General features: G+C 61.6%; 73 protein-coding genes, 1 tRNA gene and 6 pseudogenes. 51 read left to right on the top strand and 29 right to left on the bottom strand.

Annotated elements, in window-relative coordinates:
- Positions 1-220 (top strand): annotated as a pseudogene (locus tag RFN28_RS22865) (IS630 family transposase); the annotation flags it as partial.
- 1,108 nt (positions 221-1,328) lie between these two features.
- Here the strand turns inward: RFN28_RS22865 and RFN28_RS22860 are convergent.
- The 3 genes from RFN28_RS22860 to RFN28_RS22850 all read right to left on the bottom strand — a co-directional run bounded on the left by RFN28_RS22860 (position 1,329) and on the right by RFN28_RS22850 (position 3,030).
- Positions 1,329-2,003 carry a protein-L-isoaspartate(D-aspartate) O-methyltransferase gene (locus tag RFN28_RS22860; RefSeq protein WP_320289484.1) on the bottom strand — a complete coding sequence of 225 codons (675 nt, stop codon included), beginning with the start codon at positions 2,001-2,003 and terminating at the stop codon, positions 1,329-1,331.
- Positions 2,004-2,436: 433 nt separating this feature from the next.
- Positions 2,437-2,511: transfer RNA gene (locus RFN28_RS22855), tRNA-Gln, on the bottom strand.
- A gap of 174 nt (positions 2,512-2,685) precedes the next feature.
- The gene (locus RFN28_RS22850) at positions 2,686-3,030 is read right to left on the bottom strand and encodes a VOC family protein (protein ID WP_320289483.1); all 345 of its coding nucleotides are present in this window, start codon (positions 3,028-3,030) and stop codon (positions 2,686-2,688) included.
- Positions 3,031-3,250: 220 nt separating this feature from the next.
- Between RFN28_RS22850 and ppdK the strand changes: the two genes are divergently transcribed.
- The 3 genes from ppdK (at position 3,251) to RFN28_RS22835 (ending at position 8,054) form a co-directional block, all read left to right on the top strand.
- Positions 3,251-5,935, top strand: coding sequence for a pyruvate, phosphate dikinase (ppdK, locus tag RFN28_RS22845; RefSeq protein ID WP_320289482.1), 2,685 nt, complete (start codon positions 3,251-3,253; stop codon positions 5,933-5,935).
- Between the two features lie 122 nt (positions 5,936-6,057).
- Entirely contained in the window at positions 6,058-7,161 is a 1,104-nt protein-coding gene (locus RFN28_RS22840; protein WP_320289481.1) for a glycosyltransferase family 9 protein, read from the top strand.
- Between the two features lie 149 nt (positions 7,162-7,310).
- The gene (locus RFN28_RS22835) at positions 7,311-8,054 is read left to right on the top strand and encodes a polysaccharide deacetylase family protein (protein ID WP_320289480.1); all 744 of its coding nucleotides are present in this window, start codon (positions 7,311-7,313) and stop codon (positions 8,052-8,054) included.
- Between the two features lie 30 nt (positions 8,055-8,084).
- On the opposite strand, the gene RFN28_RS22830 is transcribed toward RFN28_RS22835, so the two are convergent.
- Both RFN28_RS22830 and RFN28_RS22825 read right to left on the bottom strand, forming a co-directional pair.
- Positions 8,085-8,474 carry a DUF427 domain-containing protein gene (locus tag RFN28_RS22830; RefSeq protein WP_320289479.1) on the bottom strand — a complete coding sequence of 130 codons (390 nt, stop codon included), beginning with the start codon at positions 8,472-8,474 and terminating at the stop codon, positions 8,085-8,087.
- A 156-nt stretch (positions 8,475-8,630) separates the two neighbouring features.
- Positions 8,631-8,987, bottom strand: a complete 357-nt coding sequence (locus RFN28_RS22825; protein ID WP_320289478.1) for a hypothetical protein — start codon at positions 8,985-8,987, stop codon at positions 8,631-8,633.
- A 194-nt stretch (positions 8,988-9,181) separates the two neighbouring features.
- On the opposite strand from RFN28_RS22825, the gene RFN28_RS22820 reads away from it, so the two are divergent.
- Positions 9,182-10,810, top strand: coding sequence for a fatty-acid--CoA ligase (locus RFN28_RS22820; protein ID WP_320289477.1), 1,629 nt, complete (start codon positions 9,182-9,184; stop codon positions 10,808-10,810).
- Positions 10,811-10,983: 173 nt separating this feature from the next.
- Positions 10,984-11,769 (top strand): DUF1499 domain-containing protein, encoded by a 786-nt coding sequence (locus tag RFN28_RS22815; protein WP_320289476.1) that lies wholly within the window; start codon positions 10,984-10,986, stop codon positions 11,767-11,769.
- A gap of 121 nt (positions 11,770-11,890) precedes the next feature.
- On the opposite strand, the gene RFN28_RS22810 is transcribed toward RFN28_RS22815, so the two are convergent.
- Positions 11,891-12,796, bottom strand: coding sequence for an MBL fold metallo-hydrolase (locus RFN28_RS22810; protein ID WP_320289475.1), 906 nt, complete (start codon positions 12,794-12,796; stop codon positions 11,891-11,893).
- Between the two features lie 202 nt (positions 12,797-12,998).
- Here RFN28_RS22810 and RFN28_RS22805 point away from each other — a divergent pair, with 202 nt between their 5' ends.
- Positions 12,999-13,592: a biotin transporter BioY gene (locus RFN28_RS22805; RefSeq protein ID WP_320289474.1), complete on the top strand. Its 594-nt coding sequence runs from the start codon at positions 12,999-13,001 to the stop codon at positions 13,590-13,592.
- A gap of 272 nt (positions 13,593-13,864) precedes the next feature.
- On the opposite strand, the gene RFN28_RS22800 is transcribed toward RFN28_RS22805, so the two are convergent.
- Positions 13,865-14,905 carry a GSU2403 family nucleotidyltransferase fold protein gene (locus tag RFN28_RS22800; protein WP_320289473.1) on the bottom strand — a complete coding sequence of 347 codons (1,041 nt, stop codon included), beginning with the start codon at positions 14,903-14,905 and terminating at the stop codon, positions 13,865-13,867.
- 219 nt (positions 14,906-15,124) lie between these two features.
- Here RFN28_RS22800 and RFN28_RS34910 point away from each other — a divergent pair.
- From RFN28_RS34910 to RFN28_RS22770, 7 genes and pseudogenes are all read left to right on the top strand, one after another.
- A pseudogene (locus tag RFN28_RS34910) lies at positions 15,125-15,232 on the top strand (sugar phosphate nucleotidyltransferase); the annotation flags it as partial.
- Positions 15,225-15,629, top strand: a pseudogene (locus RFN28_RS22795) (biotin transporter BioY); the annotation flags it as partial. The pseudogenes RFN28_RS34910 and RFN28_RS22795, both read left to right, overlap by 8 nt.
- Positions 15,630-15,850: 221 nt before the next feature.
- Positions 15,851-16,741, top strand: coding sequence for a glucose-1-phosphate thymidylyltransferase RfbA (gene rfbA / locus RFN28_RS22790; RefSeq protein ID WP_320289472.1), 891 nt, complete (start codon positions 15,851-15,853; stop codon positions 16,739-16,741).
- On the top strand, positions 16,734-17,288 hold the full coding sequence (gene rfbC, locus RFN28_RS22785) for a dTDP-4-dehydrorhamnose 3,5-epimerase (protein WP_320289471.1): 555 nt from the start codon (positions 16,734-16,736) through the stop codon (positions 17,286-17,288). The genes rfbA and rfbC overlap by 8 nt, the downstream gene beginning before the upstream one ends.
- A gap of 8 nt (positions 17,289-17,296) precedes the next feature.
- Positions 17,297-18,418, top strand: a complete 1,122-nt coding sequence (rfbB, locus tag RFN28_RS22780) for a dTDP-glucose 4,6-dehydratase (RefSeq protein WP_320289489.1) — start codon at positions 17,297-17,299, stop codon at positions 18,416-18,418.
- On the top strand, positions 18,415-19,398 hold the full coding sequence (rfbD, locus tag RFN28_RS22775; protein WP_320289470.1) for a dTDP-4-dehydrorhamnose reductase: 984 nt from the start codon (positions 18,415-18,417) through the stop codon (positions 19,396-19,398). The genes rfbB and rfbD overlap by 4 nt, the downstream gene beginning before the upstream one ends.
- The gene (locus RFN28_RS22770; protein ID WP_320289469.1) at positions 19,395-23,918 is read left to right on the top strand and encodes a glycoside hydrolase family 99-like domain-containing protein; all 4,524 of its coding nucleotides are present in this window, start codon (positions 19,395-19,397) and stop codon (positions 23,916-23,918) included. The genes rfbD and RFN28_RS22770 overlap by 4 nt, the downstream gene beginning before the upstream one ends.
- Positions 23,919-24,095: 177 nt before the next feature.
- Here the strand turns inward: RFN28_RS22770 and RFN28_RS22765 are convergent, their stop codons facing one another.
- On the bottom strand, positions 24,096-25,037 hold the full coding sequence (locus RFN28_RS22765) for a hypothetical protein (RefSeq protein ID WP_320289468.1): 942 nt from the start codon (positions 25,035-25,037) through the stop codon (positions 24,096-24,098).
- A 340-nt stretch (positions 25,038-25,377) separates the two neighbouring features.
- Here RFN28_RS22765 and istA point away from each other — a divergent pair.
- A pseudogene (gene istA, locus RFN28_RS22760) lies at positions 25,378-26,888 on the top strand (IS21 family transposase).
- An 11-nt stretch (positions 26,889-26,899) separates the two neighbouring features.
- Positions 26,900-27,655, top strand: coding sequence for an IS21-like element helper ATPase IstB (gene istB, locus RFN28_RS22755; protein WP_073986432.1), 756 nt, complete (start codon positions 26,900-26,902; stop codon positions 27,653-27,655).
- Between the two features lie 175 nt (positions 27,656-27,830).
- On the opposite strand, the gene RFN28_RS22750 is transcribed toward istB, so the two are convergent.
- The 10 genes from RFN28_RS22750 to RFN28_RS22705 form a co-directional block, all read right to left on the bottom strand.
- The gene (locus RFN28_RS22750) at positions 27,831-28,694 is read right to left on the bottom strand and encodes a class I SAM-dependent methyltransferase (protein ID WP_320289467.1); all 864 of its coding nucleotides are present in this window, start codon (positions 28,692-28,694) and stop codon (positions 27,831-27,833) included.
- 264 nt (positions 28,695-28,958) lie between these two features.
- Positions 28,959-30,902, bottom strand: a complete 1,944-nt coding sequence (locus RFN28_RS22745) for an acyltransferase family protein (RefSeq protein ID WP_320289466.1) — start codon at positions 30,900-30,902, stop codon at positions 28,959-28,961.
- A 139-nt stretch (positions 30,903-31,041) separates the two neighbouring features.
- Complete coding sequence (locus tag RFN28_RS22740) at positions 31,042-32,490, bottom strand: glucosyltransferase domain-containing protein (RefSeq protein ID WP_320289465.1); 1,449 nt, start codon at positions 32,488-32,490, stop codon at positions 31,042-31,044.
- A gap of 53 nt (positions 32,491-32,543) precedes the next feature.
- On the bottom strand, positions 32,544-32,924 hold the full coding sequence (locus RFN28_RS22735) for a hypothetical protein (RefSeq protein ID WP_320289464.1): 381 nt from the start codon (positions 32,922-32,924) through the stop codon (positions 32,544-32,546).
- Entirely contained in the window at positions 32,914-33,864 is a 951-nt protein-coding gene (locus tag RFN28_RS22730; RefSeq protein ID WP_320289463.1) for a WxcM-like domain-containing protein, read from the bottom strand. Before RFN28_RS22730 ends, RFN28_RS22735 begins: the two co-directional genes overlap by 11 nt.
- Positions 33,861-34,799 carry a glycosyltransferase family 2 protein gene (locus RFN28_RS22725; protein WP_320289462.1) on the bottom strand — a complete coding sequence of 313 codons (939 nt, stop codon included), beginning with the start codon at positions 34,797-34,799 and terminating at the stop codon, positions 33,861-33,863. Before RFN28_RS22725 ends, RFN28_RS22730 begins: the two co-directional genes overlap by 4 nt.
- Entirely contained in the window at positions 34,796-35,926 is a 1,131-nt protein-coding gene (locus RFN28_RS22720) for a DegT/DnrJ/EryC1/StrS family aminotransferase (RefSeq protein ID WP_320289461.1), read from the bottom strand. Before RFN28_RS22720 ends, RFN28_RS22725 begins: the two co-directional genes overlap by 4 nt.
- 197 nt (positions 35,927-36,123) lie before the next feature.
- Complete coding sequence (locus RFN28_RS22715) at positions 36,124-36,867, bottom strand: ABC transporter ATP-binding protein (RefSeq protein WP_320289460.1); 744 nt, start codon at positions 36,865-36,867, stop codon at positions 36,124-36,126.
- 7 nt (positions 36,868-36,874) lie between these two features.
- On the bottom strand, positions 36,875-37,666 hold the full coding sequence (locus tag RFN28_RS22710) for an ABC transporter permease (protein WP_320289459.1): 792 nt from the start codon (positions 37,664-37,666) through the stop codon (positions 36,875-36,877).
- A 658-nt stretch (positions 37,667-38,324) separates the two neighbouring features.
- Positions 38,325-39,248 (bottom strand): class I SAM-dependent methyltransferase, encoded by a 924-nt coding sequence (locus tag RFN28_RS22705; RefSeq protein WP_320289458.1) that lies wholly within the window; start codon positions 39,246-39,248, stop codon positions 38,325-38,327.
- 282 nt (positions 39,249-39,530) lie between these two features.
- Between RFN28_RS22705 and RFN28_RS22700 the strand changes: the two genes are divergently transcribed.
- The 3 genes from RFN28_RS22700 to RFN28_RS22690 are packed head-to-tail and all read left to right on the top strand — an operon-like array spanning position 39,531 to position 43,053.
- Complete coding sequence (locus RFN28_RS22700) at positions 39,531-40,292, top strand: TylF/MycF/NovP-related O-methyltransferase (protein WP_320289457.1); 762 nt, start codon at positions 39,531-39,533, stop codon at positions 40,290-40,292.
- A gap of 15 nt (positions 40,293-40,307) precedes the next feature.
- A complete protein-coding gene (locus RFN28_RS22695) occupies positions 40,308-42,392 on the top strand; it encodes a glycosyltransferase (RefSeq protein WP_320289456.1) in 2,085 nt (694 codons plus the stop codon).
- 10 nt (positions 42,393-42,402) lie between these two features.
- Positions 42,403-43,053, top strand: a complete 651-nt coding sequence (locus RFN28_RS22690; protein WP_320289455.1) for a CmcI family methyltransferase — start codon at positions 42,403-42,405, stop codon at positions 43,051-43,053.
- Between the two features lie 53 nt (positions 43,054-43,106).
- Here RFN28_RS22690 and RFN28_RS22685 read toward each other — a convergent pair whose 3' ends face one another.
- The gene (locus RFN28_RS22685; protein WP_320289454.1) at positions 43,107-44,579 is read right to left on the bottom strand and encodes a glycosyltransferase; all 1,473 of its coding nucleotides are present in this window, start codon (positions 44,577-44,579) and stop codon (positions 43,107-43,109) included.
- Between the two features lie 3 nt (positions 44,580-44,582).
- Between RFN28_RS22685 and RFN28_RS22680 the strand changes: the two genes are divergently transcribed.
- The 4 genes from RFN28_RS22680 to RFN28_RS22665 all read left to right on the top strand — a co-directional run bounded on the left by RFN28_RS22680 (position 44,583) and on the right by RFN28_RS22665 (position 49,102).
- A complete protein-coding gene (locus RFN28_RS22680) occupies positions 44,583-45,386 on the top strand; it encodes a hypothetical protein (RefSeq protein WP_320289453.1) in 804 nt (267 codons plus the stop codon).
- Between the two features lie 174 nt (positions 45,387-45,560).
- A complete protein-coding gene (locus RFN28_RS22675; RefSeq protein WP_320289452.1) occupies positions 45,561-47,615 on the top strand; it encodes a UDP-N-acetylglucosamine 4,6-dehydratase in 2,055 nt (684 codons plus the stop codon).
- 35 nt (positions 47,616-47,650) lie between these two features.
- Entirely contained in the window at positions 47,651-48,562 is a 912-nt protein-coding gene (locus RFN28_RS22670) for a glycosyltransferase family 2 protein (protein ID WP_320289451.1), read from the top strand.
- A 45-nt stretch (positions 48,563-48,607) separates the two neighbouring features.
- Positions 48,608-49,102, top strand: a complete 495-nt coding sequence (locus RFN28_RS22665; RefSeq protein WP_320289488.1) for a sugar transferase — start codon at positions 48,608-48,610, stop codon at positions 49,100-49,102.
- Here RFN28_RS22665 and RFN28_RS22660 read toward each other — a convergent pair.
- Positions 49,090-50,022: an NAD-dependent epimerase/dehydratase family protein gene (locus RFN28_RS22660; RefSeq protein WP_320289450.1), complete on the bottom strand. Its 933-nt coding sequence runs from the start codon at positions 50,020-50,022 to the stop codon at positions 49,090-49,092. The two genes, RFN28_RS22665 and RFN28_RS22660, sit on opposite strands and share 13 nt — an antisense overlap.
- Positions 50,019-51,305 carry an O-antigen ligase family protein gene (locus tag RFN28_RS22655; protein WP_320289449.1) on the bottom strand — a complete coding sequence of 429 codons (1,287 nt, stop codon included), beginning with the start codon at positions 51,303-51,305 and terminating at the stop codon, positions 50,019-50,021. Before RFN28_RS22655 ends, RFN28_RS22660 begins: the two co-directional genes overlap by 4 nt.
- Before the next feature lie 458 nt (positions 51,306-51,763).
- On the opposite strand from RFN28_RS22655, the gene cysD reads away from it, so the two are divergent.
- The 5 genes from cysD to RFN28_RS22630 all read left to right on the top strand — a co-directional run bounded on the left by cysD (position 51,764) and on the right by RFN28_RS22630 (position 56,481).
- Positions 51,764-52,669, top strand: coding sequence for a sulfate adenylyltransferase subunit CysD (gene cysD / locus RFN28_RS22650; protein ID WP_320289448.1), 906 nt, complete (start codon positions 51,764-51,766; stop codon positions 52,667-52,669).
- A gap of 2 nt (positions 52,670-52,671) precedes the next feature.
- Positions 52,672-54,609: a sulfate adenylyltransferase subunit CysN gene (gene cysN, locus RFN28_RS22645; RefSeq protein WP_320289447.1), complete on the top strand. Its 1,938-nt coding sequence runs from the start codon at positions 52,672-52,674 to the stop codon at positions 54,607-54,609.
- Positions 54,610-54,619: 10 nt separating this feature from the next.
- On the top strand, positions 54,620-55,408 hold the full coding sequence (gene cysQ, locus RFN28_RS22640; protein ID WP_320289487.1) for a 3'(2'),5'-bisphosphate nucleotidase CysQ: 789 nt from the start codon (positions 54,620-54,622) through the stop codon (positions 55,406-55,408).
- A 411-nt stretch (positions 55,409-55,819) separates the two neighbouring features.
- Positions 55,820-56,047, top strand: coding sequence for a CopG family transcriptional regulator (locus tag RFN28_RS22635; protein WP_320289446.1), 228 nt, complete (start codon positions 55,820-55,822; stop codon positions 56,045-56,047).
- Positions 56,044-56,481 (top strand): TA system VapC family ribonuclease toxin, encoded by a 438-nt coding sequence (locus tag RFN28_RS22630; protein ID WP_320289445.1) that lies wholly within the window; start codon positions 56,044-56,046, stop codon positions 56,479-56,481. The genes RFN28_RS22635 and RFN28_RS22630 overlap by 4 nt, the downstream gene beginning before the upstream one ends.
- Before the next feature lie 243 nt (positions 56,482-56,724).
- Here RFN28_RS22630 and RFN28_RS22625 read toward each other — a convergent pair whose 3' ends face one another.
- From RFN28_RS22625 to RFN28_RS22610, 4 genes are all read right to left on the bottom strand, one after another.
- Positions 56,725-57,867 carry a DegT/DnrJ/EryC1/StrS family aminotransferase gene (locus RFN28_RS22625; RefSeq protein WP_320289486.1) on the bottom strand — a complete coding sequence of 381 codons (1,143 nt, stop codon included), beginning with the start codon at positions 57,865-57,867 and terminating at the stop codon, positions 56,725-56,727.
- Between the two features lie 249 nt (positions 57,868-58,116).
- Positions 58,117-59,040: a carbohydrate kinase family protein gene (locus tag RFN28_RS22620; protein WP_320289444.1), complete on the bottom strand. Its 924-nt coding sequence runs from the start codon at positions 59,038-59,040 to the stop codon at positions 58,117-58,119.
- Complete coding sequence (locus RFN28_RS22615; protein WP_320289443.1) at positions 59,037-59,483, bottom strand: RbsD/FucU family protein; 447 nt, start codon at positions 59,481-59,483, stop codon at positions 59,037-59,039. Before RFN28_RS22615 ends, RFN28_RS22620 begins: the two co-directional genes overlap by 4 nt.
- Before the next feature lie 3 nt (positions 59,484-59,486).
- Positions 59,487-60,713, bottom strand: coding sequence for an ROK family transcriptional regulator (locus tag RFN28_RS22610; protein WP_320289442.1), 1,227 nt, complete (start codon positions 60,711-60,713; stop codon positions 59,487-59,489).
- A gap of 267 nt (positions 60,714-60,980) precedes the next feature.
- Between RFN28_RS22610 and RFN28_RS22605 the strand changes: the two genes are divergently transcribed.
- From RFN28_RS22605 to bglA, 12 genes are all read left to right on the top strand, one after another.
- Positions 60,981-61,958, top strand: a complete 978-nt coding sequence (locus RFN28_RS22605) for a sugar ABC transporter substrate-binding protein (RefSeq protein WP_320289485.1) — start codon at positions 60,981-60,983, stop codon at positions 61,956-61,958.
- Between the two features lie 160 nt (positions 61,959-62,118).
- Positions 62,119-63,183, top strand: a complete 1,065-nt coding sequence (locus RFN28_RS22600) for an ABC transporter permease (protein WP_320289441.1) — start codon at positions 62,119-62,121, stop codon at positions 63,181-63,183.
- A 2-nt stretch (positions 63,184-63,185) separates the two neighbouring features.
- Entirely contained in the window at positions 63,186-63,968 is a 783-nt protein-coding gene (locus tag RFN28_RS22595) for an ATP-binding cassette domain-containing protein (RefSeq protein ID WP_320289440.1), read from the top strand.
- A gap of 144 nt (positions 63,969-64,112) precedes the next feature.
- Complete coding sequence (locus tag RFN28_RS22590; protein WP_320289439.1) at positions 64,113-66,575, top strand: glycogen/starch/alpha-glucan phosphorylase; 2,463 nt, start codon at positions 64,113-64,115, stop codon at positions 66,573-66,575.
- A 248-nt stretch (positions 66,576-66,823) separates the two neighbouring features.
- Complete coding sequence (gene glgB / locus RFN28_RS22585) at positions 66,824-69,037, top strand: 1,4-alpha-glucan branching protein GlgB (RefSeq protein WP_320289438.1); 2,214 nt, start codon at positions 66,824-66,826, stop codon at positions 69,035-69,037.
- A 61-nt stretch (positions 69,038-69,098) separates the two neighbouring features.
- Entirely contained in the window at positions 69,099-70,364 is a 1,266-nt protein-coding gene (gene glgC, locus RFN28_RS22580; RefSeq protein WP_320289437.1) for a glucose-1-phosphate adenylyltransferase, read from the top strand.
- A gap of 108 nt (positions 70,365-70,472) precedes the next feature.
- Positions 70,473-71,918, top strand: coding sequence for a glycogen synthase GlgA (gene glgA, locus RFN28_RS22575; protein ID WP_320289436.1), 1,446 nt, complete (start codon positions 70,473-70,475; stop codon positions 71,916-71,918).
- Between the two features lie 3 nt (positions 71,919-71,921).
- Positions 71,922-73,550: an alpha-D-glucose phosphate-specific phosphoglucomutase gene (locus tag RFN28_RS22570; RefSeq protein WP_320289435.1), complete on the top strand. Its 1,629-nt coding sequence runs from the start codon at positions 71,922-71,924 to the stop codon at positions 73,548-73,550.
- Between the two features lie 271 nt (positions 73,551-73,821).
- Positions 73,822-74,427 (top strand): nucleotidyltransferase domain-containing protein, encoded by a 606-nt coding sequence (locus RFN28_RS22565; protein WP_320289434.1) that lies wholly within the window; start codon positions 73,822-73,824, stop codon positions 74,425-74,427.
- A gap of 126 nt (positions 74,428-74,553) precedes the next feature.
- Positions 74,554-74,835 (top strand): hypothetical protein, encoded by a 282-nt coding sequence (locus RFN28_RS22560; RefSeq protein ID WP_320289433.1) that lies wholly within the window; start codon positions 74,554-74,556, stop codon positions 74,833-74,835.
- A 175-nt stretch (positions 74,836-75,010) separates the two neighbouring features.
- Positions 75,011-77,011, top strand: coding sequence for a glycogen debranching protein GlgX (gene glgX, locus RFN28_RS22555; protein ID WP_320289432.1), 2,001 nt, complete (start codon positions 75,011-75,013; stop codon positions 77,009-77,011).
- On the top strand, positions 77,011-78,654 hold the full coding sequence (bglA, locus tag RFN28_RS22550; RefSeq protein ID WP_320289431.1) for a beta-galactosidase BglA: 1,644 nt from the start codon (positions 77,011-77,013) through the stop codon (positions 78,652-78,654). The genes glgX and bglA overlap by 1 nt, the downstream gene beginning before the upstream one ends.
- A gap of 7 nt (positions 78,655-78,661) precedes the next feature.
- Here bglA and RFN28_RS22545 read toward each other — a convergent pair whose 3' ends face one another.
- Complete coding sequence (locus RFN28_RS22545; protein ID WP_320289430.1) at positions 78,662-80,416, bottom strand: pilus assembly protein TadG-related protein; 1,755 nt, start codon at positions 80,414-80,416, stop codon at positions 78,662-78,664.
- The gene (locus RFN28_RS22540; RefSeq protein ID WP_320289429.1) at positions 80,416-80,862 is read right to left on the bottom strand and encodes a TadE/TadG family type IV pilus assembly protein; all 447 of its coding nucleotides are present in this window, start codon (positions 80,860-80,862) and stop codon (positions 80,416-80,418) included. The genes RFN28_RS22545 and RFN28_RS22540 overlap by 1 nt, the downstream gene beginning before the upstream one ends.
- A gap of 291 nt (positions 80,863-81,153) precedes the next feature.
- Between RFN28_RS22540 and RFN28_RS22535 the strand changes: the two genes are divergently transcribed.
- From RFN28_RS22535 to RFN28_RS22520, 4 genes are all read left to right on the top strand, one after another.
- A complete protein-coding gene (locus RFN28_RS22535) occupies positions 81,154-82,746 on the top strand; it encodes a peptide ABC transporter substrate-binding protein (RefSeq protein WP_320289428.1) in 1,593 nt (530 codons plus the stop codon).
- Positions 82,747-82,920: 174 nt separating this feature from the next.
- Positions 82,921-83,844: an ABC transporter permease subunit gene (locus RFN28_RS22530; protein ID WP_320289427.1), complete on the top strand. Its 924-nt coding sequence runs from the start codon at positions 82,921-82,923 to the stop codon at positions 83,842-83,844.
- Positions 83,837-84,961, top strand: a complete 1,125-nt coding sequence (locus RFN28_RS22525) for an ABC transporter permease (protein ID WP_320289426.1) — start codon at positions 83,837-83,839, stop codon at positions 84,959-84,961. The genes RFN28_RS22530 and RFN28_RS22525 overlap by 8 nt, the downstream gene beginning before the upstream one ends.
- A 1-nt stretch (position 84,962) precedes the next feature.
- Positions 84,963-86,579 carry an ABC transporter ATP-binding protein gene (locus RFN28_RS22520; protein WP_320289425.1) on the top strand — a complete coding sequence of 539 codons (1,617 nt, stop codon included), beginning with the start codon at positions 84,963-84,965 and terminating at the stop codon, positions 86,577-86,579.
- A gap of 24 nt (positions 86,580-86,603) precedes the next feature.
- Here the strand turns inward: RFN28_RS22520 and RFN28_RS22515 are convergent, their stop codons facing one another.
- Both RFN28_RS22515 and RFN28_RS22510 read right to left on the bottom strand, forming a co-directional pair.
- On the bottom strand, positions 86,604-86,939 hold the full coding sequence (locus RFN28_RS22515; protein WP_320289424.1) for a hypothetical protein: 336 nt from the start codon (positions 86,937-86,939) through the stop codon (positions 86,604-86,606).
- 460 nt (positions 86,940-87,399) lie between these two features.
- Positions 87,400-87,666 (bottom strand): annotated as a pseudogene (locus RFN28_RS22510) (CopG family transcriptional regulator); the annotation flags it as partial.
- A gap of 364 nt (positions 87,667-88,030) precedes the next feature.
- Here RFN28_RS22510 and RFN28_RS22505 point away from each other — a divergent pair.
- From RFN28_RS22505 to RFN28_RS22475, 7 genes and pseudogenes are all read left to right on the top strand, one after another.
- The gene (locus RFN28_RS22505) at positions 88,031-88,489 is read left to right on the top strand and encodes a helix-turn-helix domain-containing protein (protein WP_320289423.1); all 459 of its coding nucleotides are present in this window, start codon (positions 88,031-88,033) and stop codon (positions 88,487-88,489) included.
- A 54-nt stretch (positions 88,490-88,543) separates the two neighbouring features.
- Positions 88,544-88,873: a hypothetical protein gene (locus RFN28_RS22500; protein ID WP_320289422.1), complete on the top strand. Its 330-nt coding sequence runs from the start codon at positions 88,544-88,546 to the stop codon at positions 88,871-88,873.
- A 49-nt stretch (positions 88,874-88,922) separates the two neighbouring features.
- A complete protein-coding gene (gene tnpA, locus RFN28_RS22495) occupies positions 88,923-89,363 on the top strand; it encodes an IS66-like element accessory protein TnpA (RefSeq protein WP_320289421.1) in 441 nt (146 codons plus the stop codon).
- 26 nt (positions 89,364-89,389) lie between these two features.
- Positions 89,390-89,509, top strand: a pseudogene (gene tnpB / locus RFN28_RS22490) (IS66 family insertion sequence element accessory protein TnpB); the annotation flags it as partial.
- Between the two features lie 227 nt (positions 89,510-89,736).
- Complete coding sequence (tnpB, locus tag RFN28_RS22485; RefSeq protein WP_320289420.1) at positions 89,737-89,925, top strand: IS66 family insertion sequence element accessory protein TnpB; 189 nt, start codon at positions 89,737-89,739, stop codon at positions 89,923-89,925.
- A gap of 69 nt (positions 89,926-89,994) precedes the next feature.
- Positions 89,995-91,521: an IS66 family transposase gene (gene tnpC / locus RFN28_RS22480; RefSeq protein WP_320289419.1), complete on the top strand. Its 1,527-nt coding sequence runs from the start codon at positions 89,995-89,997 to the stop codon at positions 91,519-91,521.
- Positions 91,522-91,587: 66 nt separating this feature from the next.
- Positions 91,588-91,923 carry a hypothetical protein gene (locus RFN28_RS22475; RefSeq protein WP_320289418.1) on the top strand — a complete coding sequence of 112 codons (336 nt, stop codon included), beginning with the start codon at positions 91,588-91,590 and terminating at the stop codon, positions 91,921-91,923.
- Positions 91,924-92,582: the final 659 nt, after the last annotated feature.

Below are 92,582 nucleotides of genomic sequence, written 5' to 3'. Positions count from 1 at the left end.
CTTGCTCCTGGCTCAACGCCGTCGAGGGCTTCTTCGCCAAGCTGTCGAAGCGACGCCTCAAGCGAGGCGTCTTTCATTCTGTCGTCGACCTGCAGGCGGCCATCAACCGCTACTCGCCGAGCACAATCGACAACCCAAACCCTTCACCTGGACCGCTGACCCCGACAAAATCATCGCCGCCGTCAAACGTGGGCACCAAGTGTTAGATTCAATCCACTAGTTCTACAATGCGCAATTGACTGGGATTCATGGAAGCTTTTCGAACTTTCTGCCTCGCGCCACCAGCCGAATTGAGGGCCCTGGTGAAGGAGGTCGGGATGCATGAATCTGGCGCGGGACAAGCTTGATCGATGCACTCACGCATCGGGACATAGGCAGCCGCCTCAATGGAATACGGGGCTATATGTTTCACTTATTCGGACCAATGCGTTTGGAAGGATCGGACCTCAGTCGATTGCGGGCCTGCTGGCAAATCAGACACTCTCCCGATCGCGCCGGCTGATACCCCCAAGCCCCCCGCCCATCAGGCGGCGCGTAGCCCGGCTTGCGAACCTCAATCCAACTCCAAAAGCAAGCCGGGCGTCTATCCAGTCGGGAAACGCGATAAGAAGAATTGGACGGTCCAGCACGTCGATTTCGCTGGGATCGGTCAAAGGGGACGCCACGGGATCCGAATGACCAACGACGGTGACGCTTTCCGCGGCTTCGTCTTGTGTAGCCGCAATGGTGCCGTCGCCGCCACCTCGTCCTGAACACCCTTCTCGAATAGCGCGCGCCTCACCCCCTTGATATTGCATTATTTGCAAGGCGCCAAAATTTTGGCGGGTCTTCCCGTACGGACAGGAATTTCCGCAAGATCGAGGCACCGTGGTCTCTTGCCAGGAACGTAACGTCGGCCAATCTTGATGGCCATGCCGCGGATGAGCGACCTCACCTATGTCAGGTGCAGGAGCGGCCTTTGCCGTAGCCGCAGCCCAAGCGCAGCAGCAAGAGGTCAAGAAAAGCCGTCTTGCGGACAACCGGGCGAACCGGCCTGAGGCAAATAGGGGCGCTGAAAAGCGGCCGACTAATCAGCCAGCAAGGCGCCGCTCGCAGCGCTCGAAGCCGTTCAGGGGCTCCAAGGTCATTAAAGCATGTCTCCCGAAAGTGGGAACCGGGTTTCGGGACAAAGACATGCGTAAAATCAAAAACTAAAGCGCATGGAGCGAATCTGAAAGACCGCGACGCGCTTTAGTCCGTATCTTCGCGTTGACCATGAGCGAAGAAGAACGGTAGCCTGGAACCCGGCTGGTGAGAAAAGCGAAGTCGCACCAGTCGCGCGCGCCTCGTTAGACGGTTTCGAGCCGGCTGAACCGAACCGGGATGAGTTTCCGGGTCTTGAGTTGCCCCGCCGCATCCTTGTCGATGGTAGTCAGGAACTGTGCCTCTTCAGACGCTAAAGGCAGAACAAGGCGTCCTCCTGGCTTGAGCTGATTCAGCAAAGCCGGCGGCGTCCGCTCAGCCGCCACGCTAACCAGGATCTTGTCGTATGGGGCGTGCTCGGGCCAGCCGCGAGATCCGTCTCCGACGCGAATAGCGACATTTGAGAAGCCAAGGCCCCGCAGCAGAGCCTCGGCGTGGCTCGCGAATTCCTCGATGATTTCGACGCTCCAAACTTGTCCTGCGAGTTCCGCGAGGATCGCGGATTGATAACCCAGGCCAGTCCCGATCTCGAGCACCGTTTCGTGCGGTTGGAGAGTGAGGAGATCGGTCATCAGAGCGACAATGAAGGGCTGCGACACGGTCTTATCGAAGCCGATCGGCAGCGGCATGTCCTGGTAGGCATAAGGCGCGACCGCAGCTGGTACGAAGAGATGTCGCGGGACCCGCCGCATCGATGCCATCACCCGCTCATCGAGCGTAGCCTTGCCGAGTTCTTCGCTTGCAAGGTCGGCATGGATCGCAATCATCTCGACCATGTGCCTGCGTAGAACCGCAAGGTGCTTTTCGTTCATCGGTTTCATGGCGGTGACGCTTTCCTCGACGAACTGCTGCCAGACGCCATTATATCCTGTTCGTCTTATCACAGTAACCGACAAGGCCGATTTAGTGCGGATCGCCCATCTGATGCGCACGGGTTGGTTCCGGCAGGCCTACATCAGGTCGGAGAGCTGCTACGCGGCCTTTGCTGACGCACTGGCGCAACCGCATGAGGCGGTGGATAGACTGGACTTACAGAACTAGCATCCTCGCCAGTGTCGTTTCGCGCTTTGCATTCTCGGTTCGGGATTGCAGGCGTATCGCCTGATGACCGCCCGTTTAGTTTGTTGAGTCTCCTGGCCGATATCCGAGTGCCGGATATCACGTGGATCATCCACAGGCTCGCGAACTAACGAAGGTGCTAACAAACTCTGCTAACGCGAAAATTAAGTGACTGATTTTATTGATAAACTAGCTTGGCTGGGGCGCCAGGATTCGAACCTGGGAATGTCGGTACCAAAAACCGATGCCTTACCACTTGGCGACGCCCCAACAGCCGGGCAGTGCCCGCTGCGCGCGGCCTTATAGGATGAGCCGGTGGAAAGCTCAATGGCAGATTAAGGGAATAGGCAGTAGGGCAGTACGGCAGTGGGGCAGCAGGGTGCCGGGGAGCAGGATAGGACAAATTCCCTATTGCCCTACTGCCTTACTCCCATATTCCCTTACCTATTCGCCCCAGACGGCCAGCTCGTTGCCGGCCGGATCGGTGAAATGGAACCGCCTGCCGCCAGGGAAGGAGAAGATCGGCTTGACGATGCTGCCGCCGGCATTCTCGACCGCCTGCAACGTCTCTTCCAGGTTTTTGGAATAGAGCACGGGCAGCGGCTTGGCGGACGCCTCGCCGGCATCGGCTTGGAAGCCGCCGTCGAGTCCCTCGGTAAAGGCGGAATACGTCGGTCCGTAGTCGGTGAACGACCAGGAAAACACTGCGCTGTAGAAAGACTTGACGCTGTCCAGCGTGCCGCCCGTCGCCGGCAATTCCAGATAGTCGAGTTTCCCGTTGAGTTTCATCACGCTACTCCACCTTTGTTCTTGTTATGTTCTATATCGCAGGCGATCTACCGGCAAGTCTTTTTGACGCGGGCTTTTGCTTAATCGATTGTAGTAGCGGCGCTTGCTTTGCGGATGCCTTGCGTTTCGCACTGCAGCATCATATCGCTCGGATCGGAAGGGCGGGGAACCGGGCTTGGGTCCGGGTGTTGTCTATCTTCCAAGGACCTGGAGGGCGAGCATGACCAAGTGGGTTTACACCTTCGGCGACGGCGCCGCCGAAGGGCGTGCCGGCGACCGCAATCTTCTCGGCGGCAAGGGCGCCAACCTGGCCGAGATGTGCAGCCTCGGCCTGCCGGTGCCGCCGGGCTTCACCATCACCACCGAAGTCTGCAACGCTTATTATGCCAACGGCCGCACCTATCCGGCCGCGCTTGAGGCCGATGTCCTTGCAGCGCTCGACCATATTGGCAGGCTCACCGGCCGCCGTTTCGGCGATCCGTCCAAGCTGCTTCTGGTCTCCGTGCGCTCCGGTGCCCGCGCTTCGATGCCCGGTATGATGGACACCGTGCTCAATCTCGGCCTCAACGACGAGACGGTCGAGGCGCTGGCTGCCGATTCCGGCGATGCGCGCTTCGCATATGACAGCTACCGCCGCTTCATCCAGATGTATTCCGATGTCGTCATGGGTCTCGACCATGAGGTGTTCGAGGAAATCCTCGAGGATCAGAAGGCGAGCCTCGGCCACGAGCTCGACACCGAGCTGACGGCCCTCGAATGGCAGGGCGTGATCGCGCTCTACAAGGCCAAGGTCGAGGAAGAGCTCGGCAAGCCGTTCCCGCAGGACCCGCGCGAGCAGCTCTGGGGCGCGATCGGCGCCGTGTTTTCCAGCTGGATGAACAACCGCGCCATCACCTACCGGCGCCTGCACGACATCCCGGAAAGCTGGGGCACGGCGGTCAATGTCCAGGCCATGGTGTTCGGCAATATGGGCGATACGTCCGCCACCGGCGTCGCCTTCACCCGCAACCCCTCGACCGGCGAGAAGCAGCTCTATGGCGAATTCCTGGTCAACGCCCAGGGCGAGGACGTGGTGGCCGGCATCCGCACGCCGCAGAACATCACCGAGGCGGCGCGCATCGCCGCAGGCTCGGACAAGCCGTCGCTGCAGAAGGTGATGCCGGACGCTTTCCAGGCCTTCGTCGACATCTCCGACCGGCTGGAGAAGCACTACCGCGACATGCAGGACCTCGAATTCACCATTGAGCGCGGCAAATTGTGGATGCTGCAGACTCGCTCCGGCAAGCGCACAGCCAAGGCGGCGCTCAAGATTGCCGTCGACATGGCGAAGGACGGGCTGATCACCAAGGAAGAGGCTGTCGCCCGCATCGACCCCGCCTCACTCGACCAGCTCCTGCACCCGACCATCGATCCGAAGGCCGCGCGTGACGTCATAGGCGTCGGCCTGCCGGCTTCGCCAGGCGCCGCCACCGGCGAGATCGTCTTCTCGTCAAGCGATGCCGAGGACGCCAAGGCGCAAGGGCGCAAGGTCATCCTGGTGCGCATCGAAACCAGCCCCGAGGACATTCATGGCATGCATGCCGCCGAAGGCATCCTCACCACGCGCGGCGGCATGACCAGCCACGCCGCGGTTGTGGCGCGCGGCATGGGCAAGCCTTGCGTGTCGGGCGCAGGCTCGCTGCGCGTCGACTACAAGGCCGGCACGCTGATCTCGATGGGCCAGACCTTCCGCAAGGGCGACATCATCACCATCGACGGCGGCAACGGCCAGGTGCTGAAGGGCGCGGTGGCCATGCTGCAGCCCGAGCTGTCCGGCGATTTCGCCGCCATCATGGAATGGGCGGATGCCGCGCGCCGCATGAAGGTGCGCACCAATGCCGAAACGCCGCTCGACGCGCGCATGGCGCGCTCCTTCGGCGCCGAAGGCATCGGGCTTTGCCGCACCGAGCACATGTTCTTCGAGGGCGACCGCATCGTCGCCATGCGCGAGATGATCCTGGCCGATACCGAGAAGGAGAGGCGCTCGGCACTCGACAAGCTCCTGCCGATGCAGCGCTCGGATTTCCTCGAGCTGTTCGAGATCATGGCCGGCCTGCCGGTGACGATCCGCCTGCTCGATCCGCCGCTGCACGAATTCCTGCCCAAGACCGAGGCCGAGATCGCCGAGGTCGCCTCGGTCATGAACGTTTCGGCCGACAAGCTCCGGCAGCGCACCGAGGCGCTGCACGAGTTCAACCCGATGCTCGGCCATCGCGGCTGCCGGCTTGCCGTCTCCTATCCCGAGATCGCCGAGATGCAGGCACGCGCCATTTTCGAGGCGGCGGTCGAGGCCGGCCGCAAGGCCGGCGCGCTGGTGGTGCCGGAAATCATGGTGCCGCTGGTCGGCCTTGTGAAGGAGCTGGAATACGTCAAGGCGCGCATCGATGCGGTCGCCAAAAGCGTCATGCAGGAGACCGGCACCAAGATCGACTATCTCACGGGCACGATGATCGAGCTCCCCCGCGCGGCCATCCGCGCCCATGTCATTGCCGAGGCTGCCGAATTCTTCTCCTTCGGCACCAACGACCTGACGCAGACGACCTTTGGCATCTCGCGCGACGATGCGGCCACGTTCCTTGAAACCTACCGGCAGAAAGGTATTATCGAGCAGGATCCGTTCGTTTCGCTGGACATCGACGGTGTCGGCGAACTCGTGCGGATCGCGGCCGGAAAGGGCAGGGCGACACGGCCCCAGATCAAGCTCGGCATCTGCGGCGAGCATGGTGGCGATCCGGCATCGATCCGCTTCTGCGAAGAGGTAGGCCTCGACTATGTGTCATGCTCGCCTTACCGCGTGCCGATCGCGAGGCTGGCCGCCGCTCAGGCGGCCGTGGAGGCCACGAAAGCAAAGGCAAGGCGCGCCTGAGCGGCGCGCCTCAGCTTACGATTTTGTATGGAACCTCACGCGAACGTGCGCGCGCTGGTTCCCAATCTCGACATCGTTCCAAGGCACTTTCTGGTTCCGAATTCCCGGGTGCTGAGAAACAGATGCCGCAGATCCCCCCCACCTCCGTGCGATCGATCCTGATCCTGCAGACGAAATTCATTGGCGACATCGTTCTTGCCTCGACGCTGGCGAGGAATCTTCAGCTCGAATATCCCGGCGTCAGCATCATCTTCCTTTGCGAGGCAGGGCTCGCCGATTTCGTTGCCGGCCACGGTATCGCTTCGGAAGTCGTCTCTTTCAAGCGTTCGCACATGCGCGGCACAACGCTGCAGCGGGCGCGGGAGTTCGTCGAGACTGTAAGGAGGCTGCGTCGGTATCATTTCGATATGGTGATCGACCTCGCCGATTCGAAAACGTCGCGGTTCATCGTCGGGCTGGTCAACGCGCCCATCCGTGTAGGCTTTAGCCCGAGCGAGAAGCCGCTGCGCTGGTTCGAACGCCAGCCTGCCAATGTCTTGGCAAAGCCGTTCGGCTATGGCGAGCAACATTATCTCTACCGCTATCTGTCGCCGCTCGAGGCACTTGGCGCGGACCTGCACCTATTGGTGCCGTCGATCTTGCCTCTGCCGCAGGAAACAGCACGCGTCCTGGCGCTGATGGAAAAATCCGATCTTCACCGCAACGGCTTCGTGGCCGTGCATGCCGGCGCCAACTTTCCGGGACGCCGCTGGCAGCCCGAGCGCTTTGCCGCCGCGATCGACCAGATATCAGCCGAGACGGGCCTGGACGTCGTTTTGGTCGGCGGCCCCGACGAGAACGAGGCAGCGGACAAGATCATGGCGGCGGCGAAAGCGCCGGTCGTCAATCTGGTCGGCGCGCTCTCGCTCGAAACGTTGCTGGCGCTGTTCAAGGAGGCCCGGCTGTTCATCGGCAATGAGAGCGGCCCGATGCATATGGCGGCGGCGGCCGGCACTCCCGTTGTCGGCCTGTTCGGCCTGACCAGTCCGGTCCGGTGGGGACCTGTTGGTGTTCCCAGCATTTCGTTGCAGCCATCCATGCCTTGCGATTGCGTTGGCGGCGACCTGTGCCGCCGGACCGATCCCAGCAAGGCATGCTGCGTCTGGCGCCTGGAAGTGGATGCCGTGGTCGGCGCGGCGCGCGAACTTCTGGCGCGGACGGAGGCGACAATGGAGCAGGCGGGCTAGGTCCAGCGCATGAATCCAAAAAACAACCGGTTTACGCAAATTGTCGCGCGGTTGGTTTTCGGATACGAAGCATCCCGATTTTCGCCTAGATGCGGGTCTTGTTGACGCGATCTTGCGTTGAATGACGCGACATGCCGGGCTTGGAAAGAATGACGGCTTTGCTTCGAAAATCGCTCTGTGCGCTCGCGCTGTCGGTCGCGCTGGCCTCTGCCGGCAATGCCGCGACGCTGGTCGAGCCGACGCTGCATCTGAAGCCGCAGGGGAGCGGCGGTGGCCGGGTCGCGCTTACGCTCGACGCCTGCGGCGGACAGACCGATACGCGCATTCTGTCGGCGCTTGTCGAGAACAGGATTCCCGCAACGATCTTCGTCACCGGCATCTGGCTGAAGCGCAACGCGGCCGGCGTCGAGATCATGCGGGCGCATCCGGACCTGTTCGAGCTGGAGAATCACGGCGGCCGTCATATCCCGGCGGTCGACACGCCGCGCAAGATCTACGGCATCAGCAGCGCCGGCAGTGCCGATGCCGTTCAGGCCGAGGTCGAGTCCGGCGCCGCAGCGCTTGGCAAGGCCGGCGGTCCGGCGCCGAAATGGTTTCGCGGCGCCACCGCCCAATACAGCCCATCGGCGATCGCCATGATCCGCAAGCTGGGCTTCAAGATCGCCGGCTTCTCCGTCAACGGCGATGGCGGCTCGCTGCTCGGCGCGAAGGCGACCGCCCGTCGCATCGCCGCCGCCAAGGACGGCGACGTGATCATCGCCCACATCAACCAGCCGACCCACGCGGCGGGCGAGGGCGTAGTCCAGGGCCTGCTGGCCCTGAAGCAGAAGGGCATGACGTTCGTTCGCCTGGAGGATGCCGAGGACGTGGGCAACGACGGCACCACCGACTGATCGCTGTATTCGGGCGCCAGTTCGAAATTTTCAGCCCGGCTTAGCCTCGACCGTCACCTTGCTCGCATAGAACGCGCCGTGATCGCGGATCTCGGTCATCTCGTCGAAAGGCTGCTCATAGGCCCACATCGCATTCTTGCCGGTTTCGCCGGCCGACAGCACGCTCCAATAGGTCGCATCGCCCTTGTAGGGGCAATGCGTCGAATGCTCGGTCCTGGCGAGCTTGCCGAAATCGATGTCGGCGAAGGGGATATAGAAAACCGCAGGGTAGGGCGGTTCCGACAACAGCCTGGCCCGGGTCGACCTGGCGATGACGGTGTCGCCGGCGCTGACCGTGACGGTGCCGCGATAAGGCTCGATCGTTATTACCTTATCGGGATTGCGCTGAAAGCCGGGGGCGGGGTTGGCGCGCTTGTCCATGACGGTTCTCCTTCGGCAGTTTGAAGGTGCGTGGCGGTTTTCCGTTCGGAACCGCTCTGGTCCGTCAAAGGTGGGTCTGGCCGGCGCCTCGCGCAAGGCAGCGCCATAGCGAGAAATCGCGTCCAGGCGAAATAATGTTCTAACCGATGCCGGCGATCAGGCCGCGGCCTTGAACGCGTCCATGAGGCCTGCATAGGCGGCGGCGATGCCGGCCACCGGATTGGTGCTTCTCGCCGCGGTCTCGACCTTCAGCGCGCCGCCCGAGGTCGGCAGCGTGAGAAGCAGGAACTGGCGGTTGCCGCCGTCGCCGACGCACGCGGCGGCAACATGCTGGCCTTCGCCGTCATTTTCGACGCACATCTTGAACAGCAGCGTTCCGCCGACAGCCTCCAGCGCGCCGCCGACGACTTCGGCAAATTCGTCGTCGGAAACGGTTTTGGAGTCCGGCGTCAGATCGTCCAGACTTTCGGCAAGCGTGCTTTCGAGGGCTTTTTCGTCGAGCTGCGCATCCATGCGAACCTCTCCATCCGCCAATCTTACCCAGCCCGTTAATGAAACTTAACGGCGACGATGGCCGCATTATGGCGGGTTTCACGGGTTGTTCCGTCGATCCACCGCCTTGGACTTATGGTGGCTGGACAATCCGCCGGATCATTCCACAATGCGTGAAACAACGACGCGAAAGCGCGAAAAGGGGAGGAACCGAGATGCACGGACTGATGCAGCAATGGCCGCTGCTCTGCCACAAGTTGATCGATCACGCCGAACGCCAGCACGCAGGACGCGAAATCGTGTCGCGTTCGATCGAAGGCCCGATCGTGCGCACCACCTACGCCGACATCCGTCATCGGGCGCTTAAGGTGGCGCAGCGGCTGGAGCGCGACGGCTTCGCGCTCGGCGACCGTATCGCCACGCTTGCCTGGAACACCGCCCGCCACCTCGAGGCCTGGTACGGCATCATGGGCATTGGCGCGATCTACCACACGCTCAATCCGCGTCTCTTTCCCGAACAGATCGCCTGGATCATGAACAATGCCGAGGACCGCGCGATCTTCGTCGACCTGACCTTCGTGCCGCTGCTGGAAAAGATCGCCGGCCAGGTGAAGTCGCTGCGGCAGGTGATCGTGCTGACCGACCAGGCGCATATGCCGCAAACATCCTTGCCGAACGCTGTTGCCTATGAGAAATGGCTGGCCGAGGCCGACGGCACCTTCGCCTGGAGGAGCTTCGACGAGAACACCGCCGCCGGCATGTGCTACACCTCCGGCACGACGGGTGACCCGAAAGGCGTCGTCTACAGCCATCGTTCCAACGTCCTTCACGCCATGATCGCCGCGATGCCGGACGCCATGGGCATATCGGCGCGGGACGTGATCCTCCCGGTGGTGCCGATGTTCCATGCCAATGCCTGGGGACTTGGCCAGAGCGCGCCGATGATCGGCGCCAAGCTTGTGATGCCCGGCTGCAAGATGGATGGCGCTTCTATCTACGAACTGCTCGACACCGAAAAGGTCACCTTCAGCGCCGCCGTGCCGACGGTGTGGATGATGCTGCTGCAACATCTGGAAGAGACCGGCAAGAAGCTGCCTTATCTCAACAAGGTCGTCATCGGCGGTTCGTCCTGCCCGCGCGCCATCACCGCAAAATTCCAGGACAAATACGAGGTCCAGGTCGTGCATGCCTGGGGCATGACCGAGATGTCGCCACTCGGCACGCTCTGCACCATGAAGCCGGAATATGAAGGGCTGACGGGCGATGCCCGGCTGGACGTCCAGGGCAAGCAGGGCCACCCGCCCTTCGGCGTCGAGATGAAGGTGACCGATGACGAGAACAACGCGCTGCCGTGGGACGGCAAGACCTTCGGGCGTCTCAAGGTGCGCGGCCCGGCCATCGCGCGCGCCTATTACGGCGGCGTCGGCTCCGAGCAGTTCGACGCAGACGGCTGGTTCGACACCGGCGACGTCGCGCATATCGACGCCAGCGGCTATATGCAGATCACCGACCGCGCCAAGGATGTCATCAAGTCGGGCGGCGAGTGGATCTCCACCATCGATCTCGAGAACCTCGCCGTCGGCCATCCCGATGTGGCGGAGGCGGCGGCGATCGGCGTGCCGCATTCCAAATGGGGCGAAAGGCCCCTGCTGGTCGTCGTGCGCAAGCCGGGCAAGGAGCCGAGCAAGAGCGACATCTTGGCCTTCATGAGCGGCAAGGTCGCCAAATGGTGGATGCCCGACGATGTCGCCTTTGTCGGCGAGATTCCGCACACGGCCACCGGCAAGATCCAGAAGGTTACCTTGCGCCAGCAGTTCAGGGACTACCGGCTGCCGACGGATTGAGAATCTTTCGACTTCAAGGCTGAGCCAAAAACCTCTAGAGCAATTCCAGGAAAAGCGCGCAGCGGTTTTCCGTCCGGAGTTGCGTAAAAACAAACAGTTAGCGCAGTTCAGCGATTTCTCGAAACGCTGAACTGCGCTAAAGCTCGACGCGGGCTGGGGTAATGCGGCAGGCGATGGCTACAATTCCTGAACGGCAGACGTCGAGGGCGGCCGGCTGGTCGCGGCGGATCGGAGCGTTCTCGCTCGTTCTTTTGCTGACTGTCTTTGCCGGCTATCGCCTCGACCTGGTCGACACGCCGCCTTTCCTTTGGGTGCTGGCAATCGTCGCGCTGCTTGCGGCGTTTGCGCTGCTGCTTGCCGGGCTTGCGCTGTCGAGACTGTGGAATTTCGGCGATCGCGGCGGCCGCGATCTCAGCGTCGGTGCGCTTTTGGCGCTGCTGGTGCTTGTTCCTTTCGGCATCGCCGCCTACTGGGCCACGATCTACCCGCCGCTGCGCGACATCTCGACCGATCTCGAGGACCCGCCGGCGCTGGACACCAGCGACCGGACCAGCGGCATGAACGCGCTGTCGCCGCCGACGCCCGGCGAGCAGAGCCTGCAGGCGGATGCCTATCCGCTGGTCACGGGGCACAGCTACAATTTGCCCTTCGAAACCGTGGTCGATGCGGTCGAAACCGTGCTCGACCGGCGCGACTGGCAGCTGACCGCGCCCTATCCTGACATCAATGGGCAGAGCGAGGCGACCATCAACGCAGTCGCCAGAGGCGTCGTGCTCGGGCTGCCGGCCGACGTCGCCATCCGGATCACCGACAACGGCGATTCGGTCATCGTCGACATGCGCTCGGCCTCGCGCTACGGCCGCTACGACCTCGGCGACAACGCCGCCCGCATCACGGAATTTCTCGCCGAGCTCGATCAGGAGGTCGCCGGCCAGGTCGGCGCAGCGCCGGCCGAATAGAGCAATTCCAGGAAAAGTGTGAGCGGTTTTTCGTCCGGAATTGCGCAAAAACAAGGAACCGGCAATTCCAGGAAAAGTGTGTCGCTGTTTTCCGTTCGGAACTGCGTAAAAACAGAAAAGTTCATGCGGGCGTGAAGATGCCGTCGATTGCGGGGTCGCCTTCGGTGGCGACGCGGCCGCGCGCCACCAGATCCTCGAGATGGGCGAGCACCGAAAGCTCGGCGGCGCCGTGCAGCCGCGGGTCGGTGTCGCGATAGATTGCCGCGACCATGTCCTTGATCGTGCGGTCTCCGTTTGCGATACGCTCCAGGATCGCCCGCTCGCGCATCTTGCGGTGCGCCTTCAGCCCGCGCATGAAGCTGCGGGGCTGGGTTACCGGCCCGCCATGGCCGGGCAAAAGCAGACGGTCGTCGCGCTCGATCAGCTTGTCGAGCGATTTCATATAGTCGGCCATCGCGCCGTCCGGCGGGGCGACGATGGAGGTCGCCCAGGCCATGACATGGTCGGCCGAAAACAGGATGCCGGTCCCTTCGAGCGCGAAGGCCGCGTGGTTGGCGGTGTGGCCTGGCGTCAGCACAGTCCGCATCGTCCAGCCGTCGCCATGGGTAAGGCTGTCGTCGGCAAGCGCGACATCGGGCACGAAGCCCAGGTCGGCGCTGGCGTCGAGCGGGTTCACCTCGCCGATGCGCAGCTGCCGCGCCGGCCGGTGCGGGCCTTCGGCAAGCACGGCAGCGCCCGTGCGCTGCTTCAGCCGCGGCGCGAGCGGCGAATGGTCGCGATGGGTGTGGCTGACGAAGATGTGGCTGACCGGCCTGCCGCCGATCGCGGCAAGCAGCGTCTTAAGATGCGCATCGTCATCCGGCCCGGGATCGATCACGGCAAGTGTGTCACGGCCGACGACATAGCTGTTGGTGCCATGGAAGGTGAACGGGCTCGGATTCCTGGCGGTGATGCGCGCCACATCCGGCGCGACCGTGACCGCCTGGCCATAGGCGGGATCGAAGCGTGTGTCGAATTCAAGCGTCATGCCGGGCCCTGCTGCTCGTGCGGCAAAATGATTGCCGCCTCCTGCGGAAGCCAATATAGGAAAATCAATGCATGTCGCCCAAAAGTGCGCAGCGGTTTTGGGAGAACGACATGCATCAAGACAAAACTTTAAAGCTCGTCGCCTGAATTCGTTTCTCCGCGACGCGCTTTAAATCAGCCAATCAGCCACTATGGGGAAGACCATGGCAACTGCAACCACGATGCGCCCGCTCGTTTCTCTCGCTCTGCCCGAGGAGGGCGCGGCCCGGCTGGCAACGCAGCTCTTTCTGGCACTTGTCGGAACCCTGCTGCTCACGCTTTCGGCCAAGACCAAGGTCGTTCTGGGCCCGGTCGACATCTCGCTGCAGACGCTGGCCGTCCTGCTGATTGCCTCGGCCTTCGGCATGCGCCTCGCCGTGGCGACGCTCATCCTCTATCTCGCCGAGGGCGCGTTTGGCCTGCCGGTCTTCCAGGGCACGCCGGAAAAGGGCCTCGGCATCGCCTATATGCTCGGCTCCACCGGCGGCTATCTCGCGGGCTTCGTGGTGATGGCGGCGATTGCCGGCTGGGCCGCCGACCGCGGCTGGGACCGCCAGCCCTTCAAGCTGTTCGGCGCCATGCTTGTCGCCGAGGTCGTCATGATGGCGATGGGCTTCGCCTGGCTGGCCGCGCTCATCGGACCGGAAAAGTCGTGGCAGTTCGGCGTCGTGCCCTTCATCGTCGGCGACCTGATCAAGGTAGCACTCGCCGCTAGTCTTGTGCCGGCGGTCTGGGCGCTGCTGCCGAAGCGTTTCTGAACAAAGAAAGCAGGCGCTAGGGCTGGTGAAAAATCAGCTTGGGGGAGGGATTAAGTCGATCACTGGAACACCATAGACTTCGTGATCGACATCATGCGCGAACGCACGATTGCTGCCGCCAGCCAGGACGTGGATCAGGCCATAGGCGAAGGTAGCGTCTAGCGACGCATACGTCGTCCCGATGCCTTCGGTTGAACCGAACCCTGCCTTTGTTCAGCCGAAGCTAAAGGCTTTAGGAGTAGCCGGGGTTTAGCACTCTGCGGCTTGCGCAGTCAGGGTGCCGACACCGACCGCTCGAAAAGATGCCGCGCGTCCTCGAAAACGGCATTGGGAGGGACACGCAGCCCGTTTGCTTCGTAGGGGAGGTGGCCGAGATATTGCGCCGTGAGACGAGCAACTGCTTGCGCTTGGGCCAAGTCGCGGCGGCGCTTGATCGGCTCACGATCGGGCCGTTTCGAGACCCACAATTTATGAGCAGCAAAAACCCTGGGATCTGGAACGATAAGGCGTAACGGGCCGCCTCTTTCATCGATCGCGATTGCTTCGAACGCCGGGGCATTCTCCAGCCATGCCAAACCGGCGATCTCCGACGCCACTAGTTCGTCCTCCGCCGCCCCTTCGGTGGCTCGTGTCTGCTTCCAAGCTGGATTCGCAAGCGGTTTGATCAGATCGACAAAATATCCATCGCTGTTAATCGCGCGGAAGGTCGCGGACGAACGCTCAAACGACCGATCGGCCTTGCGTAAAAGGTTGATGAGTGCCCCATCTTCAACGTTGGTTCCGGCCACGATTCTGAGCGATTGGCGCGCATCCATGAGGAGATCGATATCTTCGGTCGTCGTGATCCCCGGATCCACAAAAATTCCCGCCGCCGCTTCGTAGGCGTAGATGGCGTTTGTTCCCACGATGCGAATGCCTTCACCCAGAATACCGGCATCATCTATTGCCCTGATAATTCTTGCAGCGATCAACGGAACACGCCCAAGCCTGAGCGCACGATTAACCGCGGATTGACGCTCCATTTGCTCCTGTCGCGCTGAGAGCGTCTGTCGGGCGGAAGCGCGAGAGGCCTCCCAATTCGTTTTTTGAGTTTCGGTTGCAGGCGAGCGCCGGCCTTCCACCTTCTGGCGTCGCACTCCATTTGAATCATAGTAGCTCCGCATAAGGTGGTCGATGCCGTTTACGGCGTGCCACACCAGAGATCCGCGAAAGCTCTTGGCCTTTTTCCGGGCTTCCAACAGCGCGGTGAAACGCTGGTCGGAGTTGATTTTTTCACGACACTGGTCGCTGTTTAATTCAATGAAATCAGCCACATCAACAGTTATCCCAAATTTTGTCGAGACTGTTGCAAACCATCATAGCCCGTGGCTGGACCTCTTGCAACAGTTGGCGGAAGATTCAAAGTTGATTGTTGATGTCATTGTAAATACAATGAAATTTGTAGAAAGCAAATGATTGACAAGCCTTTGCGCGAAACCTAAGCACGGGGAACATAGGCTCTAGGCGGGCCTCGACGGTTCAAGGAGAGCTTGTTGAAAGGAATTGTCCTTGCGGGCGGCAGCGGAACAAGTCTCTACCCGCTAACATTAGCATTATCTAAGCAAATACTCCCGATCTACGACAAGCCGATGATCTACTATCGGCATGCGCCTCGCCGTGGCGACGCTCATCCTCTATCTCGCCGAGGGCGCGTTTGGCATGCCGGTCTTCCAGGGCACGCCGGAAAAGGGCCTCGGCATCGCCTACATGCTCGGCTCCACCGGCGGCTATCTCGCGGGCTTCGTGGTGATGGCGGCGATTGCCGGCTGGGCCGCCGACCGCGGCTGGGACCGCCAGCCCTTCAAGCTGTTCGGCGCCATGCTTGTCGCCGAGGTCGTCATGATGGCGATGGGCTTCGCCTGGCTGGCCGCGCTCATCGGACCGGAAAAGTCGTGGCAGTTCGGCGTCGTGCCCTTCATCGTCGGCGACCTGATCAAGGTAGCACTCGCCGCTAGTCTTGTGCCGGCGGTCTGGGCGCTGCTGCCGAAGCGGTGGTGATCCGGGCAAAATTAGCAAATTAGTAAAGGCCGGCAGGCGCTTAGCCCGCCGGCCTTTTTTGTGGTGCAAGCGGAATGGCCGCGAGACTGCGGCATGGAGATGACAGGAAGACAAATAGCGTCGCGAAGAACTCAAAGCGACAATTGACAAGCCGGTGCCCGAAACCTAAGCACGGGCAACTTGGCGTCGGGCGGGGGCCGCGGTAGTTCAAGGAGAGCTTGTTGAAAGGAATTATCCTTGCGGGCGGCAGCGGAACGCGTCTCTATCCGCTAACATTAGCAGTATCTAAGCAAATACTGCCGATCTATGACAAGCCGATGATCTACTATCCGCTGAGCGTGCTGATGCTCGCGGGAATCCGCGAGATCTTGGTTATTTCAACTCCGCGCGACTTGCCGGTCTTCCGTGAATTGCTGGGTGACGGTTCTGAATTCGGGCTGGCGCTTTCCTATGCCGAGCAACCTCTGCCGAACGGCCTCGCCGAGGCTTTCATCATCGGCCGCGACTTCATCGGCAAGGACAACGTGTCGATGATTCTCGGCGACAACATCTATTTCGGCGAGGGGCTGTCGCATCTCTGCCGCACCGCAGCGACGCGTGATAGCGGCGCCTCCGTCTTTGCCTACCACGTCGACGACCCCGAACGCTACGGCGTGGTCTCGTTCGACAAGGCCACCGGCAGGGCTTTGACGATCGAGGAGAAGCCTCAGAAGCCGAAGTCCAACTGGGCCGTCACCGGCCTTTATTTCTACGACAACGACGTCGTCGACATCGCCTCGACGATCCGCCCCTCGGCGCGCGGCGAGCTCGAGATCACGGCGGTCAACAACGTCTATCTGGAGCGCGGAGCGCTGCAGGTGCATCAGCTCGGCCGCGGCTATGCCTGGCTCGACACCGGCACGCATGACAGCCTGCATGAGGCGGCCTCCTTCGTGCGCACCATCGAACATCGCCAGGGCATCAAGGTCGCCTGCCCGGAAGAGATTGCGTTCGAGCAGGGCTGGCTCGGCGCCGACAAGGTTCTGGAACGCGCCGCGCGCCTGGGCAAGAATGAATATGCCGCCTATTTGCGCAAGCGAGTCGCCGATCTGACGGAGGAACGGGGTGCTTGAGGTCAGGCCGCTCGGCCTCGACGGCGTGCTGGAGATCGTGCCGAAGCGCCACGGCGACGCGCGCGGTTTTTTCAGCGAGACCTGGAATGCTGCCCGTTTCGCCGAGGCAGGCATCGGTCTCGATTTCGTGCAGGACAACCATTCCTATTCCGCCGCCGCCGGCGTGTTGCGCGGGCTGCACTACCAGCTTGCGCCGCGTGGCCAGGACAAGCTGCTGCGCGTCGTCAGGGGCAGCGTCTTCGATGTCGCAGTGGATATCCGCCGTGCCTCGCCGACCTTCGGCAAATGGGTCGCGCTGGAAATATCGGCTGAGAAAGGCAATCAGATCCTGGTGCCGAAAGGGTTTGCGCACGGCTTCGTCACGCTCGTGCCGGATACCGAGGTGCTGTACAAGGTGACCGACACCTATTCGCCCGAGCATGACCGGTCGATCCGCTTCGACGACCCCGAGATCGGCATAAAATGGCCGGCGATTGCCGGCGGGTTCCAGCTTTCGGACAAGGACCGCAACGCGCCCTTGCTTGGCCAAGCGGAGGTGTTTGCATGAGGGGCGGTATGAATTTCCTGGTCACCGGCGGCGCCGGCTTCATCGGCTCGGCCGTTTGCCGGCATCTGTGCGCCAATCCGGCCTATCGCGTGACCAATCTCGACAAGCTGACCTATGCCGGCAACCTCGCGTCGCTCCGGCCGATCGAGAACGCGCACAACTACCGTTTCGAGCAGGCCGACATTTGCGACGAGCGCGCGGTGCTCGAGATCTTGCGCCGCGACGACATCGACATCGTCATGAACCTCGCCGCCGAGAGCCATGTCGACCGCTCGATCGACGGGCCGGGCGCCTTCATCGAGACCAACATCGTCGGCACCTACCGCATCCTGAACGCCGCGCTGGAATACTGGCGGAGCCTCCCCGAAACCCGCAAGGCCGGCTTCCGCTTCCACCATGTTTCGACCGACGAGGTGTTCGGCGATCTGCCCTTCGACGGCGGCATGTTCTTCGAGGAGACGCCCTATGCGCCGTCCTCGCCCTATTCGGCTTCGAAGGCCGCATCCGACCATCTGGTGCGGGCCTGGCACGAGACCTACGGCCTACCGGTCGTGCTTTCCAACTGCTCGAACAATTACGGCCCCTATCATTTCCCCGAGAAGCTGATCCCGCTGGTTATCCTCAACGCGCTCGACGAGAAGCCGCTGCCGGTTTACGGCGCCGGCGCCAATGTGCGCGACTGGCTGTTCGTCGAGGACCATGCCCGCGCGCTGGAACTGGTCGCGACGAAGGGCAGGCCTGGCGAGAGCTACAATGTCGGTGGCAATTCCGAGCGCACCAATCTCGTTGTTGTCGAAACGATCTGCGATCTTCTCGACATTAGGCGGCCGCGCACCGGCGACAGGAGTTACCGCGACCTCATCACCTTCGTCACCGATCGCCCCGGCCATGACCGCCGCTACGCGATCGATGCCTCCAAGATCGCGCGCGATCTCGGCTGGGCGCCGCGGGAGAGTTTCGACAGCGGCCTGGCAAGGACCGTTGACTGGTATCTCGACAACAAATGGTGGTGGGGGCCGATCCGCGAGCAGCGCTACAACGGCGAGCGGCTGGGCCAGGGACCAATGGAAAACAGCCTGATCGAAAACAGCCCGCTCGAAAACGCCGAGAACAGGAAGGTGGCCACGTGAGGCTTGCCGTCACCGGACGCGAAGGCCAGGTTGCCGCCGGCCTGATCGAGGCGGCGCGGGGCCGTAACGATGTGGAAGTCGTCGCCGTCGGCCGGCCGGTGCTCGACCTGGCGCGCTCCGACACGGTGTTCCCGGCGCTGGAAGTGGCCAGGCCCGACATCGTCGTCTCCGCAGCCGCCTACACCGCCGTCGACCAGGCCGAGGACGAGAAGGAATTGGCCTTTGCGATCAATGCCGCCGGCGCCGGCAAGGTGGCCGAGGCGGCGGCAAAGCTCGGCGTTCCCGTGATCCATCTGTCGACCGACTATGTCTTCGACGGCACCAAGGACGGCGCCTATATCGAGACCGACGCCACCGCGCCGCTCGGCGTCTACGGCGCCTCCAAGCTCGCCGGCGAGCAAGCCGTGGCGGCCGCGAATCCGCACCACCTCATCCTGCGCACGGCCTGGGTCTACAGCCCCTCCGGCAAGAACTTCATCAAGACGATGCTGAGGCTGGCTGGCGACCGCGACGAGATTACGGTCGTCGCCGACCAGTGGGGCAATCCGACATCCGCGCTCGACATCGCCGATGCCATCCTGCATGCGGCGGCGAAGCTGGGAGGCGACAAGAATTTCGCGGCCTTTGGCATCTATCACTTCGCCGGCAATGGCGAGACCAACTGGAGTGGCTTTGCTCGTCACATCCTCGACACAAGCCGGGCGTTTGGTGGCCCGCACGCACACGTGCGCGACATCGCGGCGGCTCAATATCCGACCAAGGCGAAGCGGCCGCCCAATTCGCGGCTGTCGAGCGCGAAGTTTGCGGGTGTATTCGCTTGGAGGGCGCCGGAGTGGCGATCGTCCGCCGCGACGGTGGTTGCCCGTTTGGTGAGGGACAGGCGAGGCTCGAGCCTTCCATTGAGAGGCGCCGCAAAGGACCTGTTGCCGAAGCCGGTTCCAAGCGACACGACCACAGTCAAGGACAGCCTGCAGCGATGAAAAAGCCAACAACCTCGCCGGCGGTGAGCGGTCTGGCGCCGGCCGCGAAATCCAGGAATCGTGGCTTTTCGCTTCGCCGTCTCTACGACATGCATAACGGCAAGGTGTCGGACAAATGGTCGATTTATCTCGACGAGTACGAACGAATTTTCTCCAGATATCGGAACAGACCGGTTCGGATCCTGGAGATTGGAGTCCAGAACGGCGGTTCACTGGAGATATGGGGCAGATTTTTTCCGCAAGCCGAACTCATTCTCGGCTGCGACATCAATCGGAACTGCGGCCTGCTGCATTTCGACGATGCGAGAATCGGCGTCGTCGTGGGGGATGCAAACCTCGAGGATACTCAAAGAAATATTGTTGAAAAGTCCGAGACGTTCGACGTCATCATCGATGACGGCTCGCACAGGTCTGCTGATATCATACGTACCTTCGCTCGCTATTTCCCTCATCTTGCTGATGGCGGAACATTCGTTGTCGAAGACCTGCACGCCAGCTACTGGCGGGATTTCGAAGGCGGCCTCTATGATCCGCTTTCCTCGCTCTCGTTCTTCAAGCGGTTGCTCGATCTGATCAATCACGAGCACTGGGGACTGGATCGTAGTCGAACCGACGCTCTCGCGGCCTTCGCGGATCGGTACGAAATTGCGTTCGATGAAGCTTCGCTTGCTTCCATTCACTCCATCGAGTTCCTGAACTCTCTCTGCATCGTGACCAAACAGCCCCATCAGGACAACGTCCTGGGTTCCCGTCACGTAGTCGGCCGCGAGGCGCAGGTCGAGCAAAGCATCCTGAGTTTGGATGATGCGACGATAGCGGCCGCCAACCAGGTGGAAAATCCATGGTCGCTGGGGTCTGTGACAATCGAGCAGGAGACCATCGAAAATCGAGAGTCCTTCGGCCAAGCGGCTGCGCGGCTTGGGGCGCTCGCGGACGAAATTATCGAGGCGCGAGAAAGGATAGAGAGTGCCGAGACCGAACTGACCCGCGCCAAAGCCGAAGCCGTTGGAAAGACACAGGAAGTCCAGGCTCTTCAGGCGCAGCTTTCGGCCGTGGAAGCGGCATCGAGCTCGCTGACTGCCGATCGCGACAGTGCCCGCTCGGAAGAGAAGCGACTGCACGATGTGCTGGATGCCGTTTACGCGAGTACGTCCTGGCGCCTGACGCATCCACTGAGAACCTTGGGGCTTGGAATAAGGGGAGTCCGGAACAAAATCGGCGGCGCTCGCAGAACGCTGGCGCAAAGAGCCCGTGTCGCCTGGCACCGAATACCCTTGTCCGTTCGCACTAAGCAGCGCATGAAGGGGGCGGCGTTTTCTGCATTTCCAGCGCTTTTTTCCTCGACAAACGCGTATCGCGCCTGGAAGAGCTTTCAATCACCAGGGATGCCGGAAGTTTGGTCGGCTTCTGGCGCAAGGGGAGCAGTCCTGCCCGCGAAGCCCATCTACGTTCCGCGGCTCGACGCGCAGCCGCTGCTTCGCAAGCCCGTTCGTATCGTTGCTTTTTACCTCCCGCAGTTTCACCCGATTCCCGAAAATGACGAATGGTGGGGAGAGGGCTTCACCGAGTGGACCAACGTCAGGCCGGCGCAGCCGCAATTTGTCGGTCATCACCAGCCGCACGTACCCGACGAACTGGGCTACTACGATTTGCGTGATGTCGCCGTGCAGCGCCGCCAGGTCGAACTGGCGAAACTGTATGGCATCGAGGGCTTCTGTTTTTACTTTTACTGGTTCGGCGGCAGGCGGCTGTTGGAGAAGCCGCTTGAGAACTGGCTCGCCGACCGGAGCCTGGATCTGCCGTTCTGCCTGTGCTGGGCAAACGAGAACTGGTCGCGCCGGTGGGACGGGCTCGATCATGAGATCCTGATCGCCCAGGACCATTCCTCGGACGATGATCTCGCCTTTATCGCGGAGGTTGCGCCGTATCTTCGCGACCCTCGCTACATTCGCGTCGATGGCAAGCCGCTTTTGCTGGTTTACCGCCCGAGCTTGCTTCCAGCGGCTGAGGAGACCGTGCAACGTTGGCGAAACTGGTGCCGCGAAAACGGCATAGGCGAGATTTTTCTCGCCTATGCCCAGTCATTCGAATCCGTGCCGCCTGAGCAATATGGATTCGATGCCGCCGTTGAATTTCCACCGAACCGGTCGGCTCCGCCCAACGTCACGCATCTGGTGACGCCGCTAAGCGACGACTTTGACTCGACCATCTACGACTGGTCGGTCTTTCCCGAGCGCAGCAAGAACTATCCGCCTCGCAACTACAAAATCTTTCGCTCGGTTTGTCCCGGCTGGGACAACACGGCACGTCGCAGGCATGGTGGGGGCGTGTTCATCAACAACACGCCGGAACTCTACCGCACGTGGCTGGAGAACGCGATCGACGACACGGTCACTCATGTCGACGAGCCGAGCGAGCGGCTGATTTTCGTCAATGCCTGGAACGAATGGGCCGAAGGGGCGCATTTGGAGCCGGACGCCGCCAACGGCTTTTCCTATCTGCAGGCGACCCGCGACGCATTGGAGGCGGCGAACAACCAACCCAGGTCCCGTATTGTGGTCGTCTCCCACGACGCCCATCCGCATGGAGCGCAGTATCTTGCTCTGGCCATGGCGCGTGGATTTGGAGCGCTGGGATTCGATGTCGACATGATCGTCCTTGGCGACGGGCCGATGCTGCCGCGCTTCGCTGAGGCAGCAACCGTTCACCGCATGGACCTCGCCGGTGAGCCAAGGGAGAGCGTGCTGGCAAAGCTCCAGTCAATGCGGCACGCGGGCGCCGAGGTCGCTATTGTCAACACAACCGTGTCCGGTCTGCTGGTTCCCGTCTTGAAGGAGGCAGGCTTTCGTACGGTATCGCTGATCCACGAGTTGCCGGGAATATTGCGATCCTACGATCTTGCTGGCCCCGCATCGGCTATTGTCGCGAATGCAGATAAAATTGTTTTTCCGGCAGAAGTCGTGAAGGCTGGATTTGAGGAATTTGTCGGTAAGATCGTCGATCAGTCAGTCATCAGGCCGCAAGGCCTTTACTTGCATACGCCCTACCGCGAAGACGACCGCGGCCAGCTTCGCGACGCGGTTCGCGCAAAATTGCGGCTACCGGCCAACGCTCGCATCATCCTATCCGCCGGATATGCAGATCACCGCAAAGGGCTGGATCTCTTTGTCGATGCATGCCTCAAGGTAGTGAGGGCCAAAGCGGATGTCGTTGCTGTTTGGGTCGGTCACATAGACCACGCCCTGCATGCGAATCAAATGCGGCGGGTAAAGGATGCTGGGCTCGAGGATCGATTTATCTTTGTCGGATTGGTCGATAATCCGAGAGATTACTATTTCTCGGCTGATATATATGCTTTGACTTCACGTGAGGATCCGTTTCCCTCAGTGGTGCTTGAAGCACTCGATGCTTCAATTCCGGTCGTCGCTTTCGAGGGAGCTGGCGGCTTCCAGGATCTCCTCAAGCGCGATTGTGGCATCCTTGTACCCAAGCTCGATACAGATGCGATGGCCAGGGCTATTTTCACCCTGCTCGATGATCCGGACAAAGCGGCACGCCTCGTAAAGGTCGGACGCGAGATTGTCCGCCAAGAGTTTGGCTTCGATCATTACCTTCACGATTTGCTGGCCTATACAGGAAGGCCATTGCCGAGGGTGTCCGTGGTGGTGCCGAACTACAACTACGGTCGGTATTTGGACGCGCGTCTCAGTTCGATTGTGGGGCAGACAGTACGGCCCTATGAACTGATTGTGCTTGATGACGCCTCGACGGACGACAGTGTCGAAACCATCGAACGTTTTTTGGCGCCCTGCGACATCCCAAGTAAATTGATCAGGAACGACCGGAACTCAGGCTCGGTATTCCGCCAATGGATGCGTGGCGTTGAAGCCGCGCGCGGCGATTACGTCTGGATCGCCGAAGCTGACGATCTCGCCGACCCTGACTTTCTGGCGAACCTTCTGCCTGCCTTCGGACGAGGCGATCTCGTCATGAGCTACTGTCAGTCGCGGCAGATGAGCGGCGACGGACGGGTTCTGAGCGAACATTATCTCGACTATGTCTCCGATATCGACCGGTCTCGCTGGACCAAACCTTACGTCGTGGATGGACGCGAGGAAATAACCCAGGCTTTGTACCTCAAAAACACCATTCCGAATGTCAGCGCAGTTCTGTTTCGTCGAGGACCATTGCTCGAGGTTCTCCGCGCGGGACTTGAAGAGATCGCTTCCTACAGGGATGCCGGCGACTGGGTGGCGTACGTGCGGCTACTCGAGAAGGGTGGGATCGCTTTCCATCCGCGGTCGCTCAATTCCCATCGCCGGCATCAGTCAAGCGTCACCCGTTTTGATGTCAGGCACTTGCAGGAGATCGCCAAGGTGCAGTCCGAGACGATTGTGCGTTTCCACCTTGGAGCGTCGGCGCAAGCTGCGGCTGCCGCATATGTGCAGCGCCTGTACGAGCAATTTGGCCTTGCGCCCCCCGAGAGGCCCCAGCTCGAAGCCAGTTTGAAGGTGACGTGAATTCAGCCCAAAGGCCGGCTGTCGCAAACAACAAAATCCCCGCACGTGCCCAGGTGAGTCCGATACCGGGAAGGCTGGAGCAATTTCAGGAAAAGTGTGTAACGGTTCTGCGTCCGGAATTGCTTGACCACGCCCGGGATCGCGTTCCTTTCCGTCGACAGGGACGAAGTCTTGGCTTCACAATGGACCGGCATCAAGTGCGGGAAAAACGAATGCGGCCACTTTTGCAAGAAATCCGGTCGCTCTTGCCATGGCCGACCCTTGCAAACTGAACCATCCGCCTTCTGGCTCATGCCGTTGCTCAAAAAGGAAATCTTCTTGAAAGCCGGGGCGAAAGTGCGGCCGGTAGGAAGGCAATGCATCGCGCATCCGGTCGATGCAGTACCTCACATTTTTCGCAGTCAGCGGATACTCTCCCGGCTCGCTTTGGATGGTCCGAAAAAGTTCGACAAGCAGGCGGTGCTGATCGGCAGAAGGGCGCGCAATATTCACTTGCCGTAGGGCCTCGATCAGAGCGTAGGGCAGTGATCCGTTCCCGCCAGCCTGACTGTAGTCGAACCCATCGCCAGGAACGCCGATCATGGTGAGAAAGTCCTTAAATAACGAACCCTCAACCCACTGCGCTCGATCATATGGGGCCAGCGTCAGATTTGGCACTTTCAACCAGCGCCTAAGAACGTCCAACTGCGACGGGTCATAGGCGAAGGGCTGCTCGTTTAGCGGGCGGGTCCAGTGCATGTCATAGTGCCGGACCACCTCGTTGAAAGCTGAGACTACGATGTCGCTTGGGTGGCGTACATAGGCGATGACGCGAACGTCGTGCCCCTCGAGGCATGATAGAAACAGATCGAGATCTACTCCCGGCTCGCCAAGCATTTCCGAGCTGATGAGCAGCGTTTTGCCTTCTGCCTCTGCCAGCGTCATTGCCAGCCGTGTCGGGCCATGATCGATTGACCCTGGCATGAATGCCGCAGCCAATGGGTTATGGTTTGGCCACTCGGCGGTTGTCGGCTTGTAGAAGACTCCGTGCTCCAGAAGCAAAGCAGCGTTTCGAGCCAAAAAAGCTTGAAGCGCGCTCGTGCCGGTCTTGTGGACACCGATATGAAGGATAATCATCATGGAATCGACCTCAGCGGAGGTCTGTAGCATTGATCATCGAAACCGCAATGTCATTAGCAAATCGTGATATTCAAACGAATCCAGGGACAAACGCAAGCCCGGATGGCTAATTTCGCGAAGTCTCGCCACGCTCGATCCACGATGTTGCGGATTCCGACGCGAAGCCGGCCGCTATTCCGATCAAAGACCGGCCACCGTTCCGATTTGAAGCCGGCCAGCATTCCGATCAAAGACCGGCCAGTTTTCGGCACTGAAGATTACCTCCTGGGTCAGCAACTTTGGCATCAAGTGCCCCGCGGTAAACGGGGAGATTTTGATGCCGGCGAAGAGAAGGCTGACCATGAGACAATTGAGACAAATGCTTCGGCTTGCCGGAAGCGGGACGAGTTCCCGCGAGATAGCAGTCATTTTGGGGATAGCGCGCAGCACGGTGCAGGATAACCTGCAGCGTGCGGCAGCAGTTGGATTGACCTGGCCCTTGTCGGGCGAACTGACCGACGATGCGCTTGAGAACAAGCTTTTCAGCCGCAACGGCGTCAAGCAGGGAACACGGCGACGCACGGAGCCGAACTGGGCCGATCTTGCGGTCGAGCTCAAGAAGCCCGGCGTCACTTTGCTCATCCTCTGGGAGGAGTATCGAGAGGCGCATCCCGAAGGCTACGGCTACAGTCGCTTTTGTGAACTCCTGCGGGGATTTCAGCAACGACTGTCGCCGACAATGCGCCAGGAGCATGCCGCCGGCGACAAGGTCTTCGTGGATTATTCCGGCAAGAAGATCCCGATTGTCGACCGCAAGAGCGGCGAGATCCGCGAGGCGGAGATCTTCGTGGCGGTGTTGGGTGCGTCCAGCTACACCTTTGCCGAGGCGACCTGGACGCAAACGCTCCCCGACTGGATTGGCTCGCATGTCCGGATGTTTCGGTTTTTCCAGGGCGTTCCCAGACTCATAATTCCCGATAATCTGAAGTCAGGCGTCAGTCGCGCCAGCTTCTACGATCCCGAGATCAACCGCAGCTACGGCATGATGGCCTCTCATTATGGCGTCGGTGTTCTTCCGGCACGGCCCAAACGCCCTCGGGATAAATCGAAAGTCGAAAATGGAGTGCGTTTTGCCCAATCCTGCATTCTGGGCCGTCTGCGCAACCAGACTTTCTTCTCGCTGGCTGAGGCTATGCCGCCATTGCCCAGGCACTCGATCGCATCAACGACCACGTCATGCGCCGGCTGGGCGTCAGTCGCCGGCAGCTCTTCGAGAGCGTCGAGCGCCCGACACTGGCCGGTCTTCCACCGGCGGATTACGAGTTTGCCGAATGGCGTTTGGCCCGCGTCTCGACGGATTACCACGTCGAGTTCAAGACCTTCTTTTATTCCGTGCCCCACAGCCTCATTCGTCAGCAGGTCGACCTGAGAGCGACGGCGCGCACCATCGAGATCTTCCACCGCGGCAAGCGCGTCGCGGCGCATCAGCGCCGCTATGGAGGTCCTCGCCATGGAACCGATCCGGATCACATGCCCAGTTCCCACCGGCGCTATGCCGAATGGACACCGGAGCGCTTTCGGCGCTGGGCCGCATCCATCGGACCGCAGACGGAAGGCTTGGTCATCGCAATCCTCTCCAGCCGTCCGCATCCCGAGCAGGGCTTTCGAACATGTCTGGGCATCCTACGCCTGTTTCGCGACATCGATCGCAATCGGGCCGAAGCCGTGTCAGCCCGCGCTGTCGAGATTGGTGGCCTGAACTGCAAGAGCATTGCCTCGCTCATCGCCAACCACAAAGCCGCACGCCATTCCACCGAACCAACCGCCATCGTCGATCACGCCAATCTGCGTGGCCCTGATTACTTTCATTGAGAGATCCACCAATGCTGATCAATCCCACCATAGACATGCTGCGAGAGCTCGGCCTTTACGGCATGGCAACCGCTTTCCAGGAACTCGAAGCCCAGTCCGAAGCGCGCGGCCTCGAGCACGGCGAATGGCTTGCCATGCTGCTCGAACGCGAGGCGACCATGCGCCGCCAGAAGCGTTTCGAGGCTCGCGCCAGGGCGGCCAAGCTTCGCCAGAACGCGCAGATCGAGAATGCCGATTTCCGTGCCGCACGCGGTCTCGACCGTAATCTGTTCATGGCGCTTGCCGGCTGCGACTGGATCAGAAAGCATCACGGCCTTCTCATCACCGGGCCGGCGGGCGTCGGCAAAAGTTGGCTTGCCTGCGCTCTCGGTCACAAGGCCTGCCGCGAAGACTTCTCCGTCGCCTACCACCGGGTTCCCCGGCTATTCGCCGCTCTCTCGCTTGCGAGAGGCGACGGGCGATACGGCAGGATCCTCAAATCTCTTGCCAGGACCGACCTGCTGATCCTCGATGATTGGGGACCGGAAAAGCTCAATGACGACCAACGTCGCGATCTCCTGGAGATCATTGAGGACCGCTACGAGCGACGCTCAACCATCGTCACAAGTCAGGTGCCCGTGGATCGCTGGTGGGAGATTATTGCAAACCCGACTCTTGCCGATGCCATCTTGGATCGCCTCGTTCACAACGCCTACCGCATCGATCTCACCGGTGAAAGCATGCGAAAACAGCGCCCGCCAGTCGCATCCGAAAACACCGAAGCTTGACCTGAAACAAAACCCAACCCAAACATCAACGAGACCCAGGATCAGACCGAAAAACGTCCGGCTTCAAATCGGAATGGTGGCCGGAATGAAATCGGAATGACTGGCCGGCTTCAAATCGGAATCGGTGGCCGGCTTCATCGGAATACGCACACGACATCCGTCTCGCGAGCCACCGTTAATCAGGTTGCATCAGCACAGATACTTGGAACGGATCGAGTATCGATCGATCATGGCCTATAACCCTCCAACCGTGCCCGCGCAAAAAATCGATCTCGCAGGTAATGTCCCCATATGTTTCCCCCTCGGGGCCAGCATGTGGCAGATAGGCAAACCCGTTCCGATGATGATCGGATTGCATCTTCGATGTGAACGAAGTGTTTCGAACGCGATCGATGAATGGCCAGAATTCAATAGGCCGAATGGTGGCCACGAACAGTCCGCGAGGCTTGATGTGATTGCGAAGCGCCGCGAGGCAGGCTCTAGCGGCTGGTGGCGCAAGATGTGTAAACACCGAGAAAGCGAATATCAGGTCGAATTTCTGGTCGCCGACGGGCAGAGTAGAGGGAACCCGTTCCGATTGGGCGAACTTGCCAGGCAAGCGTGCCTCTCGACATAGATCGAGAGACTTGTCCCAAGCGTCCACGCCCCAAATATTGGCGGGGTCGCTGTAGTAGTACATCATACGAAGAATCCGACCATATCCGCACCCAAAATCGAGGATTTCTGAGCCAGCCAACGGTGCCTTGATATATTTTGTGAAGTTGTTCTCCAGCTGACGCGCAAACGTTGAAGTCTGTCGGTAAAGGTCAATGCCGGACGCCCCGGTCCAGGTCTTCTGCACGTCCTCACTGGCCATCGCGGGCAGTAGACGGGACAGACCGGGATAGTCTCTATTCGGCAACGAGATCATAAGGAGCCCGAAATCGTCCAGGCTCAATCGGCGTAGGAAAACGAGCGCCTCTTCGAGGGTACATCCGCCAGCCGCGGCGCGTTCCGCAGCATTCAAGTGAGGGATGGCTACGGAAAACATGCTGGCCATTTTCTTTTGTTTGCCTCGTCTGAAGTCGTATACCCGTGTAGCGCTTGATCTCAGTCAACCTAAGCAAAGTCAACTCACCATTGGTCGCAATACCGATGTCTCCATGGACAATTTGCGCGCGTCAGGAATTATTTAGTGATTACTTAAGTGGCGGGATTTCTCCGACGCTCGGGCCACTACAGAAGCCGGTGGCGTCTGATCGATGCGTAGCTGCAATCCATGACGCCTTGCCGGGTCGAGCGTGAGGGAGGTACGTTGAAGGCGTCAGGGTTGGTGTCCTGACAGCATCGCCTGGATTTTTGGCTTTAATAGCCGCCCGAGATACAGCGCCCCAGCTTGCGTCAAGTGAAACCAGTCCTTCTGAAAGAGATGGATTCCATCGCGGTATGCTGCTCGGCCATCCCTACAAAACACTGCCTTGGTAGAGAAGAATTCTGATGTTGCAACTAGTTCGTTGAGCCCATGTTCTTCTTTGCAGCCGTCCGGCAGATTGGCAGCCATGACATCATCGAGACCGGCAATCTTTGCATGCCTAGCAACGATACCAAGAGGGATATCAGAGTAGGTCGGCAAGTCCCCCAGGAGAACGAACGGTATCCCCCTAGCATTCAGAATTGCCTTCACGGCGGGGAAGCCCTTTTTAAGTTCCGGATAACCCCCGTGCGCAGATAGAACAACCAGATCGTAGTTATTGTCGATGATCGTGTGCCGGAAAAACTGATCGTTCGACAATGGACAATTCGGCCGATAGGGCATCGGAACATCGAGAGCGGGGACGCAAGCCGAGCCCGACCAAAGGTAGAGATCCGCGGAGTCTCCTAATGCGGCTTTAAGTCCTGGATACAAGGATGCGGCGGTGCTGTCGCCCACCATTATTATCTTCGGCTTACCGTCCGTCGTGGGGATGTAGCAGCGCTTGTCCATGACGGTCCAAGGATCGGTCTGGGATAAAAAGCATCGATACGGAACCGGGGGCAGCCCCAAATCCATATTCGCAGGGTCAAGCAACCCTGCAATTTGGGGTTCATACCGCCACAGCCAACCATGAGACGTCCACGCGTTCGTGCCGACGATCGCGATCAAAGCGGCGGCAGGGAGCATGGCGGCGAAGAACTGGTAATTCTTCGGTAGAATACTCCGCCCCTTGTGGATCGGGCGTTCGACGCAATAGTAGAGAGCCGATGCCAAGGCGATCGACGCTAGGAAAACAGTCGCCTTGAAGACCACGCTGTCGTTGTCGAAAAGATAGGTGGAAAAGACAATTATTGGCCAGTGCACCAGATAGATTGAGTAGCTGATTTTCCCAATCCAAACCGACGGCGGATTGTCGTAAAGTTTCGTCAATGATGGGCCTTGCCCTACCAAGATTAGTAGTGCTGTGCCCGCACACGGCAGCAAGGCCGGAAGCCAAGACTGCTCTGTGGGTAGAAAAATCGAGATAGCCACTGCCCCAAGCCCGATGACGATCAATGCCTCTTGGACAAGCCGAGCTTTAGGTCGGAGCCGCTCCGTCCACAGAATAGAGGCGCCAAGGGCTAGTTCGTATGCCCGAAAAGGCAGAAGATAGAACACTGCCGAAGCTGGATCACTCGAAACGCTGCTGCCGAATTTGAGAAACCAGCCGCTCCCCACGAGGCTCATTATCCCAACGCCGACAATCGCTAAGAATCCCGCGTAGCTTCCCCTCCGTCGAATTAGAGGCGCAAAAATAATCGGCCAAACATAGTAAAACTGCTCCTCAACACCGAGGCTCCATGTGTGCAAAGCAGGCTTGGTAATAGCTTGAGTGTCGAAATACCCAGAGACATTCCAGAAATAGAAGTTGGAAAAACCAGGAACCGCTGCAGCAGCTGAGGCGCCGAATTGGCTTAGATAGTCAGGGGGAAGGATAAAGTAAGCGGACATCAGAGAAGCTAAGAGGGTTGTTGCCAACGCGGGGAAAAGTCGGCGATAGCGGCCTGCCCAAAAATCAAGTAAGGTGAAATCACCGCGCTGTACAGAATCCATGATCTTCTTTGAAATCAGATAACCAGAAATGACAAAGAAAACGTCGACACCAAGAAACCCGCCGGCAAAAGCCGGGAACCCAACATGAAAGGCCAGGACACTTAAGACCGCAATGGTTCTAAGCCCATCTATATCGCTTCGATAGTCAGACTTTGGCGTTGCCGCTTGTATGCGCTCTAACGCTGGAATTCCTTGATCCATTCCCCAAGTCCTCCAACATGTCGCGTTCCTTCCGCGCCACAACCCAAATTGCGTTTAAGAAAATCATCAATGAACTCAAAACCGGTGCGTCACAGACCTAGGAGAGGAGAGCACTTTCTAGGTTGGTTTTACGCATCCTTCAATGGACAGCCCTTGCGAGTGCCTGTTGATTTGCGTAGCTCGGGCTCTCGCCAAGCCGGATCAATACAATGTCGCCTTGTATCTCCAAGCTGCCAGGTACGGGCCATACGGGCATCGTCGAAAGCCGTACAATTGTTTGATCGACTTGCTGGTCCGTCGGGCCGTTCAGATTAGAGTAGCCGAGCAATTTCATATAGTAGGTGATGCGCCAGGGATTGCCGCCGTCCCACTCGAAGAATGAATATCCGACCGTTGAACTCGGGGGCCTGGGATAGTTGGTGGCAAACGGCAGGCCGCCGAACACGCTTAGAGCGTATGAGCGCTTGGTGTCAAAGCCGGGCGTCGCCGCCAGCCTATCGTAGATAGCGGCGGCCAGGAGCGTGTCGTGCTTGTCGACAAGATAGCTTGACGCCTGGCGATAGTTTTGGATCACCTGGATCTGGAAGGTTACCACTCCAAGCAGGATCGCCGACACGATGCTGATCCTCGCATTGCTGCTTGTCACCGCAAGGTAGACAAAGAGCCAGACCGCTATCGGCAAACCTACGAGACTTCTGACGGGCATGATGCCAGCCGCTAGAACGTGGACGCCAAAAGGAATGAACAGGCAGACCAAAGCGGCTGCGAGCAACAACAACCTTGTACGTGGGGACTCCTTGAAAAGCGTCCAGCCGCCGAGGGCCACCAGCAGCGGAACTGCCCACAAAATGACACCGTAAGTGCCATGGTCCAGGCCAAGCGCCCCTCCCAGCGCTTCCAGCACCCGGCCCGTCACCACCATCGGATGCTGAAACAAGAAACCCGGCTGGAAAAGCGACTCGAAATACTCACTTCTCTGGGAAGTGAACGATTTGAAAATTGCATTACCGACAACGTAGAAAATCGCCGAGCCGGTTACCATGACGCCGACGCGGATCAAGTCTTTCGGTAGCGATCTTTCACTGCCGGCTCGTGCCTGCAGAACGCAGACAGCGATGCCCAATACCAGGATTGCCGGTGCGAAACTTTGATAGATTGAGATTGCATAGCCGCCGGCAGCGATCGCAACGAGGAAGCGCGAACTTGCTACCGGGATATTTTTCTCGCCGATCAGCCAAACCGCAAGAGCGCTGGCGGCCATGCCGATCCCGACCGCGGCGATGTTGGAATAGAATTCAACGATGAAGAACCAGGTTGGAAAGGCACAGAAGATCGCGAAACAAGCATATTCGGCGATGGAAAGTTCATGCTTGTCGATGGCATCCATAACGAGCAGGTAGGCGACAACGCAACCGGCGCCAAAAACCGCAGGCGCCAGCAACGGCATTACCGGATTTGGGATAAGAAAGGTCTCGATCAGATATGCGCCCCAACGCCCTTGAGCGATCCATATCGACGCATCGGTTCTGAAGGCGGCCACCTCCTCGTCAACGGACAGCGAAAAAGAAGCCAGCTCGGAAAAATACATTCCGACAAAGATCGCAAAGAGATTGATAGCCGACCGGATTGTGGCAGGGCGTATCAGTATTGTCTGCGGAGTATCCATCGAGAAACCAGGAAATTGAGCATCGTGGTGATGGCCAGCGTTGCAAAGAACGCCGCTGCTCGGCTTTGCAACACTCGCTCTAAAAAATGAAGGCTCGCCAACCCGGCCACAAACACCGCGGCGACCGAACCGCCGACCGCCAGCCGGTCCGCGAAGCCGGTACGCCCGCCGGGAAAGACCCGGTCCGGATAGAACACCATCACGAATGCGAGGCCTACCAGCCAAGCAATGGTGTAGGAAATGCCCGACGACAGGACCGTCAGGCCGGCAAAGTAGACGGCACTCGTCAGCGCGGTGTTCAATCCACCTGCCACAAGGAAGCGGACCGCATCCGAGCCTATCCGGTCAGTGGTCATCCGGCCTGACCATGGCGAGGAAATCCGAATAGTCCCTGATGTAATCGCCCGCGTCATAAGCATGCGAGGCCATGACCAGCAGCGCAGTATCCGGTTGGAACTTGTACTGAATACCCCACACGCCGGGCGGCAGATAGAGGCCGACCGACGGATCTGCCAGAGACACCTCTCTCCTATCGTGACCATCATCGACGACCACCGACAGGCGGCCGTGCGCGGCGACCAGGAACTGGTGACACTGGCGGTGCGCGTGCTCACCCCTGACCTTGTCGGAAGGAACGCCATAAACGAGAAACGAGCGCAAGGGCTTGAAGGGTAGGTTCCGTCCGAACTCGAGCGGGGCCAACTCGCCGCGCAGGTCACTGAAGTGCGGCAGCCGCCAGAGTTCGCATCCGCCGACGCCAAGCGCCATCCTGTCACCGGCAGCGCCGGGTGTCACTTGCGTCACCACAGGCTCGACCTGCGGGCCGGTCTGATAGCCGACGATCACGGCAGGGTTTCCTACCACCACGGCGTTGGCCGGCACGTTCTTGGTCACCACGGCACCAGCGCCGATCATTGCCTGGCGCCCTATAATTATTCCCGGCAGGATCGTCGCATTGGCGCCGATCGATGCACCGTCCTCGACGATCGTCTGGAGAAACGTTTCCGGATAATGCTTGGAGCGCGGGAATCGGTCATTGGTGAATGCAACATTGGGGCCGACGAAGACCCGGTTGCCAAGACGGACGCCGTCCCACAGCTGAACGCCGCTTTTTATCGTGACGTCGTCGCCGACCGTCACGTCATTCTCGATAAAGACATGATCGCAGATGTTGCAATTCGCGCCGATCACGGCACCGGGAAGGACATGAGCAAATGCCCATATGCGTGTGCCATCGCCGACGCGCGTGCTTTCGCAGATACCGCGATCATGAACAAAAAATGGTTTGTCGTTCATACCGAGGATCCATCGACGACGCGGCTGATTATCCGCAATGGGCGCGATTTGGTATTTTCGACCGCTCGCCAAAGGTAACAGCCAAGGATGCCTTGCACCGCGAGAATCGCTGATCCAAATCCCACGATAAGCAGCACCAGTGTCGTGTATCCGGCAGGGTCGATCTTGCCCAGCAAGCGGGCGATGACGGTGATTGCAGCAAACACAAGGCTGAGGATGCAGCCTGCAATCCCTACCCAGAGTGTAAGAACGATCGGAAAGTCGGAAAATGAGAAGATCGAGTCCATCATATACCTGAGCCGGCGCCCCAGGCCCCAGGCACTCTTCCCATGCTCCCGCTCGCGCCGGTGGTAAGCCACGAACTCCCGCCTGAACCCAACCCAGAACAACTGAACCACAAGAGAGCTGTTTGGTTCTTCGATTGAAAGGATCGCTTCGAGCACCTGACGGTTGCAGGCAAAAATATCGACACCGCCGCTCGGCATGCTGGGCAGAATCAGCCTGCGGTAAACAATCCAGAAGGCTCGGGACAGGAGCCGCGCTAAAAACGGGTCGTCTCGCCCGGTTCTACGGCCAAACACAACGTCGGCCGCGTCCCTTTCCAATATCGAAAAGAATTCGATAATGAGTTCGGGTGGCTCCTGGAGGTCGGCCGCCATCGCCGCCACGTGTTTGCCCGATGCATGCTCAAGCCCGGTCCGAATGGCCGTGAAGGAGCCAAAATTCCGGCTGTGGAAGATGATCTTGTACTTATATTCGGCGTCCTTCAAGGCCGCAACCAGCAGGCCCCCCGACTGGTCGGGCGACCCATCGATGACGAAGACAAACTCGATGTCGCCCTCGTACCTGGCGTGGAAATTGGCGACAGCCTCCAGCAGGGACGGAATGTTTGGCTCGTTGCGGTAAATGGGAAAAACAATAGAGCGCGCAGTCACATTGCCTCCCATTTGCCGAGGGCGAGGCACACGTGCTCGACCTCATCACTCGTCATGTCCGGGTAGCATGGAATCGAACAAAGACGTCCGATACTTGCCCGGGAGATCGCGAGATTATGGGTCCCTTTCATCGGCAGGTGTGCCCAGCCGGCCTGATCGCAATCGAGCACGGGATAATGGACATCGGTATCGACACCGCAGTCCTTCATGAACGTCCGGAATGCGTTCCGATCATCGCAGAGTAGGACCGCGAGGTGCGCGACGGCGCCGTCGCCGCCGTCGAGGAATTTCAGCCGGCGCCCGGTAGCAGACTTGAATCGGCTGAGGATGGCACGGCGTTGTTCATTGCGACTGTTCAAATCCGGAAGAAGGACATCCAAAATCGCTGCCTGGACCTCATCCATGCGGGAATTGCGCCCTCCAGGCAAACCCACATGATATTTGGAGCTCCAGCCATATTGATGAAGCTTACGAACATGGTCTGCGAGTCTTGAATCGGAGGTAAGGACTGCGCCGCCGTCACCCATCGCGCCGAGATTCTTGGTCGGATAGAAGCTGAAAGTGGCGATATCTCCGAGTGATCCAGCCATTTCACCACCGATGCGAGCACCGTGTGCTTGGGCGCAATCCTCGATGATCCGTATGTGCGACAGACCAGCCTTGGCAAGCCCCGTCCGGATGGCGCGAACATTGACAACACCACCGTAAAGGTGGGTGGCTACGATCGCAGCGGTGTCGGCACTCACCGCTTCCAGCACCGATTGGACGCTTACAAGTTGGCTGGCCGGTTCGATGTCGACGTAGTGTGGAATGAGGTCGTTGTGCCAGCAGGCACAGCTCGCGTATCCTCCCGCATTGGCCGCGATGATCACCTCGCGCCCATGCGCGTCGTTGAGCCCGACGGCCGAGCGCAAAGCGAGTTCAAGGGCGTCCGTTCCGTTCGCGACAAGGATGCAATCAGAGACACCTACAAATTTCGCAAAGTTTGCCGCGAATCGCTTTCCTGCCGCGCCATTGAGCCACCATCCGGACCGCAACGTGCTCGCAACTTCGCGCTCGATTTTGACCTCGTAACGCTGGTACAGGCGCTTGAGATCGTTCATCGGAACGGCATTTGGCTTCGTCATCAACAACTCAACAGCGTATCTTATTCATTCCAGCATGCTCGCGCGGTAGAACGCTCTGCAAGTTCAGTTGTTGCTAACTTAGCGCATCTGAAAATCTTACAGCGTGGACATAGCGGAAAGCCAGAACCACGGGCACAACTATTGAGATTCCAGCTCCGTCGCAACAGTTTCGCACCATTTTGCGAAATGTTGTAAGCCTAAGAGCTAGCCAGTACCGCTTCGGCCCTCTTGGCCGGCTCCGTCGTGAGCGACTCCACCCGACCGCCTTTGAGCGTCAATCTCTTCGTGCACACGCTTTGAATAAGGCTTTCGCTGTGGCTCGCCAGAATGATGATGCCTGCCTTTTCGGCCAGTTCGTCCATGCGCCTCTTGGCCTTTTCCTGGAAAGAGGCATCGCCGGCGCCGATCCATTCGTCCATCAGCAGGATTTCGGGGTCGAGCGCCGTCGCCACCGAAAAGGCGAGCCGGGCGGCCATGCCCTGGCTGTAGGCTTTGAAGGGCAGGTCGATGAAATCTCCGAGCTCGCTGAAGGCAATGATGTCTTCCATCTTTTCTTCGATTTCGGCTTCCGACCACCCGTTGATGAGACCTCGCAGCACGATGTTGCGGCGGCCCGTCGCTTCACGGCGAAATCCGATATTGATGTTGAAAAGAGCGTCGACCTTGCCTTCGATGGCAATGCTTCCTCCGGAAGGCTCATAGATGCCGTAGAGCACCTTCAACAGTGTCGTCTTCCCGGCTCCGTTCGGGCCAACAAGGCCAAGCCGGTCGCCCGCCTTCAATTCGAAGCTGACGCCGTCGAGCGCCTGGACGAACTGCTTTCGACCGGAGCCTTCAATTCTGCCGCCTGTCCCGCCCAAACGCCGGTCAGGCGCCGAAAGCGTCAGCTTTTCATGCAGCTTGTAGACCAGGCTGACGTTGTCCAGCTTTATGGAAACCATCACAAACTCAAATCAAGAACACGACCTGGCGGCGATATCTGCCAAGCAGGAGCAGCGCGATTGCCCACATGACCAAAGCCGCGGTACCGGTGACCGCGAAGGCGTTGCTCGGAAACTCACCGATGAGGATCGGAATACGCGCAACGTCCAGGAAGTAAGAGAACGGATTCCAGAGATATGCGTATGTTTGTATGGCGTCCCGCCCGTTATAGACCCAGAAGACGGGCGTGAAGAACATCCCAACGCGCATCAGGTTGCCGACGATGAATTCGCTGTCAGGGAAGAATGCGCCGGTAAACGCAAAGACCGTGATGAGGGCCGGTGTTGTCACCAGAATCAAGAGCAGCCCCGCAAGCGACCATAGCCACGCAGGTGTCAACGCCGGGCCACTGATGAGCAGAATGATGACGCATCCGGCAACCGCATAGCCTGCGCGAATCGCCGACTGCACCGTCAGTCGCATCACATAGACGAATAGCGGCAGCGTCGTGCCTTCGATGAAGCTCTCCTCGCGCTTGAAGAGTGGCACGCTCAAGGAGATGACCTCCATGAGGTAAAACCACACCATCAGGCCAATGGCCACATAAGCGGAATAGCCGGCCGCATCCTTGCCGGCGGGTTGGAATACGAAAATGAATGTTCCCGCGAAGGCAAGATAGTTGACCAGAAGCCAAAGCGGTCCGAGCGTGGTGCGCCGGTGCTGGTCACCGATATCTTCGTGGGCGAGCGCAATCCATACTCTTCGCAGCTTCATCGCCCTAAAGATATCGTCAAGGGCGCCGTTCAGTGCCGAAATCATCGTTGTGGTGCCACAATTAGTGTTCTGGTGCTTCGTGTCGCGCCGTAACGACCGCCAAGCACCTCTTTCATAGCCATTGCGACAAGCTTATGGCAGCGCGCTGCGTCGTAGTGAAGCCGTCAGCGATTCGCAAAGCGAACATCGGGATAGCGGTGCGATCTCCTGTTCCTTGACCCACCAGGCGAGGGCCGCGCCGATCCAAAGTACATCACGATGTCGGTCTGCGGCGGTCATCCGCGCGACTCGCAGACCGCAGCGGCGGGCGGCGAGCTCGACGGCTGGTTGATCAACGTATGCTTGAGGTCCGCCACCGTTGCCGAAGGCCAGGCGCTGGCCGGCGCACTGCGCGCGCCTGGCATATCTGTAATCTCGTGCTGGACCTGCCGGACGGCAGGGGAAAGTGCCGCTCGGTCCGTCCCACGTCGAGACTGCGGACGGGCAGACCTGGCGGTTTCGTGGCTATGACGAAAGGCCCAGGGCCTACACCGAGACCATTCGCGAATTGCGCAAGGGGTTGTCGGCGTACGGTGATGGTTAACTTCCGGCTTGGCGATCCATCGTCCGCAGTGGGCTGGGTTGGAGCGGCGCGTGCGGCTCTTGAATAAATCTCGTCCATGACACTGCTTATCGTAAGCTCGAACAACGCTCATCGCGCACCTTAACTTGCGAAGCGACGTTTGATGAGATCGACCACCGCCCGTACAGGGGCGGATGTCCGCCAGGTCGTGCTGGACTTTATGGCGGCGAATCTGGCCTCAGCGTCTCGGCTCGCTCCTCGCGCTCGCTCAATCTCCCCGAGCAACTGCGAATTGTCAGAGCGCAGACGCTCCACTTCGGCATGGAGGCTGATGGAGTGTACCCTGGCTATATGGGACCAAAGTTCTCGGCGCGATTGGTCTAGGTAAGTCGCACGATCCTGCGCGTATGGCTTGAGGTGATCCCGGACGGCAGACGCAAGCCGGCCGAGCCCCATCACGGCCACCGTGTCGGGAAGGAACACCGTTTCGTGCGTGATGCCGAGATGTTTGAGAAACCGCTCCGCATTGAGAATCGCGTCACCGATCAGGTTGGCGTCGTGGAAAGAAACGATGCAGTCCGGGTTCATGAGTGGGAGAACGCCGACAAAGTCCGAGAAACACGCCGTGTCCGTGTGCTCTCCGTCGATCAGTGCCAGCGTCGCCTTCGGATCGACCGCATCAGAACGCACATCGGAAACGTCGCTGTCAATTGTGGTAAGTTTGGTCATTCCGGCGGGCGGAAGCCAACCCGACAGCACGGCTCTCATCCGGGCCGCTGAGTTTTCAGCGTAGTGAAAGACCTCGGCGCGTTCGTCGGGCTGGGCCGCGGGCCGGGGATCGACCGATATCGCCGCCTCACAGCTCGGATCGATCAGGTGTGGGAACAGGCTCCCGCCGATATGCGAGCCGACTTCGAGATAGACGTAGCGGCCGAACACCGATCGGGCGAAGTTCTGCACCCGCAGGAAACTGGTGCGGTCATTGAGGGTGCTTTGAGTCTCAACTCGGAAAACAGCAGTGTCGAGCGTCTCGATCATGCCCAGCGCTTGGTCGGCAGTCAGCATCAGGGGCTCCAACTGGTTGCGGCTCGCTTCGCCGAGAAGGTCCTGTTTTACGTCGTCTATCTCAACTTGGCGGGTCTTGCGGCCCGAACACGCTGGCCGGCATCTCACTGCGGCCTGCACCGCCAATGCCGGTCCTGGCTCCGTGCTTTCGAGTTGACGACGATGGAGATAGGCCATAGCTGCAGGCCTAGTTGTTGCCAAGTCAAACTTGAGCGGTGTAGCACTTCGGCTGGATGCCGCCGCAGCATATTTCGATTCGAAATCGTGACGAAAAGGTCGAGTATGAACTGTCTCTACACCGATCTCCTGATCAAGATCATTGCCAATACAATCTACGGGTCCGGTTCACAGGTGATTGATCCCTCGAAGGTGGGAGAGTCAACCCCCTTTAATCGCGAGGATCGCCTCTTGGGCCGCGATTGGCCGACTATTGCTCATTCGATGGCGGGCGTTAAGCGTTTGACGAATGTGCGTGACCTCGTCCAACGAGCCATTGATGAGAACGTGCCGGGTGATTTCATTGAAACCGGCGTTTGGCGAGGTGGCTGCTGCATCCTCATGAGGGGAGTGCTGGCCGCCAATGGGGTCAGGGATAGGAAGGTTTATGTCGCCGACTCATTCGACGGCCTGCCACCGCCGGACGTTGAGAATTTTCCGGCCGACCGGGGAGACAGGCTGCACGAATACCGCCAGTTGGCAATTGATCAGGCACAGGTTGAATCCAACTTTGATGCCTACGACCTTTTGGATGACCAAGTAGTCTTCGTCAAAGGCCTGTTCGGTGACACCCTGCCGAGCCTGAAAGCCGGCCCATTCGCCCTAATTCGGCTGGACGGCGATATGTATGAGTCGACGATGGATAGCCTTGAAGCGCTCTATCCAAGGCTTTCGCCCGGCGGTTTCGCGATTATAGACGACCTTGCGCTTCCGCCATGCCGGCAGGCGGTCGAGGATTACCGCGCACGTAACCGCATCAAAGCTAAGATACACGAGATAGACTGGACAGGCGGTTGGTGGCAGAAGTCAATTGCCGCCGACAACTGAGCCCACGGAAGCGCGATGAAACAGAACCACGTCTCCGTCGTCGTCGTCGCTTATAACATTCCCCGAGAACTGCCCCGAACCTTGCTTTCGCTCGCGACGCCTTATCAGCAAAGCGTGACGACGAACGACTACGAGGTAATCGTCGTCGATAACGGATCATCACCGGCCGTCAGCGAGAGCCTGGTCTCGGGATATGGGCCGAACTTTCGTCTGCTGCGCATTGATGACGCATCTCCCTCGCCTGCGGCCGCCGTCAATCTCGGGATAAAGGAGGCGAGGGGCGACAAGATCGGCGTGATGATAGATGGTGCGCGTATCGTGACACCCGGCCTGGTGCATTTCGGTCGCATTGGCTTGGACATGGCCCCGACAGCCGTCGTGGCCGCGCCTGGCTGGTATCTTGGAAGCGACATTCAGGCCAATGCGCCCAGGAATGGCTATACCCAAGCCGTCGAGGATTCGCTTTTACAATCGATCCGATGGCCAGAAGATGGGTATCGGATGTTCGAGATCGGTACGATGGATGAGTCGTCGGTCGATCCGTGGTTCTCGCCGATATCCGAAGCAAATGCTCTCTTTATGAGCCGAGAGAATTGGCGGGCGATCGATGGCATGGATGAGCGCTTCAGCTACCCGGGCGGCGGCCTCGTCAACCTCGATACGCTCGAACGTGCGATGAGGCTTCCGCAGGCAAAGCTGATCCTCACTTTGGGAGAGGCGACATTTCACCAACTGCACGGGGGCGTGTCCACCAACGCAAATCTCGAGCAGCAGCAAAAAAACTGGATCCTCTGGAAGACTGAAAGGGATGCATTGAGGGGGCCCGGGAACTTTACCTTTCACACCCCCTCCGCGTTCGTGGGATCGCTGCCTCCATCGCTTTCGCCGCACCTTGCCCGCGCTACAATTGCGACCCCCTTCAGGGTCGCGCCAGCCATCGCCGCCGGCTTCAGAGCGCAATTGAAACCACCAGAAGAATCGGCGCCGACCAACCACGCGGCGGCGACATTGGTCGGTTTGGCCAAAGGACAGTTTCAACAAGGAAATTACCACGCGGCGGCAGACATCCTTCGCATGGCGAGCCAGCGCGCGCCCGACGAGCTTGCAGCGTCGCGGCTTCTCTCGTCTGCCGGCATTCTTGCCCGACATAATCGTGTTCTAGGTGCTGCCTATTTAACTGCTATCGGCGACGCACATCTTGCCATCGGCGAGAACGAAAGCGCAGCTCTCCAATACCGCAAAGCTTTGGACCTTAACCCCGATACTGTCGGCGCCCACGTCGGCTTGGCCAGCGTGCGGATGCCTGGGCCCTTCTACTACGAGTGGTTGGAGCGTTTTTACGCGACGCTAAAGCCCGATGTTATAGTGGAAATAGGCGTCTATGACGGCGCATCGCTTTCCAAGATCAAGGCTCCGACACTTGCAATCGGGATCGATCCCAATCCACGGGCCACGGTGCCCTTGAGCGCAGAAACCTACATCGTTCCAGAGACAAGTGACACCTTCTTTGATCGCGGCGGGGCGGACGCCTTGCTTGCCGGCCGCTCGGTCGGCGTGGGTTTCATTGACGGTCTGCACACTTTCGACCAGGTATTGCGCGATTTTGCAAACCTCGAACGCTATTGCGACCCTCGCTCGGTCTTGCTCATGCACGACACCGTTGCCCTGGACGATGCGACGCAAAGGGTTCCACCGACAACGCAATTCCACACAGGTGATGTCTGGAAGATGGTTCCGGCACTCAAGGCGCTTCGCCCCGACCTAGACGTGTTCACCATTGCCACGCCCTGGACCGGGCTCACTGTTGTATCTGGTTTCGGTAAGAGTGGACACGATCCTTCATGGATATTCGAAGCAGCTAAACGCTTTGGAAACATGGAGTTCGCCGAGATCGAGGCAAACCTTGGGGAAGCGCTTTCCTTGGTCGCGAATGAATGGGAGCCGGTGCTTGCACGGCTAAGGGCCAACCTCGTCGGCGAGGGGGTGCAATCACAACCAGAGCAGCTGGCGGCTGCAATCGCTGAAGCTAAGGGGACTGCGATGGGCGGATTTATGCGCCGGTGCCTGCACTATTTTGGCGGTGGCAGGCGCCGAGGCTAAGGGGGCTACGATGGCCGGGTTCTTGCACCAGTACTTTTTGAACAACAGCGGCAAAGAGATCTACAAATGGCTGCACTATTTCGACATTTACGAACGCCATTTCGAAAGGTTCAGAAACCGAAGGCCGGTGGTCGTTGAAGTCGGCGTCTACAAGGGAGGATCGCTCGAGATGTGGCGAGCTTATTTCGGCGAAGGTGCGCAAATTGTTGGAATCGATATCGACCCTGCATGCAAGGCGCACGAGTCCGAAGGGATTGAGGTCTTCGTTGGAAGTCAGGATGACCCTCAACTCCTTGATCAGATCGTCGAGAAGTATGGTCCCGTCCACATCGTCATCGATGACGGCAGTCACATGATGGATCATGTCATTGCGACATTTGAGCATCTCTACCAGCACGTGCAGCCGAATGGGGTCTACTTCGTCGAGGACACGCATACGAGCTATTGGGATGACTACGGTGGCGGGCTCCGCAAGCCAGGGTCGTTCATGGAGTTTGCAAAAGGAAAGCTCGATGAGATCAACGCACATCACGCGCGCGGCGCGTTACTGGTCAACGCTTTCACCCGTGGGACGGACTCAATCTGCATCTATGACAGTATCGTTGTCTTTGAAAAGCGGCCGCAGGGCAAACGTCAGGCGATCAAGACAGGACAGGGGTAAGAACGAGTTCCGGCCATTGCTGGTGTGACCCAAGCTACCGTACTTGACCAAGTTCAACCTCGTCTGCGAGCCCAAAGAAGGATTTTTCGGATGAACAGCGGGATGATGCCGTTGTAGAGCCGTTTTAACTCGGTCACAAAAGCTGCAAGGACTGAAACTTTATCATCAATTGCTCGCAGCAGGGTTTGGCTGCCTTCAGCGGCGACAGCGCGTGAATTGGATTCGCCGAGCATGGTCTGGCGACTCTTCGTAATTTCAAGCTCGATCGAGCCGACCTGTTCGCCCAGCTTCGTCAAAGCGGCGGCATTGCCCTCCAGAATTTCGGTATTTGATTGCAACATCATCAGAAGCGCAGTTGGTTCTGGCGAATCCGGCCATCCATGCAACTCCTTTACGATGTGAAACCATCTTCTGCGCGGATGCGAGACGCCAATCTCTTCAATCCAGGAGGCGGTCGCGAGGAATCGCGCGTCAGCATTCGGTACCTCGTGCGTTTGCATGGCCTGACTATAGATTCGAAGATGTTCCTCTATGAAATGCGCATTTCCCGCAACCCTTCGAAAATACGCAGAAACCGCTGCGGCATCGCCTGCATCGAATCCGGAGATCGCATCGATCAGATTCTCGACTGTCGTGGGCTTGGCCAAAACACCGACGCCAAGATTCATTCGGCGCCACGCCTCCATGTTTGCGGTGTTGAGCAATCCCGCAAAGCCGCGTGCGTCGCAGACGACAACGGCACATCCCGCTGCCGCGGCCTCGATGGCCATGCGAGCGGTCGCAAACACGATATCGTAGCCAAGCAAATCCTGTTCGAGCTGATGCGAAAACCGTTTCGTGGCAGGCCCCAACTCATCCAATTGGATGCTGTTTTTTGCGCATGCTTCACGAACCGCTGCCTGATGCGCGAAATTTTTCGTCAAAAGCAGACCTCTCGTGGGACGAGCAGGCAGCCGCGGACGCTGCTTGAAGCGATTGAGGTCGACCGCGTTATAGACGAGGCTCAGTTGATCGGCGGGTATCCCCCTCGATAGGCATTTGAGCCGGCAGGCTTCATCAACGGCGATCCAATGGCGTATTTGAGGATGAAGCATCGGGGCTTCGACCTCAAAGGAGGCGCTGTGGCACGAAAATACGGCAGGCACATCAGGAAACCTCGCAAGTGCTGTCAGGGAAGGCGTCAAATGTTGGGCATGGATTACGTCCGGTTTTTCGACGATTTCAGCGATCCGGTCTACAACGTGATGTCCCCGTTGACGCATCCTGTCTGCCATATCGCCAAGAGTCGGAGCCAGCAGCATGGTCTGATGCCCGGCGCTGCGAAGCCCGTCAGCAAGCAATTCAACGACTGCTTCCGACCCGCTGTTGTGCGATAGGGATAGATTGGTGATAAGAACCCGCAAACGGCGATTCCTTGCTTGTTTCGCAATGCCTGCAACGACCGACAGCGAGGCAGGAGCTAATGGTAACGTCTTAGTTTCAAGCTGTTTTCCAAACAAGCTCTGCAAATACTCGGAGGGAGTCATCGATTGGCTGAAAAACTAGAAAATGTTCTGGTTCTCGCGCATCCGGGACATGAGCTCAGGATTCATCATTGGCTGGAGCGCGAAAAACCTAGAGTCTACCTTCTTACGGACGGTTCGGGCGGTCGCCAAATGGCGCGAACGCGGTACTCGCGTGACCTGGTGGAGGCTGCAGGCGCGACGCCCGGCGCAGTATTCGGCGATATCCCTGATGCCGTCTGGTACGAAGCGCTGCTGGCTCAAAACAGCGACTTTTTTATCGATGTGCTGACGAAAATACATATGGATCTGGCAAGTGCGAAAAACCTTCAGATCGTGTCGGACGCAGTTGATGGCTACAACCCGATGCATGATTTGGCCTATGCCTATGGACGGGCCCTCACCGCACTGCTGAAAAAGACGGCAAAAGTGGCGAGGCACCTTTGCTCCGCAGCTGTCCCAAACGTGGCGGGAGCTGTTGAACTGGAAATTCAGCTCGATCGGGCTGCCCGAGCGAGAAAAGTGGCCGCCGTCGAGAACTACGCTCCGCTCGCCGATGAAGCCCGCCGGATACTCGAACGAGATCCGCAATGCTTCGACAGGGAACGTCTCATTTCCCAGCATTTCGACTGGAACGGCCCGTGGGCGCCGGAATGGGAACTCATTGGCAAACAGCGAGTGGCCGCCGGCATTTACCGCAGATGCATTTCGTACAAGGACAATGTGCAGCCGGTTGCCCAGCGTTTGGAATTTGAAAGTACTTGCGCTCAAATCGACTTGGTCGGAAGCAGCGCCTTAACCAGGCGGCAAGCAAAAAACCTCTGGCGATAACCTCGACTCCGCGCTATGCGATATAGGCGGTGGGGCGGGGGAATGCGGCACATTAGACAGGTGGTCGGTGACGGATAGGTCTGGCGCCACTTTAGTGTGCATTTTCTTGCGCCTGGAGTTCAGTACTATCCAATGACCTTGTATATAGAAGCCGTATCCGGACTTCGGCCGAAAATGCGGCGCGCCATCATCATGGTCCAGGACCTCGTCATGGTCCTGGTCGCGGTGGCGCTCAGCCTTATCCTGTCGCAGTCGCGGCTTTCGTTCGACGCGTTCTCCTTTGGCGGGCTGGCCTGCTGGGCGGTCATCGTGCTCGCCGCCCATCTCTTGTTTCGCACGTGCGGCCTCTACAGCACCGTTTGGCGCTTTGCCTCCACGCCCGATTTCTTCAACATCCTGAAGGGCTGCGGCAGCCTGACTGTGGTCCTCTACCTGGCCTCGATTGCCTACCGCTCTTTCTTTCAGCCGGTCGCCGGCCTCAACGAGCGCCAGTTCATCGTCTTCTTCCTGGTCTCCTTCACCATCATTTCGGCCCCCAGGCTTTACTACCGCTTCCTGCGCGATGGCGCGTCCTGGCGCATCCTTCGCCGCGCCGCCGGCGATGCCTCGATCAAGCAGGCGCTGTTCATCGGCCGGCTGAGCGAGGCCGACATCATCGTCCGCTTCACTCGCACGTCCGTGCCGGCCGAATATGCCATCGCCGGCATCATGGCGACCGAGAGCGACGCGCCGCTCGGCACCCAGATCCAGGGCGTTCCGGTCGTGGCGCTCAGGCCGCGCCTGATCGAGGTGCTGGAAGAATATCTCAAAGGCACGGAAAACCTCGACCTCCTGATCTTCGGCAACGGCGCCGATCGCGAGATCGATGACTATGCCGAGTTGGTGCGCGTCGCCCGCCACAGCGGCGTCGCCGTCGTCCAGTTCTCCGGCTTTTCGGAACTGGGGCAGGGCGGCAGACTGGTTCTCGATGCCGTCGAGATGGAAACCATCATGCGCCGTTCGGCGGTCGCCACCGACACGGCGCGCATCGGCGCCTTCGTCGGCGGCAAGCGCGTGCTCGTCACCGGCGGCGCCGGCTCCATCGGCCGCATCCTGGTCAAGCGCGCGCTGGAGCTCGGCGCCGAAGCGGTGCTGGTGGCCGACAATTCCGAGTTCGGCATCTTCCAGCTCGACCAGCTGATCGACGACAACCATCGCGACAGGCTGACCAGCCGCATCGTCGACGTCACCGACCGGCCCCACATGATGCGCCTCGTCAGCGAGTTCAAGCCGGCGATCGTCTTCCACGCCGCGGCGCTGAAGCACGTGCCGCTGTTGGAGGAAAACTGGGAAGCGGCGATCGAGACCAACGTCTTCGGCACGCTCGCCTGCGCCGAAGTGGCCGCCGCATGCGGGGTGCCGCAGTTCCTGCTGATCTCCAGCGACAAGGCCGTCGACCCGACGTCGGTGCTCGGCGCCACCAAGCGGGCGGCCGAGCAGATCGTCTCCTCGCTGCATGAAACGCATGCCGCGCGCACCGGATCGCATGCCGTCGCGGCAAACGGCCATTACGCCGGCGTCGTCCGTCATCCGGGCGCGCCCGGCACTAAATTCATCGCCGTGCGCTTCGGCAATGTCTTCGGCTCCAACGGCTCGGTGGCGACCATCTTCCAGGCGCAGATCGAGGCCGGCGGGCCGGTGACCATCACCGACCGGCGCATGACGCGCTATTTCATGACAGTGGCCGAGGCTGTCGACCTCGTCATCATGTCGGCCACTGACGCCGAGCAGCGCCAGGGCAGGGACGATTACGCCATTTACATGCTCGATATGGGTGAGCCGGTGCCGATCCTGGAAGTCGCCGAAACCATGATCCGCATGGCCGGCAAAAGCCCCTACACCGACATTCCGATCCGCTTCACCGGCATCAGGCCGGGCGAGAAGCTGCACGAGGCGCTGCATGGCGGGAACGAGGAGGTGGTCAAGCTCGCCACCGCTAAGATCTTCGGCCTCAGGACCGATGTCGTACAGTGGGGAAGGATCGAGGCCGCGCTGCCGGCGCTGCAGGCCGCGATACGGGACCAGGACAAGGCGGCGGCGCTTGCGATCCTAGCCGGGCTCTACCGCGCGGAGGAGGAGGTCGCCGGCGCACGCGAGCGGGCGGTGCCGAAAACCGCCGGCAGATCGGTTAGACCTGTGCCTTGCGCCTGCAATTGGCCATTGAAGCCCGCTCGAACGCCCCGCAATTGAATGGTTCTGCAGCCGTGACCGGACAAGATCAGCGCGTGGCCGTTCTCATGGGCACGAAGGATGGCGCGGCCTTCATCGGCGAGCAATTGCAGTCCCTGCTCGCGCAAACCTGGCCTCTCGTCGATCTCTGGGTTTCCGATGACGGTTCGACGGACGCCACGATCTCTATTATCGAGGCGTGGCGGTCCCGCTGGAACAAGGGCTCCCTGACGCTCGTGGAAGGCCCGCGAAAGGGCTTCGCCGCCAATTTCCGCTCGATGATCATCGATGCGCGCATCGATGCCGACTACTACGCCTTTTGCGACCAGGACGATGTCTGGGAGCCGGACCGGCTGGAGAGCGCCATCCGCTGGATGGAGGCAGAGGATAAAAAAACGCCGCTCCTGTTCTGCTCGCGGACGGCGACCATTTCCGAGACTGGCGTTCCGGAGGGCTTTTCGCCGTTGTTTAGGCGCCCGCCTTCGTTCCGCAACGCGTTGGTACAAAGCATCGCCGGCGGCAACACGATGCTCTTCGACCGCGCGGCGCGCGATCTCCTGGCCAAGGCCTCGGCAAGAACCGAATTCGTCAGCCACGACTGGTGGGCCTACCTCATCGTCACCGCCGCCGGCGGCAGGGTACGCTACGAGCCGCGGCCGCTGGTCAGATATCGGCAGCACGCGACAAACCTCGTCGGCGCCAATGTCTCGTGGAAGGCCAGGCTTTCGAGGCTGGGGCGTCTGTTCAAGGGCCAGTTCGCCATCTGGACCGACAGCAATCTCGGCGCTCTCGCCGTCAATCGCGACCTCATCTCACGCGACGCAGCACTTTGCCTTCGCCTGTTCATCAGGGCGCGCAAGGGCAGCGTCCTCAGGCGCTTCCGCCTGCTCGGCAAAAGCGGCGTCTACCGGCAGACCCTGATGGGAACGCTCGGGCTCTACCTCGCTTTCCTCGGGCGCCGGATCTGAGCCGTGACGGCGAAGCGCGTTTTCGACCTGATTATCGCGGCCGTGATGCTGGCGGTGACATCGCCAATTGTGCTCACCGCCATGCTGGCGATCAAGGCGACATCACCTGGGCCGGCCATCTTCTCGCAGCAACGCGTCGGCAGGGGAGGCGTCCCCTTTGCCTGCCACAAGCTGCGCACGATGCATCGGGACACGCCGTCTTTGCCCACCCACGAGGCGCCAGCCAGCTCGGTCACCGCGGTCGGCAAGGTGCTGCGCCGGACCAAGGTCGACGAACTGCCGCAGCTCTGGAACGTGCTCATCGGCGAAATGAGCCTTGTCGGCCCCCGCCCATGCCTGCCGACTCAGGCGGAGCTGATCGCACACAGAGAGCGGCTGGGCGTTCTGGCAGCGCTTCCGGGCATCACCGGGCTCGCGCAGATCAAGGGCATCGACATGTCCGACCCAAAGCTCTGCGCGGAGACCGACGCGGCCTACCTGAAGGCCGCTTCGATCGGCCTCGATCTGCGCATATTGGCGGGCACTTTCTACCGGGCTTGAGAGGTCCGACGTGCCAGCTCGCGAAGCCGCTCGAGCGTGTCGGTCTCCGGCGTCCAGCCTTCCGAGGCCAGCAGCGAAGGATCGCAGATCTGCGTCGCCGTCAGGGCCTGCCATGACGCCTTCTTGCCAAGCAGCGCCGCCGCCAGCCGCAGCGGCAGGGCCGGCACGGGAACAAGGCGCCGTGGGCGGCCGAAACCTTGCCGGAACGCGGTGATAATCTCGGATATCGCAAGAGGGGAAGCATTGCCCGCGACATAGGCCGGGCGGAGCGGCCTCGGACGGTTCAGAAGCTCCAGCACCGCTCCCGCGGCGCTCTCGCGTGAAATCAGGGAGCGCACGCCTGTCAGCACGCCGGCCGGCAGCGGCAGGGCGGTGTCGGCAAGCCGCATCAGCGCCGCCATGTTCCCCTTCATGCCCTCGCCATAGACCGGCGGCAGGCGCAGTGCCGTGGCATCCGCGCGTTTGGCGTAAGCCTCGAGCATCGCGATCTCGCCTTCGCGCTTGGAGCGGCCATAGGCGCATTGCGGGGCAGGGGGCGTCGCCTCGTCGATGGTGCCGCTGAAGCTAGGACCGGCCACGGCGCGGATCGAGGAAAGATAGATGAAGCGCCCACCGGCACATTCGGCCGCCGCCTTCGCCAGCCGCCCGGTCAGCGTTGCATTGACGGCCCGGTAGTCGGCTTCGCCGGCGTTCCGGTCGTTGTTGAGCGCCGCGCAGTGAACGACATGCGTCACGTCGCGCATCAACGCCAGGAAGGCTTCGTCGGGTGAACCGGCGCCAGGCATCGGAAGCGCGTCGCCGACCGGCGACAGTCGTTCCGGATAGCGGGAAACGATGCGTATGTCGAACTTGGCCTGGCGCAGCCGGTCGACGACCTTGCGGCCGATCAGCCCCGTCGCGCCGGTGACCAGAACCTTCATGGTCGCTGGCCGGATAGCACGGCAGGCACGCTTCTGCCGATCGGCGCCACCGTTCGTCCGCTGGCGAGATAGGTGCCGCAGATCAGGAACACCATCAGCGTCGAATCGAAAATGTCATGGCCGACGATGATGCCGGTCATTCCGCCGATGATATAGGTGATGACGGTGACGATAAGCATCGTCGCGCCGAACCGCTCCACCGGGTCGGCGCTGAGGCGCACCACCCTTGCCGCATTCCAGGCCGCGACCGCGAAGATCGCCGCCAGGGCCAGCGCCCCCAGCAGCCCGGCCTCGACCAGCGCGGTGAGAAAGCCGTTGTGGAAATGGCTAAAACCCTGGTCCATGCCGAACTGGTCATGGAAGCCCTGCTTCATCAGCGCCCGGCTGGCCGAGATGCCATGGCCGAAAATCGGAGCTTCGTGAAACGCCTTCGCGCCGATCTCCCACATCGCCACCCGCAGTCCGATCGCCGTCGTATGGTCGCCCTTGGTGGTCAGCGCGTCCCAGTCGCTGAACAGGAAATCGGTGCGGTCCATGATGACGGGGAAGCCGATTGCCGCGACCACCAGGCATGCCGCGCCGGCTATCACCAGGACGCGTGTCAGATTGGCGCCGGCGAACCGGCGGCGGTTGATCAGCAGGATGGCGATGGCTGCGATCGGCAGCGCCACCCAGATGATTCGCGAGCCGGAATAGACGATCGCCACCGCCCCCGCGAGCGCCGCTGCAGCCAGGAACTTCCAGCCTTTCACGATCCCCGACAGCGCGCCGGCAAGGCACATCATGGCGGCAAGGCAGGTCACCGTCGCGAACGGAATCGCATTTCCGGCGCCGCCTTCGGCCCTGGTGCCGATCCAGTGATACTGGACGACGGCGATCGCCAGCGCGCCGCAACATGCCGCAGCGCTCGCAAGCACGGCAATGCGCGCAAGCGTGATCTTGTCCGTGATGCTCCAGGTCGAATAGGAGATCGGGAAGAACAGCAAGACGATCAGCGGCAGGAAGTATTTCAGGTCCGCCCCGAGCGCGCCGTTGACGATCGAAGCCAGCACCATGGCCGCGCAATAGGCATAGATCGCCGCCGTCATGGCGAGCATCGGGCGGTCGAAATTGAACTGCCGCCGCTTAAGCGCAAGCAGAAAGACGGACCAGACCGCGCCGCCGTTGAAGACGAAGCTCACCGCCGATCCCAGCACAGGCGGCGAGAAGAAGCAGAGGATCGAGAAGTAGGTGTTGATCTGTGTCGGCGTGAGGTGGCGCCGGAGCGATGTAAACGGGCTCAATGCTTTGCTTCGCAATCTTCCTTTGTGCGCAGACCCGCGGAGGCGGCGAAAACTGTCCTTGGCCGATCTCCGTTCCGTCGCGCCTCGCCCCCTTTCCCCGCGCCGGTATAGCGGCTGGCTCTGGTCTCGGATAGGGTGGCCGATGGATGTCCAGTCAAAAAATCGGCTGTCTGGATAAAGCAGCCGACGTATCCGGTCTCTCATCAAGGCAACAGCTTTTTTCCACCGCTGTTCAATCGGTCCGTCTGTCCGGCAGGATTTTCCGCAATATGCTGCTCGCTTGGAAAATTCATTCCCGAACGGCAACACTCGGCGCGTGTCTTGCATTGTTATGGGCAATTGCGATCTGCTAGAACGCCCGCGAGAAATGTCCAGGGCTTGACGGGCTGTTTTGAGGGGAAACCGCGCCAATCGCCTGCTGCAAGATCTGGCCGGCACGAAAGAACGCTCAACAGTCCATGAACATCGCGCTCACGCATCTGCAGCGGCTCGAAGCCGAATCCATCCACATCTTCCGTGAGGTCGCGGCCTCTTTCTCCAAGCCGGTGATGCTCTATTCGGTCGGCAAGGATTCCTCGGTGCTGATGCATCTGGCGATGAAGGCCTTCTATCCGGCCAAGCCGCCTTTTCCCTTCCTGCATGTCGACACGACCTGGAAGTTCCGCGAGATGATCGCCTTTCGCGACCAGATGGCGCAGAAGCTCGGCTTCGACCTGCTCGTCCACGTCAACGAGGACGGCGTTCGCGACAACATCAATCCCTTCGACCACGGCTCCAACACCCACACCCATGTCATGAAGACCGTGGCGCTGCGTCAGGCGCTCGACAAATACGGCTTCGACGCGGCCTTCGGCGGCGCGCGGCGCGACGAGGAGAAGTCGCGCGCCAAGGAGCGCATCTTCTCCTTCCGCAACGCCCAGCACGCCTGGGACCCGAAGAACCAGCGGCCGGAAATGTGGAAGATCTTCAACACCCGCATCGCGCCCGGCGAATCGATCCGCGTCTTCCCGCTGTCGAACTGGACCGAGCTCGACATCTGGCAGTACATCTTGCAGGAGAACATCCCGATCGTGCCGCTCTATTTCGCCAAGGAGCGGCCGGTGGTCGAGCGCGACGGCATGCTCATCCTCAAGGACGACGACCGCATGCAACTGCGTCCCGGCGAGACGGTCGAGAACCGTCTCGTGCGCTTCCGCACGCTGGGCTGCTACCCGCTGACGGGCGCCATCGAATCGGATGCCGACACGCTCGACGCCATCGTCGGCGAGATGCTGACCGCCCGCACCTCCGAGCGCCAGGGCCGCCTCATCGACCGCGACGAGGCAGGTTCCATGGAAAAGAAGAAGCGCGAAGGGTATTTTTGAGCATGCGCCACATCATGGCCAAGAGCCTCGCCCCGACCGACTCAATCCGCGACTACATGGCCGCGCAGGAGAAGAAGTCGCTGCTGCGCTTCCTTACCTGCGGCTCGGTCGACGACGGTAAGTCGACGCTGATCGGGCGGCTGCTTTCCGACACCAAGCAGATCTTCGAGGATCAGCTTGCCGCGCTCGAGCGCGATTCGCGCAAGCACGGCACCACCGGCGACGATGTCGACTTCGCGCTCCTGGTCGACGGGCTGGAGGCCGAGCGCGAGCAGGGCATCACCATCGACGTTGCCTATCGTTTCTTCGCCACGCCGAAGCGCAAGTTCATCGTCGCGGACACGCCCGGCCACGAGCAGTATACGCGCAACATGGCGACCGGCGCCTCGACCGCCGATCTTGCCATCGTGCTGATCGACGCCCGACAAGGCGTGCTGCGCCAGACCAGGCGTCACTCGATCATCGCCTCGCTGCTCGGCATCCGGCACATCGTGCTTGCCGTCAACAAGATCGACCTCGTCGGCTTCGACAAGACCGTCTTCGACGACATCGTGGCGGACTACAGGGCGTTCGCGAAAGGACTGGGCTTCGAGAGCATCGTGCCGATCCCGATGTCGGCGCGTTATGGCGACAATGTCACCACCGGCTCGGAGCGCACGCCCTGGTATTCCGGGCCGTCGCTGATCGAGCATCTGGAGACCGTGTCGGTCGACGAGGCCGCCGTCGAGCTGCCGTTCCGTTTTCCCGTCCAGTATGTGAACCGTCCCAACCTTGATTTCCGCGGCTTTGCCGGAACCATCGCCTCGGGCACGGTTTCGCAAGGCGACGAGGTCGTGGTCGCCAAGTCGGGCAGGGCATCCCGCGTCAAGCGCATCGTCGCGCATGGCGGCGATCTTGAGCAGGCCGTGGCCGGCCAGGCGATCACGCTCGTCCTCGAGGATGAGGTCGAGGTGTCGCGTGGCAACATGCTGGTGTCGCCGTTGGCGCGGCCGCAGGTTGCGGACCAGTTCACCGCCAACATCGTCTGGTTCGACGAGCAGGCCCTGCTGCCCGGCCGCTCCTACATCTTGCGCACCGAAACCGACCAGGTGAGCGCGACCGTCACCGACCTCAAATACCGTGTCAACGTCAACGATTTCGCGCATGAGGCTGCGAAGTCGCTCGACCTCAACGAGGTCGGCGTCTGCAATCTCTCGACGCGGGCGCCGATCGCCTTCGATCCTTTTGCCGAGAACCGCACGAGTGGCGCCTTCATCCTGATCGACCGCATCACGAACGCCACCGTCGGCGCCGGCATGATCCTGCATTCGCTGCGCCGCGCCGAGAACATCCACTGGCAGTCGCTCGATGTCGGCAAGCGCGGCCGCAGCGACCTGAAGAACCAGCGCCCGGCGGTGTTCTGGTTCACCGGCCTGTCCGGCTCCGGCAAGTCGACCATCGCCAACCTGTTCGAAAAGAAGCTGTTCGCGTCCGGCCGCCACACCTATATCCTCGACGGCGACAATGTCCGCCACGGCCTCAACCGCGATCTCGGCTTCACCGACGCCGACCGCGTGGAAAACATCCGCCGCGTCGCCGAGGTGGCCAAGCTGATGGCCGATGCGGGCCTGATCGTCATCGTCTCCTTCATCTCGCCCTTCAGCGCCGAGCGGCGCATGGCGCGCGAGCTGATGGCCGAGGGCGAATTCATCGAAGTGTTCGTCGACACGCCGTTCGAGGAATGCGCCCGCCGCGACCCGAAGGGTCTTTACGCGCGCGCCTTGAGCGGCGAGATCAAGAATTTCACCGGTGTCGATTCACCCTATCAGGTGCCGGAGAATCCCGAAATCCACCTCGAGACTCTCGGCAGGACGCCTGAGGAGATGGCTGAAGCCCTGGAACACTGGCTGACTGAGCGCGACATTGCCCAAGAGCAGTACGATAATGGCGGCGGCATCTGACGACGAGGCGATGCTCGGCCTGTTCGAGCGCCTGGCGCTCGACGCCGGGCGCGAGGTGATGCGCGTCTTCCATGAAGGCTGCGCCGTCGACAGCAAGGCTGACTCCTCGCCGGTGACGGAAGCCGACCGCGAGAGTGAGAAGATCATCCTTGCCGGCCTGCGCGCCGCTTACCCAGACATCCCTTGCGTGGCCGAGGAGGAGGTTGCAGCAGGGGTCGCCACGCCCGACCTCGATGGCGCCTTCTTCCTGATCGATCCACTCGACGGCACCAAGGAATTCGTCAACCGCCGCACCGATTTCACGGTCAACATCGCGCTGGTCCGCCACGGCGTGCCGGAAGTCGGCGTCGTCTTCGCGCCCTGCACAGGACGCTTCTTCTCCGGCCGGCCGGGCAGGGCGGAAGCAATCGAGGTCGACAGCGATTATCGCATCGTCGGCCGCCGGCCGATTGCCGTGCGGGCAGGGGGCATGCCGCTCGCCGTCGTCGCCAGTCGCTCGCACAACACGCCCGAGACGGAAGCCTTCATCCGCGATCTCGGCGCCGCCGAGATCGTCTCGATCGGCTCGTCGCTGAAATTCTGCCTCGTCGCCGCCGCCGAGGCGGATGTCTATCCGCGCTTCGGCCGCACCATGGAATGGGACACGGCGGCGGGCGATGCGGTGCTGCGCGCCGCCGGCGGCATGACCCGAACGCTGGACGGCCAGCCGCTCGTCTACGGCAAGCGCAATCAGGCCAGCGACACGGATTTCGCCAACCCGCATTTCATTGCCAGTGGTAAAGTCGCCGACCCAAGCTGATCGTGATAGCGTCGCTGGCCCGATCAACCACGGCGCGGACCACATCGCTGACCGCGCCCAATTGCTCCGACCTTCAGTAGCCGTCGCCGGCAGGAGGCGGATTTGACGACCCAAAAGTTCGGCGAATCCGCTGCACGGAAAACCGGTTCCCTCACCATGGAATCGATATCTCAAGCCTGCGGGTGGGGACATCGAATTGAGGGGAAGAATAACCGGCAATCCTGCGCTGTATATTACAGCAAGTCGCGGTTCTAGGAGCCCCAAACCCCAATCCGACAGCTTCGTCTGCGCCCCTGATGCGGGCACTCCTCCGGATCGCCGCCGCATGCAATGGCGGCCTCCGGCGCTTGAGTATCCGTCGTCGCCGCTCTATATGATGCGTGATGATTGATGCGTACCGAGGAGGGCGATATGAGAACCACCCTGGCAATCGATGACGACGTGCTGATTGCGGCCAAGGCGATGGCCCGGCAGCAGCATCGCAGCGTCGGCGAGATCATCACCGATCTCGCCCGGCGCTCGCTGCGCCGCCCGCAAGCCGGCGGCGAGCGTAACGGGATTCCTCTGCTGTCGCCTCGGCCGGATGCGCCTCCTGTCACGCTTGAGACGGTCAATGCCTTGCGTGACGAGCTGCCATGACCTTCCTGCTCGATGTCAATGTGCTGATCGCGCTGATCGATCCTGGCCATGTCGCCCATGACGACGCGCATGGCTGGTTCGAAGTGACCGGTAACGCCGCATGGGCTACCTGTCCCATCACCGAAAACGGCGTCCTGCGCATCGTCGGCAACCAAAGATATCCCAATTCTCCCGGCTCGCCTGCCGTCGTTGCGCAAATCGTTACCAAGTTACGAGCCCTGCCTGGGCACAGCTTCTGGCCCGACGATGTGAGTCTTGTCGGCTCCGGCGATATCGATGCGGCGAAAATCCTGACCTCAGCCCAGGTCACCGATACCTATCTTCTTGCGCTCGCCAAGGCGCGCGGCGGCCAACTTGCGAGCTTTGACCGCAAGTTGTCGGCGGCTGCCGTGAAAGGCGGGAAGTCTGCACTGCACTTGATTCCCACAAGGTAGACCGCCAAGCCCTTTCTGTCGGTATTACACCTCGGCAAAGGATCAGCCGTTGAGCGCGTTCTTGATGGCTTTGCCGGCGTAAAGCAGCGACCTGCGCCCGACCGAGAGGCATCCCAAAGACCTCCGGCTCGTCGCAATACGTCACAACGACCGGGACGGCTGGAGCATCATCGCGCTGGGCCGCGATCGGCCTATTACTGGAGGCATACCCGCCGAGACCGTGATCTCGCCCGTGAGGCTCTTTTACGCCGCAGCTACGTGCGCCGAGTTCGAACCGATATAGTTGCGGATCGTCTCGATGATCCGGTCCTGGTCGGCTTCGCTCAAATAAGCGTGCATCGGCAGGCAGAGGATCTGCCTCGGCAGCTTTTCCGAAACGGCGAGGCCGGTCGGCGTGCGCGGGTAGTCGCGATAGGCGACCTGTTCGTGCAGCGGCTTCACATAATAGATGACTGACGGGATGCCCTTTTCGCCGAGATGGGCCTTGAGCCCATCGCGCTTCGGCGTCTCGATGGCGTATTGCGCCCAGGCCGAGCGGCCGCCACTCAAATTGCGCGATGCCTTGACGATGTCGCCGAGGCCCTTTGCATAGCGATCGGCGACCGCCTGCCGCGCCACCATCTCGTCCTCGAGAATGGCGAGCTTTTCGATAAGTATCGCCGCCTGCAGCGTGTCGAGGCGCGAATTGATGCCGACGCGGATGTTGTCGTACTGGGTCTCGCCCTTGCCGTGGAAGGCGAAGGATCTGAGCTTGTCGGCCAGCGCATCGTCATTGGTGAACATTGCGCCGCCATCGCCATAGCAGCCGAGGGGCTTCGCCGGATAGAAGCTGGTCGAGCCGACATGGCCGAAGGCGCCGCACATCGTGCCCTCGGCGGAGCCGCCCATCGACTGGGCAGCGTCCTCGATCACCAGCAGGTTCTCGCGCTTGGCGATCGCCATGATTGCTTCATAGTCGGCGGCAAGCCCGAACAGGTCGACCGGAATGATCGCCTTCGGCTTCAAGCGGCCTTCCTTCTTGATCATGCCGATCGCTGCCTCGAGGCTAGCGATGTCGATGTTGTAGGTATCGGGATCGACGTCGATGAAGACCGGCTCCGCCTTGGCAAGCGCCACCACTTCGGCCGTCGCGGCGAAGGTGAAGCTCGGCACGAACACCGCGTCGCCCGGGCCGATGCCGGCTCCAAACAGCGGCAAAAGCAGCGCATCGGTGCCGTTGGCGCAGGCCACGACATGCTTGACGCCGACATAAGCCGCGAGCTTCTTCTCGAATTCGGCGACCTGGGGCCCGAGGATGTAGCGGCCGTCTTCGACCACCTTGTCGATCGCGACCTTCAGCCGGTCGCGGATTCGTTCGCGCTGCGCGCCAAGATCGATGAACTGCATGTCGGCCTCAAATGCTGCCATTAACCGGCCCGCTGGTACCAGACTTGGCACGGCTGAGAAAGCCGGGGGCGGGCAGGGCGAATTGCTGAAATGTCGCAGCCTGTTACCGTCTTTTGCCGGCGCATTGCCCAAGCAAGCCGGGAATCCGGGCTTCAAAGGTCATTTTCAGCGCCCCTTATCGCGCTGTTCCAGCCTTTGGAAACATAAAGTGATCGTTTAGGTGGGCCCTTTGGCCGCCCGGACGGCCGATCAGGCGATCTCGTGCCGCCAGGGCGGGTTGGCGCCGGCCCGCGAGACCGTCACCGCGGCTGCCTTGGCGCCAAGCTCAAGCGCCTTGCCGATCGCGTCTTCGGACAGGCCGCCGATCGCCGCCTTGGTGAGCAGACCCTGCTCGTGCAGCGAGGCGAGGATGCCGGCATTGAAGGTGTCGCCGGCGCCGACCGTGTCGACCACCTTCACCTTCTGCGGCACGACCGTGACCTTGTGCTCCTTGCTGTAGCCGACGGCGCCTTCGCTGCCATGGGTGACGACGATCAGCTTCGGCCCGCGGTCGAGCCAGTTGCGAACCACGTCCTCATGCGAGCCCGCCTCATCGAACCAGTTGAGGTCCTCGTCGGAAAGTTTCACGATGTCGGCCAGCGCCATCATCTCGCGGATGCGCCTGAGATGCCTGGCCTTGTCCGGGATGAAGTTCGGCCGGATGTTGGGGTCGAGCATCATCACCCGGCTTTTGTGCTCGCGTCGCATGAACTCCTCATACGCCGACCCCGCAGGCTCGGAGATCAGGCTGATGGCGCCGAACAGCATCGCCTCGATCTCCGCGCCGAGCTTCGGCAGATCCTCGATGGTAAGCATCCGTCCGGCGGTGTTCTCGTCATAGAAGGTGTAGGTCGCGTGGCCGTTGGTGAGCCGCACGAAAGCGAGCGTCGTCGGCCGCGACGAGGTATGCGCATAGGTGGAACTCACCTTGCTCGCCCCCAGCGCCTCGCGCAGCTGCCCGCCGAACAGATCTGAGGAGAGGCCGGAAAAGAACGCCGCCGGCGCGCCCAGCCGCCCGAGCGCGACGGCCGTGTTGAACACCGCGCCGCCGACATAAGGCGCGAAGGCCGCTTCGCCTTCGGTCGTCGTGCGCGGCAGCATGTCGATTAAGGCTTCGCCACAGCAGAGGATCATGATGTCTGGCTTTCCGGCGGATGGATCACGCCCTTGCGGATGATGATGTTGGCGTAGAGCCTGGGTTCGCTGGTCGCGACGATCGCATGCGCGGCCTTGACGCGTGCATAGAAGTCGGGGCCGGCGAGCGCAACTACCTTGCGGTCCGGCGCGCGTTTCGCGCAGACCGCTTCCATCTCGTGGTGCACGGGATCGGCCAGCGCCGGATCGCCCTTGACCGAGGCGCGAAACAGCGCCTCCGGCACCGCCTCGTCGACCGGCAGCACGCTGAGGATCGCGTCGAGCACGGGAATGAGATGATGGCCGTCGGCGCGGATCAGCCGTCGCGCCTGCTCCTCGGCGGGATAGTTGCCGTCGACGATGGCGATCTCGTCGCCATGGCCCATGGCCCTGAGCGTCGCCAAAAGCTGGGGGCCGAGCAGCGACGGAATGCCGATCAGCATGGGTCAGGCGCTCCTGGAGATCGTGGTCGGCCCGATCAGGAAGCGCTCGGAAAGCGGTAGGCTGGCGCCGCCCAGCGCCCGCGCATGGATGCCAACCGTTCCTTCGCGCACGAGCGGCAGCTTCAGGCCCTCGGCGTCGATTCCCGTGATAGCGTCCGTGACGGCGTCGACAAGCCGCCGCCGCACATCGAGCGGCATCCAGCCGTCAATCACCGCCGCTTCGAAATCGATGACCGAGGAGGCCGCGACAATCGCATAGGCGAGCGCCTGCGCGGCGTTGGCGATCCATTCGTCGAGTTCGGCGCCGATCTCGCCCCATTCCTGCGGCGAGGTCCACAGATAGGAGCCGTCGATGCCTTTGGCGCTGAGCGCCTTTTCCAATATGGCGATCGAGGCGACGTCGATAAGCTGCGTCGGCTTACCGTCGGGCCCCGGCACCGGCATCGAGCCCAGCGCGCCGGCATTGCCGGTCGGGCCGCCGAACAGGCGGCCGTTGAGCACGATGCCGCCGCCGGCAAAGGCGCCGATGTAGAAATAGACGAAGTCGCGCGCCGCGCCTGCCTGGCCGAAGACGAGTTCGGCGCCGCAGGCGGAGGTGGCGTCGTTCTGCAGATAGACCGGAAAGTCGCACTGCGCCTGGATGTCGGCGCGAATGTCGCGATGGCGCCATTCGTCCATGATCTCGCGCGGCGCGCCGGCAGTGTCGGCCCAGCTCCAGAGCTCGAACGGCATGGCGATGCCGAGGCCGGCGATGCGCTTGTCCTGCGCCGGCGTCAGTTCGCCGCGCATTTTTTTGATGCCGGCGCTGACGAACTCGACCGTCTCGCGCGGCGCCGGATAGCGATAGGAATTCTGCAGCATGGCGCGCACATTGCCGAGGAAGTCGATCAGCACCAGCTCGGCGCTGCGGCGGCCGATCTTGAGGCCAATGAAGAAGGCGCCTTCCGGGTTGAGCGCCATCGGGATCGACGGCTGGCCGATCTTGCCGCGCAGCGGTGCCTGGCGGATAAGCAGCTTGTCTTCCTCGAGCTCGCGCATGATGACGGATACGGTCTGCGCCGACAGGCCTGTCATGCGCGCAATGTCGGATTTGGCCAGGCTGCCATGCTGGCGCACCAAGGACAGCACGAGCCGTTCGTTGTGGTCGCGCATGCCGCTCTGGTTCGTGCCGCGATGCAAGCGGCTCTCCCGAGCCTCGGGCGAACCGTGCCTCGCAATGCCGGTCTGCACCCTTTACCTCCCGTCAGTTTCCCCACACTGCTTTTCGTTCAGAATGAGTGAACGGCGCAAGTCTGTCAATAATAAATAAGAGTGATTTAATTATTGACAGATGCCTCGGACTGGTGTCTTTTGAGCTGGCGTCCACGCTGGGAGAATGGTTGGATGCGCTTGAGACGCCGGGTTGGCCGGCGTCCGGAATGGTTCCATTGGGAGGAAATCGTGACCAAGAAATCGCTGCTGAAGTCCACCGTGTTCGCGGCTGCCGGGTTGGGCTTGATGGCATTCGCCTCGTCCGCGTCGGCCGCCGGGGTCGGCGCCTGCCTGATCACCAAGACTGACACCAATCCCTTCTTCGTCAAGATGAAAGAGGGCGCGACCGCCAAGGCCAAGGAGCTCGGCGTCGACCTCAAGACCTATGCCGGCAAGATCGACGGCGACAGCGAGAGCCAGGTGGCGGCGATCGAAAGCTGCATCGCCGACGGCGCCAAGGGCATCCTGATCACCGCCTCCGACACCAAGGGCATCGTGCCGACGGTGAAGAAGGCGCGTGACGCCGGCCTGCTGGTGATCGCGCTCGACACGCCGCTCGATCCGATCGATGCAGCCGACGCGACCTTCGCAACGGACAATCTGGAGGCCGGCAAGCTGATCGGCGCCTGGGCCGCCGCCACGCTCGGCGACAAGGCCAAGGACGCCAAGATCGGCTTCCTCGACCTGACGCCTTCGCAGCCGACCGTGGACGTGCTGCGCGACCAGGGCTTCATGGAAGGCTACGGCATCGACGTGAAGGACCCGAACAAGATCGGCGACGAGAACGATCCGCGCATCGTCGGCCACGACGTCACCAACGGCAATGAGGAAGGCGGCCGCAAGGCGATGGAGAACCTCCTGCAGAAGGACAACACCATCAACGTCATCCACACCATCAACGAGCCCGCCGCGGTCGGCGCCTACCAGGCCCTCAAGGCCGTCGGCCTCGAAAAGCAGGTGCTGATCGTCTCCGTCGACGGCGGCTGCCCGGGCGTGAAGTCGGTGACCGAAGGCGTGATCGGCGCCACCTCGCAGCAATACCCGCTGCAGATGGCGGCGCTCGGCATCGAGGCGATCGCCAAATACGCCAAGGACGGCACGAAGCCGAAGCCGACCGAAGGCAAGAACTTCTTCGACACCGGCGTCAATCTCGTGACCGACAAGCCCGCAAAAGGCGTGAAGTCCATCGACACGAAGGAAGGCCTGGCCAAGTGCTGGGGCTGATGGCTGCCTGACAGCGCGTAAAACCTTGCGGCTGGGGCTTGATCCCCGGCCGCATCGGGTGGACGATACATTTTCGTAAGCGCTGATAATCCCGGCAACAGACCGGAATGCGTAAACGCAGCATGGAGCCATGACCAAGCTCCGTGAGACGGGAGGATATATGTCTCAGATGCAGGAATACGAGAAGGTGCTCTCGAGCAGCGACACCAGCGTCGCGGCCTTCGAGGAGCACGGCAAGTCTTTCGTCAAGCGCGCACAGCACTTCCTGCATTCCACGCCGGCGGCGGTGCCGCTGATCGTGCTGGTGCTGTCGATCATCATTTTCGGCATTGCCATTGGCAGTCGTTTCTTCTCGTCCTACACGCTGACGCTGATCCTGCAGCAGATCGCCATCGTCGGCATTCTGGGCGCCGCTCAGACGCTGGTGATCCTGACCGCCGGCATCGATCTTTCGATCGGCGTCATCATGGTGATTTCAGCCGTGATCATGGGCAATTGCGCCATCACCTACGGGATGCCGACCCTTCTGGCGGTGATCGTGGGGCTTGCCGCCGGCGGCGCCTGCGGCCTGCTCAATGGCCTCCTGGTCGCTTACATGAAGCTGCCGCCCTTCATCGTCACGCTCGGCACCTGGAACATCGTCATGGCGACGAACTTCATTTATTCCGCCAATGAGACGATCCGCGACGCCGACGTCGACGCCCAGGCGCCGCTGCTGCATCTCTTTGCGCTGAGCTTCAGGGTTGGTTCTGCAGTGCTGACGGCCGGCGTCATTGCGATGGTCCTGCTGGTGCTGTTCCTGTGGTACGTGCTCAACCACACGGCCTGGGGCCGCCATGTCTACGCCGTCGGCGACGACCCCGAGGCGGCCAAGCTTTCCGGTATCCAGACCAAGACGGTGCTCGTGGCTGTGTACACGCTTGCCGGCCTGATCGCCGCCTTTGCGGCCTGGGTCTCGATCGGCCGCAACGGTTCCATCTCGCCGTCTGCCGCAGTCACCGACTATAATCTGCAGGCGATCACCGCGACGGTGATCGGCGGTATCTCGCTCTTTGGCGGCCGCGGCTCGATCCTCGGCACGCTGTTCGGCGCCATGATCGTCGGCGTCGTCTCGATGGGCCTCAACATGCTGGGCGCCGACCCTCAGTGGAAAGTGCTGCTCACCGGCGTCCTGATTATCGGCGCCGTGGCGATCGACCAGTGGATCAGAAAGGTTTCGGTGTAACCATGACTGAGCAGGCTGTACTCACCGCGCGCGGTCTGACCAAGCGCTATGGCCGCGTGACCGCGCTCAACAACTGCGACTTCGATCTCTATCCGGGCGAGATCCTGGCGGTGATCGGCGACAACGGCGCCGGCAAGTCGACGCTGATCAAGGCGATCTCCGGCGCCGTGCACCCCGACGAGGGGGCGATCGAGCTGGACGGCAAGCAGGTCCACTTCAAGTCGCCCATCGAGGCCCGCGAGGCAGGCATCGAGACCGTCTACCAGAACCTGGCATTGTCGCCGGCGCTGTCGATCGCCGACAACATGTTCCTCGGCCGCGAGATCAGGAAGCCCGGCCCGCTCGGCAGTTGGTTCCGCATGCTCGACCGTCCGGCGATGGAAAAGCGCGCTCGCGACAAGCTCACCGAGCTCGGCCTGATGACCATCCAGAACATCAGCCAGGCGGTGGAGACGCTCTCAGGCGGCCAGCGCCAGGGCGTCGCGGTGGCGCGCGCCGCCGCCTTCGGCTCCAAGGTGGTGATCATGGACGAGCCGACGGCGGCACTTGGCGTCAAGGAGAGCCGCCGCGTGCTTGAGCTCATCCTCGACGTGAAGAAGCGCGGCCTGCCGATCGTGCTCATCTCGCACAACATGCCGCATGTGTTCGAAGTCGCGGACCGCATCCACATCCACCGGCTTGGACGGCGTCTCTGCGTCGTCGATCCCAAGCAGATTTCCATGTCGGATGCGGTCGCGCTGATGACTGGCGCCAAGAAGCCGCCGGAAGACGCTCTGGCGGCCTGATCTCCGTCGACCACGGTTAATCGCTGCAGGGTATCGGATGGACATCACGCCCTAAATCGATTTACCATATGCTGCAGTGCGGCAAAGTGGGGTAGGAGAAGCGGTGAAAGCCGGTATGATCAGGCCAACCGAACGAGAGGCAGCATGACATCCGCCATGACGATCGAAGCCCCCGCTCTCGACCATCCCGACCCCAAGACACTTGCCGAAGAAGTCTTGATGTCGCTGAAATACCGGCTCGGCAAGGACACCACGGTCGCCACGCCCTATGACTGGCTGACCGCCTCCATCAAGGTGGTGCGCGACCGCATCGTCGATCACTGGATCCAGGCGACCAAGGAAGCCTACGACCAGCAGGAAAAGCGCGTCTATTACCTCTCGCTCGAATTCCTCATCGGGCGCCTGATGCGCGATGCTTTCTCCAATCTCGGCCTGATGGAGAGCATGCGCGAGGCTCTGGCCTCGCTCGGCGTCGACCTCGACCTCATCGCCGGCCTGGAGCCGGACGCAGCCCTCGGCAATGGCGGCCTCGGCCGGCTCGCCGCCTGCTTCATGGAGAGCATGGCGACCGTCGATATCCCCGCCCACGGCTACGGCATCCGCTATGCCAACGGCATGTTCCGCCAGGAGATCCATGACGGCTGGCAGATCGAATTGCCGGAAACCTGGCTCGACCACGGCAACCCGTGGGAATTCGAGCGGCGCGAGCGTTCCTTCGAGGTCGGCTTCGGCGGCTCGGTGGAATCGATCACTTCGAAGGATGGCCGGCTCGAACGCCATGTCTGGAAGCCGACCGAGCATGTGCTGGCCGTCGCCTATGACACGCCGGTCGCCGGCTGGCGCGCCAGGCGCGTCAACACGCTGCGGCTCTGGTCCGGCATGCCGATCGACCCGATCCTGCTCGACAAGTTCAATGCCGGCGACCACATCGGCGCGCTTGCCGAAAGCAACAAGGCCGATGCGCTGTCGCGCGTGCTTTATCCCGCCGATTCCCACATGGCCGGGCAGGAGCTCAGGCTGAGGCAGGAATATTTCTTCTCCACCGCCTCGCTGCAGGACATCGTCCAGCGGCATCTGAGCCAATATGGCGACCTGAAATCACTGCCCGACAAGGCCGCGATCCACCTGAACGATACCCATCCGGCGGTCGCCGTGCCCGAGCTGCTGCGGCTCTTGATGGACGTCCACGGCATGGATTTCGACCTCGCCTGGGACATCACCAAGCGCACCTTCGCCTATACCAACCACACGCTTCTTCCCGAGGCGCTGGAAAGCTGGCCGGTGCCGCTCTTCGAGCGGCTGTTGCCGCGCCACATGCAGATCGTTTATGCCATCAACGCTGAAGTGCTCCTGGAAGCGCGGGCCACCGGAAAATTCTCGGGCGAGCAGATCGCCCGCATTTCGCTGATCCAGGAAAATGGCGACCGCCGCGTGCGCATGGGCAACCTGGCTTTCGTCGGCTCGCATTCGATCAACGGCGTCTCGGCGCTGCACACCGAGCTGATGAAGGAGACGGTGTTCGCCGATCTCCACAAGCTTTACCCGGACCGCATCAACAACAAGACCAACGGCATCACACCGCGGCGCTGGCTGATCCAGTGCAATGCCGGCCTGACCGCGCTTGCCCGCGAGGCGATCGGCGAGCGCTTCATGGATGACATCGAGGCGATCAAGGATCTCGATCCTCTTGCCAATGATGCCGCCTTCCGCGAGAAGTTCGCCGCCGTAAAGCGGCAGAACAAGGCGAGGCTCGCCAACCTCGTCGCTGACCGGCTCGGCATCAAGCTCGATCCTTCGGCGCTGTTCGATATCCAGGTCAAGCGCATCCATGAATACAAGCGCCAGCTGCTCAACATTCTGGAGGCGATCGCGCTCTACGACCAGATCCGCTCGCATCCCGAGCGGGACTGGATGCCGCGGGTGAAATTCTTCGGCGGCAAGGCGGCGCCCAGCTACCATAACGCCAAGCTGATCATCAAACTGGCCAATGATGTCGCCAGGGTTATCAACCGCGATCCGGCAGTGCGCGGCCTGCTGAAGGTGGTGTTCGTGCCGAACTACAATGTCAGCCTGGCCGAGCTGATGATGCCGGCGGCCGATCTCTCCGAGCAGATCTCGACCGCCGGCATGGAAGCTTCCGGCACCGGCAACATGAAGTTCGCGCTCAACGGCGCCTTGACCATCGGCACGCTCGACGGTGCCAACGTCGAGATCAAGGAGCGCGTCGGCGACGACAACATCTTCATCTTCGGCCTGACCACCGCCGAGGTCGCCGACCGGCGCAACAACGGCTACGACCCGCGCGGCGTGATCGAGGCCTCGCCGGAGCTGGCGCAGGCGGTGTCGGCGATCTCGTCCGGCGTCTTCTCGCCCGACGATCCCAACCGCTATCGCGATCTGATGAACGGCCTCTACCAGCGCGACTGGTTCATGGTGGCGGCCGATTTCGACTCCTACGCTGCCTGCCAGCGCGAGGTCGACAACGTCTGGCGCAACAGTCCCGACTGGTACACGCGCGCCATCCGCAATGTCGCCCGCGTCGGCTGGTTCTCGTCCGATCGCACCATCCGCCAATATGCGAAAGAAATCTGGAACGTACCTGTCTGATGTGATTGCATGAGGCTACGAACGATGTGGCCCCGGTGCATGTCGCCCAAAAGTGCGTAGCGGTTTTGGGACTACGACATGCACCAAAAACAAAGATTGGTGCATGTCGCCCAAAAGTGCGTAGCGGTTTTGGGACTACGACATGCACCAAAAAAACAAAGATTGATGCATGCCGCCCAAAAGTGCGCAGCGGTTTTGGGACTAGGACATGCACCAGAACAAAGGTGCCCAGGGAGGGCGACCGCCTGATGAGGAAGCCGCGCGCGACCGCTGCGACAAGCGGGCCGGACGGACTGGCGCCAGCCGGCGATGTCGCGGCGATTGTCGCCGGAACGCATGGCGATCCCTTTGCCGTTCTTGGCGTGCATGAGGCCGGCAAAGGCTTCGTCGCCCGCTGCTTCGTGCCCAATGCCGAGTTTGTCACCGCTTACACGCTGACCGGCAAGGAGGTCGGCGAACTCACCCGCACCAACGATGCCGGCTTCTTCGAGGGCAGGCTTTCGATCCGCAAGCGTCAGCCGCTGCGCTATCACGCCAGAAATGCCGGTGGCGACTGGTGGCTGACCGACCCCTATTCCTTCGGTCCGGTCCTCGGCCCGATGGACGACTACTATATGGCCGAGGGCTCTCACTTAAGGCTCTTCGACAAGCTCGGTGCTCATGTCATCGAGCATGAGGGCGCGACAGGCGTGCATTTCGCCGTCTGGGCGCCGAATGCCAGGCGCGTCTCCGTGGTCGGCAATTTCAACGAATGGGACGGCCGCCGGCACACCATGCGCGGCCGCAAGGACACCGGCATCTGGGAGCTGTTCATTCCCGACCTCGGCTCCGGCCGGCCTTACAAGTTCGAGATCATCGGTCCCGATGGCGTGCGTCTGCCGCTCAAGGCCGATCCGTTCGCATTCGAGTCGGAACTGCGTCCGGCGACCGCTTCGGTGACGGCGCCGCCGATGGCGCATCAATGGGGCGACGAGGCGCACCGCAGCTTCTGGCAGAAAGCCGACCCCAGGCGCGAGGCGATCTCGGTCTACGAGGTCCATGCCGGCTCGTGGCAGCGCCGCGATGACGGCACGTTCCTCACCTGGGACGAGCTCGCCGCGCGACTGATCCCATACGTGGTCGACACCGGCTTCACCCATATCGAGTTCCTGCCGATCTCCGAGCATCCTTACGACCCGTCCTGGGGCTACCAGACGACCGGCCTTTACGCGCCGACTGCCCGCTTCGGCGATCCCGACGGCTTCGCCCGCTTCGTCGACGGTGCGCATCGTGCCGGCGTCGGCGTCATTCTCGACTGGGTGCCGGCGCATTTCCCGGTCGACGAGCATGGCCTGGTGCAATTCGATGGCACCGCGCTCTACGAGCATGCCGATCCGCGCCAGGGTTTCCATCCCGATTGGAACACCGCAATCTACAATTTCGGCCGCCGCGAGGTCTCCTCGTTCCTTGTCAACAACGCGCTGTTCTGGGCCGAGAAATACCATGTCGACGGGTTGCGCGTCGACGCGGTCGCCTCGATGCTCTACCTCGACTATTCGCGCAAGGCGGGCGAGTGGGTCCCCAACGAACAGGGCGGGCGCGAGAATTTGCAGGCCGTCAGCTTCCTGCAGAAGATGAACAAGGAGCTCTACGGCCATCACCCCGGCGTGATGACGATTGCCGAGGAATCGACTTCATGGCCGAAAGTCTCGCGCCCGGTGCATGAAGGCGGGCTCGGCTTCGGCTTCAAGTGGAACATGGGCTTCATGCACGACACGCTGGAGTACCTCTCCAAGGAGCCGGTCTACCGCAAATACCATCACAACGAGATCACCTTCGGTCTGATCTACGCCTTCTCCGAGAATTTCGTGCTGCCGCTCTCCCATGACGAGGTCGTGCACGGCAAGGGCACGCTGCTCCAGAAGATGGCCGGCGACGACTGGCAGAAATTCGCGACGCTGCGCGCCTACTACGCCTTCATGTGGGGCTATCCCGGCAAGAAGCTCCTGTTCATGGGACAGGAATTCGCCCAGCGCCGCGAGTGGAGCGAGGCGCGCGCGCTCGACTGGAACCTGATGGACTACGCCCCGCATCGCGGTGTCTGGCAGGTGGTGCGCGACTTGAACTACCTCTACCGCTCGCGCCCGGCGCTGCATGCGCGCGACTGCGAGCCGGAAGGTTTTTCCTGGCTCATCGTCGACGACCGCGACAACTCGGTCTTTGCCTGGCTGCGCAGCGCGCCGGGCGGCACTCCGATCGCCGTCATCTCCAATTTCACGCCGGTGCCGCGCGAGGACTATCGCGTGCCGCTGCCGCAGGCGGGAGAGTGGCGCGAGATCATGAACACCGACGCCGCCGTTTATGGCGGCTCCGGCAAGGGCAATGGCGGCATGATCATGGCGAGCGGGGAAGGGGGCGGCACGTCGGCGACGATGCTTTTGCCGCCGCTTTCGACGATCATGCTGGAATTCGTCGCGGACTGAAGCAGATGATTGTTCATCTTGCTCAAGTAATGTTCCGGACAGCTTACGAGGGAGGCAGGCAATGGCAGAGATGAAGAGAACCCAGCCGCTGGCACGCGATGCCATGGCCTATGTCCTGGCCGGCGGCCGCGGCAGCCGCCTCAAGGAGCTGACCGACCGGCGCGCCAAGCCCGCGGTCTATTTCGGCGGCAAGACGCGCATCATCGATTTTGCGCTCTCCAATGCGCTGAACTCCGGCATCCGCCGCCTCGGCGTTGCCACCCAGTACAAGGCGCACTCGCTCATCCGCCACCTCCAGCGCGGCTGGAACTTCCTGCGGCCCGAGCGAAACGAGAGCTTCGACATCCTGCCAGCCTCGCAGCGCGTCTCGGAAACCCAGTGGTATGAGGGTACGGCCGACGCCGTCTACCAGAACATCGACATCATCGAGGCCTACGGCCCCGAATACATGGTCATCCTGGCCGGCGACCACATCTACAAGATGGACTACGAGCTGATGCTACGCCAGCACGTCGATGCCGGCGCCGACGTCACCGTCGGCTGCCTCGAAGTGCCGCGCATGGAGGCGACCGGCTTCGGCGTCATGCATGTCGACAAGAAGGACACCATCATCTCCTTCATCGAAAAGCCCGCCGATCCGCCCGGCATCCCGGACAAGCCCGACTATGCGCTGGCCTCGATGGGCATCTACGTGTTCAAGACCAAGTTCCTCATGGAGCAGTTGCGCCGCGATGCGGCCGAGCCCGGTTCCAGCCGCGACTTCGGCAAGGACATAATCCCCTACATCGTCCAGCACGGCAAGGCGATCGCCCACCGTTTCGCCAAGTCCTGCGTGCGCTCCTCGCATGAGGCCGAGCCCTACTGGCGCGATGTCGGAACGGTCGACGCCTATTGGGAAGCCAATATCGACCTCACCGACGTCACGCCCGAGCTCGACCTCTACGACCGCGACTGGCCGATCTGGACCTATGCCGAATTGAAGCCGCCGGCCAAGTTCGTGCATGACGAGGACGGCCGCCGCGGCGAAGCGATCTCCTCGCTGGTCTCGGGCGACTGCATCGTCTCCGGCGCCTCGCTCCGCCGCAGCCTGATCTTCACCGGCGCCCGCATCAATTCCTATTCGAAGCTCGAGGAAGTGGTGATGCTGCCCGACGTCCAGGTCGGCCGCAACGCGCGCTTGAAGCGCGTCGTCATCGACCATGGCGTGCGCATTCCGGAAGGGCTGGTGGTCGGCGAGGATCCGGAGCTCGACGCCAAGCGCTTCCGCGTCTCGGAGAAGGGCATCAGCCTGATCACCCAGGACATGATCAACAAGTTGTCGACCTGACCAGGTCGATCAACAAGCTGTCAACCTGATCAGATTGATCAGCAAGGTGTCGCTTTGATCAGCAAGTTTGTCAGTCTGCTGTCACTTTAAACTCGGAGTGTGAATCGCATGCAGGTCCTGTCGGTCACGCCCGAAATCTTCCCACTGATCAAGACTGGCGGGCTTGCCGACGTGACCGGCGCGCTGCCGATCGCGCTCGCCGGCAAGGGCGTGGCGATGCGCACGCTGGTTCCCGGCTATCCGGTGGTGATGGACGCCTTCAAGAAAAAGAAGGCCGTCTACCAGTACCCGTTGCTGCAGGGCGGCAAGGCTTCGGTCCATGCCGTCAAGGTCGGCGAGCTCGATCTCTTCGTGCTCGACGCGCCGCATCTCTTCGACCGCCAGGGCGGGCCTTACGGTACTGTCACCGGCTCCGATTGGCCCGACAACTGGCGGCGCTTTGCAGCGCTGAGCCAGGCCGGCGGCGATATCGCCGGCGGCGCGATCTCCGGCTACCAGCCCGACATCGTGCACGCCCATGACTGGCAGTCGGCAATGACGCTCGCCTATATGCGCTACGGCAAGGCGGTCGGCGTGCCGTCGCTGATCACCGTGCACAACCTTGCATTCCAGGGCCAGTTCGGCGCCGGCATATTCGGCGAGCTCGGCCTGCCGGGCGTGGCGATGCAGCTCGACGGCGTCGAATATTATGGCGGCGTCGGCTTTCTCAAGGCCGGCCTGCAGGCCGCCTGGGCGGTCACAACGGTGAGCCCGACCTATGCGCAGGAGATCCGATCGCCGGAATTCGGCATGGGCCTCGACGGCCTGATCAACATGCGCGCCGTCGACCTCTACGGCATCGTCAACGGCATCGATGTCGATATCTGGAATCCGGCGACCGACAAGCATCTGGTGGCCAACTACTCCGCCGAGACGCTTGAGGCCCGCGGTCTCAACCGCAAGGCAGTCGAGGACCGCTTCAACCTTGAGAATGACGACAGCCCGATCGTCTGCGTCGTCAGCCGCCTTACCTGGCAGAAGGGCATGGACATACTGGCCGCGGTCGTCGACGGCGTCGTTCAGCGCGGGGCACGACTGGCGGTCCTCGGCTCGGGCGATGCCGGCCTCGAGGGCTCGCTGCTCGCCGCCGCCGCGCGGCATCGCGGCCGCGTCGGCGTCGTCATCGGTTACGATGAAGCGCTCTCCCACATCATGCAGGGCGGCTCAGACGCCATCATCATCCCATCGCGCTTCGAGCCCTGCGGGCTGACACAGCTCTATGGACTGCGCTATGGTTGCGTGCCGGTCGTCGCGCGCACCGGCGGCCTCGCCGACACCATCATCGATGCCAACGAGGCGGCGCTGTCGGCAGGCGTTGCCACCGGCTTCCAGTTTGCGCCGAACAATGGCGGCGCGCTGCTGCATGCCATCCGCCGGCTGGTCGAGGCGCATGCCAGGCCCGCGACCTGGGCCTCGGTCCAGCGCCAGGGCATGAAGGCCGATGTCTCCTGGGACAAGAGCGCCGAGAAATATGTCGAACTCTATCGCTTGCTGCTTTCGAAAAGGGCTGCCTGAGGCATGATCAAAACCGTCCCCACCAAACCCTATACCGACCAGAAGCCCGGCACTTCCGGCCTGCGCAAGAAGGTGCCCGTCTTCCAGCAGGAGCACTATGCCGAGAACTTCATCCAGTCGATCTTCGACGAGCTGGAAGGTTTCGAGGGCAAGACGCTGGTGATCGGCGGCGACGGCCGCTTCTATAACCGCGAGGTCATCCAAAAGGCGATCGCCATGGCCGCCGCCAACGGCTTCGGCAAGGTGATGGTCGGGCAGGGCGGTATCCTGTCGACGCCCGCCGCCTCCAACATCATCCGCAAATACAAGACCTTTGGCGGCATCATCCTGTCGGCCAGCCACAATCCGGGCGGCCCGCATGAGGATTTCGGCATCAAGTACAACGCCGGCAATGGCGGCCCGGCGCCGGAGAAGATCACCGACGCGATCTTCGAAAAGACCAAGACGATCTCGAGCTTCAAGATCGCCGATATCGGCACGGTCGACATCGACACGATCGGCACCTTCCAAGCCGGCGGCATGACGGTCGAGGTTTTCGACCCGGTCAAGGACTATGCCGAGCTGATGGAAAGCCTGTTCGACTTCGACGCCATCCGCGCCAACTTCAAATACGGCTTCCGCATGCGCTTCGACGCCATGCATGCGGTGACTGGTCCCTACGCCAAGGAAATCCTCGAGCGCCGGCTCGGCGCGCCGAACGGCACCTGCCGCAACTTCAAGCCGCTGCCCGACTTTGGCGGTCATCACCCCGATCCGAACCTGGTGCATGCCAAACATCTCTATGACGAGATGATGGGTCCGGACGCACCGGATTTCGGCGCAGCGTCGGACGGCGACGGCGACCGCAACCTGATCATCGGCAAGGGCATCTTCGTCACTCCTTCGGATTCGGTGGCGATGCTTGCCGCCAACGCGCATCTGGCGCCGGGCTACAAGGAAGGTCTGAAGGGCATCGCCCGCTCGATGCCGACCAGCGGTGCTGCCGACCGCGTCGCCGAAAAGCTCGGCATCGGCATCTACGAGACGCCGACCGGCTGGAAATTCTTCGGCAACCTGCTCGACGCCGGCATGGCGACGATCTGCGGCGAGGAGAGCGCCGGCACCGGCTCCAACCACGTGCGTGAGAAGGACGGCCTATGGGCTGTGCTTCTGTGGCTCAACATCCTCGCCGTGCGGGGCGAGAGCTGCAAGGACATCGTCACCAAGCACTGGGAGACCTATGGCCGCAACTACTATTCGCGTCACGACTATGAAGAGGTCGAGATCGAGCGGGCGAACGCGCTGGTCGACGAATTGCGCGCAAAGCTCGGCTCGCTGCCCGGTACCAGCGTACGCGGCATGACAATCGCCAGCGCCGACGACTTCGCCTATCACGACCCGGTCGACGGCTCGGTGAGCAAGAACCAGGGCATCCGGATCCTGTTCGAAGGCGGCTCGCGCGTCGTCTTCCGCCTCTCCGGCACCGGCACATCCGGGGCGACACTACGCGTCTATATCGAGCGCTACGAGCCGGACAAGGCGAGGCACGACCTTGACACGCAGGAGGCGCTCGCCGATCTGATCGCTGCCGCCGATGACATCGCCGGCATCAAGAGCCACACCGGCCGCAACAAGCCGAGCGTGATTACTTGAGGGTGCAACAAGGGGCTGCGCTTTTTCCCTTGTGGGACAAGGTGGCCGAGCGAAGTTCGCTCGGATGAGGGCGCTCCAGCTTGGCGCAGACCTGCGCAATTGGTGGCAACCGCCACCAGATGCATTTCGAACGGACGCGCCATCATTGACAATCGCATTTTGCCCAGATATCAAGTGAATTAGCTAGATATCAAGGCAATTGACCAGATATGGATGCGGCTTCTTGGCTCGTTCGGAACGGGAAAGCGCGATACGAAGGCCACTTACCGCTATGCTCGGCGTCGACTCGAATCTTAGGGTTCTCCGCACGCTGGTGCAGCATGGTGGCCTGCTTGCGGCCCCAGAGATCGTTCGCAGGAGCCGGCTATCTCGGGAAAGCGTACGGCTCGGACTTCTCGCTCTCGAATCCCTAGGGATTGTAACCGCATCGGGATCGGGGCATTCGAGGCTGTACCGCTTTGATGACAGCCATTATCTCGCCCCTACGTTGGCGGCCCTTTTCAAAGCCGAGAGCGACCGTTTTACGGCGATCCTGGACGCTGTGCGCCAAGTTGCAGCGCAAAGACCCGTCTTCAGTCTCTTCGTCTATGGCAGTGCGGCTCGCGGGGATGACGGTCCAGACAGCGACCTCGACATCGGCCTCGTTGCCCGAGCCGATGATCTTGCCGAAGTGGTGGAAGGCCTCCGGGAAGCGCTCAGGGATCCGGCGGAGAGGCTGGTCTTCCTCCCCAACGTCGTCGGCCTCGACTTCGATGATGTCCGACGCCTCGCGAGGGACCAGGATCCGTGGTGGGAAAACGTCAAGCAGGACGCGATTGTCCTTGCTGGAAGCCGCCCGGAAGACGCAGTGTCGTTCCAAGAGGCGTTGCATGGCTAGGGTGGGATCCACCAAAAAGAAAGACGCTGCTTATGTCACTAGCCGACTCGTGATCGCCCGCGGGTTCCTTAAAGACGCGCGAAACAGCAATCTCGTTGCTGATCCAGGTGACATCGGAACCCTTCCATGTCGACGGTGATCAAGTGTGCGATAGCCTATTCCGATGCCTTGACAGCCAAGTTCCGCGACGAAGTCAACCAGGACGACCACCAGGCCGTCGTCAAGCTCTTGCGGGCGGCTCTGGGCAAGGCTCTTCCTGCGAAGCAGCAGGCGAGTCTCCGTGCACTTCTGGAGCAGAAGGACGAGGTCCAGTACGGATCAAGGGCCAAGACTCGAAACGATGCCGAAAGGGCATTGGAGCGCCTAGAAGAGTTCGCCGCATGGGCCGAGCAGCAACTCGCTCTTTGAGATGGATCGGTAATGCGGTTTTCTGTCGACCTCGCATTGCGTTGGCGGCGGTTGCTACCGAATTGCGCAGACCCGCGTTCAAATCGGTAATGCCTCATTCCTTCCAAAACTCCTCATCCGTCTCGGCGCTGCACGCCAATCCCCCTTCTCCGGCAAGGGTGTTTGGGAGGTGCCCGTGAGCCAGCTCGGCGCCACCGTCACCAGCGAAGGCATCCGTTTTGCCGTCTGGTCGTCATCGGCGAGACACTTGTGGGTCTCGATCTTCAACGATAGCGGCACGCGCGAGGTGGAGCGGCTGGAACTGAAGCCCGAAGGCGAGGACGTATATGCGCTCTTCGTGTCCAGCCTCGCATCGGGCACGCGCTATGGCTTTCGCGCCGACGGCGACTACGCGCCGGAGCGCGGTCTGTGGTTCGATCCGGAAAAGCTTCTCACTGATCCCTACGCCGTCGAGATCGATCGTCGCTACCAATATCACTGGCGGCTGGCCGCGCGGCGCAACGAAGGTGCGGATACCGCGCCGCTGATGCCGAAGGCAGTCGCGCGTGCTTTGCCGGAGCCGGTGCTCGTGAAGCCGTCTCTGTTCCAGCCCGGCGGCCTGATCTACGAGCTCAACGTTCGCTCCTTCACGAAGCTGCACTCTGACATCCCCGAAGCGCAGCGCGGCACCGTCGCGGCGCTCGCCCATCCGGCTGTCATCGAGCATCTGAAGCGTCTCGGCGTCTCCGCCGTCGAGCTCATGCCGATCACGGCCTCGATCGACGAGCGACATCTGCCGCCGCTAGGGCTGCACAACGCCTGGGGCTACAACCCCGTCACATTCATGGCGCTCGATCCGGGCCTCGCGCCCGGGGGCCTAGCCGAATTGCGCGACACGGTTGCGGCGCTGCGCGAAGCGGGCATCGGCACCATCCTCGACCTCGTCTTCAACCACACCGGCGAGAGCGACCGGCTTGGTCCGACACTGTCGCTGCGCGGCCTCGACGCGCAGGCCTATTACCGGCACTTGCCCGACGGCCTTCTGGCCAACGACACCGGCACCGGCAACACCGTCGCCTGCGATCATCCGGTCGTGCGGCAGATGGTGCTCGACACGCTTCGCCATTTCGTCCGCCATGCCGGCGTCGACGGTTTCCGCTTTGATCTCGCTCCGGTGCTTGGCCGCGTCGAGGGCGCGTTCGACCCGGACGCGCCGTTGCTTCGGGCCATCGCTGGCGATCCCATGCTCGCCGACCGGGTGCTGATCGCCGAGCCTTGGGACGTCGGGCCCGGCGGCTATCAACTCGGCAATTTCCGGCCGCCATTTATCGAATGGAACGATCGCTACCGCGACGACATCAGGCGCTTCTGGCGCGGCGACCCCGGCGTGGTCGGCGCTTTAGCGACGCGGCTTGCCGGCTCCTCCGACATCTTCGGCAGGCAAGGCCAGCCGGCGAGCCGCAGCGTCAATTTCATAGCCGCGCATGACGGCATGACGCTGGCCGATCTCGTCGCCTATGAGAACAAGCACAACGAAGCCAATGGCGAAGAGAACCGCGACGGCCACGACGACAACCTGTCTTGGAACAATGGCGTCGAGGGCGAAACGGACGACGCGGAAATCGCCAGGGCCCGCTTCGACGATCAATGCGCGCTGCTTGCGACGCTCTTTGCCTCGCGCGGCACGATCATGCTGACCGCCGGAGACGAGTTCGGCCGCACGCAGAAGGGCAACAGCAACGCCTATGCGCAGGACAATGCCATAACCTGGCTCGACTGGGCCGGCCGCGACCGGGCGCTGGAGCAATATACCGCGGCTCTGTCAGCGATGCGTCGGGCCTTCCCGGCGCTGTCGGACACGCATTTCCTGACCGGGAAGCCGGCCGGCGCTTCAGCCATTCCGGATGTCGAGTGGCTGACCGAAACCGGCGCGCCGCTCGGCGAGGCCGACTGGAACGATCCCGGCCGACATCGCCTCGTCATGATGCTGGGGAATAGCGGGGGCGGGCGCCTTGCCGTCTTGGTCAATGGCGACCGCCGCCAATGCGTCTTCACCTTGCCGATCAGGGACGGCTACGAGTGGCGTCCGGCGATCGAGACGCAGGCGATCGACCTCGCGCGGCCGCTGCCCGACCGCACCGTGAGTTTCATGATCGAGCGCAGGGCCGGGAAGGCCAGCTCAAGGAAGGAATCGTGATGGCTGACGGCAATGGCGAATGGTGGCGCGGCTGCGTGATCTACCAGGTCTATCCGCGCTCCTTCCAGGACACGACCGGCGACGGCAGCGGCGATCTCAAGGGCATCACGTCGCGGCTTGCCCATGTCGCCTCGCTTGGCGTCGACGCCGTCTGGCTGTCGCCCTTCTTCAAGTCGCCGATGGCAGACATGGGCTATGACGTTTCGGACTATCGCGATGTTGATCCGATGTTCGGCATGCTCGAGGATTTCGACGCTCTGGTCGCCGAGGCGCACCGGCTTGGCCTGAAGCTCATCATCGATCAGGTGATCTCGCATTCATCCGACAAGCATGAATGGTTCGTCGAAGGTCGCGCCAGCCGCGATAATGCCAAGGCTGACTGGTACGTCTGGGCCGATGCGAAGCCTGACGGCAGTGCGCCAAACAACTGGCTGTCGCTGTTCGGCGGGCCGGCTTGGGAATGGGACGCCACCCGCCGGCAGTATTACATGCACAATTTCCTGGCCGCGCAGCCCGACCTCAACTTCCACACGCCGCAGGTGCAGGACGCGTTGCTGGATACCGTGCGCTTCTGGCTGGAGCGCGGCGTCGACGGCTTCCGGCTGGACACGGTCAACTACTATGTCCACGACCGCTGGCTGCGCGATAACCCGCCGCTGGCCTCAAGCGTAGCCGGCACCAACGCTGCCACCACCACCTACGCCTTCCAGGAGCATCTCTTCGACAAGACGCGGCCCGAGAACCTCGACTTCCTGAAGCGTTTGCGCGCCCTGCTCGACGAATATCCGGACCGCGCCGCCGTCGGCGAGGTGGGTGACGAGGAACGTTCGCTGCAGACGCTCGCCGCCTACACGTCGGGCGGCGACAAGCTGCAGATGTGCTACACCTTCGACTTGCTCGGCCCGCAATTCTCGGCCGCTCACTTGCGCGGCTGCGTCGAAGCTTTCGAGAACGCGGTTGCCGATGGCTGGGTCTGCTGGGCCTTCTCAAACCATGACGTGATGCGCCATGTCAGCCGCTGGACGCGGCCCGGCGAAAATCCGGACGCCGTGGCGAAATTCGCGATCGCGCTGCTGTCCTGCCTGCGCGGCTCGATCTGCCTCTACCAGGGCGAGGAGCTCGGGCTTGAGGAGGCCGAGCTTGCTTATGAGGACCTGCGCGATCCGCTGGGCATCCGCTTCTGGCCGGGTGTGAAGGGCAGGGATGGCTGCCGCACGCCGATGGTCTGGGAGGCCGGCTCCGAGAATGGCGGTTTCTCCACGGGCAAGCCCTGGCTGCCGGTGCCGCAGGCGCATCGCAGTCGCGCGGTCGACGTGCAAAATGGTAGTGACGGCTCGGTGCTTGCCGCCTATCGCTCGATCCTCGCCTTGCGCAAGCGCCATCCGGCGCTGACCGGCGGCTCCATCCGTTTTCTCGAAGCCGAGGGCGATGTGCTGGCTTTCATCCGCCAGCACGAAGGCGAGAAGTTGTTATGCGTCTTCAACTTCGCCGGTGAGCCGGCTAGCTGGACGCTGCCGGCGGAGATCAGGGATGTCGAGATAACGGCTCTTGCCGTTGACGTCGCTGGCGTCCTTGGCGGTGTTCTGGAAGAGATTGCCCTGGCACTGCCGCCTGTAGGTTGCTTCGTCGGGAGAATCGGCTGACGGCCGGCTATTGCACCAGCACCGAGCGCCCGCAGACCGCGCCGGTCACGCGCACATCGGCTTCGCCGACATGCACGCCAAGCGCTGCAAGCACGTTGTGGACGAGGTCGTCGACCGGCGCGGTCACACCGTTGAGCAGTGTCGTCACCGCCGGCTTCACCGTGCTGAGCAGGGTGGTCACATCGAGACCGAGGCCGAGCGCGTTGACCGTCAGCGACAGGTTGTTGACGAGCGAGGTGGTGAGCGACTGCGTCAGGTTCTTCGTCGACACGGTCTTGATCGCCTTGTTAGCGATATCGGTGGAGCTGAAGGTGAGGTTCGTGGGCGCCATGTTGGTGACCGAGAAGGCCGAGGAGCCAGTCACCTGCAGCAGCGGAACGAGCAGCAGCTTTAGGTCCGCGATGTCGGCATTAGAGAAGGACTGCGGCTGCGTGAAGTCGGCAAAGCCGCTGGCGTTGCTGTTTGCAAGATGCGCCTCGACGACACCGGGCTGCGCGGCGATCGAGACCTTGATGCTGGAGGGGCCGGTCGCGCAGCTTATGTCGGTCAGCTTCGCCTCGGCATAGGCAACCTCGACATTGAGCGGCAGGTTGACGGCGAGCAGCTTGATGCCGCCGCCTAGGTTCGGTGTGCCGACGGTCACGCTGGCATTGAGCTTGATGCGCGTCTGCGCGGTGCGCACAACCGTGCCCAATTCTCCGACCGCCAGCCACGGCGAGTTCTGCATCGGCTCGCCGATAGCGATCTGGAGCGTCGTCGATGTCAGCCCGGGTATTGTCGCCCCGAGATTGACCGAGACCTGGTTCGTGCCGTTGGCGAGCGCCGCGGCCGCGCTCAGCATGCTCATGGCGCTTGCATCGACCGAAAGCCCGGCGGGCTTCTGTCCGAGGCCGAGGCTGCCCACCGAGCCGAGATCGACGAGATGGCTGAGCGGGATCTTGACCGTATTGGTGGCGCTGGACGCCATGGTCTGCAGCGCGAGCTTGGCTGTCCGGTCGAGCCCGGGCACGTTGGCCATGGCGGTGGCGATCTGCCCGACGGTCGCCTTCGAGGCGAGCACGTCGGAATAGGTCGCGGCGGTCAGATGCAGTTGCGTCGCCAACGCATCGGTGAAGGAAAGCACATCGACATCAGCCGAGATCAGCGAATTGTAGTCCATTACGCTTAGCGAGATGTTGCCGCCGAGAAGGCTGCCGAGCAGCGCGTTGAGAATGCCGCCATTGACGCTGGCGAGCCGCGAGCCGACCGAGAACGCCGCTTCGGGCTGGGCGCTGGCGGTGGCGGCCGTGCCGATCACCGGCGGCGCCATCATAGAGGCGGCGAAATAGAGCGTGCCCTGTTTCTTCAGCGACACCTGGACGGCGTTATAGGGCAGCTTGCCTGCCTCGAAGCGGCTGCCGGCCGCGATCGAGCTGACCCCGGAATAGCGCCCGGGCACGACCTGCACGACGGCTTTGGTGGCGGTTGGCGCGATGGTCGTGCCCTGCTGCTCGACGGCCACAGAGGTAATTCCGTTGTCGCTCAGCGTCGTCAGCACCGCTTGCTGGGCATTGTTGATGTTGGCGGCGGCGGTGATCGCGGCGAGGTCGACGATCGACTGCGCGGCGCGGCGCTCGTTGTAGAGCGAGCCTTCATCGACTGCGAATGCGGTCAGCGCCAGCGCCACCGGTGTGCACAGCGCCGTCATGACCGCAAAGTTGCCGCGCCGGTCGGCGATCAGCCGTCGGATTACGCCGATCAGTCCCCCTGCGCGATCGCGCATCATATGCCTCCGACCCTGATCGTCGTTTGACGCTGGATCGTGGTGCCCGGCAGCGGCAGTTTCGGAAAAAGGTTCCAGATCGGCAGGTTGCGCGCGTCATAGCTGACGGAGACGACGAACTGGCTGCCGTCGACGGCGCTGTCCTGCGCGTTGACCGTCAGCTTGTTGGGATCGACGAAAGCATAGCCCGCGACATCGTGCGCAATGAAATCGGTGACCAGCGCCTGCCGCTCCGTCTGGTTGAGACCGGCAATTGCCGTTCGTGCCGCATCGGCGGCGATCTGCTGCACCGAGTGGCTGGCGCCGAAATAGATTCCATATGCAACCATGCCGAGCAGAAGCAGGATGAATACCGGCGCCAGCATGGCGAATTCGACCGCCGACGTGCCGGCGGCGTCAGCCTGAAAACGAGACCACGGAACAAGCAATTTTCGGTTCTTCAGCATGGCGCGGAGAATGCCAAAGGCCGCCTGCAAAAACAGAAAACGGCTGGAGCAACCGAAAGGTGCATTAAGTTGAAAGGGCGATTAAGCATTAGATTTCGCTGTTTTAGCAACGTGATGCTCACTCAACGTCAAGCAGCGGGTAGTTGAAATAAGATTTCGCTCTGTCTAGTCTCGCCGCCACCAAGCTGCCGGAAGGGACCGGCGGCACGCTCAAAAGGAGCCCGTCGAACGGTTCCGGGGCGTCAACACTCATAGACGTGGTTGAGGGGCCGCGTCCAAAGGGAGAACTTCATGCTGAAAAATCTGCTGAAGGCGACTGTGTTCGCCACCACCATGGCCTTGGCCGCCGGCACCTTCTACACGCCGGCCTTCGCCGAGACCGTCTACAACCGCGGCGCCGCCGCCGAGGCGGAGACGGTCGATCCGCACAAGACGTCGACGGTCTACGAAGCCGATATTATACGAGACCTGTTCCAGGGCCTCGTCATGCATGACCAGAAGACGAACCTCATTCCGGGCGCCGCCGAAAGCTGGACGGTATCCGACGACGGCACTGTCTACACCTTCAAGCTGCGCAAGGACGGCCTCTGGTCGGATGGCAGCCCGGTGACGGCGGACGACTTCGTCTATTCGTTCCACCGGCTGGAAGATCCGGCCACCGCTGCCGAATACGCCTCGATGCTCTATCCGGTGAAGGGCGCCGAGGACTTCAACACCAAGAAGGGCAAGGCCGAGGATATGGGCGTGAAGGCGATCGACGCCAACACGCTGCAAGTCACGCTGAAGGCGCCGACGCCCTACTTCCTGGAGATGCTGACCCACCAGGCGACCTATCCGGTCAACAAGGCTTCCATTGACAAGCTCGGCGCCGACTGGATCAAGCCCGGCAAGCTGGTCTCCAACGGCGCCTATACGCTGGCGGAGTGGGTTCCCAACGACCACATGAAATTGGTCAAGAACCCGAAGTTCTGGGACGCCGCGAGCGTCAAGCTCGACACCGTCAACTACATCCCGACCGAGGATCGCTCGTCGGCGATGAAGCGCTTCGAGGCCGGCGAACTCGACAGCTATGGTGACCTGCCGACTGAACAGCTCGCCGATCTCAAAGCCAAATTCGGCGACCAGGTCCGTGTCGGGCCCTATCTCGGCACCTACTACTACGCGATCAAGACCGACAAGGCCCCGTGGGACAATGTCGAGCTGCGCAACGCCATCTCGATGGCGATCGATCGCGACTTCCTCGCCGAGAAGGTCTGGCAGAACTCGATGCTGCCCGGCTATTCGATGGTGCCTCCGGGCATCGAGGGCTACACGCCGGCACTGGCCAAATACGCCGACATGTCGCAGATCGACCGCGAGGATGCGGCCAAGAAGATCCTGGAAAAGCTGGGCTATACACCCGAGCATCCGTTGAAGATGGAGATCCGCTACAACACCTCGGAGAACCATAAGAACACGGCGGTCGCCATCCAGGAACAGCTGAAGCCGCTTGGCATCGAGGTGACGCTGCTCAACACCGACACCAAGACCCACTATGGCTTCCTCGAGCGGAAGGGCAACTACGATGTCGCCCGCGCCGCCTGGATCGCCGACTATAAGGATCCGGAGACCTTCCTCGGCATCTCGCGCAAGGCGAGCGGCAACAACTACTCGAACTACAACAGCCCGGCCTATGAGGCTGCCATGGACAAGGCTGCCGCCGCCGGCGGCAAGCCTGAGGAGCGCATGAAGGACCTCGCCGAGGCCGAGCGCATCCTCGTCGACGATGTCGGCGAGATCCCGCTTCTCTACTACAGCTACCACGACATCGTGTCCTCGAAGCTGCATGGATTCGACGACAATGTGATGGACATTCATCCGTCCCGCTTCATCTCCAAGGACTGACAAGAAACCTTGGCCGTGCCGCCGCTCTCTTTTTGGGAGCGGCGGTCGCGGTCTGTCGTCGTGCCGGGCCGAAAGTCGGATTGGATTTTCGGCAATCCCGGTGCGAAGATCAGAGATGCCAGCGCGCCACGATCTCGTCTGGAGAGCTGTCGCCCTGGCTGAAGCGGGGCGCCGATGCTGCGTTATGTCTTCCGGCGGCTATTGACCGCCATCCCGACGCTATTCGTCATCGTGACGGTGGCGTTCTTCCTGATCCGTGTCGCACCTGGCGGCCCGTTCAACCAGGAGCGGGGCTTGAGCCCCGAGATCAGGGCCAATCTCGAAGCCCAGTTCGGCCTCAACGATCCGCTCTGGCTGCAATATGTCCACTATCTCGGCAATCTTTTGCGCGGCAGTTTCGGCCCGAGCTACAACCTGCCGGACTTCACTGTCACCGAACTCTTCGCCAAGGGCCTGCCGATCTCTGTGCAGATCGGTTCGTCGGCGCTGGTGCTGGCCCTGTTGCTGGGCTCGATCCTCGGCACGATCGCGGCGCTCAACCAGAACAAGATAGCCGACTATTCGGTGATTGCCCTCGCCACCGCCGGCAGCACCATCCCCACCTTCGTCACCGCGCCGGTGATCCAGCTCGTCTTCGGGCTTTCCTGGAAGCTGTTGCCGATCGGCGGCTGGGGTGACGGCGCCTTAATCAACAAGGTCGGACCCGTGCTGACGCTCGCCTTGCCGCAGATCGCCATCGTCGCCCGCCTGATGCGCGGTTCGATGATCGAGAGCCTGCGTTCGCACCATATCCGCACCGCCCGCGCGCTCGGCCTCTCCGACTGGTCGGTTGTGGTCAAGCACGCGCTGCGCGGCGCCGTGCTGCCGATCGTCTCCTTCACCGGTCCGGCGGCGGCGGCACTCCTCACCGGCTCGATCATCGTCGAGACGATCTTCTCCATTCCGGGCGTCGGCCGCTACTTCGTCGATGCCGCCCTCAATCGCGACTACACGCTGGTGATGGGCACCGTGGTGGTGATCGCGCTCTTCACCATCGTCTTCAACCTGATCGTCGACCTCCTCTACGCGGTCGTTGACCCGAGGGTGCGCTATGACTGAGCTTGCCGTCGCCGTTCCCGAGCCGATCGTCGGCCGCTCGCTCTGGGGCAATGCCTGGGCGCGGCTCAAACGCAACCGCGCCGCCATGCTCAGCCTCTACTATCTGGCCTTCATTGCCCTCATCAGCGTGTTCGGCCCGATGGTCGTGCCGCATGAATACACGACCATCTACGGCGACTATGTGCGCACGCCGCCGAGCCTCTCGGCATACCCGAAGCCTGACATGATCCAGACCGCGCTCACCGACGCCATCAAGCGTATGCGTGTCGACATCAAGGAATGGCATCAGGACGGCAGCCGCATCATCGTCACCGTCACCTCGGCCAAGCCGGTCGACGACCGCAACATCCGCTATCTCGACCGCTCCGACGCCTTCGACGACACAAGGATCGAGAGCAAGTCGCCCGACGGGCGCGAAGTCACGATGAGCTCGGCCGTCAGGCAGCAGTATTTCTTCTTCGGCACCGACAACACCGGGCGCGACCTGTTCTCGCGCACGCTGATGGCAGGGCGCATTTCACTGGCGATCGGGCTGCTTGCCGGTGTCGTCGCCGGCGTCATCGGCGTCATCTACGGCGCGACGGCAGGCTTTGCCGGCGGCCGCGTCGACGAGGTGATGATGCGCATCGTCGACGTGCTCTATTCGCTGCCCTTCATCTTCTTCGTCATCATGCTGGTGGTGTTCTTCGGCCGCAACTTCGTGCTGATGTTCCTGGCGGTGGGCGCGGTGCTGTGGCTCGACATGGCGCGCATCGTGCGCGGCCAGGCGCTGTCGATCCGCAGGCAGGAATATGTCCAGGCGGCAGAGGCGATGGGCGTCGGCCAGCGCGGCATCCTCGTGCGCCATGTCATCCCCAACCTGCTAGGGCCGGTGGTGATCTACATGACGCTGCTGGTGCCGCAGGTGATCATCCTGGAGAGTTTTCTTTCCTTCCTCGGCCTTGGCGTGCAGGAGCCGATGACCAGCTGGGGCGTGCTGATCTCGGTCGGCGCCAAGAACATCGGCTACGCCAACTGGCTGCTCTTGTTCCCCGCCTTCTTCCTCGTCTCGACGCTGTTTGCGCTGAACTTCGTTGGCGACGGCCTGCGCGACGCGCTCGACCCCAAGGATCGCTGACATGGCTTCCGAAACGATCCTCAGCGTCACGGACCTGCGCGTCCGCTTCCAGACCCTCGACGGCACCGTCGAGGCGGTGAAGGGCATCAACATCAAGGTCAATGCCGGCGAGACGGTCGCCGTCGTCGGCGAATCCGGCTCCGGCAAGAGCCAGACAATGATGGCGGCGATGAGCCTGCTCTCTACCAATGGTGAAGCGACGGGCGCGGTCGACTATCGCGGCAGCAATCTCCTCACCATGACCAAGAGCGAGCTCAACAAGGTTCGCGGCCGCAAGATCAGCATGATCTTCCAGGAGCCGATGACCTCGCTCGATCCGCTCTACACGATCGGCAACCAGCTCATCGAGCCGATCCGTCGGCATCGCGGCCTGAGCGCCCCGGCGGCGCGCGAAGAAGCGCTGAAGCTCTTGAGGCTGGTGCGCATCCCCGATCCCGAACGGCGGATGAAATCCTATCCGCACGAGATGTCGGGCGGTCAGCGCCAGCGCGTCATGATCGCCATGGCTTTGGCCAACGATCCCGACATTCTGATCGCCGACGAACCGACAACGGCGCTCGACGTCACCATTCAGGCGCAGATCCTGATGCTGCTCGCCGACCTGCAGCGCAAGCTCGGTATGGCCATCGTTTTCATCACCCACGACCTCGGCATCGTGCGCCGTTTCGCCGACCGTGTCTATGTCATGCGCCAAGGCGAGGTGGTGGAGGAGGGCGATGCCGAGGCGCTCTTTGCCAACCCGCAGCATGCCTATACCAAGATGCTGCTCGCGGCCGAGCCGACCGGCACCAAGGCGGCGCCGCCCGCGAGTTCTCAGGTGCTGCTCGAAGGCCGCAATGTCGAAGTGGTATTCAAGATCGGCGGCGGCTTCCTCGGCGGCGAGCCGCTGATGCTGCGCGCCGTCGACAAGATCTCGATCCGGCTGAAGCGCAACCAGACGATCGGCATCGTCGGCGAGTCCGGTTCCGGCAAGTCGACGCTCGGCCGCGCGCTGCTCAGACTGCTGCCCAGCGACGGCGTCATCCGCTTCGGCGAGCGCGACATTTCCGAGGCCGATCGCCAGGCAATGCGGCCGCTCAGGCGCGAATTGCAGCTCGTCTTCCAGGATCCGTTCGGCTCGCTGTCGCCGCGCATGACGGTCGGCCAGATCATCACCGAGGGGCTTTTGGTGCATGAGCCTTCGCTGACGGGCAAGCAGCGCGACCATCGCGCTGTCGAGGCGCTGCGCGAGGTCGGCCTCGACCCCAATGCACGCAACCGCTACCCGCATGAATTCTCCGGCGGCCAGCGCCAGCGCATCGCGATCGCCCGCGCCATGATCCTGAAGCCGAAAGTAGTGGTGCTTGACGAGCCGACCTCGGCGCTCGACCGCTCGGTGCAGAAGCAGATCGTCGAGCTATTACGCAAGCTGCAGGCCGACAACGAGCTGTCCTATCTCTTCATCAGCCACGATCTCGCGGTGGTGCGCGCCATGGCCGACTACATCATCGTCATGAAGCAGGGAAAGATCGTTGAGGAAGGGCCGACCGAGGAGATCTTCGACAATCCGCGCGAAGCCTACACGCAGACGCTGATGAACGCGGCGATCGATACGACCAGGTTCCGCATCAGCGCTTGAAACTCGCCGCCGCTTGGCGGCGGCCTATTGCGAGGATGGGCACCTTTGCTTTCGCGCCGCGATGATCGCCTGCTGCTGTTGCTGCAGCTTCTCGATCCTGGCCGTGTCGCGATTGGCCACCACGCTCTTGACGCGCTCACCGCCCAGCAGCCAGCTCGGCACGCTGGTGCTGGCGACCTTGCCGCGGGCGATCGCAGTTCGCGAAATATCGGTGGCGATGTCGCCGAGCGCACTGTTGAGCTCGGCGCAGGTCATCTTGTCGTATGTCCCTGCATCGATCGATGCGACGGTCGACGAGCAGCCTGCTGCGAGAAACAGCATCGCTGTCAGCGGCAAAATAGTCGTCGGCGTGAATTTCATATTTTCACCTGGTCTCGCCGTCCCAATCGCCCTCTTTCAGTCAGGGCAGGACGCCATTAGGCCAAGATAAGGGCTCTCCGTCGAGCACAATGATCGGCAACAGCTGTTCAGGCCTATCGTTCGGTGCCGGACGTTCACGCTCGGCGGGGGCGATAAGCACCCAAACGCTTGTTTTTTCTGGTCGCAGCGGTCCATGTCGCATACCGGCTCCTTGGTAAGTGATTGGTTGTCATACGCGATCGCGTATATCCTGCATTTATACGCAAACCCGTATATTGGCGCGTCATGTGCGTGAAGATCCCGGCCGCGTCTCCACGATCATAGAAGGTGGTACCGGGAACTTTCGCCGCCAACCTTGACGCCGGCATCGTCAAGCGCAGGTTACCACTGGCGGGCGAGCGGCAGAGGAAGATGTCTGGCACCCGTGGAGCTCGCCTTCGGCCGAGGCGCGAAAAAGAGCCTACATCCCGGCTGCGGGCGGCGTTCCCTTGTCGTCGACTGGATCGATATCCTCCGATATCTCCTGCCGCAGTTTCGGTCCCTTGGCCAAACGCCTGCCCAAGGCCGCGACGAAAGCCTCATAGCGTTCGGCCGCCTTGGCGCGAGCCGCCTGGGCCGTAGGTTCCGGCAAAGCTGGCGTGGTCGCGAGCCAGAACCGCACGAACACCGCCAGCGTTTCGACCGCGATGCCGATATCGCGCTCCTGCCGGGCGAGGCGGCGTTCCACGTGCATCCCGACGAGAACGAGTGGGATCCACCGGAAGTTTGGCAAAGCATCGTCGCAGCATGTCGCTATGACGCTGGCGGGAGCCTCCGAACGATAGACCTTCTGCCCGTCGTGGTTGGCGGGGAAGATCAGTCTCCAGGATCCGGAAAAGCCAGATTGGTTCCAGTCGCCGCCACCGGAAATGTGGCACGAGACATTCTCGACGGTTTCGCAATCCGCTCTCGGACTTTTGACACCGCAATTGAGATTTCCGGATATTCCGGCACCATCGTTGTGCCGCCTGCACGCAAATTTCGCTGACGATTGACACAAAAACCAGGTCTGTCTGCAACGGCGAGAATAAGTTCGTGGAGCATCGAGAGCATTGTCGGAGCCGAAACGCTCGAGCCCTTTCCGAGCAGCGCCAAAGCCCAAGTTCGGGCGCGACCCTCATCCCGCCGATCTTCATGTCGGCAGGCAGATCGCGACGGTTCGCGTGCAGTCGAACGTATCGCAGGCGCAGCTTGCCCGATCGATTGGTATCAGCTGCCAGCAGCTCCAAAAATACGAGAATGCGAAGAACCGCGTGAGTGCGTCCATGATCTACGAGATCGGCAAGTCGCTTGGTGTCCCCGCCAGCCGCTTCTTTGAAGGCCTTTCGCAGAATGGTGAGAGCGGCACACATCCGCTTGTCGATGAGCGCATTGACTTCATTGCTAGTGCAGAAGGTCGGCACTTAATCGAGCGTCTGGTTCAACTACCCCCGCGGGTCCGCGCCCGCGTGTCTGCCCTTATCGCCGCAATCAGGGAAGAATTGAGCGTCCCCCAACGAGACGGCGAGTGAACGCGTGGCTCCGTCCGCTTTGCGCCTGATTTCGGTCATCGGAAAATCGGCCGCATGCGCGCCTTGGCTAGCTATCGGACTTTCCCGCATCGATCATCGCCTTTCTGGCTCTCCCATGAGGGCGAAGGCGGGCTTGCCTCTCTCCCGCTCGACGCCGAGCAATTCGAGGTCGCTTACGGTATAGCTTTTGGTCTTAAGCTATGCCGTCGAGTCGCCGCTGCGATATTTGCTACCAAGGCGCTTCGACGCTATGCCCTCAAGCCCCGCCAGGTCGACCAGGTAGAAGATCGCATTGGCCTCGCCGCCCGGCATGGTCTTGCTGAACTGGATGCGGGTGTTGGGCTGGATCGTAAGCGGTGTTTTGGGGCCACCTTTCGAGAGTGATCGCGATCTGTGAAGTTGCCGGTCCTGTATTGGGATCGGAGATAGGCTTGTGTCTGGACTTGACCTTACGCTTGACCCTGAGCGGCAGCCTCGGCGTTTTGAGGTGATCAACGGTGCTGGCGGCCGGCGTCACTGGTCGATGGATGATAAGGCGCGGATCGTCGCCGAGACGCTGGAACCGAACGCAATCATTTCCGAAGTCGCCCGGCGTTATGGTCTCAGGCCGCAGCAGGTGTTTGCCTGGCGGCGCGAAGCGCGCAAACAGGCCGCTTCGGTGCAGCAGGAATCCCCGGCCTTCGTGCCGGCGGTGGTGACTGCGCCGCCTCCGGAACCCGCGCCGAAGCGTCCAGCACAGCCGCGGAAGCGGAAAGCGACCCGCGACGCTGGCGTGATCGAGCTTGAGATCGACGGCATCGCCATGCGGGTCGGCCGCGGCGCCGATGCCAAGACGGTTGCGGCGGTCATCCGTGCGCTGAAGGCAACGTCGTGATCGGGCCGACGGGCGCCGTCAAGGTCATGGTGGCGACAAAGCCGGTGGACTTCCGCAAGGGGGCGGAGGGGCTGGCTGCGTTGGTGCGCGAGACGATGGGTGCCGATCCGTTCAGCGGTGCAGTCTATGTCTTCCGCGCGAAACGGACCCAACACGCGACATTCTGCATACAGTCTTCGAAGCGCGACGATTGCGTATCCGTGGCATCCTCTTTTTGGACGAACGCTTCAGGTCGCACCGTTCCGACGCGGCAAGGATTTGAAGTGCATCTACACGGAGGAACGGCGGGGGTTTAGTCGTGAGGTGCCCAATTGGATGTTCGACGACAGTTACTGTGCCGGCATGGCGCTTGGGCCGCCGCAGATCAGCATTGATGGGCTCAACGGATCGGATCAAGCTGATCTTCTGGGACGGCAGCGGCGTCTGCCTCTATGCGAAGCGGCTGGAGGATGGCGAGTTCCGCTGGCCGAAAGTGCAGGATGGCGTGATGCGGCTGACGGCCGCTCAGTTGTCGGCGCTGCATGAAGCCCGCCGGACGCTCGCTCCGGCGCAGGCGGGTTGATCCGCGACCAAGTGAATCAGCCTCGATTCCGCTGTCGCCCGGAACTGGCGAATATGGTCTGATCCGATCATGGCGATGACGGCGGACCAGCTTCCCGACGATCCGGATGTGCTGAAGGCGATGGTCCTGGCGCGCGATGTCGAGAATGCTCGCCTGACCCAGATCATCAAGGAATTGCAGCGTCACCGCTTCGGCCGCCGGGCCGAGAGCCTGCCCGAAGATCAACTGCTCCTTGGCCTCGAGGAGGCCGAGCAGATCGAGGCGGCAGGCGAGGAAGAGGCCGAACGTGCCGATCCTGCCGCGCGCCGGGAGCGCACCGCAAAGCGGCGGGCGAACCGGGGTGCGCTGCCGCCGCATCTGCCGCGCATCGAGATGGTCGTCGACATCGAGGACCATGCCTGCCCATGCTGCCGCAACGGACTTCATCGGATCGGCGAAGACGTCAGCGAACGGCTCGACATCCTGCCGGCGCAACTGCGCGTGATCGTCGTGCGGCGGCCCAAATATGCGTGTCGCGCCTGCGAGGACGTGGTCGTGCAGGCTCCGGCGCCCGCCCGGCTGATCGAAGGCGGTCTGCCGACCGAAGCGACGGTCGCCCAGGTTCTGGTCTCCAAATATGCCGATCACCTGCCGCTTTATCGCCAGGCGCAGATCTACGCCCGGCAGGGCATCAGCCTAGATCGCTCCACGCTCGCCGACTGGGTCGGCCGCGCCGCCTGGCATCTGCGCCCGGTCCACGAGCGGCTGCTGGAGAAGCTGAAAGCCTCGCCCAAGCTCTTTGCCGACGAGACCACGGCGCCGGTGCTCGACCCCGGCCGTGGCAAGACCAAGACCGGCCAGCTCTGGGCCTACGCCCGCGATGACCGACCATGGGACGGGAGCGACCCGCCGGGCGTCGCCTATGTCTATGCGCCGGACCGCAAGGCGGAGCGACCGATCGCTCATCTGGCGGGCTTTGCCGGAATCCTGCAGGTCGACGGATATGGTGGCTATCGGGTGCTCGCCGACAAGAGCGGCGCAACGCTTGCCTTCTGCTGGGCACACGTGCGCCGGCGCTTCTACGAACTCGCCGCAGCCGGTCCGGCGCCGATCGCGAGCGAGGCGCTCCGGCGCATCGCAGAGCTCTATCGCGTCGAGGACGACATCCGCGGCCAGCCGGCAGACGCACGTCGTGCCGTGCGCCAGGAAAGGAGCCGGCCGATCCTGGCTGAGCTCGAGCCGTGGCTGCGCGAGAAGCTCGGCCTGATCAGTCAGAAGACCAAGCTCGCCGAGGCAATCCGCTACGCGCTCTCCCGATCGGAAGGACTCTCGCGCTTCCTCGACGACGGACGCATCGAGATCGACTCCAATACCGTCGAGCGGTCAATCCGCCCAATCGCGCTCAACCGCAAGAACGCCCTCTTCGCGGGCTCTGACGGCGGCGCCGAGCACTGGGCGGTGATCGCTTCGCTTATCGAGACCTGCAAGCTGAACGGCGTCGAACCTCAGGCCTATCTGGTCGACGTCATCAGCCGCATCGTCCAGGGCCATCTTCAAAGCGAAATCGATCAGCTGCTACCTTGGGCCAATCGACCCAATCTCGCAGCCATGGCCTGAGTAAAGCGCGCGCCGTCCGAAGCCTTGTGATAGTCTATAAACTCTTCCGAGTTGGTGGACCACGCTGTGAATAGTTACGCCGATATCGATCCGCAGATTGAGCACTGGGCCAAGGCCCACTCGCTGATACTCAACACTTCACCTTGGGATGGCCGCGCATCGCGATCCGTCTGGCTGTCCAGCAACGCCGGAGAGTGCTTTCAAATCTGGATCGAGCCGCCCGCCGATGGTGTAGTTTGGCTACACGCCGCAGGCGTTGAAAGCCGTCTCGATGACAGACCTCCTCATGACTGGGCAGTGCCGGTCGAGAAGGTCGGTGCCGCGCTGGACAGTGCCTACGAACTCGTACTCGAATGGATGCGTCCATCGACGCACTATCATCCGCCCCGCGCATCGACCTGAAAGGGCTCTCCGCCCCAAAAAGGAATGCAATCTTGGTGCGGCAGATCGCAAGGATACGCCTCGGCTAGATCCCACAGCCGTGGTCTGAGAACAGCGCTTACGGTCATTCCAAGCGATGACGCAATCTTCGATCTGAGGGTGGTTCCATCAAAAATACAGCCCGGCTTGCGGGTAGTCGTAACAGCTGCAGGCCGGGCTGGCCGTGAGGCCCCGGCGCTGTATTCTCGCGTCCGGTGGCCGTAGGCCAACTCAGTGCCATCGCTCCTCGAACAGCGCAGAGCAGTCAAGTTCATCCTGGAACTGGGCCTCGGGATCGAACAGAAGGCATGAAGCGTAAGATCGGAGTGTCTTGAGTCTCGTGGTCTTTTCGAGCCTAGCTTGGCGTTCATCGTCGGCGGGTAGCCTGCGAGGCGGTGTTTTGGTTCGCTCGGCAAGAGATTGCATCGTGGGGCGCGCTCCTCGGATAAATTGCACCACAGGTGTGGTCCGGTGTCACCATCTGTTGTGATGAGGCCGGGTTCGCGTGAAATTGATCACGTAATGAAACCTCATCTCTCCCTGAAAGCCTCCGAGCCCACCTTGGCGAGCGGCGAAAGCAGGTAATCGATCACGCGGCGGCTGTCGGTTTTGATTTCCACGGTCACCGTCATGCCCGAAGT

The organism is Mesorhizobium album (assembly GCF_033977205.1).
Lineage (GTDB): Bacteria > Pseudomonadota > Alphaproteobacteria > Rhizobiales > Rhizobiaceae > Mesorhizobium > Mesorhizobium album.
Note: the sequence above shows the minus strand (reverse complement) of the source record. Positions and strands in the feature narration are given on the sequence as shown.

Bases quoted from the DNA above. Each gene is read 5' to 3' on its own strand.
- RFN28_RS22860 (WP_320289484.1), bottom strand. From the start codon at position 2,003: ATGAAACCGATGAACGAAAAGCACCTTGCGGTTCTACGCAGGCACATG.
- RFN28_RS22850 (WP_320289483.1), bottom strand. From the start codon at position 3,030: ATGAAACTCAACGGGAAACTCGACTATCTGGAATTGCCGGCGACGGGC.
- ppdK (WP_320289482.1), top strand. From the start codon at position 3,251: ATGACCAAGTGGGTTTACACCTTCGGCGACGGCGCCGCCGAAGGGCGT.
- RFN28_RS22840 (WP_320289481.1), top strand. From the start codon at position 6,058: ATGCCGCAGATCCCCCCCACCTCCGTGCGATCGATCCTGATCCTGCAG.
- RFN28_RS22835 (WP_320289480.1), top strand. From the start codon at position 7,311: ATGACGGCTTTGCTTCGAAAATCGCTCTGTGCGCTCGCGCTGTCGGTC.
- RFN28_RS22830 (WP_320289479.1), bottom strand. From the start codon at position 8,474: ATGGACAAGCGCGCCAACCCCGCCCCCGGCTTTCAGCGCAATCCCGAT.
- RFN28_RS22825 (WP_320289478.1), bottom strand. From the start codon at position 8,987: ATGGATGCGCAGCTCGACGAAAAAGCCCTCGAAAGCACGCTTGCCGAA.
- RFN28_RS22820 (WP_320289477.1), top strand. From the start codon at position 9,182: ATGCACGGACTGATGCAGCAATGGCCGCTGCTCTGCCACAAGTTGATC.
- RFN28_RS22815 (WP_320289476.1), top strand. From the start codon at position 10,984: ATGGCTACAATTCCTGAACGGCAGACGTCGAGGGCGGCCGGCTGGTCG.
- RFN28_RS22810 (WP_320289475.1), bottom strand. From the start codon at position 12,796: ATGACGCTTGAATTCGACACACGCTTCGATCCCGCCTATGGCCAGGCG.
- RFN28_RS22805 (WP_320289474.1), top strand. From the start codon at position 12,999: ATGGCAACTGCAACCACGATGCGCCCGCTCGTTTCTCTCGCTCTGCCC.
- rfbB (WP_320289489.1), top strand. From the start codon at position 17,297: ATGAATTTCCTGGTCACCGGCGGCGCCGGCTTCATCGGCTCGGCCGTT.
- RFN28_RS22770 (WP_320289469.1), top strand. From the start codon at position 19,395: ATGAAAAAGCCAACAACCTCGCCGGCGGTGAGCGGTCTGGCGCCGGCC.
- RFN28_RS22765 (WP_320289468.1), bottom strand. From the start codon at position 25,037: ATGATGATTATCCTTCATATCGGTGTCCACAAGACCGGCACGAGCGCG.
- istB (WP_073986432.1), top strand. From the start codon at position 26,900: ATGCTGATCAATCCCACCATAGACATGCTGCGAGAGCTCGGCCTTTAC.
- RFN28_RS22750 (WP_320289467.1), bottom strand. From the start codon at position 28,694: ATGGCCAGCATGTTTTCCGTAGCCATCCCTCACTTGAATGCTGCGGAA.
- RFN28_RS22745 (WP_320289466.1), bottom strand. From the start codon at position 30,902: ATGGATCAAGGAATTCCAGCGTTAGAGCGCATACAAGCGGCAACGCCA.
- RFN28_RS22740 (WP_320289465.1), bottom strand. From the start codon at position 32,490: ATGTATTTTTCCGAGCTGGCTTCTTTTTCGCTGTCCGTTGACGAGGAG.
- RFN28_RS22735 (WP_320289464.1), bottom strand. From the start codon at position 32,924: ATGACCACTGACCGGATAGGCTCGGATGCGGTCCGCTTCCTTGTGGCA.
- RFN28_RS22730 (WP_320289463.1), bottom strand. From the start codon at position 33,864: ATGAACGACAAACCATTTTTTGTTCATGATCGCGGTATCTGCGAAAGC.
- RFN28_RS22720 (WP_320289461.1), bottom strand. From the start codon at position 35,926: ATGACGAAGCCAAATGCCGTTCCGATGAACGATCTCAAGCGCCTGTAC.
- RFN28_RS22715 (WP_320289460.1), bottom strand. From the start codon at position 36,867: ATGGTTTCCATAAAGCTGGACAACGTCAGCCTGGTCTACAAGCTGCAT.
- RFN28_RS22710 (WP_320289459.1), bottom strand. From the start codon at position 37,666: ATGATTTCGGCACTGAACGGCGCCCTTGACGATATCTTTAGGGCGATG.
- RFN28_RS22705 (WP_320289458.1), bottom strand. From the start codon at position 39,248: ATGCTGACTGCCGACCAAGCGCTGGGCATGATCGAGACGCTCGACACT.
- RFN28_RS22700 (WP_320289457.1), top strand. From the start codon at position 39,531: ATGAACTGTCTCTACACCGATCTCCTGATCAAGATCATTGCCAATACA.
- RFN28_RS22695 (WP_320289456.1), top strand. From the start codon at position 40,308: ATGAAACAGAACCACGTCTCCGTCGTCGTCGTCGCTTATAACATTCCC.
- RFN28_RS22690 (WP_320289455.1), top strand. From the start codon at position 42,403: ATGGCCGGGTTCTTGCACCAGTACTTTTTGAACAACAGCGGCAAAGAG.
- RFN28_RS22685 (WP_320289454.1), bottom strand. From the start codon at position 44,579: ATGACTCCCTCCGAGTATTTGCAGAGCTTGTTTGGAAAACAGCTTGAA.
- RFN28_RS22675 (WP_320289452.1), top strand. From the start codon at position 45,561: ATGCGGCGCGCCATCATCATGGTCCAGGACCTCGTCATGGTCCTGGTC.
- RFN28_RS22665 (WP_320289488.1), top strand. From the start codon at position 48,608: ATGCTGGCGGTGACATCGCCAATTGTGCTCACCGCCATGCTGGCGATC.
- RFN28_RS22660 (WP_320289450.1), bottom strand. From the start codon at position 50,022: ATGAAGGTTCTGGTCACCGGCGCGACGGGGCTGATCGGCCGCAAGGTC.
- cysD (WP_320289448.1), top strand. From the start codon at position 51,764: ATGAACATCGCGCTCACGCATCTGCAGCGGCTCGAAGCCGAATCCATC.
- cysN (WP_320289447.1), top strand. From the start codon at position 52,672: ATGCGCCACATCATGGCCAAGAGCCTCGCCCCGACCGACTCAATCCGC.
- cysQ (WP_320289487.1), top strand. From the start codon at position 54,620: ATGCTCGGCCTGTTCGAGCGCCTGGCGCTCGACGCCGGGCGCGAGGTG.
- RFN28_RS22635 (WP_320289446.1), top strand. From the start codon at position 55,820: ATGAGAACCACCCTGGCAATCGATGACGACGTGCTGATTGCGGCCAAG.
- RFN28_RS22630 (WP_320289445.1), top strand. From the start codon at position 56,044: ATGACCTTCCTGCTCGATGTCAATGTGCTGATCGCGCTGATCGATCCT.
- RFN28_RS22625 (WP_320289486.1), bottom strand. From the start codon at position 57,867: ATGCAGTTCATCGATCTTGGCGCGCAGCGCGAACGAATCCGCGACCGG.
- RFN28_RS22620 (WP_320289444.1), bottom strand. From the start codon at position 59,040: ATGATCCTCTGCTGTGGCGAAGCCTTAATCGACATGCTGCCGCGCACG.
- RFN28_RS22615 (WP_320289443.1), bottom strand. From the start codon at position 59,483: ATGCTGATCGGCATTCCGTCGCTGCTCGGCCCCCAGCTTTTGGCGACG.
- RFN28_RS22605 (WP_320289485.1), top strand. From the start codon at position 60,981: ATGGCATTCGCCTCGTCCGCGTCGGCCGCCGGGGTCGGCGCCTGCCTG.
- RFN28_RS22600 (WP_320289441.1), top strand. From the start codon at position 62,119: ATGTCTCAGATGCAGGAATACGAGAAGGTGCTCTCGAGCAGCGACACC.
- RFN28_RS22595 (WP_320289440.1), top strand. From the start codon at position 63,186: ATGACTGAGCAGGCTGTACTCACCGCGCGCGGTCTGACCAAGCGCTAT.
- RFN28_RS22590 (WP_320289439.1), top strand. From the start codon at position 64,113: ATGACATCCGCCATGACGATCGAAGCCCCCGCTCTCGACCATCCCGAC.
- glgB (WP_320289438.1), top strand. From the start codon at position 66,824: ATGAGGAAGCCGCGCGCGACCGCTGCGACAAGCGGGCCGGACGGACTG.
- glgC (WP_320289437.1), top strand. From the start codon at position 69,099: ATGGCAGAGATGAAGAGAACCCAGCCGCTGGCACGCGATGCCATGGCC.
- glgA (WP_320289436.1), top strand. From the start codon at position 70,473: ATGCAGGTCCTGTCGGTCACGCCCGAAATCTTCCCACTGATCAAGACT.
- RFN28_RS22570 (WP_320289435.1), top strand. From the start codon at position 71,922: ATGATCAAAACCGTCCCCACCAAACCCTATACCGACCAGAAGCCCGGC.
- RFN28_RS22565 (WP_320289434.1), top strand. From the start codon at position 73,822: ATGCTCGGCGTCGACTCGAATCTTAGGGTTCTCCGCACGCTGGTGCAG.
- RFN28_RS22560 (WP_320289433.1), top strand. From the start codon at position 74,554: ATGTCGACGGTGATCAAGTGTGCGATAGCCTATTCCGATGCCTTGACA.
- bglA (WP_320289431.1), top strand. From the start codon at position 77,011: ATGGCTGACGGCAATGGCGAATGGTGGCGCGGCTGCGTGATCTACCAG.
- RFN28_RS22545 (WP_320289430.1), bottom strand. From the start codon at position 80,416: ATGCGCGATCGCGCAGGGGGACTGATCGGCGTAATCCGACGGCTGATC.
- RFN28_RS22540 (WP_320289429.1), bottom strand. From the start codon at position 80,862: ATGCTGAAGAACCGAAAATTGCTTGTTCCGTGGTCTCGTTTTCAGGCT.
- RFN28_RS22535 (WP_320289428.1), top strand. From the start codon at position 81,154: ATGCTGAAAAATCTGCTGAAGGCGACTGTGTTCGCCACCACCATGGCC.
- RFN28_RS22530 (WP_320289427.1), top strand. From the start codon at position 82,921: ATGCTGCGTTATGTCTTCCGGCGGCTATTGACCGCCATCCCGACGCTA.
- RFN28_RS22525 (WP_320289426.1), top strand. From the start codon at position 83,837: ATGACTGAGCTTGCCGTCGCCGTTCCCGAGCCGATCGTCGGCCGCTCG.
- RFN28_RS22520 (WP_320289425.1), top strand. From the start codon at position 84,963: ATGGCTTCCGAAACGATCCTCAGCGTCACGGACCTGCGCGTCCGCTTC.
- RFN28_RS22515 (WP_320289424.1), bottom strand. From the start codon at position 86,939: ATGAAATTCACGCCGACGACTATTTTGCCGCTGACAGCGATGCTGTTT.
- RFN28_RS22500 (WP_320289422.1), top strand. From the start codon at position 88,544: ATGCGCGCCTTGGCTAGCTATCGGACTTTCCCGCATCGATCATCGCCT.
- tnpB (WP_320289420.1), top strand. From the start codon at position 89,737: ATGGGCTCAACGGATCGGATCAAGCTGATCTTCTGGGACGGCAGCGGC.
- tnpC (WP_320289419.1), top strand. From the start codon at position 89,995: ATGGCGATGACGGCGGACCAGCTTCCCGACGATCCGGATGTGCTGAAG.